The organism is Chryseobacterium rhizoplanae (assembly GCF_900182655.1).
Taxonomy (GTDB): Bacteria; Bacteroidota; Bacteroidia; order Flavobacteriales; family Weeksellaceae; genus Chryseobacterium; species Chryseobacterium rhizoplanae.
Genome location: NZ_FXTC01000001.1, coordinates 922482 through 1037824 on the forward strand (window position 1 = coordinate 922482; position 115343 = coordinate 1037824).

The window sequence follows — 115343 nt, forward strand, 5'->3', positions numbered from 1 at the left end:
ATTATCTTTATCGGGCAGATGGTGTAAAAATACGTAAAATATATTCCAGTGGACCTCCCAGAAGTAAGGCTAGTACTACTATAACAGACTATCTGGATGGTTTCCAGTACAGCTATTTTGAGGGAGGAGGAAGCTGTATAACCTGTCGTACGGAGAATGCTTATGAACAACAGGCATATAAAGGTATTTTTGACCCTGGTACAATTACCCCGGAATGGAAACTTGATTTTGTCCATACTCCAGAAGGAGTTTATAGCTTTGTAGAAAATCGATATATTTACCAGTATAAAGATCATTTGGGAAATACTAGGATCACTTATGGCAAAAATAGTGATGGTGTTCTTGAAATAAAGGATACAAATGATTATTATCCTTTCGGATTAAATCATATCGGTGGTCTAAAGGGCTTTTTAGGAAGTTATTTAAGCTATAAATATAACGGTAAGGAATTACAGGAAACAGGTTTCTATGACTACGGTGCCAGAATGTATATGCCGGATTTAGGAAGATGGGGTGTTGTTGATCCTCTGGCAGAGAAAACAAGACGATGGACACCTTATGTATATGCGGGAGATAATCCAATGAGATTCATTGATCCTGATGGAAGAACCTGGGGAGACCCAAAAGACCAAGAAAAATTAACGAAAAATGTCAATAAAAGAATTAACAAACTAAACAAGAGCAATGCTGGTATTCAGTCAAAAATTGACAAGGGACGATTAAGTGATAAAAAGCTTGCAGAACTTAATACAAAAATGGCTAATAATACTACAATGATTGGCAATATGAACCAATCCCTTAAAGATATTCAGACTATTGCTGATGCCAAAGAAGTATTTTACCTGACTGGTCCTAGTAGCTCTGGAGGAGAAACACATGGTGTAGTTAAAACTGCTGATAAAGAAGGTAAAGAAAGAATAAACGTTGAAGGCTCTAATATTGCATTACATTTGCACGAAATCCGCCATGTTGGACAGAGTTATGAAGCAGGAAAAATGAAATTTAATAAAGTAGGACAAATGACCACTCCAGCAAAGACATTTAGTGAAGGAAGGGCTTTGGAAGTAGAAGCATATAAAACAGGATACTCTTATGATACAAGCAGTTACCCAGTGCCTATAAATTCTGTTAATGATATTAATGAAAAAAATTTAATGGACATCAAAACAAGTGATGGTACTCAAGTATATAAAGCTCTAGATGTTAAAGATAAATAAATGAAAAATCACATAATAATATTGATCCTACAAGCTTGTATTTGGAATTTTGCAAGCTGTCAAGCTGTAAATGATTATTCTGGAACCTATGGAATAAAAGGTTCTGGACAAAAATTGCAATTAGACTCTAAAGGCTTTTATATTTTATATAATTCAAAATCTTTTGGTCATCTTGCTACAGATTTTTGTGAATATGCTTCTAAAGGGCAATGGAAAAAGATAAGTTCTGATGTCATAGACTTAACAAGCGAAAATTATTATTTGAAACAAGAAGGTTTTAAATACGATTTGAAACAAGAATCTAAGCTTTCTAAGGATAGTGTATATATTAATATAATCTTACCAAAAGAGTTTGAAGATATTGCAACTCCAGAATATGATCTCTTATTTAATTACAATACATCTAAAAGAATAGTAACCATAAATAGACAAATAAAATTATCAAAGAAAGATTATTCTTTAATTGGAGTAAAAAATCAATTGACTTTAAATATAAAGTTTAATGCTAAAGGAGAAAGATTTTTTAATAATAGATTAAATTATAATATTTTACAAGACTATCCTTTCGATGTAGAAAAATTCAATTATTTTACAATTAGTCTTCCTAACTTCAATCAATGTTTTTATGATTTTGAACCCTATTATCACAGTTATATTTATATAAAAGATAAAAATACATTAATGTGGAAAGGAGAAGAATGGATAAAACAATAAATAAAAACCCGCTCATAGAGCGGGTTTTTATTTTATAAAATGCTTTGCAGCTTAGTTTGCTTAAGGAAAGCATCAAGGAGACCATCAAGGAGAGCGAAGACATGATGTTTACCGTTTTCAGTGAAAAGGTAAAAGCAGTTCTCATTGAGACTGCTTTTTCTGAGGATACTTAAGTGCCAATTATGACCTTTCTCTGCCTTTATATTAAGAAACCTTTTCCCACTTTACATCTTACGCGGTACAAAATAATTAAAGTCACGGATAGCAATTAAAAAAAACGATAAATGGATTGCCGTTAGGAAAACAGGTAATACCTTATTGATACTCCATCATGAAACAGGTACTGTTGGGATTGGTAAGGGATTGGGGGAGAATGGTGAAGTAAATACGGTTAGTCCTGAGGATATGAACCTCAATGAAATGCTCAGTATCGAGTGTAATGAGAATTCCTTTACTGAGTTTTATTCTACGTTTTATCACCAGCTGAAAGAGCCTTCAGAATTTTCTTTTTTTAAGGTAATGGAGTATGAAGCAAAGCAAACGGCTTTGAACTTACAGAAATATATAGATGAGGCTCCAAATGATGTGAAACAGGAATTAAAGAAATATGAGATTTCTATTGATGTGGTGGAAGCTCATAGAAAAGCGGGAGAGGGGAAGACCGTAGGTAAGGGAGAGGATGTTGGAAATAGTTATTTATATAAGCGAGCAGTTGGATTGGAAGATGATGGAGAAGCTGGGCTGGAATAAGGAAAGACTGGAAGAGGTGGGGGCTTTGGAACCGATGCTAATGATTTTGGAGAAGTGGAACTCAGGTTTCATTCGGTAAGAAATAACCAGGACGTACATCAGATGCTTAAAATCAGTTCGCGGTCATTACAGCTTTACCGGTCGGGCAAGAAACTGCCGTATTACACGATAAGCGGTAAATTATATTATAAGCTTTCCGATGTGCATCAATGAATCTGGGACAGTTTTAATAGCTGATTGCTGAATGGTAGATGATGGTTTTATTAGTAATAAAATGATGCGAAATAGTGGAACAGGTGACTTGGTCATGATCTATCAAACATATAAGCAGCGGCGTAATATTTGCATTTTTTTAAGTACTAAAGATAAATCATTTTAAAAGATCAACCATGGGAGACAATAACACCAAAAAAGGGGAATATTACTGCGAGCACTACAGTGGTTCTGGAAAATAGAATATTTTATATTATTAGTTAAGCTGTAGGTACTTCAGGATAAGCTCATTTTTTTAATCTTTTAACCAATATAATTACTAATGACCGGCAATAAAAAATCAATTTATAGTGCTCTTGCTGCGAATCTGTTAATCGCATTAACAAAGTTTATAGCAGGTTCAGTTACTAACAGTTCCTCCATGATTTCCGAGGGAATCCATTCAACAGTTGATACCGCAAACCAACTGTTACTTTTATATGGATTAAAAAGGAGCAAGAAGGCCGCTGATCAATCTCATCCATTTGGATATGGCAAAGAGCTGTATTTCTGGTCTTTTGTCGTTTCAATCTTGATATTCGGACTGGGAGGTGCTTTATCAATTTATCAGGGAATTGCACATATTATTGAACCTGAACTTATGAAAGATCCATTCTGGAACTATATTGTATTGTTCCTTTCTCTTATTTTCGAGGGAACTTCTCTATTTATTGCCATCAGAGAATTTAATAAGATCCGTAATGGCCTTGGCTGGTGGGAGGCAATTATAAAAAGTAAAGATCCTTCCAGTTTTCTTGTTGTTTTTGAAGACGGCGCAGCAGTTGCAGGTTTGATTATCGTAATGATTTTGATGTGGGTAAGCCATTCACTGCAAATTCCGGAATTGGATGGATTGGCATCGGTGATCGTAGGATTGATACTGGTTTTTGTTTCGTTTATACTGGCGAGAGAAAGCAGAAGCCTTTTGATGGGAGAAGGCATAGCTCCCGATATGAGAGAAAAAATTGCTCAGCTGGCAGAAAAAGACGGGGCCGTGGTGAAAACAAAAAATATTCTATCAACTTATCAGTCACCAGAGGAAGTGGTATTGATGCTTATTATTGATTTTGAGGAACATCTCGATACAGAAGAAATCACTGAGGCAATACGCCGTATCCGTGCGGATATAAAAAATGAATTTAAATTTGTCCACTTTGTGATTATACAGCCAGAATAGATACTTAAACAGGTGAGTAATATATAGTCTAAATTTTTTTAATTCTTGCATAAACTGAGATTCTTCTTTTTACCGTTTAAAGAATCCCAGCTGCATAGAGTAGGAAAAGTGTTAATTTTTTTTAATCGAATGATTATTCGTTTATATTTGCGGAGTGAGATTAAAAGATGATAAAAAGGAATTGATCATTCGGCAGGAAGCCATAAAGATGATCGTCGAAAATGGTTTTGATGGGTTCAGTATGCAGAAACTGGCAAAAAAGGCTGCAATTTCTCCATCTACCATTTATGTTTACTTTAAGAGCCGTGAAGATCTGGTAAATCAGCTCTATATTGATGTGCATAACAGATTTGAAAAAGAAGCATTGATCGGGTTTGATGCTCATCTGAAATTTGAAGAAGGATTGTGGCTTCAATGGAAAAACCGACTTGAAAATATTTTAAGAAATCCTTTGGAATACCGTTTCCATGAACAATTTAGGAATTCTCCATTGATCAAAATGAATGGAATGCAGCAAACTCTTTTCAGGAAAATAATGAATGATTTTGTTAAAAATGCAGTGACACGTAAAGAGATTCCGGATTTACCAGTTGAGGTTTTTTGGACTGTCGCTTATGGACCTTTTTATACACTCATCAAATTCCATCTTGATAAAGCTACAATGTCTGGTAAACCATTTTCACTGACTGCCCAAAATTTACGTCAAACTTTCGAGCTGGTTGCAAAAGCATTGCGTGTATAAAAATTTTAAATTTTAATCGAATGAACGTTCGATAATGTATAAACCTTTTAAATTGAAACTATGACAATTAATCACTTAAACCTCGTCGTTACCGATGTAAACAAATCGGTTCTTTTTTTTGAGAGATATTTTGAGTTCACTTGTGAGCTTATAAAAGGAGAGCACATCATTGCGATATTAAGTAATAAAGAAAATTTTACGCTCGTCCTAATGAACAGTAAAAATGAAGATACCACCTATCCAAAAGACTTCCATATAGGTTTTATGTTAGATGATCTAAAAGCGGTCGATGATCTGTATCAAAAACTGATTAAAGGTGGTATAGCAATAAGCCAGTCTCCAAGAAAAATCAGGAACAGTTATGCTTTCTACTTCTGGTTTGAAAATATATTTATTGAAGTAGGACATTACCTTTCCTAGATTTGCTACCGCGTAGATTGGTATCAAAATAAGGAAAGTAGAAAAAATTTCTTTTTGAAGAAGGTACTATAAAAAAATTAAAAACTGGTCAAGACTATTTAGGTCTTAACCAGTTTTGAAATTCATTGAACCTTTATAGGTTGCAAATATTTTTAAAGAGCGAATTTTATAGTAAAACCAACATTTCCTTGCTTGTGGCCGTTAGAATGATCAATAAACAAATATTAAATTTGCTAAAATAGCGTTGTTGAGTCATTATGATCTAAAATAGACCCTTTAGACGTATATTTTAATGATGATGATGTTCTCGATTGAGAAATTCTCGTCGAAAGACGAGAAAAATAAAAAATAATCCTATATAACCCAAGCTATTGGGTTAAATCTGTTACGGATTCCTGCGATTTTAGGTAAGGAGTTCCTTGACCTCTTTCAATGTATGATTTTAGGCTTGCCGTAAATTGTTTCCAGCCGTCCGAGCAGATCTGATAGCATTCAATCTTCGGATGAAGCCCCTGATGTTCCAGGTGTAATGTGGTGCCATCATCCGATCCGGCGATTTTCCAGCTAATGGTCGTACCGATCCATTCTTTTTTGTTTTCCAGGCCAGGAATATTTAACAATGAGTCTTCTACGTGCCAGACCACTTTTGCATTAGGGTGTAGTTCCTGTACCCTAAATTGTTTGAAAACCTGTTCGCCAAAACGAATGGTAAAAGATTCACCCTGTTTATCTGAAATGCCTTCAAACATTTCAGTCCACCAAAGCGGAATGGCAATTGTAAGTGCAGCAAAGACCTTTTCGGCCGTTGCATCAAAAAATATTGTACTTCTGTAATTTTCCATTTGATCGATTTATATTTTTTTACTGTAATACTCAAAATTACGCTTTAATAGCTAATGATCGCTTGGCATAGGACAAGTAATTATCACTGAATCAGAAGTATTTTGCTTAATGATAAAATGGCTGAACAACAGGTATATATAATCTAATTTATGTATTTTTAAATCACTAAACAATTATTGTTAAAATGCGCTATACTAACGAGAACATCATTATAAGGGAATTTAATCCACAAGAACTTCATTTATTCCTTGATCTGTTTAAAAGTGAGCAGGTTTCCCGCTATCTTCCTTACAAATCTCCCGAAGAACTTAAAAATATGTTTGAAAAGGCACTTCTCGATTATAGGCAGGGCCCGCTTAGCAGATGGGGAATTTTTGACCTGCAAAGTGGCGATTTTGTAGGAGTATGTATGGCTAGGGTATTCTCTGAAAATACCGATTGGATCGAAATAGGATATATGCTGCGTGAAAATTATTGGGGAAAAGGTATAGGAACACAGGTGAGTAGGGCAGTAGTCAGTTATTGCCTTGCAGCTGATCGGGGAAAAGAAATTGTTGCCCTAACCGACACTGATAATATAGGTTCACAAAAAGTACTTCTTAATAGTGGATTCGAAAGGCAAGAAAATTTAGTCAGGGATGATAAAGAACTTGCTTATTTTAAATTACAGGAAAAGACTCATTCTTGAACATCCAGATTGAGACCATCAATGAGAGCTGAGAAGTAAGTTTATTTGAAAAATCTGCATTTTCTCGTTCAAAAAAAAATCCTGCAAAAAATTAAATTTTGCAGGATTAATCAAGCTTTTAACGCATTTTGAAGATTTCTTCATTAATGCCAGTGGAGAATACGGGATTCGAACCCGTGACCTTTTGACTGCCAGTCAAACGCGCTAGCCAACTGCGCCAATCCCCCATGTCTTCTTTTATTGCGAAGCGGGTACAAAAGTAAGTATTTAAATAATATATGCAACTATTTTGTGGTTTTTATTTGATAAAAATTTGAAACAGGATAGATCTGAATATTGAGCATGTGCAAAATTTATATGCAGAACATTATGTATTGTATTCATAACCACTTTAGAACATTCTTTTTACAAATTGCAATACTAACTTTTTTATGCTAAGCTCAAATTCCGCTTTAAAAATCAGTATTATTGTAAGAAAATAATTTTCTGCAATATTGACGGAGCATTGGACATTTTTTTAATCATCAAAAGAATGGCTGTTATCCTAAATGTTTTAATACCATATTGTTAATCAGCTAAAATTAAAAATGATACTCAAAATATTAGCATTCGGAATCACGAAAGATATTTTCGGAACCTCGGAAAAAGAAATAGAAATAGATGAAGGTGCAGATGTTAAAGCACTGAAAACACTGTTGGAAAAAGACTTTCCGGAACTGAAAAAACTTAAATCCTATTTTATTGCCGTTGATGATGAATATGCAGAAGACAGCCACATCATAACGGTTTCTAACGAAATAGCAATAATCCCTCCGGTAAGCGGCGGATAATAGATATGATAGATATAAAAATAACAGATAACCCACTGGATATCAAAGAATGTTTTACCCTTGCTTCCGATCCGGCATGTGGGGGAATTGCATCATTTGTAGGGACAGTACGAAATCATACCAAAGACAAAATTGTCACCAGACTTGAGTATGAGTGCTATGAATCTATGGCTGTTAAGGAGATGCGGAAAATTGCAGATAAAGCTATTGCTTTGTTTTCAGTAAAAAATATTGTAGTTCACCATCGTACCGGAACCTTATTTCCCGGCGATACAGCGGTGATAATTATCGTAAGCGATGGGCATAGAAATGCGGTTTTCGATGCGTGCAGCTATATTATTGAGACGATTAAGCAAACTGTTCCTATCTGGAAAAAAGAAGTGCTGGAAAACGGGGAAGAATGGGTTTCTGCACATCCCTAAATTTTGTACCTTTACTAGACCAGTTATTTAAATTATGAAAGCCGATCTGTTATCCAATAAGTCAGTCAAGCAGTTAGAAATTGTCAAAGTCAATGAAAACAGCAGTTTCCGTTTTACAGATGATATTTCTATAGAAGAACCTTTGGAAATAAGGGTTTCATATCTGGCCACAGATCAAAAAGAATCTAAAAATATATCCGTAACCATGCGGACTCCCGGAAACGACGCAGAGCTGGCAGCAGGTTTTTTATTTACGGAAGGAATTATTTCCAACCGGAGTCAGATTAAAAATATATATTACCCGGAATCAGAATGTTCCAGAAACAGCGAAAATGCTGTCATTGTTGAGCTTATTGATAATTTTGTTCCTGAACTTAAGAAAGCCGACCGAAACTTTTATACAACTTCCAGTTGTGGCGTATGCGGAAAAGGCTCCATAGAATCTATACGGACCGTAAGTCCTTTTCTTCATCAGAAAAAAGAAAATACGGTTGTTTCCCTTGAAACCATCTATCAGTTATCCGAAAAATTATGCTCTTTCCAGAATAATTTCAGTGCTACAGGAGGTATACATGCTTCCGGTATCTTTGATTTGGAGGGCAATCTGCTTGCTTTACGGGAAGATGTAGGAAGGCATAATGCATTGGATAAACTTATAGGTCATGCGTTATCTGCGGATTTGCTTCCTCTTACGGATAAAATTCTGGTTTTAAGCGGTAGGGCCAGTTTTGAACTTATTCAGAAAGCGGCAATGGCAGGAATTACAATTGTCGCAGCAATAGGAGCACCTTCCAGTCTGGCGGTAGATCTTGCAAAAGAATTTGATATTACCTTATTGGGCTTTCTCCGGGATAACCGTTTTAATATCTACCATAGCGGGAACCATTTTAAAATTGAAAATTTATTATGAAAATAAGAATTAAAGACAATTCAGTAAGATTTCGTCTTACGCAGTCGGAGGTTGCAGAACTAGGAAAGAGTGGAGTCATTTCTAGCTTTACAGAATTTACAGACCGTCCGTTTATTTATACTATCGAAAGAACTGATGATACAGAACTTTCTGCAGCTTTCATTGAAAATAAAATTGTTCTGAAAATGCCCGGAACAATGATCACAGAATGGATTTCAACAGACAGAGTCGGTTTTGACGGACAATCCGGGCTGGTGAAAATTTTAATAGAAAAGGATTTTGTATGCATTGATAATACTTTGGAAGATCAAAGCGACAATTATCCTAACCCAAGTTTAAAGTGCTAAATTTTTTAAATTAAAAAATCATGGAAAACAGAGATGAATTCAATACAATAAAACAGGACAAATGCCAGCTACCTTCAGCAGAGCCTCCTTATAAACTGCTGGATTTGAAATTGAAACCACCAAAACTCTGGGCAGCGGGATTTCCGGCTGTTATCCATTCACTGGACCAGCTGGTGCTCAATGCCTCTGTTCTCCGTGGAGGAAGGGCACTTTTCAGTATGAATCAGTTTGACGGTTTCGATTGTCCGAGCTGTGCCTGGCCGGATCCGGATGACGAACGCTCCAAATTAGGTGAATACTGTGAAAACGGGGCAAAAGCCCTGGCAGAAGAGGCAACCTCAAAAACAATTGGAGCAGAATTTTTCAGAGACAATTCAGTGTATGATTTAGCAAAACTTACAGATTTTGAAATCAGCCAGTTAGGAAGAATTGCAGAACCCATGTACCTTCCGAAAGGCGGAACACATTATCAGCCAATAACCTGGGATGATGCTTTTGCAAAAATTTCAGAAAAACTGAATGCTCTGGATTCTCCTAATGAAGCCATATTCTATACCTCGGGAAGAACCAGCAATGAAGCCACGTGGGTGTACCAGCTGTTTGCCCGTGAATTCGGAACCAATAACTTTCCGGACTGTTCCAATATGTGCCACGAAACCTCTGGTTATGCACTTTCCAGAAGCATTGGCATTGGAAAAGGAACGGTAAAGCTGGAAGATTTTTATGATACCGATCTCATTATGATCATAGGGCAAAATCCGGGAACCAATTCACCGAGAATGCTTTCCGCCCTTACAAAAGGGAAAAAGAACGGGGCAAAAATTATGGCCATCAATCCGCTTCCTGAAGCTGGTTTAAAAGGTTTCAAAAATCCTCAGGAAGTTCGTGCTTTGCTGAATAAGCCTTATGAATTGTCAGATTTATATCTTCCCGTGAAGATCAATGGAGATATGGCACTTTTAAAAGCCCTTCAGATTCTGGTATTGGAAGAAGAAGCTAAAAATCCGGGAAAAGTTCTGGATCAGGATTTTATAATTAATAAAACGGCAGGTTTCAACGAATTGGTTGAAGAATTGAAACGCTATGATCTCAATTTCTTATCAGAAGAATGTGGAATTTCGGTTGAAGATCTAAGAGAAGCCGCACAAATGATTGCTTCAAAAAAACGCATTATTATTTGTTGGGGCATGGGAATTACCCAGCAGCATAATGGTGTGGAAATGATTTATAATATTGTGAATCTCCTGTTGATGAAAGGAAGCATAGGAATTCAGGGTGGAGGAGCCTGTCCTGTTCGCGGCCACAGCAATGTGCAGGGGAACAGAACATTATTGATTAACCATCATCCTACGACTGAGCAATTAGACAGATTGGAAGAATATTATGGCTTTAAAGTTCCCAGGGAAGGCGGTTACGATGTTGTGAACGCATTGAAAGCAATGCACCAGGAAAAAGTGAAGTTTATGTTCTGTATGGGCGGAAATTTCCTTTCGGCAGCACCGGATACAACCTTTACCGCAGAAGCCATGCGAAAACTGGAAATGTCTGTGATTGTCTCTGTAAAACTGAACAGAGGCCATCTTATCCATGGAAAAGAAGCTTTGATCTTACCCGTAATTTCCAGAAGTGAAAAAGATATGATCAATGGAGAGCTCCAGCATGTAAGTACAGAAAATTCAATGGGTGTTGTGGAATGGTCAAGAGGTGTTCTAGATCCTATTTCAAAGCACCTCATCAACGAAACGCATGTTGCCTGCAGAATGGCAAAAGCTGTTTTAGGTGAACGTTCTGTGGTAGATTGGGATCAATTTATTAATAGCTATGATGCCGTTCGTAATGATATTGAGCAATGTATTCCGGGATTTGAAAACTATAACGAAAGAGTAGTGCAGAAAGGAGGTTTTTACCTTCCGAATGGGCCGAGGGATGGGATCTTCAACAGTGAGTTTTATCCGGGAAAAGCTGCTTTTAATATAACCGCTGTGCCTGACAATTCGCTTGCTGATGATGAATATCTGATGGGAACCACCAGAACACACGACCAGTTCAATACGGTTGTTTATGGCTTGAATGACCGTTACCGCGGGATTTTCAATGAAAGAAGAATTGTCATGATGAACGAAAAAGATATTGAGAAGGCCGGCCTCAAAGAAGGAGACCACGTAGACCTTTTCAATTATGATGATGGAATCGAAAGAATAGCCCCTCTTTTTATTGTCGTAAAATATCCTATCCCACAGAAAAGTACCATGACCTATTTTCCGGAAACTAATGTTTTGGTATCTATTAATAACGTAGTAAATGGTGCCAATATGCCTGCTTCAAAATATGTCCGTATCAAAATCCGGAAACACAGTCCTGAGATTTTTAAAAAGATTGATGATCATGTAATTGCAGCAGCCGGCACAGGTCTGGAACCTTCTTAAATGAAACAAGTTATAATCATGAAGAAACTGTTTTTTGCAGTCATAATTTCTTTTTATGGCATAATAGTATCAGCTCAATCTGGATTTAAATTAAAAATTTCCGGAGAAATTGTACAACCTTTGGAATTAAGTCTGTCCGATCTTTCAAAAATGCCTCAAAAAGAAGCGATATTGAAGGATAAAGAAGGAAAAACACACGCTTATACAGGAGTTTCTATTCAGGATATTCTTACTTGGGCTAAAGTTCCTTCAGGGAAAGATTTACATGGAGAAAATCTGTCGAAATATCTTCTTGTAAAATGTGCAGATGGATATCAGGTTTTGTTTTCTCTGGCAGAACTTGATTCATCAATTGCTGATAAGAAAGTGATTGTTGCAGATATGATGGATGGCAAACCTTTATTGCGGGAGAAAGGTCCGTTACGTATGATTGCCGAAGGAGAAAAGAAACCTGCGCGCAGCAGTTATCAGGTTACGGAATTGATCATAGGATCAGTAAAAAAATAACTGTCGAAATAATATTTTAGAGTGTAATAATGATCATAAGAAAAAAGGAACACTGGTTCAGAATGCTTTTTGTATGGCACGGTTCTGTTTTGCCTGCATTGCTTCCCCGTTTGGGATTGCTTTTAATGCTTTCTTTATTGGTGACCTATTTCCATGGAACCATTCTTTCGTTTAAGGTTCCTTTAAACCCTGCACCCCTTACGCTTTTCGGTTTTGTATTGGCCTTATTTCTCGGATTCAGAAACAATGCCAGCTATGACCGGTTCTGGGAAGGACGTAAGTTATGGGGAGCTTTGTTGAACACGGCCCGTGCATTGACCCGCCAGGCACTCACCTTGAAAAATTTAAATAATAATCATGTTTCAGTTCATCATTTTGTTCAGCTGCTGAGTGCTTTTGTCTTTGCGCTGAAACATCAGCTGAGAGGAACAGATGCCTATGAAGATTTACAGGTAAGGCTTGATGAAGACCAAATGAAAATTGTAGCAGCATCCAAATATAAACCGGCAGTTATTATGCGATTGCTTGCAGAGTGGGTTCAGAAAGCAAAAGAGGAAGGCATTATGGATTCTATTCAGCAGGCACGCTTTGATGAAAATTTTGATAAGCTTTCTGATATTTTGGGAGGATGCGAAAGAATTATTTCAACGCCAATTCCTTATAGCTACAGGGTTTTGCTGCATCGGACAGTGTATATCTATTGTTTTCTGCTGCCGTTTGGATTGGTAGATTCATTAGGATGGTTTACACCGCTTATTGTGGTATTTGTAGCTTATACCTTTGTTGCGTTTGAAGCGATAGCGGATGAGATTGAGGAGCCTTTTGGAACAGACGCTAACGATTTGGCTCTCAATAGCATGTGTATGATGATTGATGAAACGATTCATGAGATGGCAGGAGAACAGATTGCTGCTTCTCAAAAAATAACTCAGAATATTATTGATTGACAGGGCTAAAAGATAATTGTATGAAGGTTTCAGAAAAAAATGTGATTTATACAATCGGACATTCTGTTCATTCATTGGATGATTTCATTGCAATGCTTTATTCGTTTAACATTAAATTTTTAGCAGATATCCGGAGATTTCCGGGATCAAAAAAATATCCGTGGTTCAATAAAGAAAATCTGGAAAAGATACTTCCTGAAAATACTATTGAATATATCCATCTTGAAGAATTAGGAGGGAGAAGAAAGGTACAGCCCGGTTCGAGAAACAGCCGATGGCGGAATGAATCTTTCCGGGGATATGCTGATTATATGCAAACCTCAGAATTTGTAACCGCGGTCGAAAAGCTGGAACATATTGCCAGGGAAAAGACAACTGCTTTTATGTGCTCTGAGGCGGTATGGTGGCGCTGTCACAGATCTATGGTCTCTGATTATCTTAAAGCAAGAGGTTGGAAAGTAGAACATATTATGAATGTCGGAAAAATAGAAGAACATCCTTATACCTCCCCAGCAAGAGTATATGATGGAAAGGTTTTTTATTCAGATGAAAGTTTATTTGATTAAAAGATAAATAGAAAGAATCTGCGCTCACAAAAATTTAGACTGCAATCTTAAGGCTGTATGGTATTAATACCGCCTTTTAAAGAAAACACTTCTTTGTCAGGGAAAACCTCTTTTATCTTTTTTACAGCTTGTGCACTGCGCTGCCCGGATTGACAATACACCAAAAGAGGTTTTGACAAACCGGAAAAGGAATGTACATGATGTTGTAGTTCCTCCACAGGAATATTGGTTCCGCCGATATTGAAATGTTGGTGCTCTTCCACAGAACGTACATCTATAATTTCAAAATGATCTTTCTCCTGCATCAGCTGTTCAAAAGTAATAACCTGAACAGTCTGGGGCAAAGCTGTAATTTCTGCAGATGTTTTTCTTAATTTAATAACCTGGGTTTTGCCGTTCAGAACATTCATCAGCCATAATTTTCCTGCTAATACATCCTGTGGCTGGGTAAAATATTTTATAACTTCATTGGCCTGCATACATCCAATAATGCCTGCTAACGTAGGAATTACACCGCCTTCTCTGCAGTTAGGAACCTGAGATTCTTCCGCATCAGGAAAAACATCACGGTAATTGGCGGAGTAAGTGCCATCTTCCTGTAAAACATTCCAGATGCTTACCTGGCCTTCATATTGGTAAATAGCACCATAAACTAAAGGTTTTCCAGCCAGAACACAGGCATCATTCAACAGACATTTCGTTTCAAAATTATCTGTTCCTTCCACAATAAGATCGAATTCAGAAATCAAATCCATAACATTGGAGGAAGTTACTTTCAGACGATAAGGAATTATGGAAATAGCTGGGTTTTGCTGTTGTAGTTTTTTTGCAGCAGTATCTACTTTATACGTTCCGATATCCTGGGGAGTATATAGAATCTGGCGGTGCAGGTTACTTTCTGAAACGAGATCATCATCCGCAAGAGCAATTGTTCCTATTCCTGAAGAAACCAGATATTGTGCCGTGGGACAGCCAAGACCTCCCATTCCCACAATCAGAACTTTAGCATGATGAAGCAATTCCTGGGAAGAAATACCAAAACCCGGTAAAGCAATCTGGCAGTTATAACGTTCAAAAGGATCACTCATAGGTATGTTTTTATGATTTCTTTAGAATTTCCTTTGCTTTTGTCATTTCTTCCGGGGTATTCACATTCATTAAAGCATCAGGGTTGTTGGGTTTCAGAATCAAAGTATCACTGTTCATCAGAACTTTTCTGGGACAGGTATTTCCTAAGCCTAAAAAATTCAGGAGTAAGGGATAGCTTTTAGGTTCCCAAATGGTGATCAAAGGTTCCGGTAAACCGTCAAAAGGACTTTCGTAAGTTGTTGCCGCCTTTTCAGCATCTCTGGACCGGATCAGAAATTCTAATGAGTTTTTGTCCAAAAGAGGAAGATCACAAGCTACCACCAGCCATGCTTTATCTCTTTGGGCACGCAATGCCGAAAGTATTCCACCGAAGGGGCCCATATTTAAAAAAGTATCGGTAAGGGCATTATAATCCGTATCGAAATGTTCCAATTGATCCTGTCTGCAGGAAATAAAAACATTTTCACAAAACGGAGCCAAAAGATCAGCTGCATAATACCGCTGTTCTTTCCCGTGCCAATTGATTTTATCTTTAGGATTTCCCATCCGAAGGCTTTTTCCTCCTGCAAGTACCAACCCGTTCAATTGAGGTAAATCAGTCTCTTTTGAAATCATTTTTTCCACCTGATTTTTCTATTAGTTTTATCTCTTTGATCACAATATCATGGCTCATCGCTTTGCACATATCATAAATAGTAAGGGCGGCAACAGATGCTCCCGTAAGAGCTTCCATTTCGATACCTGTTTTAGCTTCAATCTCAGCAGTGCAATAGATTTCAATCTCGTTTTCAGCATTGATATCAATATCTATTTCACAGTTATCCATACCAATTGGGTGGCAGAGTGGGATTAGTTCGCCTGTTTTTTTAGCGGCCATTATTCCGGCAATAATAGCGGTCTGAAATACCGAGCCTTTTTTAGTTTTGAAATCATCCTGTTGAAGTGCGGTAAAAATATTTTCAGGAAGTATTACAACCGCTTTAGCCGTCGCTTTTCGGTGTGTAATTTTTTTCTTCCCGACATTTACCATACCCGGTTGTTCCTTTTTATTAAGATGTGAGAAATTTGTCATGAGTAAGATTAAAAATTATATTTCCAGACTTTGTACACTTCGCCCTTCCTGAATTCAGTTTTTTCCAGAGGAAGTTCTATAAATGCATCGGTTTCCGCAAGGTGGGAAAAATCTCCGGAACCATTGGTATTGACAGATTCTGCAATGATCTGCCCTGACGGATTCATATTGAGTTTTACCTGTGCAAAATACTGCAATGGAAAAGGGAAATCAAGATCATTCTGCAAAACCGCATATTGGACTGTTTCCGGAATCTCTAAAGATCTTTCCAGCCAGGGAATAAAATACCGGTGAAGACACATAAATACGGAAACAGGATTCCCGGGAAAGGCAAAAACAAGTTTTTCATTCCGGCTTTTTCCGAACCAAAAAGGTTTTCCGGGTCTCTGCTTTATTTTGTGAAAAAGTTTTTCTATTCCCGCTTCTTCGCAGGCTTTAGGCAGATAATCAAATTTTCCCATAGACACTCCGCCGCTCATCAGCAAGATGTCATACGTTTCAATACATCGCGAAAGCTCGTTCTTTATTAATTGAAAATCATCATTCCAATGCAGCAGGTCTGCACTGATCTTATATTTTTCCAAAACGGATTTTATAGTGATTCCATTGGAACGTCTTAGCTGGAATGGAGTAGGATAATCTTCAGGGGATACCATTTCGTCTCCGGTGGAAATAACAGCAACCCTGGGAAGTTTTTTTACGGTTAACAATGTTTTTCCGACGGATGCAGCAATCCCGAGAATGGAGGAGGTAATGACCTGATTGGCTTTTACCAATATTTCTCCTGCCTTTTTATCTTTTCCTTTCAGATGGATATTCTGTCCTTTTTTTATCGGAATCGTAAAGCTCGCCAGATTATTATTAATTGAAATATCTTCATAACGAATCACGGTGTCTACAGAAGAATCTAAGGCGGCTCCGGTCATGATTTCAATGCATTCGTCTTCAGTATCAATAGAAGCAGGAACTTCTCCGGCGGCTTGTACAGCTTTTATTTTGTAGGTGTGATATCCATTTTCATATGAATTAAAATGTATTGCAATTCCATCTACCGTAGACCTGTCAAAGGGTGGCAAATCGGAATCTGCTGTAATATTTTCAGCTAAAATTCTTCCTAAAGCATTTTCATAGAAAACTTCTTCCGTTCCAAAGTTTTTGATTTGGGAAAGTATGATTTCTTCTGCCTGTTGTACACTGATCATTTCCATAATTATCCTCCGATTGTTGCCATAGACTGATGAATTTGTGACGCGGTAAGACTCTCTTTTTGAGCTTCCCAGCCGTCCTTTGGTTTGTTCTGAATGCTGTTGATGATTATATCTTTCAGCTCTTCATCTGTTTTACCCATCCGTATCTCATCTTTGAGATTTATGCCTGTACCTTCATAAAGGCAGGTTCTGAGAATACCGGAAGGCGTAATTCTTATCCTGTTGCAATCTCCGCAAAATGAACGTGTATACGCTGCAATGATTCCTATATTTCCTGTAAAACCGGGAACATTATAATTATATGCCGTTGAATTTTTGGGATCTTGAATCTTTTGTATTTCAGGGAAATATTCTTTTATATAGCGGTAAATCTGTGAGAAATTCCATTTCAGCGAAATATCTGTATCACCACCATTGAAAGGCATTTCCTCAATAAAACGTACATCAACGGGAAGGTCTTTCGTAAGTTCCACCAAAGGAATAATATCTTCAATATTTTCATTTTCCATCACCACCGTATTGATTTTTACTTTGATATGATGCTGAAGGAGACCATCCAACGTTTCCATGACCTTATCAAAGCTGTTTCTTCTGGTAATTTTGAAAAACCGGTCTTTATCCAAGGTATCAAGGCTTAGATTAACAGATTTTATCCCGAATTTTTTAAGTTCCGGAATATAAGGTTCGGTAAGAAGACCATTGGTTGTTAAACTAAGATCAGTCAGACCATCTAATTCTGATATTTTCCGGATAAGTTCAATACTGTTTTTTCGTACAAACGGTTCTCCTCCGGTGATTCTGATTTTATCTACGCCCATTTTTGTAAATACGGAACAGATTCTGAGCATTTCCTCATCAGTCATTAACTCATTTTGCTTAATCCAGGTAAGACCATTTTCCGGCATGCAGTATGTACATCGGAGATTACAGCGGTCTACAATTGCAAGCCTGAGATAATTAATATTCCTTCCAAATTTATCTGTCAACATTTTAAATACGATGAGTCCTATTACAAATATACTGAATGTTTTTTGTGGGAGTGATCAATTTTATATTTATTGCTTAAATAATAAAAGATGAGCCTTAAAGGCTCATCTTGGTATAGACGTAATAGAAAATCAGGTTAAGATCTGATAAACTCCAGAATATCTTTGTTAATTGTTTCGTGTTCTGTAGTAGGCATTCCGTGAGGAAAACCTGGGTAAGTAATCAGTTTTCCATTCTTTAATAATTTTGCTGATTTTATAGCAGCGTTTTCAATCGGGACAATCTGATCATCTTCTCCGTGCAGAACTAAAACGGGAAGGTCAACGGCTTTTAGATCTTCGGTTAAATCTGTTTCAGAAAAAGCTTTTATACCGTCGTAATGTGCTACGATACCGCCCATCATTCCTTGTCTCCACCAATTTCTCTGAATACCTTCTTTGATGTTGGCCCCTTCTCTGTTGTAACCGTAGAAAGGGAATGTCAAATCAATATAAAACTGGTTTCTGTTATTGAGGGTCTGGTCTCTGATATTGTCAAAAACTTCAATCGGAACCCCATCAGGATTGCTTTCACTTTTTACCATTACAGGTGGAATGGCGCTGATAAGAACTGCTTTTTTAGCTCTTCCGTTAGAATATTTATTCACATAGCGGATTACTTCGCCACCACCTGTAGAGTGTCCAATGTGAACTACGTCTTTCAAATCAAGAAATTCTACCAGTTCGGCTGCATCAGAAGCATATTGTTCAATGGTATGATTGTAAATATTCTGGCTGGAACGTCCGTGTCCTCTTCTGTCATGGGCAATGACTCTGTACCCTTTCTGTAAGAAAAAAATTACCTGCGCATCCCAGTCATCAGATGATAAAGGCCATCCGTGGTGAAACATCAGTACAGGTCCTTCTCCCTGATCTTTGTAAAAAATTTCTGTTCCGTCTTTTAATGTTAATGTGCTCATTGTTGTTATGTTTTTAATGTTATGAATTGATTTTATTTTAAAAATGATTTTGTTGAGTTAATGGTATTTTCACGTACCAGCTGAAAAAGATCTTCAGCGCCGCCATTGAATTTATTTCCATTAATGAAAAAAGAAGGAGTTCCGTTCACTCCGCTGATAACACCACTTTCAAAGTCAGTATCTATTTTTTCCGTCAATGCCTGCTTCTGAATATCTGCTTTGAATTGGGAGATATTTAAATCCAGTTTTTCTGCCAGCTTTAATAGCAGGTTTTCATTCAGAAATTGCTGATTTTCATAAATAGCATCATGCATTTTCCAGAATTTCCCTTGTAGTCCGGCCGCTTCTGCTGCCAATGCTGCAGGTTTTGCATACTGATGCATTTCTGACAGAGGAAAATTTCTGAAAACAAATCTGATCTGATCTCCGAATTCTTTCATTAATTCTTTAAGAACCGGATAGGCTTCACCGCAATAAGGACACTGATAATCTCCGTATTCTACAATGACTAAACCGGCATCCAAATTGCCCTGGGTATGGTCAGCATTGCTGACTGATGGTTTTAATGACATAATTATTTTGTGTTAAGGGTTTCTAATGCTTCTAAAATTCCGTCCGCACCTGGGTTGATTGCCGTGGGTGACAGATAACTCCATTGGATGATGCCGTCTTTATTAATGACAAAAAGGGCTCTGTTGCATTCACCTTCCTCATCGTTATAAACGCCATATTTTTTTGCAATTTCTCCTTTCGCTTCAAAATCTGCCAGCAAAGGAAAGTGCAGGTTTCTGGATTGTGAAAATGCGAGGTGGCACCATTTACTGTCTACAGAAATTCCGAAGATCTCGGCATCATATTTTTTGAAATATTTCAGCATTTCGTTATACAAAGCCATCTGGTCACTACAAACCGGGCTCCAGTCTGCGGGGTAAAAGGCAAGGATGACGTTTCTGCCTTTGAATTCGGATAAGGTTATTTTCTGATCCGGAGTTGCAAATAATGTAAAATCAGGAGCAACTGTATTTTTTTGTAACATTGGATTAGTTTTTAATAGTTGAAATTGGTATTGTTAATGCGCAAATCAGCAGTAAAATTGCCGGGAAAATCAGTGCCCAGTTTCCTGAAAATGAGAGTAGGAAAGGAGCTGCCGAAGCACCCGAGAGAAAACCCAGCCATAAGAATAAAAGATGAAAGAGATTCGCTTTATGTTCATTGCGCTGGTCTTTATTATCATTCATTACAAACAGAGCTGCCGCTCTTGCGAGGCTGTTTAAAGTTCCTGTAACAAAATCGGTATTGATTTTTTGGCTGCCGACTGATGTTACAATCGTATTCATAAGGCCCATCGAAAAACCGATCACTGCGATGGATACCACATTCGGAATATGTTCATAATAATCAGCTATACTGTAAAAGATCATTATTCCTGAAACAATGTAGAAGGTACTATTTTTAATCCTGCATCTCTTCCATAAAGACAAACAGGTACCCGTATAAATTCCGGTCAGAAAAAATAAGATAACTGTAACAGAAGTAATGATTATACCGGACTTTTCATTGAAAAAAGCGGCTCCCAGCTGCGTGGTATTCCCACTCATAAAAGAAACATAGGTTTTCCATTGAATCAGTCCTGTGGCATCGGTGTATCCTGCGATAAAAGCCAGGAATATTGCAATTTTCTCCTGTAATCTGACAGAGGCATCAGAAATAAAGGATTGTGTTTCCGGAAGCAAAGTATTTATTTTCCAGGTTTGATGAATACTTTCTTTTCAGGAAATTTTTCTATTTCTCCTTCTTTCAGTCCGAAATTAGTTGTGACTACATCTTTTGGGTTTCCTGCAAGCCATTCGCTGATATCAATAGATTCATAGGTGCCGTTATTAAATCCGATCAGTACTTTACAGACCGTGTCACCTGTATTCTTGATATAATGTCCTGCTCCCATAGGCACGTAACCTACATCACCGGCGTTAAACTGCTCTGTGACAGAAACACCTTCTGCTAAAAACACTGACATTTCTGCCTGTCCCGAAATGAAATACTGCCACTCGTCTGCATTGGGATGCCAGTGCATTTCTCTTAATGCTCCGGGCTGAAGCTCCAGCACAGATCCGGCCATTGTTGTGCTGATGGGAAACTCTTTACGGGTAACCAGTCTCTGAAGTCCTCCGCCGGGAATTATTCTTGGTTGCTGAGAATGCAAAGGGTAACGATGAAGACTTATCAGTTCAATATCTGACTCTTCAGGGCGGGCTGCTGCATTAGCTGATAATTCGTCAGGAACAGGTCCTGCAGCGAAGTACACCTCTTTCTGAGGAAGTGCTGCTACTTCTTCAAGGCTCAGGCCTAAATTTTGTGCAACAATTTCAGGGGGCATACTTGAAACAAAATCTGTAATACTGAACGTATGGTCTTCTGAAAAATTACCATTATCAAAAATCAGGATAAAATGACATTCTTCTGTTCCTGTAGCCTGGATAGAATGGCCATAACCTTTTGGGAAATACCAGACATCGCCTGGCTCAAAATTATCTGTATAACTGTGCCCGTCCGGGTGAATGATTGTTGTGCGTACCGTTCCTGAAATCACATAAGCCCATTCTGCAGCATTGGCATGCCAGTGAAGCTCTCTCATACTTCCGGGCTGTAGTCTCATGGAAACTCCGGCAATACCTATAGAAGCCGGAAATTCTTTTACAGAAGCTCCTCTTGTTGTGCCGCCATCATTGGTACGCGGTTCCTTTTTTTCTAATTCGTATCTGAAACTTAATGATGTTGAGTTCATAGTATTTTTTTTAGGGATTAATTGTCTTTGTTTTTACTATTGTAAAGTTATCCCGAAACCCTATTTTTTTTAGGTGTCTTTCGGTGAAAAGGCAAAATGAGTCGTTGAGAATAAAAAACAGGACGATAATCGCGATTAACAGGGCATTCGGAGGAAGAACAGATATTGGTTCAAAAAAAAATCACCGGGATTTTCCAGTGATTTTTGATATAATTGAATTGTATGATATAGATTTATTTATACAGCCATTTTTTGATCAGTCTGGTATAATTAGGCATGACTAAGAATACCATCAGAAAAACGATGATCCCTGAAATGATAAAACCGTCAGAATAATGATTGGCAGGAATTGAAAATACTCTTAAAAAGGGTAGGATGACAAAAGGAATAAGAATTGATAATGGATAGATGGCAGACCAGGTAACCAGAAACTGTTTCCAGCGGACAGGAACTTTATTGCCTTCATTTTCTGAATTAAAAAGGAAATCCAGTCCGGATTTTATCTGGTAATTGTCATTTTTTGTGAATAACGGATGGGCTCGATCAATGAGTTTTTTCCTGTCATCTGATTCCATCCAGCTTCTGAGGTTTTTAATGGTATCAAAACGGATAATAACAGTATACACAAAAGTCAGATCAGGAATAGGACGTACAATCTGCAAATCAATAAATCCTTCTGAATGCTTGGTAACCGGAACAATTTCGTCCAGCCATTTTTCATATTCCTGCTGTTTTCCATCCTGAATATGATGAGTAATAACAACGGAGGCGCCCTGATTTTCCATAACTGATATTTTTTTCTGTTTGATTTAATACGCTCTTTTATACTGCCATGGGATCTCTGTTTCAATATCCAATGCTTTAGCAGAATGAATTGCAAAATAAGGATCCCGTAAATGCGCTCTGGCAATAATAACCAGGTCCGCATTTCCGCCGGCAATAATATCATTGGCCTGTTCTGCTTCTGTAATCATTCCAACAGCTCCGGTCATCACGCCTGTCTGTTCTTTAATGGATTTTGCAAAAGGTACCTGATATCCGGGAAACACCTTGTCCTTGCTTACATTGGTAAATCCGCCGCCGGATGCAGTAATGAAGTCTACACCGTTTTCTTTGAGTATTTTTGAAAGTCTGATACTGTCTTCCAGGGTCCACGCTTCATCTGATTCTATATAATCAACTGAAGAGATTCTTACGAACAAAGGCATTTCAGCAGGAATCACTTTCCTGATTTCCTGAATGGTCTCTATCAGGAACCGGATTCTGTTCTCAAAACTTCCGCCATATTGATCCTGCCTTTTATTGATCACGGCGGAATAAAACTGGTGAAATAAGTAACCATGGGCTGCATGAAGTTCAATAGTGTCAAAACCTGCTTCAACAGAGCGGAGTGCTGCTTTTACGAATTTAGCGGTAAGCTCTCTGATTTCATCTATAGTGAGTTCTTCGGCAAAAACGCCGTTAAATTCTCTTGCAGAAGATGATTTTACAGTCCAGCCACCTTCTTCCGGTGTGAGAGGCCTCATTCTTTCATTAGGATGCTTCAGGCTTCCTTTTCCTCCTGCATGCCAAAGCTGAATGCCTATTTTTGCATCCTGCTCGTGAACGAAATTCACAATGTTTTTCCATGCATTTTTCTGCTCTTCATTCCAGATTCCTACATCGGACAATGTGGCCAGACCTTCTTCTGAAACAGCAGTACATTCTGTGATAATAAGTCCGGCACCGCCTACAGCCCGGCTTCCCAGATGAACGAGATGCCAGTTGCCCGGAATTCCGTTTTCAGCACTGTATTGCTGCATAGGAGATACTGCAATCCTGTTTTTTAGCATAAGACTGCGGATGTGTATAGGTGAAAATAAGTTCATTTTTTTAGTTTTTTAAAGTGATTTTGAAAATGATTCGGCTTCGGAAACAGCCTGTAGCAGAACTTCCTGTATTTCCGTCAATATTTTTTGCAACTCAGGGTTTTCTTCTGAAGCAGTTTCCAGAATATCCAGTTTTTCTTTTAATAAGGGGTGTAATCCCATTATGGAAATACTTGATTTCAGGTCATGAGACCACAGTTTCATGGCTGCAAAATCGTGGTTTTTATATGCTGTTGCCAGCTGTTGTAAATGATTGGGAATATTCTCAATAAACTGTTGGGTGACCAATTTTTCAAAGCTTTTGTCGCCACCGCTTACAGTGTTCATATAAGTTAAATTGATGTACTGATAATCAGATGGTGTATCTTCGGCTTTCTTTTCGGATCTGTTGTTCTCTTTCAACCCTAATTTTGAAATCAGCGTAAAAAGTTCTTCTTCCTTTACAGGCTTCGGAATATATTCATTCATACCACGGCTCAGGCATTTTTCTCTTTCACCTGGCAGAGCGTGGGCAGTCATTGCGATGATTGGAATATTCAGTTTCAGTTCTTCTCTTATTTTTTGTGTGGCAGCATATCCGTCCATTTGTGGCATCTGTATATCCATTAATATCAGGTCACATTCATTACTGCTGAGATAACTGACTGCTTCAAGACCGTTTGACGTCACATGAAAATCAATATTCCATTGGGAAAGCAGATGTTTCATCAGACTCTGGTTGATCGTATTATCATCAACCACCAGAACTTTCAAAGGAGTATTGGATGTATCTTTAAAATAATCTGGATCCGTTGCAGGAACTATTGTGAGCTGTTCTTCAGCTATTCCGTAAGGGATGTAAAAATGAAATGTAGTGCCTTTGTTTTGTTCACTGTTCACTTCAATGTCGCCATTCTGCAATACAATTAAATTTTTTACGATAGATAATCCTAATCCGGTTCCTCCGTAATTTCGGGTCGTGGAGTCTTCTCCCTGATTGAATCTTTCAAAAATTTCACTGAGCTTTTCTTTGTCAATTCCGATGCCGGTATCTGAAATTCTGAATCCGACTACAGCTTCTTTTTCAGTTTGCTGTTTATTATAAATTTCAATGGTGATATTTCCCTGTTGGGTAAATTTTATAGCATTTCCGATTAAGTTGACCAAAATCTGGGTTAATCTTGTTGCATCTCCTACCAAAGTATCAGGAATCGAGGAATCAATTGTACTGGATAGGGTAAGGCCTTTTTCTTTTGCCCGTTCTGTAAAGAATGTCTCAACGGAATTGACCAGTCCATTGATACTGAAAATTCCCAGTGTGATGCGCATCATTCCTGCTTCTATTTTAGATAAATCAAGGATGTCATTGATGATGGTCATCAGGTTTTCCCCGGAACGCTGTATGGAAGAGACAAACTCTGCGGATGTTTCATCCAGCGGACGTTTCTGAAGCAGATTGGTGAATCCCAGAATTCCACTTAAAGGAGTTCTGATTTCATGGCTCATATTGGCCAGGAAATTTTCTTTGGTTTGGGCGGCTATCAGTGCCTTTTTCTCAGCAATATCAAGTTCGCTGATCAATAATCTCTGGCGGTTGAACTGACGAAGAATGTGATATCCTACAATAGATCCGCTTAATATGAGCAAAATCAGCAAAGAAATATCATAGAACCTTGCTTTCTGTCCCATTTTTCCACTTTTCTGGCTGAGTTCAACCATATTCAGTCTGCGGCTCTCATAGATCTTGGCGGTAATCCTGGTGATTTCGTTAGAAATATTTCTCGCACGTGGATTGGCAATTGAGGTATTGTCATCCATATTTCCCAAAGACCTGTAACGTTGCATTAATTTGTCTTTGGTGGTCTTCTTTTCCATGGCAAGAACACTTAACCTGTGGATCAGTTTTTCTTCTTCGGCATTTACATTGTCTCTGGAGAGAGAGTCCAGGAAATTTTCAATCTGATTGATTTTTTGATCGATCCCTTCCAGATGCGATATGTCATTCGTGGCAATTGAAGCTCTGATTCTGCTTTCCACTCCCAGAATATCGCGGTCAATCTCCCGCAAATGATTGCTTGAACGCAGTTCATTCAGAAGGGTATTGTTATTTTGAATAAGAGCTTTGGTATTTCTTGCCGAATTGATCTGAACAATGATCAATAGGAGCGAACCCGCGATAAATGCCAGGATAATGAAATAACTGAACCGTTTACTATTCATTACTGAAGATGTTTTTTTCATAAATAACGATCTGATTTAAGGTGGAAGTATCGGTAAAAGAAGAAGATAACCCTAAATTTATTGAGAGATTAAGATCAAAAATGGATTAGTAGGAAGGTCAACGATCTCCGGCTGCTAAAAAACGTTCATTCTTGTATTGAGTGCTTTACGATAGGCATCCGCTACGGGAATGAATTTACCGTTGATCATAATCCCGCCATCCTGAAGGGTATCAATCTTACTTACTGAAACAATATAAGAGCGGTGAACTCTTATAAAATGATCTTTAGGGAGACGTTCTTCAGCGGTTTTCATTTTACCGTGAATGGCAAACATTTTTTCTTTTGTATAAAACTTCACATAATCACCCATGGCTTCTGCGTAAAAAATATCATCCAGCTTTAAGCGTCTGGTAATATTGGAATCTCTTACAAAAAGGAACTCATCCCTGGTTACTTCCACGTTTTCCTTTCTGCTTTCGAGAATAGTTTGTGCCTTGCTTACCGCCTGCAGGAATCTTGCCGGCATAATAGGTTTTAAAAGATAATCTGCAATATTGAGCTCAAAAGCTTCAAGTGCATACTCTTTTTTGGAAGTCGTGAAAATGATAATAGTATCTTTACCTGAAAGAGTTTTCGTGAGTTCAATTCCTGTCATTTCAGGCATTTCTATATCCAGAAAAATTAAATCGACCGGATTGGACTGCAGGTAATTGTAAGCGTTAATCGCATTGGAAAATTCATCAATAACCGTGAGATTAGGTATCTGTTTTGCCAGATGTGCTAAAGTTGTCCTTGCGATGTCGTTATCATCCACGATTAAAGCTTTCATAGGTATAATTCTTTCTGTTTACACAAATATACTACTTAATTATTTTCTGACATTCTTTCATTATTCTTGAATTTGTAAACTAATATGATATTATGTGTATCAAATTTTATTTACTTTCGTGAGCGGCTTCAAGAATCAGTTCAGCAGCTTCTTTAGGATGGGTCATGAAGACACAATGGCTTGCACCTGCAATTTCTATTGTTTTTTTACTATTGGCCCGTTTTGCATAGAAACGTTCCAAATCTGGGTTTATAATTTTATCTGCTTTAGCAACCATATACCATACTGGTTTTGATTTCCAGGCTGGGTTATGAATAATGGCGTGAAAAACTGAGTCTTGTGTAGGCGTTTGTGAGACGGCCATAAAATCAGCTTTTTCTTTAGCTACATTCCCTGCAAAATCTGTCGGAAAGTTAGAAGGGTTTATATAATCAAATCCGTCATTTCCTTTAATTAGAGATTGATATTCTGACGGATATTTTTTTCCGTTGTCAGCCTCAGATTCTCCTTCGTCAGGAGCATGGGCAGCGAGATATACCAGTCCGGCAACTTTGGGATTGTTTCCTACGGTGGTTATAATGGCTCCGCCGTAGCTGTGACCCACCAATATGCAGGGACCATCCTGCTGGTCAATAATTCTGTTCACCTGCTTCACATCCTCCTCATAAGAAAGTAAAGTCTGTTGAGTTACAGAAACATGATATCCCTTTTTTACAAGTTCTTTATAGATCGCTTCCCAGCCGGAGCCGTCTACAAAAGCTCCATGAACCAAAACAATGTTTTTGATGGGTACTTTTTGTCCATACATAAAATTTCCAAAGACCCCTGTAATGGTAAACAGGATGACTATAAGTTGTTTCAATCCGGTTTTCATAACTAATTTTTTTAAAATTAAATATCTTGTTTTATCTGAAATATGAACGGATCATCCAGGCCATCTCTTCATGGGTTTCCATCAGACCTGTTATAAAGTCACTGGTTCCGTAATCTTTATATTTTTCTGCAAAAGGAGTGATGTTTCCACGGAGAAACTCGATGATGCTTTCGTGGTCGCTCAAAAGGTCTTTCATAAAGCCAGGTCCATCATTGGTTCTTTCACTATATTCAGTTAAATGAGTCAGTTCCAGATAGATTTTCATGGTTGCCGGAGCATAATGTCCTATTTTTCGCATGCGTTCTGCAACGCTGTCCATCAGTTCATCCAATTGTTTGTACTGCTCTTCAAAGAAAATGTGGTTGGCGTGGAAGTTGTCTCCCGTCACATTCCAGTGTGCATTTCTTGTTTTGATGTAAAGCAGTGTTTCATCAGCTAATAATTTTGCCAGTTGTTCTGCAACGGCTTCTGTGTTTTTTTCTGTAATTCCGATTTTTGCTTTCATAATAATGGTATTTATAGTTGAGTATTATTGCTCTTTTGCTGATGTAAAGTTCATTCATAATACCATAAAACAGTCTGGATTTTCGATAAACAGGCATAAACAATCGTTGAAAAGCTCCGTTTCTCAAATGATGATCAATAGCTGTAAATTCAATTGTTTATAATGATTATATTACCAGGAAGACATTAAAATAATTTGAGTCAATTTCTGACCAGTTTTTGGTATTTTGTATAAATTTGCTCACTGGCATACAGTACATTCGGAAATAGTTAAAAAAATAAAACATGGAATTTTCACCTTTTAATAACGTTATCAAGCTTTGCCTTCAGGGGATGAATATGGAAGATAAGAACATACCCGAGGAGGCGGAAAGACTGTTTTTGCAAGCCTGGGAAGAAGCGGCAGACGATCATGAAAAATTTCTGGCAGCTCATTATGTATCACGTCATCAAAAAACACCTGCCGATTGTTTGAAATGGCTTGAAACTTCATTACGTTTTGCTTTAAAAATAAATGATGATACGGTTAAAAGTGCATTGCCTTCTCTTTATTTGAATATTTCCAAATGCTATGAGGAGTTAGGGGATATTGAAATGTCAAAAAAGAACTCCGGGCTGGCATTGTTATTACAAAATCATCCTTCTGATAAAGGACCTTTTTACCATGGAACAAAAGCCGATTTACAGATAGGAGATCTACTGACTGCTGGTGGAACGTCAAATTACAAGTCAGAATTAAAAATGAACCATATTTATTTCACAGCTTTGATTAATGGAGCAGGGCTGGCTGCTGCTTTAGCAAAAGGCGATGGAGCAGAGCGTGTATATATTGTGGAACCCACAGGCATTTATGAAAATGATCCTAATGTAACAGATAAGAAATTTCCGGGAAATCCGACCCGTTCTTATCGTTCAGAAATGCCTTTGAAAATTATCGGCGAGGCTAAAGAATGGGCAAAACCTAGCCCTGAAGATCTTCAGAAGTTTCGTGAGAAATTAGATGACAGCAAGGGAGAGATTATCAATTAGTCTCCTTTTTTGTTTTTAATCTTTTACATTCTAGTCACTTGCGAATTTTATTAAAAGGAAAAAATACACATACCCATGCTTTTGCTATGAGTTGAATATTAAAAAACAATAGAAAATATTTGACTTTAAAACCTCCAATAACCCATGTTTTAGCAAATAATTTATTTAAATAAATTATCTTTACACTATTGGTAAAAAATGATTGGTTTGTGTAGAAATATTCTTACAGTTGGTTTTCTGTTTGCTTTTCTTTTGATTTACTCTCAGCAATATACTGTGCAGCTGTTCAATACAGATAACGGACTTCCTCAGAATAGTGTAAAAGATATTATAAAAGATAAATACGGTTTTATCTGGCTGACTACTGAAAATGGAATCGTAAGGTATGACGGACTTAATTTTCTTGTGCATAAAAATTTTCCCCTGAATAGCCAGCGGTTTACTTATTTCTATGGAGACCCCGGAAAAGACAGCATTCTTACTGCAGTAGATTATGGTAAAACAGTATTAATACATAAGAAAGTTCCCAGGGTAATAAGGAATATAAAAAGCTCACCAACAATTATTATTAAGAATAATATCAATTATTATCTGTGCATTTCAAACTATAGCTACAGCCCGTCTCCGGGTGTATGTTTTTTTATGGACTTCAAAAAAGGGAGATATTTAATAACACCAAACTCTTTTGTTTATGAAGATTTTAGTTCAAAATCACAGGTTGTACTTGATGTAAAACCAATTTATAAAAATGACGCCAATGCTTTTGTTGTAGGAGGATGCCTGTTTCATGTTGACCGTGATGCTAAAAAAGTAAGAAAAATAGAAGAGGGAAGGATCACTGCTTCTTATGATCTGCCGATTGTAGCTGATATTAGAAGCAAAATATTCTGGAACAGAACAAATGGACAGGGGTTTGTGCTGAATAACAACATTCTCTACAGATGTATCTATATCAACGGAGTACTTAAAATATCAAAATTTATTCAGCTGGATAATATAATTGAAAGCAATCTGATGAGTATTTATTATGATGAGAAATACAAAAAACTCTATCTTGGAAGCAGCACAGAAGGATTGAAGATTGTAAGCCTGAATGATTTTGTTGTATCGAGAAATAAGGCTCCGAAATCATCTTCGATTTTTTATGCCGTTCAACCTTATAATGATTCAAGTGTCATCACCCCTGTCGGTGAAATCTATGACCGGAACGGACTGGTAAAAAGCAAGAATTTTGAAAAAAACAGTTCCTATTTTTTAAATCGGGATCAGTATGGAAATATTGTCACCAGAAAGGAACAAACCATTTTCTTCTATAATAGGAAGTCAGACTTTACAAATTTTCAAGGCATTTCTACAGGAGAAGAGACCGTGAAAGATTTTTTCTTTGCCAATGGAAAGTATTATGTGCTGGCAGTGAAACAAAAAAAAGAAAATACAGAATTTACAGGCACACTCAGCATTTATGAGGACTGGCCCTATAAATCTTTAAAGAAAAAATATTTTTTTGCAAACGAGCCTACTAAAATTACTTTAATAGACAATGGAGATGTCTTAGTGGGCACCATAAAAGAATTATTCAAAATATCTACCAGCCTGAATAAAATATATAATATTACCGGAAAAAATGAATTATCAGTCCGGGATATTGTTTGTACTGCAGATAGGAATGTATGGATAACCACACTTGGAAAAGGTTTTTATCTCTTAAAAAACAACGGTCTTATAAAACTGCCCGGAGATTCTGAAGGTAACCTTTTGTCGCCACATACATTGCTGGAAGATCATAAGGGGTACTTCTGGATTCCTACCAATAATGGTTTGTACAAAATAAGAGAAAACATGCTTTTGAAATATATACAAAAGCGAAATTTTAAACTGACCTATTACAGGTATTCAAAAGAAGCGGGCTTTATTACTAATGAATTTAATGGTGGAAGTAATATAAATGGGAACAAGCTGCAAAACGGCGACTTTGTTCTGCCTTCCTTAAACGGGCTTGTGTTTTTTAATCCATTAAAAGTTGTAAGCTATTATCCCACAGATATGTATATTGAAAGAGCGATAGTAGATGATAAGGAAAAAGCATTTGAGAGTACCTTAATGCTCAGTCAGGAAAACAGGAGGGTAGAAATCTTTATTGACGTTCCCTATTATGCTAATCCTGACAATATTGTCATTGAAATAAGGCTGAATGATGAAAATACTGGTAAATGGATACCCATTGGAAAAGACCGAAAATTTTTACTCAGCAATCTTAGCTGTGGTACTCATTTTCTTACCGTAAGGATGCTTGCTTCTGATCAGCAGGAATATATGTTTAAAAAAATTAAGATCATCATTCCACCCTTTTTTTATCAGACTCTTTGGTTTAAATTAATTTCAGGTGTTGTTTTGCTTTTTTTACTTTATCTATCCGTAAAATGGCGGATAAACTTTCATAAAAAGAAAAACAGTGAACTGGAGGCTGTTATCCGGTTAAGAACCAAAGCGCTGTCACAAACAGTAGAAGACCTGGAGATGACACAAATAAAGTTGGGAAGGGAAATTGAACAGCAGAAAAAGCTGATCGGGACCATTACTCATGATATTACCACACCATTGAAGTTTATCGCTTTAACAAGCAAAGAAGCTTTAGATTATAAAGAAATAAGTTTGCACCGTACTGAAAAGATTCTGAATTCTATCTATAAGTCATCCAATCAGTTATACAATTTCACGAAAACACTGAAAGAATATGCTGATATATACAATGAATACAGAACTGATGAAACAGAGTTATATTCCTTCTATGATCTGGTGCAGGAAAAGAAAGTCCTTTTTGATGAGATTGCAGCCAATCATAACACGACAATCGTTAATAGTGTAGACAAAGAACTGATGGTCCAGATCAGTAAAAATATCCTGGCTGTTATTATTCATAATCTGATGGATAACGCCGTAAAATATACAAGAAACGGGATTATTACCATCACCGGATCAGATGACAAAGAAGCTGTTATTCTGGAAATTGCAGATACAGGAATCGGCATGGATGAGCATAAGATTGAATATTATACCAGGCTTCAGGAGAATATAGAAAATGAAAAGCTGTTATTACAAAAATATGGTATGGGGCTTCATCTGATCCTTCAGCTGCTCCAAATGTTAGAAAGTAAAATTATAATCAAAAGAAACAAAACAAAAGGAACTTCTTTCCAATTAATTCTTAAAAAATCTAAAAAATGATTAAAAAGATCCTTATAGCAGATGATCATGATATTGTATTAACAGGAACTGCCATCATTTTAGAATCACGCATTCCTGATGTACTGATAGATACAGCTTCAGATTATCCTGAAGCTTTCGATAAAATTTCAAGACAAAAATTTGATCTGCTTATTCTGGATATCAATATGCCTGAAAGCAGAAATAAAAAAATGATCTCAGAAATCAAACTACTTGATCCTACGTTAAAAATACTTGTTTTTTCGGCTTATGAAGAAGAGATTGCCATACAGTATATCAAGGAAGGGGCAGATGGATATATTAATAAACTAAGTAAGGTAGATATTATTTCTGAAGCTGTGATGAAAATGTTTTCAGAAGGAAATTATTATCCAAACGGTATAGTCAGTAAACTTTTACAGCCTTCCACTCTTGATGCTATAAAAAGTTTATCAGAAAGAGAGTATGAAATTTTTATGCTCATGGTAAAAGGAAACGGTAATCTGGAAATTTCAAATGAGATGGATATTCAGATGTCCACAATCAGTACTTATAAAAAAAGAATCCATAAAAAACTGAAAACAAGCAACCTGGCAGATCTTATTAAATTATATGAAGCTTATATGTCATAATACTTATTTCAGGCGATAAAAGCACTCTTTTGAATGTAGAAAATTTTCTACAAATTGCTTAGTTTTTTTCTACGCATGGTGATGTTTTCTGTAGGATTTATTCTGATATTTTTACATTATGTTAAACAATTGGGTTTATTAATGTAAATAAAATAATGATAAATGGTTAAAATTTCTACAAAACTAATCTTTGCAATAATAGCCTTAAGTCCGGCTATTGCTTTTGCTCAGGCAGGAAATATTGGGGTAAATACTGCGAATCCGGGTTCTACAATGGATATTAACGGATCATTGGCAGCAAATTATAAAGCAGTTAATACAGCCTCTTATAATCTGGCACCGTCAGACTTCCATGTTTCATACAGTGGTGGGTCTGATGCTGTATTCAGTCTGCCGTCTTCTATCAGCGGTGTTGGAAATTTCAAAGGAAGGATTTACAGAATCAAGAATAACACAAACTTTACGATAACTGTCAATTCTGCAGCCCCGGAAACAATTAATGGCAATGCCAGTATTTCGATACCAGCCAACCAAAGTGCTGAGCTTGTAAGTACAGGACTTACAGGAACGAATTCAACCTGGGAAATGCTGTCAACAGGGGCTTCTGCAAGTAGTATCACAGCAAGTAACGGTCTTACTTTATCCGGTACAGATGTAAAACTGGGCGGAACCCTTTCACAAGCAACCAATATTGCAACGGCGGGAAACAATTTAAGTATCAACGGGACAGGAAAAGTCCTGGTAGGAACCAATACGGTACCGGCAGGAGCAGCCAATGCAAAGATTGTTATTGATAACGGAACTGCCAATGGTGCTCTTCAGATCAAAGACGGTACCCAGCAGCTGGGATATGTACTGACCAGTGATGCAAACGGTTTGGCAACATGGTCTTCCACTGTTACTACAGCTTTTGCCAATAATTGGACATCTTACACCGGAACGTTGGTTAATCCTTTTACCGGAAACTCAGGCGGAGATAATTTAACGACAGGAATTTCCGTGAATATTCCTGCCAAAGGATGGTATTTTTTCCGATCTGGAATTACGATAACTTCTACTTGTAATGATTACTGGTTTTACATTTCTGGCATAGGAGAGGTATGGAAAGCATATTGTGGGAGTGCCAGTCCTGATCCTATTAATTTTGTGCCAAGAGATCAGACCAGGGTATTGTACTTCGCAGCACCAGGAATTTATACTATAGTTGCTCATAAGACCAATTTAGTAGTTCCGAGTGGATTTAATGGTGGGAACCCTTCTTTTTATCTGGATTTTGTAAAGTTCCAAAACTAAATTCCGGATAATTATCAGACTAGAAAAAAGATTCTAAAAACATACTATGAAAATAAAAGCTGTAAAGTTAATTCTTTGCAGCTTTTTTGTTGAGATAATATATTAATGGTGTCATTCATTTCAAAGGTTTTATAATTTGCTTCATACCCTAATCGCTGATTATGATTGTACGCATAAATGACAGCATAAATATTTCATACATTTGGGATAAGTTTTTCATTTATCCAATAGTTTTAGGCTCCCGATGGGGGCTTTTCTGTTGGGTGATTTTAGCAAATTAAATCAGGTGACGACGGATCGTTTGATATTGTCTAGAAAAAAGTTCCGGTGCAGCCTTCATTTCCAACAATGATAAGATTCTATTGAACTGCCTTTTAAAATAAAAACCTCTATGGAGTTCCAGTGATTTTTTGCCGTAATATAAAATACAAATGGGAGTCTGATATTTTCCAACCAATTTCATATCTATTCCTGTGATGTCAGTCCAGAGAAATTGATGCCGTCTCAGACCTCCTGTAAAGCGGATATCCATATCTGAAATGATTAGCTTTAGCCGGGTATGCATGAACATACTGACAGCAATCAGCAAAAGTAATGGTATCAAAAAAATAATGTCTTGTGGAAGGTTTTTTTGCATGAGAAGACCAAATCCGGTTACGACTAAAAGAAGTCCGAAAAAATAACAGATTATTTTTAGCCATTTTGGTGAGGAAAAAGTCTCTTCAGTCAGTATCTGTTTCATCATATAATAGTACGATTTTAAAACGATGTATTTCTATTTTCTAAAAAAATGGAATCAATCATAATGAAGTTTCAACAAAAACAGCCACAATTCAATTGTGGCTGCCTCTTTTGAAATCAAATATCGACTATTATAAAGATCTGGAACGGGCGATGTTGATAAGGTACACAAGATGTGCAAACATGCTTCGTTTTACAGACTCTACTTTTATATCTCCGGTGGTCTGGTTGATCGTTGTTACAAGATCAGTATTGCATTGACCATTGAAGTTACCGCTTCCCAAATAGTTGACAGTATTGGCAGTGGGATAAGATATCCTTGGATAATCCGGCGCGATCTGGTTGGCAACAGCAGTTGTTCCGCTATATCCTTTATTGTCAACATATCGTGCTGTCCAGGTTCCCAGAAACTGTCCGTTACCCGTATTAATACCTTGTCCCACAATAATTTGGGTGTCTACAGGATTGGTAAATCCCGAACAGGAGGTGTAATGATTTAAAGAAACGGTACAGGAAGAAGCGTTATCAGCAGGCTGAAAGCATTTTCCTTCATAGACGGTCAATCTTTGCTCAGTGGAAGACGTTGAAGTATTCAGTAATGCTTTCGGAGCGAAGATTTCTTCAGGAGATATAAGCGTTAAAACTCCTTGTGCATCTGCTGCAACAATTTTTTTTTCAGCATTTGAAAGTCCTCTTACTCTTACCAGGCCATTGACATCTAATGTATGGGAAGGAGTAGATGTATTAATCCCAACCTGTGCTGATAGACTGCCACCAATAGCAAGTGCTGCCAAAAAGAATGTTTTTGTTTTCATGTTATTTTTTGAAAAAGGTTAAATTTTTCACTAATATAGGAAATAACTTTAAAATGGATGTGAAATTCACCTGAAATCTCATAAAAACTAATTGTAAATGGATATTGAAAAGAGTAATATCAGATTTCAGGAATCATTTTTTTAAATAACTCAAAAATTATACACCTTATATTTGTTTGAAAAATATTTGTATTTTAGCCGAAATATGTTGTTTTTTAATAAACATATCGGGTACTAATTAAAATTCAGATAATTTGAATGAAAAAATTAGTAGATTTGCACGGAACAAAAAAATAATAAATATTAAACACTATTCTCTGTGACTGAATTTTTAGAAAAGAAGTACATTGAGAATAACAGGATTTTAGGTTATAAAACTACTGAAACTATGAAGAAACTTTTTTTACTTTTATTTACGGCGTTTTTATTTATCGGCTGCAGCTCTGATGATGATACTATCTATGATTATGTAGGAACATGGTCAGGTTCTTACGAAGGAAATGATAAAGGAGTTTGGAACTTCGTGGTAGATGAGAGTGGTAAAGTGGTAGGAACAATGCATTCCGATGTTAATAATGAAAACTATAGCATTACCGGGAATTTAAGTGAATCAGGAGATCTTAACGCGAGAGTAGGACTTCCTTCACAAGGAGATTTCAAGGGAACGTTAACAACAGAAAAAAAAGGAAACGGAAACTGGTCCAACTCACTTCCAACACCTGCAACATCAGGAAGCTGGAAAGGAGAAAAGAAATAAAAACAAGAAAGTCTGCAGATTCTGCAGACTTTTTTATTTAAACAAATCCCATGTGGGTAATTTCATCATGATCATTCTTCAGGACTATAAAATAAAGAAGAAGATCATTTTCTGAAAAAAGCTTTTTAAAAGGCTTTTGCTGCTGATCCCAACTGATTATTTCTTCAGTATATTCTGTGCTGTAATTTTCAGAATCTAATTTTATAGTTAAAATTATGGTTTTATCAGCGACACAATCATCTTTTTTATAGAGGATCTGATCTTCAATTCTGATACAATCCGAAATAGTAGGAAGCGTACCCAGCTGAAATTCTCTCAGAAGCTTTGTTCCTTCTTCAGTCTTTAAACCATTCTCAACCGTTCGTTTTCCTCTTTCGGAAATTATATCAAGGTCTTTGATCATTGTCATAACCTTTGCGAACTTCTGGTAGAGGAGGGGATCGCCTGCTTCTTTGATATAGAGATCCAGAGTATTCCTGATAACCTTCCCGATTTTGGAGCAATGCCCGAATTCCGAACTGTTCTGCCGGACTTTCTCATACGAGGGATTTTTTTTAAAAGCAGCTTTATTGAACCCGCTTTTCTTCCGAACCACATTCTTACCGTTCAGATTATAAAATACCAGGTCGCCTACAGCTCCCGTGATCTTGATGAGACTTTCATATGTTGCCATATCTTCAAAATAGAAATCAAATATACCAATAAATAAATGAAAACAAAATTTTAACATATATTTATCATATAGTTGTAGTATAGTTATATTGTAATTAAAATATAAAATGTATATTTGTTGAACAATTACTTAACCGAGTAAAAATCAGACGAATATGGGATTGGGATTATTTGAACAGAAAATGAGAATAAAGCAGTGGTCTGTTTTACTGATTGCATCTGCTTTTGTAGTGTCCTGTGGATCATCAAAAAGTGTTTCCGGCAGCAAAAAATCAAATACGAAAACCGTTGCCAAATCTGAGAACCTCAGAAAACTGGATTCAAAATTTAACGGAAGTGTATCCAGATCAATTAATGATATTCTGAAGGATGCTGAAAAATACATCGGAACACCCTATAAATTCGGAGGAAATACATCATCAGGTTTTGACTGTTCCGGATTTACTGTAAAAGTGTTTGAAGAAAATGACTTCAACCTTCCAAGAAGATCTTCTGATCAGGCTGAAGCCGGAAAAAATATTGATATCAGAGAGGTAAAACCCGGTGATCTTTTGTTTTTTGCAACCGCAGGAGGAAGCAGAGTGTCTCACGTAGGAATTGTTCATGATATTGGCCCTGACGGAGAAGTGAAATTCATCCATGCCTCTACCTCAAAAGGAGTAATGATTTCATCCCTGAACGAAAAATACTGGAATAAGGCATATCTTCATGCCCAAAGAGTTCTGTAAATCTTTAAAATGCATTAAATTAATATTTTGTCTGCAGGGAAAGAATGAAATTCAATAGGAACGGGCTAAAGCCCGTTCAATAAAAAATGAAACAATCAACTGGTTTTACCCAAAACTTATATAACGATATTCTTTACCACCCCGTCAAAAATTCTTTGAATTTTCGCCACCCCTCCGGTGGAGGGGAATTCTAGGTTTCCAATTGAAAATTTCTGAAATCCCAATACAGGCCGTGTCATTGCAATAGGATTGCATCACAAAACTCCGGTAATTTGCTCGAAACTATTATCAATGACAGACTTTATCAGGTTTTTTATTCCTTTATATTTCATACTTTTCTTTGCCGCGTCCTTTGTGGGCATCAGCTACAAAGTGGCAAAACAAATTGGTAAAAACCCTAATGTCCTTCCTAAGGATGATTCTGCTTATGGACTTGTAGGATTCTATTTTAAGATTGTACTGTCTGCACTTTTTATCTATACAATGCTTCTTTTGTTTTTTCCGGAAAACATCTTCAATGCGTTTAAAATCACCATTCTGGAATATAATTTTGTTCAGTACTCAGGATTTGCTTTAATGATTTTTGCTCTGATTTGGGTCATCACAGCCCAGCTGCAAATGAAGAATTCATGGCGGATCGGGATCGATAATTCAACAAAAACAGAATTGGTGACCCATGGATTGTTCCAATTTTCCAGAAATCCTATATTCCTGGGAATAACGATAAGTCTTGTTGGTTTTTTTCTTGTTGTCCCAACGGCAATTGCTCTTATTTTCCTTTTGATGGGAAGTGTTTTGATGCAGATTCAGATTCGGCTTGAGGAGGAATATTTGATGAAAGAACACGGACAAATTTACCTTGCCTATAAAAATAGGGTTAAGCGTATGCTGAGCCTTTATTAAAAGCATAACGTTAAAAACCGTTTTGCTGAACTTTTTTGTATCTTTGGCCGGTATAATTTTAAATAAGAAACATGTCGTTACAACAAACTATTGAAAATATCTGGGACAACAGAGATTTATTGCAGAATGAAGACAGCCAGAAGGCGATTAGAGAGGTTATTTCTTTGGTTGATAAAGGTGAACTTCGTACAGCAGAGCCTACTGAAAACGGATGGCAGGTAAATGAATGGGTGAAAAAAGCAGTAGTAATGTATTTTCCGATCCAGAAAATGGAAACTATTGAAGTAGGTCCGTTTGAATTTCATGACAAAATGCCTTTAAAGAGAAATTATGCTGAAAAAGGAGTGAGAGTTGTACCACATGCAGTGGCAAGAGAAGGAGCTTATATTGCTCCGGGAGTGATTTTGATGCCATCTTATGTAAACATTGGGGCTTATGTAGATTCAGGAACAATGGTAGATACATGGGCAACAGTAGGAAGCTGTGCACAGATCGGTAAAAATGTTCACCTGAGTGGTGGTGTAGGTATCGGTGGAGTATTGGAGCCGTTACAGGCAGCGCCGGTAATCATTGAAGATGACTGCTTCATCGGTTCAAGATGTATCGTTGTAGAAGGAGTTCACGTAGAAAAAGAAGCCGTATTGGGTGCAAACGTAGTATTGACAGCTTCAACAAAAATTATCGATGTTACAGGAGATACCCCTATCGAAATCAAAGGAAGAGTTCCTGCACGTTCAGTAGTAATCCCTGGAAGCTATACAAAACAGTATCCGGCTGGAGAATACCAGGTTCCTTGTGCATTGATCATTGGTCAGAGAAAAGAATCTACAGACAAGAAAACATCTCTGAATGATGCATTGAGAGATAATAATGTAGCGGTTTAAAATTAATATTGTAAGCTAATACCACAATCTTGAAAGAAAAATTTCTTAAAATATTATTAAACCCTAAATATATATTTGGGGTTTATCTTATTATATCCGTTGTTACAGCAATTTCCAAATACCTGAGAGGAGATTATGCGATCAATAATTATCTGATTTTTAAAAATGTATTCTTTAATACCATTCATCAGAAAAACTTATTTATCCATTATCCTGATCTTTATTTTGACTTAAACCATTATGGCGTGTTTTTCAGTGCATTGATTGCTCCGTTTGCCATGATGCCGGATTGGCTGGGAATTTCACTCTGGAATATTGCCAATACTTTTATCTTCATTTATGGTATTTACAAACTGCCGTTTTCAGACAGTAAAAAAGCAATTTTCGGGCTGCTTTGCCTTCAGGAATACATTACAGCAGCTTTAAGTTTGCAGTTTAATGTAGCACTGACAGGTCTTTTACTGTTATCTGCAGTATATATTTACGAAAGAAAAGAAGTAAAATCTGTAACTGCAATTTTAATAGGAATATTTGTGAAGATCTACGGAATTGTAGGATTGACACAGTTTTTCTTCATAAAAAATAAAACGAAATTTATTCTTTCAGGAATTGCTATTGCCGTATTGTTTTTTGTACTTCCGATGGCGTATTCAAGCCCGCAGTTTGTGATTCAGTGTTACTCAGACTGGTTTCAGTCTATTGTAGAGAAAAACAGTGAAAACCAGGTGTTGGGAAATATGCAGGACATCTCACTGATGGGCTTTGTAAGAAGAGTTTTAGGTGATGCTTCTATCTCCAATCTCGTATTTTTAGCCGGCGGATTGCCGCTTTTTGCTTTACCTTATATCAGAATCAAGCAGTATAAGCACTATGCATTCCAATTAATGATTCTGGCTTCAACATTACTGTTTTTGGTATTGTTCAGCTCAAGTTCAGAATCTCCAACCTATATTATTGCGGTTGTAGGAGTGCTGATATGGTTTTTCCTTCAGAAAGAAAGAACACCGCTTATCATAGGATTGCTTGTTTTCGTTATTATTTTCACCTGTTTTTCCACTTCGGATCTGTTTCCGAAATTTGTAAAAGAAAACTATATCATTAAATATTCATTAAAAGCTGTACCTTGTATTGTAATCTGGTTGAGAGTAACATATGAACTTCTGACTAAAGATTTTGAGAAAAATTACAGCCTGAATTAATAAATATGAAGAAAATTTCAATTGTAATTCCTGCCTATAACGAAGAAGGAAATGTCGCAATGATCCATCAGAAAATTAAAGAAGTTTTTGATGGCTTACCTAATTACGACTTTGAAATCATATTTGTAAACGATGGCAGCAGAGACAATACGCAACAAAAATTAGAAGAACTTTCCAAGCAATATGATGAAGTGAAATTCATTGAGTTTTCGAGGAATTTTGGACATCAGCCCGCTGTGAAAGCAGGAATGGACAGTGCCTTGGGAAATGCAGTTATTTCGATGGACGGAGACCTTCAGCATCCGCCGGAGATTATTCCGGAAATGATTCAGAAGTGGGAGGAAGGCTATGATGTGGTTTTTACTTTCAGGACTTATCCTAAGGAAATTTCCTTCTTTAAAAGAAAAACATCAGACTTATTTTATAAGCTTTTATCAAGTCTGTCAGACGTTAATCTAACAAAAGGAGGCGGCTCAGATTTCAGATTGCTGGATGCCAGAGCAGTGGATGTAATGAGAAATTTTAACGAAGATGACTTATTCCTCAGAGGACTGACGAGCTGGATGGGATTTAAACAGATTGGAATTGACTTTACCGCTGCAGAAAGACTTTCAGGAAAAAGCAGCTACAATCTTAAAAAAATGTTCACCTTTGCCTTTACGGGAATCACTGCTTTCAGTGTGAAACCATTGTATTTGGCAGCTTATCTGGGTTTTTTATTCTCAGCTCTTTCGGTAATCGGATATGGTGCATATGTGGTTCATTCCTTCATTGCAAAAACAGAGATCTCGGGTTGGGCATCATTGATTATGACCATTGTTTTCTTCGGAGGGCTTCAGCTGATCATCCTCGGAATCATGGGGATTTATTTAGGTAAAATATTTAAACAGGTGAAAGACAGGCCTAATTATATTATTAAAAACAAAAATTTTTAGAATGGTTTTATTGAGTTTTGATATTGAAGAATTTGATATGCCATTAGAATATAAGGGTCAAATTCCCTTTGAAAAGCAGATTTCAATTTCACAGACAGGATTAGAGAGAATACTCGATATCCTTAAAAAACATAATGCCAAAGCTACTTTCTTTTCTACCGTAGTTTTTGCAGAAAACAGCAGACATCTTATTGAAAGACTATTGAGCGAAGGTCATGAACTGGCTTCTCACACGTGGTTTCATTCAGAATTTGAGGACAAACATCTCAAAGAATCAAGAGAAAAACTGGAAGAATTATTTTCCGCAAAGGTAACCGGATTAAGAATGCCGAGAATGATGCCCGTAGACGAAAAAGAAGTTGAAAGGGCAGGATATTCATACAATTCATCCATTAATCCTACGTTTTTACCGGGAAGATATAACAATTTAAAAGTATCCAGGACCTATTTCAAAGAAGGAAATGTAACACAGGTTCCGGCTTCTGTGTCACCGAACTTCAGAATTCCACTGTTTTGGTTAAGTTTCCATAATTTCCCGTTGTTTCTGTACAAGAAACTGGCTTCAGACACCTTGAAAAAGGATAATTATCTTAATATTTATTTCCATCCGTGGGAATTTGCAGAGATCAAAGATGAGGCCTTTAAACTTCCTGGATTTACAGTAAAAAACTCAGGAAAAGAAATGGTGGAAAGATTTGATTCGTTCGTAGGCTGGTTGAAAGCGAAAGGATATACATTCGGTACATTTCAGGAATTTCAAAAACAGATACAACGATGAAGATTGCCTTTGATGCAAAACGGTTTTTCCACAACACATCCGGATTGGGAAACTACTCAAGAGATCTGGTAAGAATACTTTCTGAGTATGAACCGGATAACGAGTATCTGTTGCTTAATAAAAACAAATCGGAACGCGGAAAAGAGATCCTTGATCGCCCGAATGTTCATTTTATTGAAACTTCAAAAGGAAATTTTTCACGCCAGCTGAAAATGGGTAAAGATGCCCAAAAGCTAGGAGCTGATATTTTCCATGGCTTATCCGGTGAACTTCCATTAAAATGGGATTCAAAACCTGTTAAAAAGATAGTTACCATTCATGATCTGATCTTTGTGAGATATCCACAATATTATTCTTTTTTTGACAGGAAAATCCATTTCTGGAAATTTAAAAAAGCTGCTGATATAGCCGATAAAATCATCGCTATTTCAGAACAGACCAAAAGAGATATTATCAGGTATTTAAAAGTTCCTGAGACCAAGATTGAAGTTATTTATCAGGGATGTCATCATGCTTTTAAAGAACAGCAGTCTCCTGAACTGATGCAGGCTGTGAAGGACAAATATAACCTTCCTGAAAGATTTATCCTCAACGTAGGAACCATAGAAGAACGTAAAAACCTTTTAAATGTCGTAAAAGCAATCAAGGGTACAGAAATTCCTCTTGTAGTAGTGGGAAGGAAGACCAAGTATTACCAGAAAATAGAAAACTTCCTGAAAAAAAATAAAATGGAAAAGCAGGTATTTTTCCTGGAAGGAGTTTCTATGGATGAACTTGCCTGTCTTTATAAACTGGCAGATATTTTTGTCTATCCGAGTTTTTTTGAAGGCTTCGGAATCCCTGTGATTGAGGCGCTTTTCTCCAAAACGGTTGTCGTTACCAGCAATACCAGCTGTCTGCCGGAAGCAGGAGGAAAAGACTCTGTCTATATCAATCCGGATAATGATCTTGATATTAGGGCCAAACTCAAATTTCTCTGGGAAAATGAATCTGAGAGAAAACGACGTGAGGAAAAGGGTTTCGAGTTTGTCCAGAAGTTTAATGACGAACCCATTGCAAAACAGTTGATGAATTTTTATCAAAAAATTATCTGAAAAAAGTTTGCATTTTAAAAATAAATCCTACATTTGCATCATAATTCAATACAATGAAACCAAATTTTTTAGCATTACATCATTATCATCATCATCTCTGTTAGGCGGAATTGATTGATATAAGTATGTGCTAAAATCAAAAATAATTAAAACCGTCTGAGTAAATAGACGGTTTTTTTGTTTCCTGAATTCTCCTCAGAAATCTCAACAGATCAGTTTTTATTTGCTCGGACCCAAAAAAGGCAAAATGAGTAAATTAAAAATTGCAATCCAAAAAAGCGGCCGGCTTTACGAAGAATCTCTTCAGCTTCTCAAAGACTGCGGAATCTTTGTCAACAACGGGAAAGACCAGCTCAAAGTTTCAGTAGATAACTTTCCGATGGAAATCATGTACCTTCGGAATTCAGACATCCCGCAATATCTTGAAGATGGAGTGGTAGATGTTGCTATTCTAGGCGAAAATCTCCTGATCGAAAAAGGTAAAAATATAAAAACAATCCAGAAGCTTGGATTTTCAAAATGCCGCGTTTCATTGGCTGTTCCCAAAGAAGTAGAAACCGATGAACTCTCTTATTTTCAGGGTAAAAAAATTGCCACTTCTTATCCAAATACTCTTAAAAACTTTTTAGAAAAAGAGGGGATCACTTCAGACATTCACGTCATTTCAGGTTCCGTAGAAATAGCACCGAATATTGGTCTTGCAGACGGGATATGTGATATTGTCAGCTCCGGAAGCACACTATTCAAAAACGGATTGCGTGAAACGGTTACTTTACTGAAATCAGAAGCTGTTTTGGCTAAAACACCTCAATTGTCAGTAGAAAAGGAAGCCATACTTGAAAAATTTGTATTCAGGATCAAAGCTGTTTTAAAAGCAAAAAACTCAAAATATATTCTGATGAATGTTCCCAATGAAAAGATTCAGAAAGTATCGGAAGTTCTTCCTGTATTAAAAAGCCCTACAGTTATTCCTCTTGCAGAAGAAGGTTGGAGCAGTATTCATTCTGTGATTGATGAAGAACGATTCTGGGAAGTGATTGATGAACTGAAAGATAACGGAGCACAGGATATCTTAATCATTCCAATTGATAAAATGGTTATTTAGAAAAATGTAATTAACCATTAAGATCATGAAGATATGAAGAATAGTTAAGGTTCATCAGAGATGAAAGAATAAGCCCCGCTTAATAAATAGCTTCAGCTATGATCTTAATGAAACTTAACAACTTAAAAGAATCTTAATGGTTCAAAAAAAGATTAAAAATAATACAATGAATATATACAGATTTCCCACAAAAGACAACTGGAAAGACCTGGTAAAGCGTCCTGTTCTGGAGCAACAGGAAATTTCAGGACTCATCACAGAAATTTTTACAGAAGTTGAAAAAAACGGAGATAAAGCTTTAATAGAGTTCAATAAAAAATTCGATAAAGCAAATACTCAACGTATTTCGGTTTCCAAAGAAGAAATTGAAGATGCACAAAAGCAGATAAAAGATGAACTGAAACAGGCGATTTTACAGGCAAAAGAGAATATTTCAATATTTCACGCTTCACAAAAACAGGAAATGCAAAAAATAGAAACTACTCAGGGAGTTGTTTGCTGGCGTGAAAACCGTGCCGTAGAGAAAGTTGGAATCTATATTCCGGGAGGAACAGCACCTTTGTTTTCTACTGTATTAATGCTTGCGGTTCCTGCCAATCTTGCCGGTTGTAAAGAAATTGTATTGTGTACACCTCCGGATAAAAGCGGAAATATCAATCCTGCGATTCTTTATGCAGCAAAGCTCTGCGGAGTTTCAGAAATCTTTAAAACAGGTGGTGCCCAGGCTATAGCGGCTATGACTTTAGGAACAGAAAGTATTCCTCAGGTTAATAAAATTTTCGGACCGGGAAATCAGTTTGTCGTAGCAGCCAAAGAATATGCACAGCGTTTTGGGGTTGCGATTGATATGCCTGCCGGCCCAAGTGAAGTTCTCGTCATAGCAGATGAAAAGGCTGTTCCTGAATTCTGTGCTGCAGATCTTCTTTCACAGGCAGAACATGGGAGTGACAGTCAGGTTGTTTTTATTACTACTGATCTTAAAGTTTTCAATGAAACAATCAATGCTGTTGATCAACAAATCAAAGAATTACCAAGAAATGAATTTGCCGCCCAAGCTCTGGAAAACAGTTCATTTATTTTGGTGAATTCTCTGGAAGAAGCTCTTGAATTCAGTAATCTTTACGCTCCTGAACACCTTATCCTGGCTATCAATGATTTTGAAAAATATATTCCGGAAATTCAGAATGCAGGTTCGGTTTTCCTCGGAAATTATTCCTGTGAAAGTGCCGGAGACTATGCAAGCGGGACGAACCACACGCTTCCTACCAATGCATATGCAAAAAACTACAGTGGAGTCTCATTGGATAGTTTTGTGAAGAAAATAACCTTCCAGCATCTTTCAAAACAAGGTCTCCGGAATTTAGGAAAAACAATAGAACTCATGGCAGAAGCAGAAGGCCTGTTTGCCCACAAAAATGCAGTATCCATAAGATTAAAATAATAATTGTTGGAAAACGCAAAGTTTATCCAAAAAATTGAACCATTAAGAAAATAAAGACTTTAAGTAAAGTTAAGATTCAAATACATTTGAATTCAACTCACTGCTTAATAAAGATCTGAAGATATCTTCTTCACTATTCTTAAATAACCCAATTCATCTTAATGGTTTAAAAATAGTTTTAAATAAACAATACAATGAAAAATAACAGTATCAAGACTCTGGTAAGAGAAAATATATTACAATTACAGCCCTACATCAGTTTCAGAGATCACAATGAATTTAATGCTCCTGTTATGCTGGATGCGAATGAAAGTCCTTTTGGAGAATGCAACCGTTATCCGGATTCCACTCAGAAAAAGCTTAAAAACAGGCTTGCCGGTCTTAAAAACCTTTCACTTTCACAGATCGCCATAGGAAACGGAAGTGATGAGCTGATAGACCTTATCATTAAAATTTTCTGTGAGCCTAAAAAAGATGCCATTCTGATGATGAATCCGTCTTTTGCGATGTATGGTTTTTATGCGGCAATCAATGAAAATAAAGTATTGAAACTGGATCTTGATGAAAACTTTGAAATTGTAAAAGAGAACTTTTTAAAAGTTGCGGATGATTCATCTCTTAAAATTTTCTTTTTATGCTCTCCTAATAATCCTACCGGAAACAGCGTTGATGATATTGAATTTTACCTTCAGAATTTCAACGGTATTGTAGTAGTAGATGAAGCTTACATAGAATTCTCAGGAAAAAAATCAAGTATTGAACTTTTGGATCAATATTCCAACTTAATTGTACTGCAAACATTTTCCAAAGCATGGGGAATTGCAGGGGCAAGGGTAGGAATGGCTTACGCCTCCGAGGAAATGATCAGCCTGATCAATACGGTAAAAGCACCTTATAACGTGAATGTATTGAGCCAGGAACTGATTTTAAAAACATTGGATGATGAAAACAGACTTCAGGAAAACGTAAACCGTATTTTGGAAGAGAGAACATGGCTGAAGCAGCAGTTTGAAGGAATTACATGCATTTCAAAAGTATTTTCCACAGATGCGAACTTCTTTCTGATCAGAATGGAAAACATAGACGATGTATATGAAAAAATGCTTGAAGAAGAGATTTTAACCAGCAGAAGAGATCCTGCAATCCCAGGATGTATCAGGATTAATGTGGGAAACCGCGAAGAAAATGAAAAATTAATTAACCTTTTAAAAGGAATATAGAATAGCTTGTTAAAATATAAACCATTAAGAGAAACGAAGATAATAAGAAAAGTTAAGATTCATCAGGATGAATAAAATGCAAAGCTAAATCAATAGCTTCAGCTATGTTCTTAATACTACTTAATCACTTAAAAAGCTTAATGGTTAAAAATAATTTATAAAAACATATGAAAAAAGTACTCTTTATAGACCGTGACGGAACATTGATTATTGAACCGCCTACAGATTTTCAGGTTGATTCTCTGGAAAAGCTTGAGTTTTATCCGGGAGTTTTCCAGAACCTGTCAAAAATTGCCAATGAACTGGATTATGAACTGGTAATGGTAACCAATCAGGATGGATTGGGAACGGAGAGCTTTCTCGAAGAAGATTTTATAAAACCACATGAAAAAATGCTGCAGGCATTTGAAAATGAAGGAATCGTTTTTAGTGATATCTTAATTGATAAAAGCTTTGAGTCCGAAAATCTTCCTACCAGAAAACCAGGAATCGGAATGCTGGGAAAATACATCTATGGCAACTATGACCTTGAAAATTCCTATGTAATCGGTGATCGAAGTACTGATGTTCAATTGGCTGTAAACTTGGGTTCTAAAGCTATTTATCTTAATAAAAACTTTAATGAAGAAGCAGAGCTGTCTACGACGAGATGGGCAGAGATTTATCAGTTCTTAAAATCAGGAATGAGGAAGGCTAAGGTATCCCGGAAAACCAATGAAACCGATATAGAAATTGAAGTTAATCTCGATGGAAACGGAAAATCTGATATTTCAACCGGGCTTCACTTTTTTGATCACATGCTTGACCAGATCGCAAGACACGGTAATATGGATCTTAAGATCAAAGTTAATGGAGATCTTGCGGTAGATGAGCACCACACCATAGAAGATACCGGAATTGTGCTGGGAGAGGCTATTATAAAAGCTTTAGGAAAGAAAAAAGGGATTGAGAGATACGGATTCCTGCTTCCGATGGATGACTGCCTTTCTCAGGTGGCTATTGATTTCGGGGGAAGACCATGGTTGGTTTGGGATGCTGAATTTAAAAGAGAGAAAATAGGGGATGTCCCAACAGAAATGTTCTTTCACTTCTTTAAATCTTTTACAGATTCCTCGAAATCCAATCTGAATATCAAAGCAGAAGGAGATAATGAACACCACAAAATTGAATCTATCTTTAAAGCCTTTGCGAAAGCTGTTAAAATGGCAGTAAACCAATCAGATACTAATTACAGTTTGCCTTCTACAAAAGGAAGTTTATAAATATGATTGCTATAATAAAATACAACGGAGGAAACGTCAATTCTGTTCAGAATGCACTTAACAGGCTGAATGTTGATTCTGTGATCACAGATGATCCTGAACAGATTTTAAAAGCAGATAAAGTGATCTTTCCCGGTGTTGGAGAAGCTTCATCAACGATGAAACTGTTAAAGGAAAAAGAACTTGATCTCTTGATTCCTGGCCTTACACAGCCCGTTTTAGGAATATGCTTAGGAATGCAGCTGATGTGCAAAGCTAATGAAGAAGGAAATACCGAGGGAATGGGGATTTTTGATATCAATGTCAGAAAATTTCCATCAAGGGATATTGTTCCGCATATGGGTTGGAATACGCTTTCAGGGAAGACTTCACCATTGTTTTCAGAGATGAATGAGGACAGTGATGTTTATTTCGTTCACAGCTATTATTGTGAATTGTCAGACTTTACAACGTCTGTTTGTGATTACATCCTGCCATTCAGTGCTTCTTTACAGAAAGATAATTTCTATGCAGTGCAGTTTCACCCTGAAAAATCAGGAATAGTGGGAAATCAGATTGTCAGAAACTTTATAAATTTATAATGATGAAAATAATTCCGGCTATTGATATTATCGACGGGAAATGTGTCCGTCTGTCAAAAGGAGATTACAGCACAAAAAAAATATACAACGAAGATCCTATAGAAGTAGCGAAAGAATTTGAAAGCGTTGGAATTCAATATCTTCATTTAGTGGATCTTGACGGGGCGAAATCAAAACATATTGTCAATCAAAAGGTTTTAGAAAATATCGCTGCTTCAACTTCACTGCATATTGATTTTGGAGGAGGGTTAAAAACTCAGGAAGATATTGAAACAGCTTTCAATTCAGGGGCAAAACAGATCACTTTAGGCAGTATTGCTGTTCAGGATCCTGAGTTCTGTTTCAAAATGCTGGAAAAATACGGTTCTGAGAAAATTATTCTGGGGGCAGACTGCGAAAACAGGAAAATTAAAACTTCCGGCTGGCTGGAAGAAAGTAATCATGACATTGTTGATTTTATTCTTCAGTATCAGGAAAAAGGAATGCAAACCGCAATATGTACCGATATTTCAAAGGATGGGATGCTGGAAGGCCCGTCCACAGGACTGTATATTGAGATTTTATACAAAACATCCGTTCAGCTCGTAGCAAGCGGAGGCATTTCAGGCATCGCTGATGTCTATAAAATGAAAGATATCGGCTGTGCCGGGACCATTATCGGAAAAGCAATTTATGAGGGCAAAATAAGCCTGCAACAACTTCAAAACTTTATTGAAAATGCTTAAGAAAAGAATTATTCCATGTCTGGATATAAAAGATGGATCTACAGTAAAGGGAGTCAATTTTGGAGACCTTAAAAATGCAGGCGATCCGGTTGAATTGGCCAAAAAGTATGAACAGGAAGGTGCTGACGAGCTTGTTTTTCTGGATATTACGGCAACTATTGAAGATAGGAAAACATTTGTAGAGCTGGTAAAAGATATTGCGAAAGAGCTTAGTATTCCTTTTACAGTAGGAGGTGGTATTTCATCTGTAGAAGATGTCAGAAAGCTTTTGGAAGCAGGTGCAGACAAGATCAGCATCAACTCTTCGGCAGTAAAAAATCCAGGCCTTATTTCTGCTTTGGCCAAAGAATTCGGAAGCCAATGTGTTGTGGTAGCTATTGATACAAAACAGGTTGGTGATCTTGATCTTGTTCATATCAAAGGAGGAAGAGAAGCCACTGAACTTACTACTATAGAATGGGCACAGGAAGCGGAACGTTTAGGAGCAGGAGAAATTCTGCTGACTTCTATGGATGGTGATGGCACTAAAAATGGGTTTGATCTCAGGATCACAAAACTGGTTTCTGAGGCGATCAGTATTCCGGTGATTGCTTCAGGAGGTGCTGGTGCTGTAAATGATTTTGTTAAAGTGTTTAATGAAACAAAAGCTACAGGAGCATTAGCAGCCAGTATTTTCCATTTTAATGAAATAGGAATTCAGGATTTAAAACAACAGTTAAAAACTCAAAAAATAGAAGTACGATGAAAATAGATTTTAATAAAGATAACGGCCTTGTTCCGGTGGTCATTCAGGACAGCAGAACATTGCAGGTGCTGATGCTGGGCTATATGAATGAAGAAGCTTTTGAAAAAACAAAAAAGGAAGGTATTGTTACTTTTTTCAGTCGTTCTAAAAACAGATTGTGGACAAAAGGGGAAGAGTCAGGTAATTTTTTGACGGTAAAAAGTATTGATATAGATTGCGATCAGGATGCCATATTAATTAAAGCTGTTCCTAAAAATGTAGTTTGCCACACAGGAAGTTTCAGCTGTTTCGGAGAAAAAAATGCAAAAGGGTTTCTGTATGAGCTGGAAGAGAAAATATCTCAGAGAATAGATACCAAAGCAGAAAACTCTTACACTTATTCACTCTATCAGAGAGGAATCAATAAAATGGCTCAAAAAGTAGGTGAGGAAGCCGTAGAGCTTGTTATTGAAGCAAAAGATAATAGCGAAGAGCTTTTTAAAAACGAAGCCGCAGATTTACTGTATCATTTCTTGATTTTATTAAAAGCGAAAGGGTTTTCAATGGAGGAGATAGAGGAGATTCTTCAAAACAGAAATAAATGAAACCTTGAAATATAAAAACAGCAGGTGATTCCTCCTGCTGTTTTTTATTTTGGATCTGAGATATGTTATCGTTCAATCATGATATTTTTAACAAGAGTCTGATCTCCTATTTTTAAAACTCCAATATACACTCCGTTTTGAAGGCTGGAAACATCAATCTTTCTTTCATTAGTTGTTTTTAGTATTGATCTTCCCATAGAATTACTGAGTTCAAAGCTGAATTTGCCTTCTTTAGCGTCCGGTAATTCAATATTGAGAATATTACTGGCCGGGTTAGGATAGATTTTTACAGCTTCCAATGAGTTTTTAGATGCTGGTTTGCTCAGTGTAGCGGAAGCTGCTGCAAAGTGCTGTAAAGCTCCCACAGTGGCCTTTCCAATATTATATACATAGACAGGGTCCATATTGGTAAAAGTATCTTTGGAGCTGTGAGGATAAGTGCTTCTGATTCTTTCAAAAAAACCCGTAATCACTTCACCTTTCTGTTCAAAAGGAATATAATCTGTGTCTTCAGCCGGATCTACGGCAGTCTGAAGAGGAGAGTAGAGTGCTGTACAGTTTCTCAGCTGTTGAGTTACTGCTGTAGAAGCTGCATTATTACTGGAAAGACCTCCCTGATCTTCATCACAATACACCGTATTATTGTTGTTTCCTTTTACTCCGCCTACCTGGTCAAGATTAAAGACCAGCTTTATATCTAATTTTCGGACACCTCCCTGATACACCACATTATTTACATAATGGCTGCTTCCTTTTAATCCCTGTTCTTCACCGGAAAAATGGATAAATTTGATGGAATATTCAGTCGGTACATTTTTCAGAATCCTTGCCGCTTCAAGAATAATAGAAGTTCCGCTTCCGTTATCATTCACTCCAGGGCCATAAATGGTGTCAAAATGCCCACAGATAATAACATATTTGTTGGGATAGAGTGTTCCTGTTTTAGTTATAATCAGGTTTTTAGAACTGGTGCTTCCGAAAGTAAACGGACTTTCTACGATCTGGCTGGCAGTATAGCCGTAGGAAAGGTACTTGTTTTTGATCCAGTTTAATGTATTGGTGTTGGCTGCCGAACCCGTAGTTTTCACTCCTAAATTACTGAATTCCTGAAGATTTGTAGTAATGTTGGCCTGGGTAACCATATCCGCTCTGTCTTTATAAGCCTGGATAAAACTTTGCGCCCCTATACTCTGCATCATCAGCGCAGTGCATAAAACTGTTGTAAATTTTTTCATATATGATATTATTTTGGTAACACGAATGTAGTAAATAAATCACAATGAAGTGTTTAATGTTTTAAAATAAAATGAAATTTTTGCTATGTTATCAATAGATTTCGCATTGAAAGACTTTGATGTGTTGCAGATGCTTAATATGTGCAGTTGCCTGAAAAGTAAAAACCTTTGAACGGCGCCAAAGGTTATATAATTTAATGATAGGTAATACGAACTATCTTTCAATCATCACTTTTCTTACGACAGTCTGATCTCCGGCTTTTAAGATCCCAAGATAAGCGCCATTTCCCAATCCTGAAGCATTGATTTTGGTTTCATTGGTTCTCTTGAAAATGGATCTTCCCTGGAAATCAGTCACTTCAAAAGTGAAATTCTTAATTCCTGAATCAGGAAGTTCAATATTGATGACATCCTTTACTGGATTTGGATAAATTTTTACAGTTTCCAATGTATTTTTTAATACAGCTTCATGCGTTCCCAATGTACCTGTAGCAACAGCGAAATGCTGAAGTGCCCCTACAGATGCCTTTCCTATATTATAAATGTAAACGGGATCAGTATTGGCAAAAGTATCATTTACCGTATGTGGATATGTACTTCTGATCCTTTCAAAAAATCCTGTGATCACTTCGCCTTTCTGCTCAAAAGGAATATAATCTGTATCTTCAGCCGGGTCTACAGCGGTCAGAAGAGGAGAATACAGTGCGGTACAGTTTCTTAATTCCTGAGTTACAACAGCAGAAGCAGCATTATTGGAGGTAAGCCCTCCGAGATCCTGGTCACAGTAAACAGTATTGTTGTTATTTCCCATTACGCCGCCCACCTGATCCAGGTTAAAGACTAATTTTATATCCAAAACACGGTTACTTCCCTGATAGGCTATCGTATTGGTATAATGAGTACTCCCCAGAAGTCCTTGTTCTTCCCCGGAAAAATGAATAAACTTTATAGAATATTCTGTCGGTACATCTTTCAGGATTCTGGCTGCCTCAAGAATAATAGAAGTTCCACTTCCGTTATCATTAACTCCCAGACCGGTAATACTGTCGAAATGCCCGCAGATAATAACATATTTATTAGGATACACTGTTCCTGTTTTCGTAATCACCAGGTTTTTAGAATTATAGCTTCCTGCAGTGAAAGGATCTTCTGCCATCTGGCTGGCTGTATATCCATAGGAAAGATATTTGGTTTTAAGCCACTCAAGAGCATTATTGTTTGCTGTTGTACCTGTTTTCTTGACTCCTAAATTAGCAAACTCCTGAAGGTAAGTTGTAATATTGGTCTGAGTTACCATATTTGCCCTGTCCTGATAAGCCTGAATGAAACTTTGAGCTCCAAGACTTTGCAAGGCAATGGAAGCCAGTAAAAAAGTAACGGTTTTCTTCATTTTTATGATTGTAATACATGAAATACAAATAAAAATCTTAATCTGTATTTCAAGCCTGATATTATTTATTAATGATTATTTTCTTTGTTGTATTTCCCTTATCGGTCTTGATGGTAAATGTATAAATTCCGTTTTTAAGACCTGACGTATTTATTTTTTCCTGATTTTCAAGATTTAAAATGATGTTTCCGGCCATATCATTTACCTCAATTTTGAATTGTTTTACCTTCTGCTGAAATTCTACGGTTACAAGATCTTTAGCGGGATTGGGATAAATGCTGATGGTTTCTCCTGATTTCTGTAGTTCATTTGTGCTTAATAGGTTGTTGGTGGTAGAGGCAACAGCAAAATGCTGCAACGCTCCTACAGCTGCTTTCCCGACATTGAAGACATATACTGGGTCAATATTGGCATACGTGTCACTTACCGTATGCTCATTATTACTTAGGATCGTTTCATAAAATCCGGTAATCGTATATCCTTTAGCTTCAAAAGGCATATAATCTGAGCTGTAAGCATAAGAAAGATTCGTCTGAAGAGGAGAGTAAAGGGTAGTACATGTCATCAGTTCCTGTGTCATGGTATTAGATGCTGCGTTATTGGAAGACATCCCTCCTGTATCTCTTTCGCAGGTGATGGTATTGTTATTATTTCCTATAAGTCCTCCAACCTGGTCAATATTTAAAACCAGCTTTATATCCAGAACTTTTGTGCCTCCCTGGTATGCTACATTGTTTACATAATGATTACTTCCCACCAAACCTTGTTCTTCTCCGGAAAAATGGATAAATTTGATAGAATACTCTGTTGGAATATCTTTCAGAATTCTTGCCGCTTCAAGGATAATAGAAGTTCCGCTGCCATTGTCACTTACCCCAGGTCCTACGATGGTGTCGTAATGTCCGCAGATAATGACATATTGGTTAGGATATAAAGTACCGGTTTTGGTAATGATCAGGTTTTTTGACGGGTTACCTCCGTAAGTGAAAGCATCTTCAGAAAAATCACTGGCTGTATATCCATAAGACAGGTATTTGTTTTTGAGCCAGTCCAGTGCATTATTGTTAGCTGTTGTACCTGTTTTTTTTATTCCAAAGCCTGCAAATTCCTGAAGGTTGGTGTTGATATTGGCTTGTGTAACCATATCAGCCCGGTTTTTATAAGCCTGAATAAAACTTTGTGCACCTATATTTTGCAGTGCAATGGAAGTCAGCAAAAAAACTGCAGCTTTTTTCATTTTTGATATTTTATTTAGAGATTGTAAATATAACAATAAATCATTATTTATTATTAATAATTAGTTCTGTTTTGAAGAGATTGCTTGTTTTTTTAATAATAATATAACTTTTTATGCAGTTTATTGTTACGCTAGGCTGGTATTCATTTAACGAACTGGTTTTGATGTATATTTTTCTGTTATTTAAACTATTTTACGTCGAAAATTCAACATTGTGATTTGTGATTTGATGAATTTTATTAATGATATTTCAAATGTCTCTGAAATCTGAAGATGCTGAATCTGAAATTCACCTTGAAAACACACGAAACTGAAAGTATAAAACAAAAAAATCCCGGGAAAACCGGGACTTATATTGATAACAAAATCTATTCTACATTATTTTACTTGATCTACAACAGCTTTGAAAGCTTCAGGGTGATTCATTGCTAAATCTGCTAAAACTTTTCTGTTAAGTTCGATGTTGTTCTTTTTAAGAGCTCCCATAAATTGAGAGTAAGACATTCCGTGCTCTCTGGTTCCCGCGTTGATACGAGTGATCCAAAGTGCTCTGAAGTTTCTCTTTTTCTCTTTTCTACCACGGTAAGCATATTGCATTGCTTTTTCTACCGCGTTTTTAGCTACAGTCCAAACGTTCTTTCTTCTACCGAAAAAACCTTTAGCTTGCTTAAAAATTTTCTTTCTGCGAGCTCTTGAAGCTACGGCATTTACTGATCTTGGCATAATTTAAATTGTTTTTTTGAAAAGGGCGGCAACGGATGTTACTCTTATTTGCACCGTTTCAGGGTTAAAATGTTGAATTTGTTTTGAATTCTTATAAACCGAATATAGATTTATAAAAACTACTTAATTGCTAATTGACGTTGTACACTTTTCTCGTCCACTTTAGCTACGTAAGAAGTAGTAGTAAGATTTCTCTTCTGCTTAGTTTCTTTCTTAGTTAAGATGTGGCTTTTGTAAGCGTTTTTTCTTTTGATCTTACCAGAACCGGTAAGAGCAAAACGTTTCTTAGCACCTGATTTCGTTTTTAATTTTGGCATTGTTCTGCTTTTTTATTGTTTTTGTTATCAATATCTGTTTTGGTTACTCCTAAAGACATTAGGAATAATAGTGTGCAAAATTACGAAAAAAAAGTGAGATGTGAAAGTAATTTTTAATCTAAACGAATAGGGCTATATTTTTCTATAACCTCTTTCTATCAGTTATTCTTACTATGCTATGACTTGAAAAAGGACAAAAGATTTCTGTTGATGGCTTCAACTTTGTTAAAATATAGCTGATAATCGGGATTGCCGTGTTCTTCAATTCTCTCTAATATTGCTGAATACGATGAATAAGATTTCATTATAAACTATTTATATTATGCTGTCATCTGCAGATTTACACCTGGAAAGAGCGTTGTTTCTTGCTGTTTTGATTCTGTTTTTCGGAACAGGGTTTTTATGTACGCTCATCATTTTTATTATCAATTCTATACTTAAGAAAAATAAAACAGGACTATATTATATCTTCGGATTTCTCATTTCCGGGCTTATCGGAGTCGTCTTAACCGCGTTTTATTGTTATATGATATTATTTGAACAGGCTGAAGTCTATAGGCCTTAAAAAATATGATGGATAGATCTAAAAGTAGTAAACAAAAAACCACTGTTATCAGGGATATTTTCATGCAACCCCTTTTATTACCTTTAATCCGGAAAAATATTAAACTAATCCGCTGAAGAACCTTGTGATTTAAAGCCATTTCACATTTACTTATATAAATATTTTTATAACTTTTATAGCTTTCTTTTTCACGCCCAATTAAAAAATAAATTCTTATTTCGAGCAACCACTAAAACGAATGGGTAAAAACACTAGCCAAATAAAATTGAGTGAAGAAGGAGCTGTAAAAGTAATAGGGCCGAGTATCATGCTGGTCATATTCACCAGCTGCAAGAATACTTAATAATAAATTACAGATGAAAGCTTCACAAAATACTAATATTTAATTTCAATACAATCACTGTAACCGGAAAACGTTTTACTGCTTTCCGACGGATAAAATTTAACGAATGGCACACCGGATCTATTTATACAATTACGATCAAAAATCGAATCAGACATTCGATACCTATCTGGGCGAGTGGAACTATGAAATTCCATTATTGCTGTATCCTCTGTTGGCAGAAGGCATCAAAGTGGAAGGTGTTGAGTTTTTTTCAGATAAAAACCAGGGAATTGTTCAGTTGCGTTACTTTTTCAATCTGCTGGCAGATACCTATCAGCTGCATTACAAGAAAGCGTACTACGAACCTGTTAATAAAATGTTTGAGTTCCTGGAAGCTTTACCTTATGACACTTTTGTATTGAATGCAACGGATGTTTTCAACATGAACGAAGAAAAACATAAGGTACAGGCAAGGGAATGGCTGTTGGAAATTCAGCAGAAAAGCAAATTGTATAAAAAGGCTGTGGCAACCCGGAATCTTTCATTGCTGGATTCCTTGTTCTCGCACACCGGATACTCTTCATTTCTCGAAATTTTAGAAACCGACTGGATTGATTACGGATTAGGATATTTTGAGGAACGTGCGTATAAAAAAGCTGCTTCTACAATATTTGAAGAAGATGGAAAATTCGGTTTGAAGGATGCAAAAGGGACTATTTTAGCTCCGGCCATTTATGATGATATTTTTGAAGAAGATGATCTTTACAGTATATCGGTAATTCAGAAGGAAGCTTTGTTTGGCTATCTTCAAAGCGACGGAAAAGAATGGATTCCCCCGGTGTATGAAGATGCTTTTGATGTGTTCGATTTTGCGCAGGAGCCTTTAGGAGAAGTAAAAGTGAATGGAAAATCAGGGATTTTAAAAATCTATTCAAACACCTGGATGGTCCCTGCTGAATATGATGCCATTGAAAGAGTAGCCTATGGATTCTTAGGGGTAGAAAAAGACGGAAAGTTTGGAGTTTATAGTGATGAGAACGGACTTATTATCCCTGTAGAAAGCGAAAGCTCTTATGAGTACGATTATTTCCCTGAATTATTTTTCACCAAACAAAAAGGCACCAGCAAGCGTAAATATTATACGAAAGAAGGAAACTATCTGGGTGATTTTTTAGAAGGAAGTATCGTAAAAACAAGTACCTGCTTCTGGGTTAAACCAAATAAATTTGATAAAAAAGGGAGATTGATTGATGAAAAAGGAAATCTTATCATAGACGAAGCAGACCAACTGATTCTAATTGACCATTTTGAAACCCTGGCTGTTCGTAAAGATAAAAACTGGCAGATGTATCACACTTTAAAACATCAGTTTCTTTTAGAAAATGAATCTATTATTAAGGTAAAGGCACAATCAAATGCCGGATACAAAAGCAATGTCTTTATCCTGAAAACCCAAACAGGATCAGGACTTTTTGATGCAGACAGTGAAAGTTGGTTAATTGCTCCTCAATCAGAAATTCAACAGATTCACTATCTGGAAAATGGATTTTTATCTATCCAAAAAAATGAAGGCTATCAGTTGTTCGATTTTGAGAATGGTCTGTCAATCCAATTGTATGATTATATTTCCAATCCTTTGAATTATAGAACGGAAGAAGGTTTGTTATTTCTGTATCAGGATGAAAATATGCTTAGAATGAATGAAGATAAAAGCATTCATCGGGTAGAGACTTCTGAATATGGAACTATTTATCTGGATCGGTATTCATTCCGGGGAAAAGATTTGGAATATTTTACTTCCTTTTACAACCGTTGGAAGAGCCAGGCAGGTAAAAACGCCGAACAATTCATGGAGGTTGGAACCGTTAAAAAAATGGCTTTTGACGCAAAAGAAAATCAAAATTACCACGAGGCGCTTCGTTTATTTGAACTATCTGCTCAAAAAGATGACATGGATAGCCTGGTAGAAATAGGGCTCTTACTTACCGATCCTGAAATAGAATCACTGTTTGATCCACAAAAAGGAATTAGATATTATGAAAAAGCAGCACAACAAAACCATCCTGTAGCCTGGAACAATATCGGTGCTTTGTATCACAACGGAATAGGGTATTCTTTTAACATCAAAAAAGCCATTCAGGCATACGGAAAAAGTGCTGAACTTGGTGATGAAATGGCACTTGTCAACCTGGGGGATTTGTATTATTTTGGAGAACATGTGCTGCAGGATTATAATAAAGCTTTGGTTTTTTATCAGCAAGCCGAGAAAAAATATTCCTACAATTACGATAAAATCTCAGAAATCTATTACCAGTTAAGAGATTATAAAAACCTTTTGGTGTACTTAAAGAAAGACTACGATCAGTCATATTCAGGTATTTATTACGGTATTATCTACGAACTCGGCATGGGAGTAAAAACAGATGTGAAGAAAGCCATTAAGTATTTTGAACAGGCCAATGCTTACAGTGCTTACGAATATGCTACTCAACGTTTACTACATTACTATGGTGAAGATCCGGCCTTTAAAAACGAAAAGAAATTTCAGAAATGGAGATCTTTCGCTGAAAAGCATGGTTTCGAAATAGATTAGCAGGGATTTACTTATATTTACGTTCCTTAATGGAATGCAATTTAATAAAGATAAGGGTTTGATGCACAGGTTATTATTTATATTTACTTTACTTATTTGTCCGTTTTTTGTTCAGGCGCAGGATGTCTTAAGCAAATTAGAAAGAGAATACAGCCATGCATCAAACAATACTACAGAACAGCTCAATCTGGCTCCTAAATATGCGACTGCCTTATTTTTTCATGACCTTAAACCTAAATCTTATCAGATTTTAGAAACCAATATTTCCATTGCTGCAAAACAGACAGATGGAAAGTATGCCACAATTTTATATGCGGTGCAAGCCATGAACTATCGGCTGGATAACAAAACAGCAGAGTCTTCAAAAAGTCTTGACATGGCAAAGGCATATAGCTTAAAAACGAATAGTAATGAAGCAAAAGGTTATGTACAATATGCCAAAGGGTGGATTCTGACCCGTAATAATAAAACAACTGATGCTGTTGCCGCTTATCTGAAAGCTATCGAATATTATGAAAACTCACCAACCACTTCCACACTCTATGGAAGATTGGGGAATGCAGCCAAGGAATTATCTGCCATTTATTCTGACCTGAATGAATATCAGCTGGAAGAAAAATACTCCAAACAATTTCTATTGTTAGCTTCCAAACAAAATGATCCCAATCTTATCTTTGATGCTTACATGCGGATGGGGTACGTATATGAACAGAAATATACACAGGATCCATCCAATACAATGTTTCGAAATAAAACAGAACAGTATTATTTACAGGCTATTGCTACTTTCAATAAAAATAAAGAGGCTATGCTTAGCAGAAATAGCCTTTCATATGCTGCCATCAATTTAGCGAATTTATATACTGGTTTTGACAGTAATAAGGCAATGCAATATGCCCAGCTCGCTAATAAAGTGAGCCTTGAAATTGGTGATGCCATTCATATTGCTTCCTCATTTGGGATTTTGGCAGAATTGGCATTACAGGATAAAAATTATGATTTAGCTAAGTCTTATTTTCTGAAAGCTTCTATGGAAATTGGGAAAAGCCCGGTAAGAAATCATATGATAGAATTGTCTATCCTTGAATCTCTATCCAGAATTAGTGAAGAGCAGGGCAATTATAAAGAAGCACTTACTTATTATAAAAGCTATGTAGATCAATACAAAAGTATTTACGATCAGGAAAAACTGGATATTACCAAAAGATTAGAATCACAGTTTGATAAAGAACGGCAGGAACAGAAATACATCAAATTACAGCTGGAAAGCGACAAAAAAGCACAGGAAATCAAGTTGATTAATATTTTGCGTGCACAGCGTGAGCAGGTTTACAACAACTTAAAACTGGTAGAAGAAAACCAGCGTGAGCGACTGAAGTTTTCAGAACTTGAATCAGAGAAAAAAGAACAGCAGCTCCGTTTGGCAAAACTGGAAACCCGGCAGAAAAATAATGATATCAACAACTTTAAAAAGCTGTTGGCATTTAAGGAAAAGATCAATACCTACTACATCTTTTTTATTATCTTTTTCATTGTTCTCATCCTCTTATTGCTTTATGCCTATAAACAACGTGCGAAGTCTATTAAACGAAGAGACGAGCTGCATGCTTTAGCGATGGAACAAGAAAAACAAAACTCGAAAATATCTACACTTACCGCATTGCTTGAAGGGCAGGAGCAGGAACGTGGCCGTCTTGCCCGCGATCTTCATGACGGATTGGGAGGATTGCTTTCAGGAACGAAACATCAATTATCTTACCTAAACCCTCATCAGTCCGGGAACATAGAAGAAGGAATTTCAAAATCAATTGAACAGATTGATGGAGCGGTAGAAGAGTTAAGAAGGGTAGCACATAATTTAATGCCTGATTTATTAATGAAATATGGATTGGAAATAGCCATTCAGGAATTTGCTTCCCGAATATCCAATAACGCATTAGAGATCCATACAGAATTTATCAATTACAGCAATTCCATATCACAGGAAAAGCAGCTGATGATCTACAGAATCATTCAGGAATTGGTTAATAATGCGATAAAACATGCCGAGACTTCAGAGATTATTGTTCAGGTAAGCGAAGAAGAAAATCTGTTAAACCTTACGGTAGAAGATAATGGTAAAGGTTTCGATCATACAAACCTGAACATTAGAAAAACCGCAGGTTTTCACAATATAGAATTAAGAGTCCAATTTTTAAAAGGAACAATGAATATCACCTCCGAATTGAATATTGGTACCAGTATAGAACTTCAAATTCCTATTCATTAAACATGATAAAAGTAGCCATAACAGATGATCATCCACTTCTCTTGGAAGGACTGAAAAATATTTTAGGAAACAACGATACGATAGATGTTGTAGACTGTTTCAAAAATGTTTCAGAAATGAATGCAGGCCTGGCAAAACAAGCGGTTGATATATTACTGCTGGACATCAATCTGGCAGATATCAACAGCATCGAGCTGATAAAACCTTTAAAGAAAAAGTACAGTAATCTTCAGATTATCATTCTCAGTGTTCACAATGAGCTGCCTGTCATTAACAGTACTCTGGCAGAAGGTGCTTTGGGATATATTCAAAAAAATGCTTCAGTTTCCGAAATTCTTGAAGGCATCACAGCCGTAAATGCGGGCAACCGGTTTTTATGCTCACAAACCCGGTCTGTTCTGGAAAAAAAATCCACGGATGGATTAAACCATGTTCCGAAACTGACCCGAAGAGAAAAAGAAATTTTAGCTGAAGCCGCCAAAGGACTTACCACCAATCAAATGGCAGAAAAGCTCTTTATCAGCCCACACACAGTAGAAAGTCACAGGAAAAATCTTATTGAAAAATTTCAAACCTCTAATCTTAGTTCTGCCATTAAGCTGGCTATAGAGTACGGTTTGGTAATCGAATAACATATACATCCAACAAAAAGGCCTGCTTACATCGTAAAAGCAGACCTTTTTTTATATAATCAAATAATCGGGTGTGTTCTCTTAATCTTTGAATTTCAACGCTGCCTGAAACAGGTTTTTCTTTCCTATTAAATCATATTCATCATTATATTCAGGCTGATACATCAGCATAAAAACGCTGCCGTCAAAATCTTTCAGGTTGATGGGCTGATCTACCATGATATCATAAAACCTTGTAATAGTACGGGTAGCTGTCCATTGTTTGGCGTTGCCTTTAGGGTTTTTGTCAAATCTATGATCCTTTGCATCTGTATAGTACCAATATGAAGGCGCAGAATCCATCAGAAACATCTCTTTATCCTTATTATATAGCTCTTCAGCCATACCTGTATTCTGAAACCATGGCACTTCCGTATTCAAAATGCCCAAAGCTCCTGCATAGATGTCTTTATTCGTAGTGGCTCCTAGTAAAAATCCTTCCAGGTTGGTAGACGTAATCTCAAATTGGAAAGTAGATTTCTTCAGTTCATACACATCATTCACAGGCTTAATCACTTTTCCGTCCTGCTTAATAACTACTTTCAGCGATTGTGCGAAAGTCATAAAACCTAGTAAACAAAAAAGGACGGTCAAACTTAATTTTTTCATTGTATCTCTTTAAATATTGCAGCAAAGATATTGGACTTTATCCCCATAAACTCTGGCTGATTTCAGGGGTTTTTTAATTTCTCCTAAAACAAATCAGCCTTCAACTGGATTTTTATATAAGCCGTTTTCTGCTTTTTACCATTAGCAGAAGCAGAATTCAGCGGATAGACTTCTGCATAGAAAGTATCATGATCTGTCCAGAATGCCTTTTTATCATCTGCTATTTTGAAGTTGGTGAAATTTACATACAAAAGATTGTCCTGTTTTTTGGTTTGTGAAAAATAGTTGGAAATCACAAAATTACTCCCCACATCATTGTTGGATGAGACAAAGGTAACCCAGCCTTTAGAAGGAAGGATTTGCGGATAACCTTCAGTACTCAGCTCAAACATAACTGCATTTTTTAAACTGAAAAAGGAATAATAGGAATCTACAACTTCATCAGAGTTTTCTTTGAATACTTCCAGGTTTAAGTAAGGTGACCTTCCTATATATTCATTGGCAAGCGGCCCGGTCTCTGTAGAAACACTTTCATGTTGTGTAATCACGTCTTCTCTGCCATTTTCTTTGTATACCCAGTTATCTGCCTGCAGTTGTATATTCGGGTTTTTTACCAGTGTTTCACCGATTTGTTTTTTAGAATTTGCTCTAAATTCCTGTTCTGAAATCTCAGTAATAGTTCCGAATTTTTTAAAAGATTTATTTTTAAAATCACTCGCTTCCTTCAATGTGCTGCTTCTGATCTCATAAAGATCCACACCTTTTAACGTAAGCTCATATGCCGGAGTGAATTCTGACTTCAGGACAAACGCTTCAATACTGTTTGAAATATTGTTATTAATGCTGTAATGGATAGAATAGAAGTCCTCAAACTCTTCAAAGCCGTAATAGTTATCGAGCTTATTATACGCTATTTTCAAATGAGCGGCATCTTTATTCGGTGTTACAAAAAAATGTATGGAATCCAGCTTGGTAAATAATTGGAATGGTACTTCCTGAACGTTATCCACACCTTTTATTTTTTTGAAATCAGATAATGTTATTGTTTTTTGCTTAACTTCAGTTTCTGGTTTGTTTCTCTCTGATGTTTTATTCTTTTCATTACATCCTGCAAGAACTACCATTGACGATATAAAGATTTGATTAATTAATTTCATTTATTATATTTTTGGGTAAATGTATCGGTATTCGGACCAGCAGCCAACAAAACCCCTGAATATGGGCAATAAATGGCTGAAAACAGGGATAGATGAAGTGGCAGAATTTGGACAATTTTACAAAATGATAACCTCAATATTGTAATTTACTTTATAAACATGAAAAACTTAATAATCAGCCTTTCAGTGGTGGCTGCTTTACTGGCATCCTGTTCACCCGCTACAGACAAAAAAGTGGAAAAAAATACTTCTCCGGAAGCCCAAAAAGAAGTTGTTACATCTAAATCAGAACCAGTGAAGATTGATCCGGCAACATTAGAAATACCCGGTGATTTTTCAATATTGGTTCCTATTGATTTGTTGAATAATAAAAGTACCAGTATATATGATAAATATGGTATAGAGTTCTCTGGGAACTGTTATTCATGCGATTTGACAAGCCTGTCTATAACAAAGAAGCAAATCAGATGGACGAATGTCTGTGATGAAAAAGATACTTTTGAAATTGATGAGTTCTCATATTCTAACGAAGGAAACAAAACTATCTTTAAAACAGCGGAAAGAACTTATATTTTAACCCAAATAGATAAAGCACCTGTTTATGAACTCGTGATAGAAGGCAAAAAACTGGAGCTAAAAAACAAAAGAATATCCAGATATTTTACCACCAAAAAAGCTTTACCTCTTTTCACAGAGCATGATTGCGGAGATTTTGAGGGATAGAAGATAGAGTAGTACGGAACAATCTCTTCTTAAAATTAAGCATAAAAAAACCTCAAATTACTTTGAGGTTTTTTTATATTAAAATAATGACTTAATTATTTTGCTGGTTTTTTAGGACTCATCATCATAATCATCCTTTTTCCTTCAAGTTTAGGAAGCTGGTCTACTTTCCCTACGTGCTCTAGTTCCTGAGCAAGTTTTAAAAGCAAAATTTCTCCCTGGTCCTTAAAGATAATCGAACGTCCTTTAAAAAATACGTAGGTCTTTAATTTAGAACCTTCTTCAAGGAATTTTTCAGCATGCTTCTTTTTGAATTCGTAATCATGGTCGTCAGTCTGAGGTCCGAAACGGATCTCTTTTACTACCACTTTTACTTGCTTAGCCTTAAGTTCCTTTTGTTTTTTCTTTTGCTCGTATAAGAATTTCTTGTATTCTAATACTCTTGCAATAAAAGGTTCTGCTTTATCAGAAATTACTACTAAATCCAATTCCTGATCTGCAGCAATCTGTCTTGCTTTGTCAATTGGATAAATTCCTGGCTCTACGTTATCGCCCACCAAACGAAGCTCTCTCACACGAATTTTATCGTTGATCAAGTGTAAGTCCTCCTGTACAGGACGTCTTTGTGGGCCCCTGTTGTTAAATCTTTGTGCTATTGTATTATAATTTTATTGGTTAATTACTTAATTTAATTCATTCAAATATTTAAAAATTGAAAAATTCTGTCGTTGCATTAACTTTTGAATCCTTCAATCTTTAATTTTAAATTTATATGGCTGCTTCTTTTTTAAAGTAAGCAACGAAATCTTCCATTTTCATGACTCCAAGATCTCCTTCTCCACGTCTTCTTACAGAAATCGTGCCTTCATTTTCTTCATTCTCTCCTACAACAAGCATGAAAGGAATCTTATTCAATTCAGCATCACGGATTTTTTTACCCGTCTTCTCGTTTCTGTCGTCAATCTGACCGCTAATATCGTGATTTTCCAAAAATTGTGAAACTTTTTTTGAATAATCTACATATTTTTCACTGATCGGTAGAATAATAAACTGATCCGGGCTTAGCCATAATGGGAAATCACCTGCTGTGTTTTCCAGCAAAATAGCAATAAAACGTTCCATAGAACCAAATGGTGCTCTGTGGATCATTACCGGTCTGTGTTTTTCATTATCATTTCCGATATAGTGAAGATCAAATCTTTCAGGAAGGTTATAATCTACCTGGATTGTTCCCAGCTGCCATTTTCTTCCTAAAGCGTCTTTCACCATGAAGTCAAGCTTAGGACCGTAGAATGCCGCTTCGCCGTATTCCACCACTGTTTTTAATCCTTTCTTCTGAGCTGCATTGATGATGGCGCTTTCTGCTTTCTCCCAGTTTTCATCAGAACCGATATACTTTTGTTTGTTTTCAGGATCTCTCAAAGAAACCTGAGTTACAAAATCTTCAAACCCTAAAGATTTGAATACATAAAGTGTAAGGTCAATTACCTTTTCAAATTCTTCAGAAAGCTGATCCGGAGTACAAAAAAGGTGAGCATCATCCTGAGTAAATCCACGAACTCTTGTCAATCCGTGAAGCTCTCCACTTTGCTCATATCTGTATACCGTACCGAATTCTGCATATCTTTTTGGTAAATCCCTGTAGCTCCATTGTGAAGTCTTATAAATTTCACAGTGGTGAGGACAGTTCATTGGCTTCAGCAAAAATTCTTCCCCTTCATTCGGAGTTTTAATCGGCTGGAAGCTGTCTTCCCCATATTTATCCCAGTGTCCTGAAGTTACATATAATTCCTTTGCTCCGATATGTGGAGACATTACAAATTCGTAACCTCCTTTTTTCTGAGCATCAGAAAGGAAATTTTCAAGCTTTCTTCTTAAAGCAGTTCCTTTTGGTAACCAAAGCGGCAACCCGGCACCTACTTTTTCAGAGAATGCAAAAATTCCAAGTTCTTTACCTAATTTTCTGTGGTCTCTTCTTTTAGCTTCTTCCAATCTTTCAAGATATTCAGTAAGATCTTTCTGTTTAGGGAAAGAAATACCATATACTCTTGTCAATTGAGGGTTCTTTTCATTACCTCTCCAATAAGCTCCGGCTGCATTTAAAATCTTAACCGCTTTTACGATTCCTGTATTCGGAATGTGACCACCACGACATAAATCTGTGAAGTTATCGTGTGTTACAAAAGTGATTTCTCCATCATTAAGATTAGAGATCAATTCCACTTTATACGGGTTGTCTGCGTAGGTTTTTAAAGCATCTTCTTTAGAAACCGGATAAAGAGAGAAGGTAGAACCTTTCTTCGCATTTTCCAGAATCTTTTTCTCAATCTTTTCAAAATCTTTTTCAGATAAGCTTTCATCCCCGAAATCTACATCATAGTAGAATCCGCTTTCAATGGCAGGACCAATGGTCAACTTAGCATTAGGATAAAACTCAAGGATAGCCTGCGCCAAAAGGTGGGCAGAAGAGTGCCAGAAAGCCTTCTTTCCAAGATCATCATTCCAGGTCAAAAGCTGTACCGTAGAATCCGTGGTTATAGGTGTGGTCGTTTCTACTTGTTTGTCATTAACAATTGCGGAAATGGTGTTTCTAGCCAATCCCTCGCTTATAGATTTTGCCACATCTAGAGGAGTCACTGCTCCCTCGAATTCTTTGACACTATTGTCTGGAAGTGTAATTTTTATCATTGTTTACTAAGAAATTTTAAGATGCAAAAATACGCATTTTTTAGATAAAATACTATATCCATATGTATTTAGAATGAGAATTAATATCGAAAATAGAAAGATTTTTAACGTTTGGGAGTTGTATACTTTATATTGCAGTGTTCTCAGAAAATTATTCTGTTACTTTTATCACCTTAATGGAGCTGGAATTCATCACTTTTCCGGCCTCTTTTTTAAGTAGATTACAGAAAAAGCAATAGATATTTTAAATCTCATAAAAAGATTAAAAAATACAAGTTTTAAAAATTAAAATTAATATCTTAATCCCATGAATACAGGATATTGATACCATAAAGTTTGAATGTTGAAAATATGAAATCCCTGAAATACAATATCCATATTCAATCAGAATCCAATAAAATATTAAATTTCAAAAATTACAATCCCTATGAGCAGGATAAACATTGATTTACATTGTGATCTTCTATATTATCTTCTAAGATCAGATTCAACGCTTGATGATAAAGAACTAGGTTGTTCGCTGCCTTATTTACAGGATGGAAATGTAAAACTTCAGGTGATGGCGATGTATGCGGGAACAGGAGCTAACAGCACAGCTCGCGGACTGGAACAAAGCAAATTGTTTTCAAAAATGATCAAAAACGAGAATTTTTTCCTTTTTAATCATGATAATTTCAACGCTCCGGAAAATAAAAACCGGGTAGGAGTTATTGCTTCTATTGAAAATGCATCTGCTTTCTGCGATGAAAACCAAAGTCTGGAATCCGGATTCAAAAATCTGGAAACCATTATTGAAAACACTGAAAAAGTCTTTTATATTGGGATTACCCATCACCTGGAAAACCGTTTTGGAGGCGGAAATAATGCTACAGCGGGATTAAAAGATGATGGAAAAGTGCTGATCGACTATATTTCTGACCGGAAAATTGCCATTGATTTAGCCCACACAAGTGATCAGCTTGCTTATGATATTTTCACTTATATCGATCAAAGAAATTATTCAATTCCTATTCTGGCAAGCCATTCCAATTACAGAACTGTTTACAAAAATAATAGAAACCTTCCTGATGAACTGGCGAAAGAAGTGATTCGCAGAAAAGGATTGATTGGCCTGAATTTTATCAAAGATTATGTTGATATTGAACATCCCGAAAGACTCTATGAGCATATTCAATACGGACTTGATCTTGGTGGAGAAGACAGCATAGCCTATGGTGCAGATTATTTCTACTGGAAAGATCATCCGGACAAATCCCGTCATCCTTTTTTCTTTCCTGAACATTCCAATGCAGCAGTATATCCGGCAGTCAATAAAGAAATTGAGGAACGGTTTTCATTTGAGTTAGTAGAAAAAATTAGTCACAAAAATGCATTGAATTTTATAGAAAATATGTATAAATAGAATCATTCTTGTCTGATTAAATCAAAGCATAATTAACAGGTCGCTCCTCTGGAGCTTTACTTTTACAGGGACTTAATTTCTTTCTATTAACAGTAGATCCTGATGGGATCAAATCCAGCTCCAATAGGAGCTAATTGTTAATAGAACATATTTGTTCTAAAATTATAGCTCCAGAGGAGCGACCTGTTAATAATAAATCTGTGAGAGATTATATTAAAAACAAAACACCCAATAAATTGTTTTATTTAATGTTTTCTTTTATATCTGACCTTTTGCTTGATAATCTCGATCACATCGACATTCTGGACCTTAGATTTGATCCATCCATGGATATCAATATAAAATAATGAACGTCTGTAATATTCATTTTTAGAATAGGCTTCCAGCTTTTTATCAAAAGTTTCAAATGCCTTCTGCCTTTGATCCAATACCTGATTATTAAGAGTTTTAAAAAACTGGATACTTTCAAAATGGAACTCTTCCGGCTTTTTCATTTTTTTTGCAAACTTTAAAGTAGAAGCGATAAATTCATCATAATCTTCATCATTTCCAGACTCATATTTTGCCATTAAGATCAGAATTCTGGTATGAAACAGCAGATCTTCCTGTACATTTCCTTTAGATTCTATGACTCTCATAGAATACTCAATAGATTTATCAAACATTTTACTGCCAAAGAACATAGCGGCCATTTTCAGATAGAGAATCATAAAATGGTGCTCATCAATTCTTTCTCTGAGTTTTTCCATCTTTAATTCCACTTCAGGAATAAGCTTGGTTCCTGTGAAAAATTCACCTTTCACAAAGTGAATATTCATCAGCGTATTGTAATGGGTAAGGAAAATAAGGGACTGAAGATTTTCATTCTGCACAAAATTCTCAGCATGTACCATTGTATTAAAATTTGCGAAATGCTCCTCCAGAATATCAATATTTCCGTACAAAAACAGGATCTTCAAGAGATAAGTGTTCCCTTTGATATACCAAACCGGGTGGCTGTAGATCATTTCAGGCTTTTTATGAAAAAGATCTACCCACTGATAAGCGTATTTCAAGGTATATTTATAATCCTGCAAAAGTTGGTTTTTCCAGACATGGGCTTTATAATACCATAGTTTTTCAGTGAAGTTTAGCTTCTCAGGGTTTATATTTTTTATCTGGGCATTAAAAACATCCATTACTTCCTGCCGGTCTGCATCATTTTTTACGTAGCCGTGAGTAAGCATTTCACTGTATAATTTAAGAGAAAGATTAGACAGTTTTGTGGTATAACGGTTCTGTTTGCTTATTTCCTGCGATTGCTTGATCAGCTCTTCGGCACGGCCTTCAATACTTCGGGTAATGAATTGTGATTCAATTACTTTTTCAAGGTCAATAATTTCTGAAGCGATACTTTTTTCATCCAGTTCCAGTGCAGATTGCTTGGTTTTGTCCAATATCTTCAGAGCTTGTTTGTAAAGACCTTTCTGATACAGAATATTAGCAAAATCCAGCTGTTCACGAAGCTGAATTCTATAGTTCTGATGGCTCGGGTTCATACGAAGGCTTACCAGGATCTGTTTGTAAAGATGGGCTTTAAGATTGGAAAGCTGCTGTTTGGTGGAAATTTTTTTCTCAATAATCACAGTTTCATCATATTCCTTCATCTTATCCATTTCGGAAAAGAGCAGCAGAAATTTGGCATCTACATTAATTCCCAGACGGTTCACATACAACTTAAACTGTCGTTTTTCAGAGGTGGTCAATGACTTTACCAATACAAACAAAAAATCTTTCTGCAATTCTGCCATTGTAAATTTTTATAAATTAAAATACTGATTAATAAATGAATACGATTGTTTTTTCAACTGTTGAATATTGTAATTTTCAGAAAAAGTGAAAATGGAAAAATATTGCAACCCGTAGTTTTGAACCAAAATTAAGTAAAAATCTTCACTTATGAATTCCGAAAAAATTGAAATTTTTGATACAACACTAAGAGATGGGGAGCAGGTTCCGGGATGTAAACTGAATACGGAACAAAAACTGATTATTGCAGAAAAGCTTGATGAGCTGGGGATTGATATCATTGAAGCGGGATTCCCGATTTCCAGTCCGGGAGATTTTGAATCGGTTTCAGAAATTTCAAAACTGGTAAGAAAAGCGAAAGTATGCGGGCTGACAAGAGCGAATAAAAAAGATATTGATGTAGCCGCAGAAGCACTGAAGTTTGCAAAGAGACCAAGAATACATACCGGAATCGGAACTTCTGATTCTCACATTAAATATAAATTCAACTCAACAAGAGAAGATATTATTGAAAGAGCAGCCGAAGCGGTAAAATATGCCAAAACTTATGTAGAAGATGTGGAATTTTATGCTGAAGATGCCGGGCGAACGGATAATGAATATCTGGCAAGAGTTTGTGAGGCTGTTATCAAAGCCGGAGCAACGGTTTTAAATATTCCCGATACCACAGGCTATTGTCTGCCAGAAGAGTATGGTCAGAAAATAAAGTATCTGAGAGAAAATGTAAAAGGAATTGAAAAAGCGGTGCTTTCATGTCATTGCCATAATGATCTGGGACTGGCTACAGCCAATTCTATCGCGGGAGCTATCAATGGAGCACGCCAGATTGAATGTACTATCAACGGATTGGGAGAAAGAGCTGGTAATACGGCTTTGGAGGAAGTTGTCATGATTTTAAAACAGCATAAAGACTTGAATCTTCATACCGATGTCAATTCAAGAATGCTTAATGAAATGAGTGCGATGGTATCTGATCTGATGGGAATGTCTGTACAGCCCAATAAAGCGATTGTAGGAGCCAACGCTTTTGCTCACAGCTCAGGAATTCATCAGGATGGAGTGATCAAAAACAGAGAAACTTATGAAATCATAGATCCTGCAGAAGTAGGCGTGAATGCTTCTTCCATTATTCTTACCGCCAGAAGCGGACGTTCAGCACTGGCTTACCGCTTCAAACATATTGGCTATGAGGTTACCAAAAATGAACTTGATTATCTGTATCAGGAATTTTTGAAAATCGCTGATCTTAAAAAGGAAATAGGAAACGATGATCTGAGCTTGATGATGGATTCTTTCAACAGAAAAATAGGATAGGTTTGATTTTAAATCAACATAAAAGTAAAATGAACAACAGTAAAAAGACACTTTTTGATAAAGTATGGGACGCTCACGTGGTAGAAACTATTCCTGACGGACCTCAGATTATTTATATAGACAAACATCTTATCCATGAGGTAACCAGTCCTCAGGCTTTTGCAGAACTTGAATCCAGAAATCTGGAAATATTCAGACCGGAACAGATTGTAGCAACAGCTGATCATAACGTGCCCACTCTGAACCAGGAACAGCCTATCAGGGATGACCTTTCAAGAAACCAGGTAGAACAGCTTACGGAAAACTGTAAGAAAAACAATATCGAACTCTTCGGATTGGGACACCAATATCAGGGAATCGTTCATATTATCGCTCCGGAATTAGGAATTACCCAACCAGGAATGAGTATTGTTTGTGGAGACAGCCACACGTCTACCCATGGTGCATTTGGATCTATTGCTTTTGGAATCGGAACCAGTCAGGTGGCACAGGTATTTGCCAGCCAATGTCTGTTGCTTAATAAACCAAAATCAATGAAAATTACAGTCAATGGTACACTGAATGAAAATGTTCAGCCCAAAGATGTGATTCTTTATATCATTTCAAAAATAGGAACTGACGGTGGAACAGGATACTTCTGTGAGTATGCAGGCAATGTATTTGAGGAAATGTCTATGGAAGGAAGAATGACAGTCTGTAATATGAGCATTGAAATGGGTGCCAGAGGCGGAATGATTGCTCCCGATGAAACAACTTTTGAATATGTTCACGGAAGAAAATTTGCTCCGCAAGGAGAAGAATGGGAAGAGAAAGTAGAGTATTGGAAGACTTTGAAAACAGATGAAGGAGCTTCATTTGATAAAGAACTCAGTTTTGATGCTTCTGATATCTACCCAATGATTACTTACGGTACCAACCCTGGAATGGGTATTTCAATCCGTGAGGTGATTCCGGCTCCGCAGAATGAATCGGAGGAGAAAGCATTACAATATATGGGATTGGAAGCCGGACAGACCGTTAACAGCATCAAAGTTAATTATGTTTTCATAGGAAGCTGTACCAATGCAAGAATAGAGGATTTCCGCTCTGCAGCTCAATATATTAAAGGGAAAAGCAAATCGGAAGCTGTAAAAGCTCTGATTGTTCCCGGATCTCAACAGGTAGTTAAACAGATTTATGAGGAAGGCCTGGATAAAATATTCAATGATGCAGGATTTCAGATCCGTCAGCCGGGATGCTCAGCATGTCTGGCGATGAATGATGATAAAATTCCTGAAGGTGAATATTGTGTTTCCACTTCCAACAGAAACTTTGAAGGCAGACAGGGACAAGGTTCAAGAACAATTCTTGCCAGCCCGCTTACTGCAGCAAAAGCAGCGATAGAAGGTAAGATTTCAGCTTTTGAAAGTTTAAACTAAAAGTAATTTTAAATTTATTTTAACCACAAAAGGCACAAAAGATTGTGTCGTTTGTAAGAAGAAGTTATCATTTGCTTACATAAATAGAGTACTTAAGCTTATGAAAATTTTTGATTTTCATTCTTTTGCGAACTTCTTATATGGATTCTTTTATCCATCCTTAAGTAAACTGAGGTGAAAAAAACTTTTGTGACTTTTGTGGTTCAAGTCTAACAATGTAGAATACATGCAAAAATTAGTTGTTTTAAAATCCCGCGCAGTTCCATTGCCGGCAGAAAATATAGATACAGACCAGATTATTCCGGCCAGATTTCTGAAAAGTATAGACAGAAAAGGGTTCGGGGAAAACCTGTTCAGAGACTGGAGATTCAATATCCATACAGGAGAACCCAATCCTGATTTTGTTTTAAATAATCCTAAATTCAGTGGTGAAATCTTGGTTGCAGGAAACAATTTCGGTTGTGGAAGCAGCCGTGAACACGCAGCCTGGTCTTTGACAGATTATGGATTCAAAGTAATTATTTCCAGTTATTTCGCTGATATTTTCAAAGGAAATGCTTTAAATAACGGACTTCTTCCGGTGAAAGTATCTGAAGAATTTTTAAAAGAAATTTTAGAAGGAATCAATGAAAATCCTGACAATGAGATCGCGATTGATGTTGAATTACAATCCGTAAGCTTTAAAGATACAACGGAGACTTTTGAGATTGATTCCTATAAAAAGATATGCCTGTTGAATGGTTATGATGACATTGATTTTTTAATCAGCAGGAAACAGACGATCACAAATTTTGAACTAAAGACACAAAAAACAAATGAGCAACAATTATTTTAAAATCGCGGTTCTTCCCGGAGATGGGATTGGCCCGGAAATCATCAGTGAAAGCATTAAAATATTAGATGTTATTGCTGAGGCTTTTCAATGTAAATTCCATTTTGACTATGGATTAATTGGGGCAGAAGCTATTTTCAAAACAGGAAATCCTTTGCCTGAAGAAACATTAAAGATCTGTAAAGATTCTGATGCTGTACTTTTCGGAGCCATTGGTGATCCGGTTTTTGATAATAATCCTGAAGCGAAAGTAAGACCGGAACAAGGCTTATTGAAACTCCGCAAAGAACTGGGTTTATTCGCCAATATCCGTCCTTTGAAAACATATCCGTCCCTGATTGATAAAAGTCCGCTTAAAAGAGAGATTATTGATGGGGCTGATATTCAGATTTTCAGAGAGTTGGTAAGCGGGATTTATTTTGGTGAAAAATTTACAGATCCCGAAGGAGAGTATGCTTATGATGTCTGCAAATACAGCCGTGAAGATATTATTCCGATTGCGCATATGGCATTTCAGGAAGCTCAGAAAAGAAAGAAAAAGCTTACCCTTATTGATAAAGCCAATGTTCTTGACACTTCAAGATTATGGAGAAAAACGTGTCAGGAAATTGCACCGGAATATCCTGATGTACAGCTTGATTATATGTTTGTAGATAATGCCGCCATGCAGCTGATTCTTAATCCTAAACATTTTGATGTTATTTTGACTGAAAATATGTTTGGAGATATTATTTCAGATGAAGCCAGCGTGATTGGTGGTTCCATCGGACTGCTTCCGTCTGCTTCGGTAGGAGAGAAGAATGCTTTATTTGAGCCTATCCATGGATCTTACCCGCAGGCCAAAGGGAAAGGAATTGCCAATCCTATTGCTTCTATTTTAAGTGTGGCCATGATGCTGGACCATCTGAATTTACAGGCAGCAGCAGATAAATTAAGACAATCTGTAGAACATGCTATTGAGAACAAATATGTCACGATTGATCTTAATACCAAACAATATTACTCAACAAGTGAAGTGGGAAGCTTTATTGCAGACCATATCAGATATTCCGAAAAATTGTATTATAATTTAGAAAATATAAAGATCGGAAAATCAACCATTGTATAGAAAAACAAAAAGTTCAATTAGATAGTTAGAAAGAAAAGTTCCGCCTCGTATGAGACGGAACTTTTCAATTATAAAGGCCTGATGGCTTTTTTATTTTTTTGTATTATCCGTTTTTCCTGATTTGTTCTTTGAAGATTTCTGAATATCTTCTTTGTCAATATCAGGCGGATTAGACTTTTTCGATGCAGCAGGAATGTTCTGAAAATCCTGATTTTGCTTTTTAGTTTCTGCAGTATTGGCAGATTCTTTCTTTTTGGTGTTTCCTTTTGTATCCATGACTTAAATTTTTTAATTTCAAGAATATGGATAGTATCATTCAAAGGGTTTGCCAAACCGAAATATTTTATCCTAAAGTCCTAAAATACCAATTTTCCCGGTTTTATCCTCAATGGTATAATTCAGCGCTTTTGCCAAAACAAAAACATTATTCAGGTTTTCCATCAGCTGTTTACGACCCTCATTTCTCAGTTGATTCTGATCAATTGATTTTTCTGCCGTTTCTTTAGCTTTTGCGGTAACATTCTTAATATCTTTTTCCGAAATTCTGTTAATGAAAGAATCATCTAAAGATTGAATCTCAACACTCGGTGTAATTCTGATCTCAGCGTCAGGAAGTTCTGTAATAACCAGCTTTTTGTTGATGGAATCTACTTCGATCTTCATTTTATTAAGATCATAAGAAACCTGTGCATTGGTCTTTGTATATGTAATAATGCTGTTGCTGGAAACTTCTTTCCCGAATACTTCATAGCCCATTTTGGTTTTCTGCATACTGGAAGTGTTCTGTTCCAGCACCACCATCTTATTCATCTTGGAAATCTGATTGGTCAGAATATAATAATCCGACTGTTCAGTTTTAGTTCCAAGGTTCAGACAGGACTTCAGACCAAAAAACAGAAGCACCATAGCGCCGGCGCCGGCTGCAAAGGACAGGATTGTTCTATAATTTCTCAAAATCTATTTAAAAATTTCTTTAATAACTGAGGAATCGTTCTTTTTAAGGATTTCAACCAAATCTCTTTCAATATAACCCGTAGTAGGCATTTCTACGATTCTTCCAATCTCTTTTCCATATCTTTTAAGGATAATGGTAGGGACCTTCTGAAGATTATAAAGACTTTCATCCCCGGTAGGAGATTCTTTCTTACGGTTTACGGCAATAATGTTTAATTTATTTTCCGGATAGTTTACGGCTTCCAATATTTTCATCAGCCTTGGAAAATCTCTGTGGCTGTCTTCACACCATGTTCCCATGAAAACAATCATGTCATAGGTCCCGATTTTCTCTTTTTTTAGTTCACTGACTGCTTTTTGGTCAAGGGCATATTCATCATGCTCCTTTACATACCAATCTGCATAAGGAGCCTTCAAAAACTGCTCTTTCAGTTGGTTTCCCAAAAGCATTTTGCCGTCTTTCTGAGTTTCAACCTCGCGGTTTACCACTAATTTTTGAGCGCTAAGCTGTTGTGCAGCTAAAAATAAGCTTGAAAAGGCAACAATATTGGTAATAAATTTTTTCATAATTATTTCTCGATAATTGATTTTAAATCAGCAGGAGAGTAGTATTTGTTTTTTAATACTTTATGATCGGCCTGTCTGTAAACATTAAATTTTTCTCCGGACTTTTCATAAAAAGATTCTACTTCCTTCTCTTTGTAGAATTCAACGGTTTCCTTTGCCTGCTCTACATTATCACACGCCTTCGACATATTGGAACGCTGAACTTCGTTGAATAGCTCTACAAATTTGCTGCCAAGTCCGAATTCCAGCACAGCACCACTCAAAACATACTGAAGATCACATAATGCATCTGCAATTTCTACAATATTATTGTCCGCAATTGCCTGCTTCAGTTCGTTTAGTTCTTCCTGTAAAAGTTCTACTCTCAGATTGCATCTTTCCGGAGAAGGAATTTGTGGGGTATCTAAAATAGGGGCTTTGAAAGTAGTATGGAATTCTGCTACTTGGTTCAGACTATCAATTTTATCCATGAATTTTTTTATTTCCCACAAAGATAGAAAAGGATTTGTAAAATGTGAAATGTACAGAAGGAAATGTATAAATAAAGAGGTTGGGGAGAATTATGATATCAGATTTTGTTCTTATTTTTTTGTGTTTACATAACCACAGATGATACAGATTTTCACTGATGTTTGTGTTTAAGTAGAATGGTATATTTAATTATGTTTTGAAAATTAAAATCCTTTTATAAATCTAAAGGTTATCTGTGGACAAAATTGAATCTATAAAAATTAAAAACCACAACATGAAAATTGTGGTTTTGTTTTTAAATTGGTTGATTATAATCGATTATTTTAATTCTTCATATTTCCAGATGCCTGAGATACTTAATGTCGTCAAGCCCGGCTGTTTTTCACCATAACTAAATACACCAATGTATTTTGAATGACATGATGTGCAGTCAGTACCAAAGTATAAAGTTGGCTGATCATTGACTGTCAGTTCTCCGAAATGAAGCATTCTTTGGGAAGTTTCATTAACAATTCCATGTTTTAACAATTCACTTTTAGATATTACTTTATCTTCATTATATAATTTGAAGATTGGAAATCCTGATTCGTAAGGCTTTATCTCAATGGTATTTTCATGACCGCAACTACAGCAGGTAAAAGTGGTAATGGCTGAGGGAAGAGCCTCATCATTGATGAAAGTGCTTTTTGTAACAGAAGCTTTTTTAGTAATGCTTATTTTATTTGAAATTGAATACATCAGAATAATTTTATGGCTGAATAACTGTGCCTACTAAGTTAGGATATTTTCCGCTTGGACTTTTCTTAATAGTGACTTTTATATAACCTTCTTCTGCCAGCTTATTCCATGTTTTCTGATAACCTGTATTGATGTCAACCGGGATTTTCCACATGGTTTGTTTTCCTTTCCCTGCCTGGCTAAACCAAGGAATGATGTCTGCTGTCTGGGTTTTGAACTGCATTGAATTATTCAGAACATCAATCTCATAATAGAAATCATACTTGTCTTCAGCCTGGTTTAATGCTCTTTGGGTAAACGTATAGGTATATCCGTTGATGATAGGACTTGTAAAGCTTCCTCCCAAAGTAGGAACACCTGTTCCGTTGTAACTGCCTACAGCTCCGCTGTATCTGTCAAATTTCTGCCCAACCTGTAAAGCAACATCATCAACGATATTGTAGCCTCCGTTGGCAGGTGGCCATCCGCCATTTAAATTATTAGCCTTAAAAAGCGATTCCAGCTCGCTCCATTTTCCTCGTCTGTAAAGATCGTATGCCTGGTTTCTAACGGTTATGCTTACTGTATTGTTGGGGTCATAAGTTACCGCCAGTTCATCAGCGTTTTTGTAGAATACGGTGGTGACATCGGGATTAATGTCTATTACATCATCATTGTCTGAGCTACAGGCAACCGAGAATGAAGTAATGGCTAAAAAAAAGAGGTACTTAAATAAATGTTTCATATAAAAAGTTTTAAATTATTTTAAAACAGGAGGTATTAGAAGGGGCTACCTTTTTTGAAACATCATTCTTTACAAAAACCTTAAGTGGAAATATTGATATCAATAGTATTAATGTTTTTCCAATCGAAAAATAATCGGAATCTGCTTTGATAGTAGATTTTCCGGCAGTAGATATTATTTAAAATCAAGTGTGATAAAACAGGGTCGAGAGAAGCAACTGTCAGACGTTTAAAAACAACTTTGGAGCTCCCTTAAATACAAACTGGGGTAAACGGTACAATAAAAGAATATTATTGTGCGATAAATTTAAATCAAAAAACTCAAATACTAGTGATTTTATTTTAAATAAAATATTTTTATGAAATTAATTACAATTATAAATGTATTTAATATAATATTTTACATTTTGTAAAAAATAAAACTGCCCTGTAAAGGGCAGTTTTTCACATCGTTTAATTTTAAAAGTTATTAATTTTTAATAAATCTTTTAGATGATTCTCCAATTTGAAGCATATAAGCACCTTTGATAAGATTACTTACGTTCACAGAGCCTCTCTGAAGTTTTCCTGAATCAATTAGTTTTCCACCCATATCGAAGATTTTATAGTCTTCTGAAGTTGTGTTGGAAATATAAAGGATATCTCTTACAGGGTTTGGATAAAGCTTAATATCTGTGATCAGATCTTTTGTATTCTGAAGATCTCCTTTTCCTGAAGAAACGATATTAAGGGTGTAATCCTCAACCTGGCCATAAGTGAAAGCTTCACATGATGAAGTAGGGATTGAACTATATTTCATCATTACTCTCATTCTTGTAGATCCAACGGTTGCTGTAGCCGGAATGGTGATAGATCCTGTAACCGGGCTTGTTGTAGATCCAGCTTTTGTCCATGCTAATTCTCCACTGTCTGTAAAGTCTCCATCACCGTTGTAGTCAATATAAACAGCGTATGCTTCGCTATATTTTGTTGATGTCCAAACCGGAGTAACAGAGATTGTATAAGCGCTTCCTCTGGTTACATTAGTAGAAACTGAAGTGAAGTTTTCATAACCTGCAGTTCCAGTAGAAGTATTATTTATAGATCCGAACGTCACATTTCCAATTCTTTCATCAGCGGTGTTGGATGCTGAAGAAGAGCAATATGAAACGCTTCCTCCTGCAAGAGTGGTAACACTTACCGTATTGCTGGAAACAGAAGCATTTCCTGCCGCATCTTTTGCTTTAACAGAGAAAGAATACGTTGTTGATGGAGTAAGTCCAGTTACAGTATAGGTAGTAGAAGCCGTAGAACCAATTAATGAAGCCCCCTGATATACATCATATCCGGTAACACCTACATTATCGGTAGCACCTGACCATGAAAGGTTAGTTGTTGTAGCAGTAGTTCCTGAAGCAGCAAGGGTAGGAGCTGTAGGAGCAACGGTATCAGGAGTTCCGGAACCTGCATTTACAGAAATGTTAGCATTGTTAACATCAAAGAAAATGTGGTTTGATCCTTTTACCATAATTCTTCCTGTCGATGTATTGGCATTAGGAATCGTCACTGCCTGTGAACCGTCATTTGGAGTTCCGGCTAATAGAGTAGTCCATGTATTTCCGCTGTCTGTAGACCAAAGAATGTCAACATTGGCTGTATTTACTCCGTTTGCTGTAGTTCCTGCTACATCCCATGTAATGGTTTGAGAGCTTCCTCCTGCATAGGTAGTTGCTGAGTTTTGTGAAGTTACAAGGAATGGGCCTGCGGTTGAGTTAACTGTAATTACAGCATCATCGGAATTGTTTCCTGAGCCTCCGGCTTTGTTATCACGAACCGTGAATCTGAAATTCAATGTTCTTGCAACTGAAGAAAGAGCTTCTACAGTGATTTCGGAACCTGCTGTAGTAGTTGCACCTGCTAATACAGAAGCCATTCTTGGGAAGTATCTTGCAGGAGAGGTTGTAGGAACCCATGATCTGAAGTTCGGTCCTGAAGCTTTTGTTGCGCTGGCTGCTGAGCTTGCTCCTGTTTGAGAAGAAGAAGCATTGTCCATTTGCTCCCAGATATACGTTAAAGAATCTCCGTCAGCATCCGTTCCTGTACCTGTCAGTACAAATGGAGTTCCTTTTGGAATTGTATAGTCTAAGCCTGCATTTGCTGTCGGAATTGAATTTCCTGTGTTTGTATTGACAGAGCAGGTTTTAGCTTTGATATTATTAGTGATCTGCTGAATGCTTATTGCATGGAAAAATGCATCAGAATGCGGCTGGATATCCTGGCTGGTAATTCCTGCATACCCCATAATGGTTGATCCTGATCCCGGTTCCATATTGGCCCCAGTTCCTTCATTGTTCATAGAGAATGTGTGATTTCCTCCGAACTGGTGACCCATTTCATGAGCCACGTAGTCGATATCAAAGTTATCTCCTGAAGGGATGGCATCTGCCGGAGAAGTATATCCGCTTCCTTTTGATCCGTTGGTACAGATACAGCCGATACAACCTGCATTTCCTCCGCCTCCTGAAGCTCCGAACAAGTGTCCGATATCATAGTTGGCTTCACCAATTACAGAAGTTAAAGTACTTTGTAACTGTGAATTCCAGTTGCTCATTCCTGAAGCTGCAGAATAAGGGTCTGTGGAAGCATTGGTGTAGATTACAGCGTCATTGTTGGCGATCAGAACCATTCTTGCTGCGAAGTCTTTTTCAAAAACACCATTTACACGGGTCATTGTGGTGTTCATTGCAGCTAAAGCCTGAGCTTTTGTACCCCCGAAATAAGTAGTGTATTCTCCGGTACAGGATAAGGCTAATCTGAACGTCCTTAGTTTGGCATCATCAGCATTAGGTCTTGCCGCAAGAGCAGAGTTGGAAACTCCTTTCTGTGCAGCATCTACTACTGTACATTCAAACTTGTTAAGATCGTCTTTTTTATCAGATTTTCTGTACACTACATAAGAAGAAAGATCTTTGGTGTAAGGCTCAATGAAAACAGCCGATTTATCACCATAAATTTCCATGGAAGACAGTCCTAGTGGAGAAACACTGAAGTAGACTGTAGAATTTGGATCATCCAGACCTTGTCCAACGTAGGACTTGATATCCGGATATTTTGCTGCCAACTCAGGGGCAAAATTGGAATTCTCTCTCACTTTAAAATTTTCCATTCTGCCTTCAGAATTTGGAAAAGAGATGATGAGTTCAGATTTTTCGCCTACAGCCAGTCTTTTGGGAGCTTTTGCCAGAGCATTTTTCAATCCGTTGATGTCCAGGTTGTAAACCTTAGGGTTGCTGATGCCGGTTTTGTTTTCAAAAACCTCTGATGAAGCTTTTCTGGAACCTTCAGACCAAAGACGGTCAGTCTGTGCGAAAGAAACACCCGAGATAAGGAGCATTCCAATCAGCGTTAATTGTTTTTTCATATTAAATATTAAATTTGATTGTGGAATATCAAAGCTAATGAAAAATATATTATGAAAAACAAAATTTTTTAAGAGAAATTTGGAATATTGGCTTAAAATACTATGCGATACATTGAATATAATTGAAAGAGCCTATTAATAAAAGAAAAGTGAAATTGATGAAATGAATTTTAATTGTAAAAAAAATGAAATAGGTGTATTTTTTTTATTAATTTATTAAAATGAGACAATAAAATTTATTAAATATTTAATTGTGTTGGGTGATAATAGTGAATTGAATTTTAGTAAATATTACCAAATGCTACACATTTTGTCCACAAAAAAAGCTGTTTCATTTTTGAAACAGCTTAATATATTTATATGATCCTCAATAGAAGGGCTGTAAAGTCCATGAACTTTGTCCCCCGTTGACCATTTGTATTAGGATTAAAAGATTTATTTTGTAATATCTCTTCCGATAACCAGTCTCTGAATCTCAGAAGTACCTTCACCAATTGTACAAAGCTTAGAGTCTCTATAGAACTTTTCAGCCGGGAAATCTTTTGTATAACCGTATCCTCCGAAGATCTGAACAGCATTGTTAGAAATTCTCACACAAGCTTCAGAAGCATATAGTTTAGCCATAGCTCCTTCTTTTGTCATTTTCTGTTTTGCATTTTTCAAGGTAGAAGCTCTTTGGATAAGAAGTTCTGCAGCATCAATTTCTGTTGCCATATCTGCTAACATAAAGTTGATCGCCTGGAAATCTGCGATAGGTTTTCCGAACTGATGTCTTTCTTTTGCATATTTCAAAGCAGCTTTGTAAGCTCCTCTTGCAGTACCCAAGCTTAGAGCAGCGATAGAAATTCTACCACCATCCAATACTTTCATAGCCTGCTTGAAACCTTCACCTACTTCACCTAAACGGTGGGAATCCGGTACGCGTACATTATCAAAGATTAGTTCTGCGGTTTCAGAAGCACGCATTCCTAATTTATTTTCTTTTTTCCCGGAAGTAAATCCAGGCATTCCTTTTTCTAAAACAAAAGCGGTAGAGTTGTTCTTAGCACCTATTTCTCCTGTTCTTGTCATTACTACAGCAATATCTCCTGAAATAGCATGAGTGATAAAGTTTTTTGCTCCGTTGATAACCCATTCGTCACCATCTTTTACAGCGGTAGTAGACATACCTCCTGAATCTGAACCTGTATTGTGTTCTGTAAGCCCCCAAGCGCCGATTACTTTTCCGGAAGCCAGCTGCGGAAGCCATTTATGTCTTTGTTCTTCATTTCCAAATTCATAGATATGGTTGGTGCAAAGAGAGTTGTGTGCTGCTACAGAAAGACCGATAGATGGGTCAACCTGAGAAATTTCATCCAGAATAGTCACATACTCATGATAACCTAAACCAGAACCTCCATATTGTTCAGGAACAACAATTCCCATAAAACCCATCTCCCCTAACTGGTGGAATAAGTCTTTTGGAAAAGTCTGGCTTTCATCCCACTCCATAATGTTCGGTCTGATGTTCTTTTCTGCAAATTCTCTAGCCGTCTCCGCTATCATTTTGATGTTGTCAATAGTCTCTGTATTCATATCATAATAGTTAGTGCCCAAAGATAACCAAATTGATGGAATGCTAAAATAAATTATTTCATTCATAATATTTAAGCGGTAATGCGTTTAATTTTCAATTTTTTATATTTCATGAATTAATGTTTTCTTAATAAAATATTCAATCTTTTCCGTTTTTTATTTCACTATTTTAGTTCCCCAATTTTAAAGGCATGAAAAAAATTTTACTTCCTATCATTTTAATTTCATCATATATTTCTGCTCAGGCACCTGCCGGATATTATGACGGAACAGCCGGATTGACGGGGTACGCGCTGAAGTCGAAGCTACACGATATTATTTCGTATAAAATGATCAACTGGCATTATGATGATCTGAAGACACTTTATAACCAGACTGATCTTGACAAATATTATGATCATGATGCTTCCAATACCCAGTACATGCTGGATATTTATTCGGAAATACCTCTGGGACCTGATGCTTATGAATACAAATCGGATCAGTTAATAGCTGGTGCGTCCGGAGAAGGATTGGGTTACAACAGAGAGCATATGATGCCTCAAAGTACATTCAGTACAAGTTCTTCTATAAGTGATTACCCTATGTATTCGGATCTGAACTTCATTATTCCTGTTGATGCCTATATCAATCAGCGAAGGAATAATTATCCTTATGGAATAGGAAATAATACCAATCATTATATTTTCAGCAATACTTCGAGGATGTCCAATGCTGCAATTCCGAATTATCCTTATACCGGAAGAGTTTACGAACCTATTAACGAATTTAAAGGAGATATTGCAAGAACCTTATTATATTTTGCCGTAAGATATGAAGGGAAACTGGGGTCGTTTAATACAGCTTATACTACATCAGCCAACTTAACCCCGGCTACAGATCAGTGCCCGCTTGACGGAACCGAAGAAAGAGCTGTTGATCTTCCATACGTTGCTATGCTGAAGCAATGGAGTGCCGCAGATCCTGTTTCACAGAGAGAAATCGACAGGAATAATGCCATATACACCCTACAGAAAAACAGGAACCCATTTATTGATCATCCTGAATGGATTGATATGATCTGGTCTGAAACTCCTGATAATGTTGCTCCAACAGCTCCCGGCTCCCTGGTTTCAACGCAGCAGAACGCTTATTTTGTAAATCTGAACTGGACAGCTTCTCCTGATACCGATGTTTTAGGATACAGAATTTATATGAATGGTTCAGCAACACCTGTAGCTGTTACAAAAGGAACTTCTATAAGCATAGACCACCTGACCCCGGCTACGACATATACTTTTACAGTGAAAGCTTTTGATAAAGCCTATCTGGAATCTCCGTTCAGTAATACGGTTACAACTTCAACAATTGCTTCGGATTCATATGCTCAGGATCTTATGATTACAAAGTATATATCAGGAACCAACACAGATTTCGTTAAAAATAATGCTCTGGAAATCGTTAATAAAACGGGACACGAAGTCAATTTGAACAATTACAGGATCAATATCCAGTTTAAAAACAATTCTTCAGGGGCTATTTACAGTGGGGATACCTATGAGCTGGAGGGTAAAGTAGCAAACAATGAGACTTTTGTTATTTTGAATCCAAAAGCTTCTTTATCATGTTATACCAATGATCAGGCAAGATTTGTAACGGCTTCTGATCCTATGTTATTTGCAGGACAGAACTACGTGGAGCTTGCTTATAATAAAACGGTTACGATAGATGCTATCGGCGTAAAATATACTACCAATAATAACGGAAACGTATCTTTATACAGAAAAAGTACGGTTAATCAGCCGGCAAGTACTTTTAATATCAGTCAATGGGATTCTTATCCGTCCAATTACTGTCAGGACCTTGGTGGTACATTGTCATCTTCGGAACTGATTACTTCTGCCAATGAATTTAAAATATACCCGAATCCGGTTTACGATGATCTCTATGTAAGCGGAACTGCTGAACAGGTAAAAACAGCCCGGATTATAGATCTTTCCGGAAAAGTGATTTACACAGAGAAAGATCCGTTCAGAAATAAGAAAAGTATTTCAGTGAAGGGGATTCCAGCGGGAATTTATTTCTTGCAGCTTGATGATAAGGCCCATCAGTTTATTAAAAGATAGAGTATGAGCGGATAGCAGGAAATAGTTTCTTGCTTAAAAATAAAGTAAAAATGTAGAGTTAAAGTAAATGTAATAAGAAAAATTTCATCAGTTTTTGCATTTTCATAAATTTAAGTCTTTCATTAAAAGTCTAAAAACCTTATGGTTACTGCATAATCGATATAAGCAGATTCACTAATAATCAATATCTATAAGTGTTTCTGCTTATATTTTTTATTTATAAGTAATTATGCTTATATTTGCAGTATGATAGCGGTCATTACCGGTGATATTATAAATTCACAGCATGCGGACACTGAAGTTTGGATTACCAGACTTAAAAATCTTCTCGAAAGATGGGGAAGCGCTCCCGGCACATGGGAAATCTACAGAGGAGACGAGTTCCAGTTCAAATGCAATATTGATGATGTTTTCTGGCGGTTTCTAGCCATAAAATCTCTTATTAAAAGTCTGGAAAATTTAGATGTAAGGATGGCCATAGGTATTGGTGAAGAAAGTTTCTCTTCTGAGAAAATCACAGAATCTAATGGTACGGCCTATGTACATTCCGGAAGACTGCTTAATGACCTTAAAAATGACGGTCACACCGTTGCCATCAAAACATCCAGCGACCCAGTGGACAGGGATCTTAATATCCTGTTGAAATGGTCTTCCAAAGATTTTGACAACTGGACTATGGCTACGGCGGAGATCATTCATGAAATGATCATGAATCAGGATATTACCCAGGAAGATCTTGCTAAAAGATTTGCTATTTCACAGTCTTCTGTAAGCCAGAGACTGAAGCGAGCCAACTATGAGCTTATCGTGGAAACCAACCAGTATTTCAGAAAGAAAATCTCAGAACTATAGGCATGATCTTTATCAAACTCATATTGGCACATCTACTCGGAGATTTTATACTTCAGCCAAATTCATGGGTTGCAGATAAGGAGAACTATAAACTAAAAAGTAAGTTTTTATACCTTCATGTTCTGATTCACACGGCATTAAGCTTTATTTTTCTTTGGGATCTGAAACTTTGGTGGGTATCTGTTTTGGTAGGAATCACTCACTTCATTATTGATGCCGCCAAACTGACATTTCAAAATGTAAAGACTAAAAAAAGATGGTTTTTCATTGATCAGCTGCTGCATGTTCTTGTGATTATCGGAGTTTCATTTTATTTCCAGGAATTCAGCTTTGGATTTTTACAGGATCAGGAATTTTTAAAGATACTTATGGCAGCGTTGTTTTTAACAACACCAGCGTCTATTTTTATCAAAATTTTATTGTCATCATGGACACCTGCTCCGGATGGCCCCAACACTATTCAAACCGAATCTTTATCAAGTGCCGGAAAATATATCGGAATTTTAGAACGTCTGCTGGTCTTCACTTTTATCATGGTGAATCACTGGGAAGGCGTAGGTTTCATGGTGGCTGCCAAATCTGTTTTCAGGTTCAGCGACCTTGCACAGGCAAAACAGAGAAAACTTACAGAATATGTATTAATTGGTACGCTGCTGAGTTTTGGACTGGCTGTCTTAACAGGAATAATTATAAAATAAATCAATAAATCTAACTACAATTTAGAAAGTAAAATTATGAGTCAAAAGAAAGAAATGTTGTACGAGGGGAAAGCAAAACAAGTATTTGCAACCGATAATCCTAATGAAGTAGTAGTACGTTTCAAAGACGATGCTACAGCATTTAACGCTCAAAAGAAAGGTCAGGTTGATCTTAAAGGGGAAATGAACAACGCCATCACAACCCTTATTTTTGAATACTTAAATGAAAAAGGAATCAAAACTCATTTCATCAAACAATTGGACGAAAGAGAGCAGTTGGTAAGAAAAGTATCTATCATTCCTTTAGAAATGGTGGTAAGAAATTACTCTGCTGGTAGCATGGCACAAAGATTAGGAGTTGAAGAAGGAATCAAATCTCCGGTAACCATCTTCGATATCTGCTACAAAAAAGACGAATTGGGAGATCCGCTTATCAATGATCACCACGCTGTTTTCTTGGGAGCTGCTACTTACGAAGAGCTTGACGAAATGTATGAATTGACTTCGGATATCAATGAAATCCTTATCGATCTGTTTGATAAAATCAATATCATCCTTGTAGATTTCAAAATCGAATTAGGTAAAACTTCAGACGGTGAAATTATCCTGGCTGATGAGATTTCTCCGGATACCTGCAGACTTTGGGACAAAGATACTATGAAGAAGCTTGACAAAGACAGATTCAGAAGAGACTTAGGAGAAGTTACTGAGGCTTATGTAGAAATCTACAACCGTCTTAAAAATCTTTTACAGAAATAAGCTTTCAGAGAAGGGTTATTATTCTGAAAATAATTTGTTATTTAAAACAAAAATTAAAAACTGAAGTTAACTTAGACTAATTTCTAACATCTAATATCTAACTTCTAATCATTAGAAAAAATAGAAATGAAAAGTTTAGACATTCATAAAAGTGAATATTTAAAACAGTTTGAAACCCAGACTTACGGAAGAAATCTTTTCAGAACTCAGGAAGAGGAAAGACTGGATGCTCCCAATGAAGAGTGTGGGATCTTCGGATTGTATTCGGATAATGATCTGGATACTTTCTCTCTTTCACAGTTCGGGCTTTTTGCATTACAGCACAGAGGCCAGGAAGCTTGTGGTATCTCCGTTTTAAAAGATGGAAGAATCACCAATATGAAAGATGAAGGTCTGGTTTTAGATGTTTATAAAGAAATTCAGGAACCTGAAACTTTTATGGGAAATTCTGCAATCGGGCATACCCGTTATACCACTGCAGGAGACAAAAAGAAATATAATTTCCAGCCATTTTTCGCGAAAAACGAATATGACCAGATTATACTTTCTATAGCACACAACGGTAACCTTACCAATGCGAAAGAATTAAAAGAGGAATTAGAGGCGGAAGGCGTAGTTTTCAGAGCTACATCAGATTCTGAGGTAATCCTTAGACTGATCCAGAAAAACCTTGATTTAGGCCTTCGCGGAGCTATTAAAGCAACGATGGAAAAGATAGAGGGAGCCTATTCCGTAGTGGGAATGACAAGAAATAAGTTCTTTGCATTCAGAGACTTCAACGGAATCCGTCCATTGGTTTTAGGAGCTATCGACGAAAGATCTTATGTAGTAGCTTCAGAATCTGTGGCATTGGATGCTGTAGGAGCTCAATATGTACGTGATATCCTTCCTGGTGAGATCATTTATACTAATGAAAACGAACCTGGAAAACTTCATTCTTATATGATGGATGAGGCGAAAGGAAAGCAGAGAATATGTTCTTTTGAATATATTTACTTTGCAAGACCTGACTCTACTTTAGAAAACATCAATGTATACGAAATCAGAGAAAAATCTGGAGAGAAAATCTGGGAACAGGCTCCTGTAGAGGCTGATCTGGTTATTGGAGTTCCGGATTCCGGAGTTCCTGCTGCTATTGGTTTCTCTAAAGCTTCAGGAATCCCTTTCCGTCCTGTTTTGATTAAAAACAGATATATCGGAAGAAGCTTTATTGTTCCTACACAGGAAATGAGAGAAAGGGTAGTAAACCTTAAACTGAACCCGATCATCTCTGAGATGAAGGATAAAAGAGTAGTGATCATTGATGATTCTATCGTTAGAGGAACAACATCTAAGAGACTTGTTAAAATTCTAAAAGATGCAGGAGTAAAGGAAATCCACTTCAGAAGTGTTTCTCCACCAATTATTGCACCATGTTATCTGGGAATTGATACTCCATCAAAAGATGATCTGATCTCTGCCAACATGACGACAGAAGAACTTAAAAATTATTTAGGAGTAGATTCCTTAGAGTTTTTAAGCATAGATAACCTGAAAACTATTTTAGGGTCTGCCAATCACTGTTTCGGATGCTTTACAGAAGAATATCCTGTAGGAAAAGGAGAAGAGGTAGATTTATTCAACTAATCTCTCTTTATTAAAATCATAAAACAAAAGAGCCGGGCTATCACCTGGCTCTTTTTCTTATAAATGTAGCAGAAGCTTAATATTCCTGTATTATACAATATACAATAGAGTTTTAATTTTGTCTGATTAAAACTTCAGGATATGAAAAACGCATTTTTCACGGGTATTTTTCTGGTATTTGCCCAGCTTTACACTTCACAATCTTTCGATAAACAGGCACACCGCGGAGGGAAATCTCTTTACCCGGAAAATACCATCCCGGCAATGAAAAATGCCTTAAAAATGAATATAACGACCCTGGAAATGGATCTGGCTATCACAAAGGACAAAAAAGTAATTCTTTCCCATGATGCCTTCCTTTCGCCTGAGTTGGTTACCAAGCCGGATGGAACCTACATTCCAAAAGACTCAGGTTTTTATTATAAAATCTATGAAATGCCTTACGCAAAGATTAAGACATTTGATGTGGGCTTAAAGAAACTGAGCAACTATCCTGACCAAAAGAAAATGAAGGTTCAGAAACCTCTCTTTTCAGAAGTTATAGACGCATGTGAAGCTTATGCCCGTGAACTAAAGAGACCATTGCCTTTTTATAATATAGAAACCAAAACTCGCCCTTTCTCTGATAACATATTTCATCCGGAACCGAAAGAATTTGTAGATCTGATGATGAAGATTATTGTTGAGAAAAAGATTCAGGACAGAGTGATTATCCAGTCTTTTGATCCCAGAACACTGGAAATCCTTCATAAAGAATATCCTAAAATAATGACCGCTCTTCTGGTTGAAAAAGTAGATGATAAAAAGCTGGCTCAGCAACAGGCTTATTTTAAAAACATTCCTGTAGAAAAATTCAAAATGTATCCCGATCATTTGACCGGAGTGGCAGGAGATATGAAATTTTTGAGCTTTACACCTGCCATTTATAGTCCCGAACATAATCTTGTAACACCACAATTAGTACAAGAATGCCACGCATTAGGAATGAAAGTGATCCCATGGACTGTGAATACAAAAGAAAGATTGAAGGAATTAAAGAATATGGGAATAGACGGAGTGATCAGTGATGATCCCAGAATATTTGAATAAATCTTTTTTAAATATAAATAGCCGGAAGAAAAATCTTTCGGCTATTTTATGCGTGCAGGTTAATGCACTTAGGTTAAAAAATTGGTTTTTAATTAGAACTTATAGTTCAAACCTAACTGAAATACTCTGTTGTTGTTTTCAGCAGCAGGTCTGCTTTTATCAATTTTAGTTAAGCTGTTTACGTATCTTGCACTTACACCAATGTTGGAAGTGATATCATACCCTAAACCAAGACCCAATCCGAAATTGAATTTGTTGATCATATCTTTGTCGATATCCTGAGAGTTTGAACTTGCAGTAGTTGTAGTAATACCTCCTGTAGTACTTGCTACAGTAGATTCTGATTTGTTTTTACCATTAAGGAAATAACTGAATTCTGGTCCTGCTTCAATATAAAACTTATCGATAGGTCTCATTTGAACCATTAATGGAACTGAAATGTAGTTCATTTGCACTCTGCTCTGTACTTTAGTCTTTACGTTGGTAACGCCATTGTCTGTTTCTGTAGAATACATTACATCTTTAGCCCCCATTTGGTTGAACAATACCTCTGGCTGAATGCTGAATTGTTTTGAAATCGGAATATTAACGAATGCACCTGCGTGGAAACCTAGTTGCTGAGTATTGATCCCAAACTTCTGCTGGCTGAAATAAGAAGAGTTTCCCCCTGCCTTAATACCAAATCTAACGGGTTGAACATCGTTTTTTAGTGGTGATGCATTTACTGTTTTTGTTTCTGTCTCTTGAGCGAAAGCTAATGTACCAGCAGTTAATGCTAATCCCAAAAATAACTTCTTCATAATTTTATTTTTTTAATTTTACTATTTGTGCGTCAGATGATTTCTCAATCAGACTCCAATTATTTTGCAAATTGCTTGCCAAAGTTGAAAAATGCTTGTTTACAGAGGTTTTGAAGGGGTTTTTCAGAAAGTTTTTTTTAATCATTTATCCCTTTTTAATGAATAAATGTATTCCAAACGGGCTATTTTATGAAAAGAGTTAAAGAGTTAAAAAAAATTACTGTAGATAATTGAAATGATAAAAAATTTAAAAGCAGAAGCTGTTTATATAAAATAGAGTAGCCAAACCATTTCAGAACCTGAAATTAAAAATCAGACCTTATAGACCCGGCATCGTTTTGAAAATAATAAATATCCCTATTTAAAGTTTTAATTTTTATTCCTTGTTACAAACATCTGTCATAAAGGGGAGAAGTGTTAAAATCATATAATAAGCGAAAAAGTCAGGCTTAAACTAATAAACCTGACTTTTTCTATTGAAATCAAAATGTATCTAATTATTGAACAAAATACATTCCTGTATTCTGCCTTGCATTCTATGCATTAACAAACCCAATGATGTTCCCGTTAAAAGTTTATAATGGTAATAGTTACGTTTGAGTATTAAAATTCAATTGATTGATCAACTGAACCGATACCTGTTTCATTGTAAAACGGAATCATACGTTGGATTTCCGGAATAGAGTACAATCATTACTCAGTACGCAAATTTCTTGCCAAAAAGCATCTACCAAATAAAAAAGCCGGATTATATTTAATCCGGCTTTGTATTGGTTAGAAATTTTGCTTTAAAAGCTCATCTTATTTCTTAGAATTTATAAGCTAAACCTATTTGGAATACTCCGTTTCTAGAAGCATCACCAGGGTTATTTTTAGGCACATCAGATAATCCTGCGGTATATCTTAGATTCACTCCAATATTTTGTGTGAAATAATATCCAGCTCCAAGACCAATTCCGAAATCAAAAGTTTTCAAATTATCTTTAACATCTACAGATGAACCATTGGCTTTTCCTTTAGCACTGATAAGGAACCCGAATTGAGGACCTGCTTCTACATATAGATTAGGAATCAGATTGTACTGCAACATTACCGGTACTGCGATATAATCCGTATTGAGTTTTACATTGCTGTTAGATTTAGCTTTACCACCCATCCCGCTATATAATACTTCCGGTTGTACAGAGAAATCCTGTGCTACTGGAATGTTTGCAAAAACACCACCGTAGAATCCAGCTTTTGAATTCAAATCGCTGTTCGAAATAGTTGAAATATTAAGACCTGCTTTAACACCAAATCTAACTGGAGAAGATGAAGCAGTAGAAGTTGAAGTCTTTTGAGCGAAAGTAAAAGTACCTGCTACCAGGGCAAGACCTAAAAGAATTTTTTTCATAAGTTTTATATTTTAATAGTTATTAAGTTTTATTTAACATTTCATTAAGAATCAAACGGCGTGCCAAAGTTAAAACATATTGTAAATCCAGTGTTTATTCTATAAATTGGGGGAAGTAGATCTTTATTTTACATGAAAAAGCCGGATTAATTTTAATCCGGCTTCACTTTAATTATAAAAACTTAACGAGAAAAGCTAAATAAGCTTTAGAATTTGTAGTTTACTCCAACCTGGAATACACCATTCTTCACTGATCCTGTTCTGTCATATCCATACAGATATCTGTGACTTTTATTGACAATATCAGAGAATCCTGCAGTATATCTTATGTTCACACCAATGTTTTTGGTGATATCATAACCTGCTCCCAATCCGATTCCGAAATCAAAGCCTCTGGTTGCATCTTTAAGGTGTAAACTCCCTACGTTGTCCTTTAATCTGGCATCCATTAAGAAGCTAAACTGAGGTCCGGCTTCTACATAAAGATTAGGAAGTACTTTATATTGAAACATTACGGGAATGGAAATATATTCTACTTCAAGTTTTGCATTGCCGTCTCCTTTCTGTTTGGCACCCACATTACTGTATAATACTTCAGGTTGAACAGAGAAATTCTTAGCGACAGGAACATTCATAAAAACACCACCATAAAATCCAGCTTTTGATTTCATATCCATATTGGAAAGATTGGAAACATTAAGTCCTGCTTTCAAACCGAATTTGATTTTAGAAGAAGTTGTGGATGGTGGAGTAGCATCAGTTGAAGTGTTCTGAGCAAAAACAAAAGTACCTGCGATAAGGGCCAGGCCTGGAAAAATCTTTTTCATAGATTAGTTTTATTTTAAGTTGTTTAACGCTCGGAAAGCAACAAACAATATGCCGTGAACTCCCTTCAATAAAGACTTTATATATCTTTAACAGATTGAAAAATCAACTATTTGGGATATATGTTTGATGGTTGATCAAAGGATCAATGCGTTACCATAAAAAAAAGACCAGATTAAAAAATTAATCTGATCTTTTCTATTGAATATAAAATTTGTTAGTGAATGTGTAAGCTTATTTGAATTTATAAGCTAAACCTACCTGGAATACATTGTTTCTTACTGCATCAGAACCGCTAGGTCTGTTTTTTGCGATATCTGTTAAACCTGCAACATATCTAGCTGTAAGTCCAAGGTTCGGAGTGAAATAATATCCTGCACCAAGACCAATACCAAAGTTGAATGTATTGAAGTTGTCTTTGTAGTTGTCTGATGTAGTAGAGTTCCCGTTAGACTCATTTTTTAGTTTGTTTTTAGCACTTACCATGAAACCGAATTCTGGTCCTGCTTCAACATATAAATCAGGGATTAAGTTATACTGGAACATTACCGGTACAGTAATATAATCTAACTTGGTAGAAGCTGAATATTTTGTTCCTAGTGTGGTAAAGTCTGATTTATTACCATATTGTGAATATAATACCTCAGGCTGAACGCTGAATGAAGATGCTAAGGGAATGTTGGCAAATACACCTGCATTGAATCCTATTTTAGATTTCTGATCATCAAGACCACTGTCTTTTGAAAGTGAAGATACGTTCATTCCACCCTTTACCCCAAATGCTACTGGATTAGAAGATGTGTTTCCTGTCTGTTGAGCGAATGCGAATGTTCCTGCAGTTAACGCTAATCCTAAAATTAACTTTTTCATAACTTTAATTTTTTAATTTTACTCTTTCTTAATTTTAAATTTTACTACTGTTCAGCATTTTCAGTTGAACGCAGAGTATCTTCCAAATTGCTTGCCAAAAATATTTTTTATGATTAAAATCAATAAAAATACCACTTAGACAGTAAGTGGTATTAATATTATACAACTGATTTACAGCTTATTACATATTTAAATAAACATTTGTTTAGAAGAGGTCTAAATTGACAATTTTGTTAAAAATAACCTTTCAAAGCGGGTTTATCTTTCCAAAAAAGCGTTAAGCATTATTCAATTTTCTATAAAAAGACAGCGATTCAAGGATATTTTCCTGGCTGCACTGATGGTCATAAGTACAAGAACCTATTCCGGAAAGTAATGAAAAGTTGATTTTACTGTCTGTATTCTTTTTATCATTCAGTAATAATGCCGTGATATCTTCATCTTTAAAATCACTGATATCAAGGTAAGGATAGTATCTCTGAACATTTTCGATGACCATATCTGCTTCGGTTTCAGAAATAAGATTCTCAAGATAAGCCAGATGAGCTTCTGCAATCATTCCCATGGCAACCGCCTCCCCGTGAAGGATAGGATTTCCTTGTTGTAAGCATAAACTTTCTACAGCGTGACCTATTGTATGCCCGAAGTTCAATGTTTTTCTGATATTCTGTTCATGAAAATCTTTATCTACAACGTCCTGCTTGATATTCATAGAAGTCTGAATATGCGGAATTACTGTCTCAACCTCCAGTTTACGAACCTGAATCAGCTGATCCCAATGATTTTTATCAGCTATTAATCCGTGTTTCAGCATTTCTGCGAATCCGCTTCTTAATTCTTTAAATGGCAGTGTTTCCAGGAATTTAGGAAAAATAAAGATCTGTTCCGGGAAAGCGAAAGTTCCCACCATATTTTTATAATGCATCAGATCAATACCTGTTTTTCCTCCTATGGAAGCATCACACATGGATAAAAGGGTAGTAGGAATATTGATGAACTGTATTCCTCTTTTGTAAGTAGATGCTACAAATCCGCCCATATCAGTAATCACGCCGCCACCAAGATTGATAACCAATGCTTTTCTGTCCGCCTGCATTTCCGTAAGAATTTCCCAAAGCTGATTGGCAGTCTGGATATTTTTCATTTCTTCTCCGGCTTCAATCTCTAAAATTTCAAAGCCAAGGTCTGTTTCCATATTGCCTAAAAGAATAGGAAGGCAGTATTCATGAGTATTTTCATCAACAAGAATGAAAATTTTACTGAAGGATTTTTCATGAAGAAACTCGTTAAGCTGAGAAAAATTATCGTTTAATATTGTTATCATCTTCTAATATTTGTAAAGTTAAAATGTAAACTATAGTGCAAAGTTATGATTCTTAATTTTTAACTCGTAACTAAATTACTATCTTTGCAGAAATTTTTAGAATGAGCAGAGATAATAATAATTCAGACAGATCAAAGAGACCAAGAATTTCAACCAAGAAAAGTTCTGATGATTCTCGTGCTTCCAGATCTGGAAATTCTTCAGGATCAAAACCTTTTAAAAAACCTTTTTCTAAAGACGGAGGCAGAACAGCTCCGGAACATAGAGGGTCTAACTCAAAATTCGATAAAAAACCTTTCAAGAGAAATACAGACAGTTCTGAAGGGTCCAACGAAGATATGGGTTCAAAATCTGAAAGAAAAGCATACATCACGAATAAAAGTGAGAGTTTTGAGAGAAAATCTTTCGGAAAACCAAAAAGAGGAGGAAAAAGCTTTGATACAAGAGATAAATATGAAAGAGGTAGTCTGAAATATGGCAGAAGACCCTCAAATGGAGATGAAAGAGATGACAGAGCAAAATCTTTTGTACAAAAAAGAAGGTTAAACAAAATTGACAAAGATGTTCATAAAGACACTATCCGTCTAAATAAGTATATTGCCAATTCAGGGATCTGCAGCAGAAGAGAAGCGGATGATCTTATTACCCAGGGATTGGTAGAGGTAAACGGAAAAGTAGTTAACGAAATGGGCTATCAGGTACAGAAAACTGACAGAGTAGTTTTTGACGGACAGAATATTACTCCTGAAAAACCGGTGTATGTACTTTTGAATAAGCCAAAAGGTTACATTTCTACGACGAAAGATGACAAAGCGAGAAAAACGGTAATGGATCTTGTAGCTAATGCTTCTCCTTACAGAGTTTTCCCGGTTGGAAGATTAGACCGTTCTACCACGGGGGTTATTTTATTGACCAATGACGGACACATGACCAAGAAATTGACGCATCCATCTTTTGATGCTAAAAAGATTTATCATGTAACGTTAGATAAAAAGCTTTCGGGTGAAGATCTACGTCTTATCGCAGAAGGAATCCGTTTAGATGAAGGAGTAGCCGTTGTTGACCAGATTTCGTACATTGAAGGAAAGCCTAAAAATGAGATCGGAATTGAGATTCATATCGGATGGAACCGTGTTATCAGAAGAATATTCCAAAGATTAGGATACGAAGTGGAAGCTTTAGACAGAGTAATGTTTGCAGGATTAACGAAGAAGAATATCAAGAGAGGACACTGGAGAATCCTTACAGAACTGGAAGTAAACAACCTTAAAATGCTTTAATAATGGATGAATTATAAAAGTTATAAATGAATTATAGATTCAGGATTATAACTTATTTTATTCTTTTAAAAAGTACATTTAAGTGTAAAAATAAAAAGCGCAGAATTATTTTCTGCGCTTTTTTATATCAGGTTATGAGCTCTAAAATTCATAACTCATAATGTATAATTCATCATTTGCCACATTATCCCAAAACCGTCACTCCTTTTTCAATCATTTCGTAGATGGCATCTCTGGCGTTGTCCGGTTTTACGTTTACAGCACGTGTTCCGTTGAAATGAAGGCATGTTACATATCCGTTGGCTACGGCATCCTGAGCCGTGAATTTAACACAATAATCTAATGCCAAACCAACGATTTCTACCAATTGGATATCGTGATATTTTAAGAAATCATCCAGTCCGGTTTTCATAAAATGGTTATTATCCTGGAAACCACTGTAGCTGTCTATCTCAATGTTTTTACCTTTTTGTACAATATGGGTTACTTTGTCTCTGTTCAGATCTTTGTGGAATTCTGCCCCGAAAGTTCCCTGAACACAATGATCCGGCCACATAAACTGTGGAACACCATTTAAAATAATACTTTCTCCTACCTGTCTGCCATTACTGCTTGCAAAACTTTTGTGGCCTGCAGGATGCCAGTCCTGTGTAAGAACCACCTGATCGTATGCATTTTCCTCCATCAGAAGATTGATATACGGGATAATTTCGCTGGCTCCAGGCACTGCTAATGCTCCGCCTTCACAAAAATCATTCTGTACATCGACTATTATTAACGCTTTTTTCATATTTTGATTTCTCGAATTTTTGATAAATTTACAAAACTAATCTTCAAAAATTTGTCCAAATCCTAATTATCGGACAAATCGGCAAAAAAAATAACGGTCATCACATAACAGTTCTTTTAAAAGAATGAAATAGAGTATCATTGTTTTTATGCCTATCATTACTTCCTTTTTCCATCTTCAGGCTTCTGACCTTTTATCTGAAACTAAATCTCAATAGCTTATCTTTGCAGTAAATAAGTATTTTTATGTCATTTGAATCGTTAGGATTATCACACAATATTATTCGTTCTGTAAACAAACTGGGGTATTTGAAACCATTTCCAATACAGGAACAGGCAGTTCCTGTTATTTTGCAGGGAAAAGATCTGATGGGAATTGCACAGACAGGTTCCGGAAAAACGGCTTGCTTTGTCATGCCAATTTTAGAAAAATTACAGAATTCGGAAGTTAAAAAAGACCGTAATGTTCAGGTTTTAATATTGGTTCCTACCCGTGAATTGGCAATTCAGATTGATGAAGTTTTCAGAGCTTTTACAGAAAATCTTAAGCGGGAAGTTCGTACAATGGCTGTTTATGGAGGTGTATCTATCAATCCGCAGATGAAAGGGATGTTTGGAGTAGAAGTTCTTATTGCCACTCCCGGACGTTTATTAGACTTAATTGATCATAATGCGTTGAGTATTTCAGGAATCCGGCATTTGGTGATTGATGAAGCGGATAAAATGTTTCAGCTGGGCTTTGGTGAAGAAATGAATAAACTTTTCGCAATGATGCCTGTGGTGAAACAAACGACTTTGTTTTCAGCGACTTTAAATGATAAGGTTTCTGAAATGAAAGAACGCCTGTCTATCAATCCCACTATTATCGAAATTAAAAAAGAAGAAGTTGAAATTGATAATATCGAACAGCTGGCATATCATGTTTCTCCGGAAAATAAAGGCCCTTTCCTGCGTTATTTAATTAAAGAAAAAAAGGTGGAAAAGGCTTTGATCTTTGTTTCATCTACAAGGTCTGCAGACAATCTGGTGGAAAAGCTTAAAAAGAATAAAATTAAAGCGGTGGCTATCCACAGTCAGAAATCGCAGGGCGCCCGCAGAAATAACCTGGAAGAGTTCAAAGTAAATGGAGCCCAGATTCTGGTGGCAACAGACCTTATTGGCCGTGGAATTCACATTGAGTCATTACCATGTGTGATCAATTACGAATTACCACGTTCTCCTTTAGATTATATTCACCGTATCGGAAGAACGGGTCGTGCCAATGAAAAAGGAACAGCAATCAGTATTCTTACAGATGATGAATTGCAGCATTTCAGAGTAATTCAGAAGAAAATGGGGAAAAAAGTAACCCTGCAAAGAACAGAAGGTATAGATCTGCATGGGTATTAATACTTCAATATAATGTATAAAAAGGCTTCAGTTGATCCGTGAAGCCTTTTTTGTGAACAATTGGTACCACAAAAATGGTTATCTGTACAATTAATGCTTTATTCACCTTAGTTTCTTGAATTTTTGATAAATTTACACAAGCTGATATTGATACATTGTCCTTTATATGATAACCAGACAAATCGTCAATATTTAAAAATTAAAAAACCTTGAGCAATGAGTGATTTAGAAAATAAAAAGTTTCCAATAGGCCCGTTTGAAGTTCCGGAAAACATCTGCGATACCACATTGGATACTTATATCAAAGTGATCAAAGACTTTCCCGGCAGACTAAAAAATCTCATTGAACATTTTACGGACGATCAATTGGATACTCCTTACAGGGAAGGAGGCTGGACTGTGAGACAGCTTGTCAACCACCTTTCTGACAGTCATATGAATAGTTTTATACGTTTTAAGCTGGCTCTTACTGAAGATAACCCTACTATAAAACCTTATGATGAAGCCAAGTGGGCAGAGCTTCAGGACAGTTTTCATATGCCTGTAAAGCCGGCTATGAGGATGCTGAAAGGAACACACCAAAGATGGGTGGTACTTCTTAAAAGCCTTACCAATAAACAGTTTGAAAGAACTTTTCATCATCCTGAGCATAATAGAGATTATAATCTGAGAGACAGCCTTGCCTTATATGTCTGGCACTGTAATCATCATTTTGCCCATATTGAAAATCTGAAGAAAGAAAAAGGTTGGTAAGGAAAAATCTTAATAATCCCATATATTATAAGGAAATTGTAAACCGGATTTCCATGTTATCTGAAAATTCCCCTCGGAAATGGGGGAAAATGAACGTATGTCAAATGCTAAAGCATTGTGATCTGGTTCTTCAGGTAGCCTTGAAAAAAGTAGAACTTCCCCGTATCAATGTCGTGTATAAGAGCATCGGGATCCTCACGAAAGCAGAAATGTATGTCTTCAATAATGGAATTCCCAGAAATATGCCTACTTTTCAAAAACTAATCGTTAATTTTGAGTGTGATTTTGATGAATCAAAAGCCAATCTTCTGAGAACGCTGGAGGAATTTCGGGAAGCCTGTAAAAAAAACAGCCTGCCGGATCATCACAGATTATTTGGAAACATGACTGAAAAAGACTGGACATTTTTAGAATACAAACATCTTGATCACCATCTAAAACAATTTAATGTATGAGTTTTTTTGATAAAATATTCGGTGGAAAAAACGAAACCCCTGACCAAAAAACATTCTGGAAAAAAATAGAGTCTGAAGAAGACCTTACAAAAGCTATAGAAGACTCTTTTCAGAATAGGATTGCTATATTTAAACATTCTACAAGCTGTTTTATCAGCAGAACTGTACTGAAAAACTTTGAAAAAGAAGTTGAAAATTCAGATCAGCCGGTCAATGTATACTACCTTGATCTTTTGGCCCACAGACCTGTATCCAATAAAATAGCCGCAGATTTTGAAATAAGACATGAAAGTCCGCAGCTGATTGTAATAGAGAACGGAAAGCCTGTAAACAATGCTTCACACCAGGATATCTCTTTAAGCCAGATTGTATCATGAAGAATATAAATGATTATTTAGCCAAAGTTTTAAATGTTCCTCTTCAAAATGTGAACACCTGCAGCCTGCACTATGAAGTAAAGAAAATCCCTAAAAACCAGTTTCTTCTTCAGTACGGCGAAATATGCAGACATATATTCTTCGTAGAAAAAGGGCTGTTGAAAATGTATTCCATTGATAAAAACGGGAAAGAACATATCATACAGTTTGCTCCTGAAAGCTGGCTGATTTCCGACCGAAGCAGTCTTTATTTCAATGAAAAATCCATTTATTATATAGAAGCGGTTGAAGATTCGGAAATTCTGTTTTTGCATCCGGATTTCTTTAATAAACTGGTGGAACAGTTTCCAAACAGCATTGAAAGAAGTGATTTCCTGCTTCAGAAACATATCAGAAGTCTTCAAAACAGAATCAACTCTTTGCTTGGTGAGACTGCAGAAGAAAGATATATGAAATTCATTAAAATGTATCCGGATTTACTGCTGAGAGTTCCGCAATGGATGATTGCTTCTTACCTTGGAATTACCCCTGAGAGTCTTAGCCGTGTAAGAAAAGAACTGGCGAGAAAAAATTTCGTCCCGGATAATAAATAAAAAGGCTGGAAGATGGGAGAGGGAGGCTTAAAGTTCTGGTAAACACAAAAGAACTTGATCGTTATTATTTAAACATCGTTTTTAATAAGAATTGACATAATCTATTCTTAAAACTTCCATCTTCCAGCCTCTATCTTCCTTACTTCAAATAAATCTTTTTGGCAAGCTGCCCAACCTGTCTGAGCTTTGCCTGTGTATCTTCTGACCAGGGAAGTCCTATACAGAGTCTCATACAGTTTTCAAACTGGTCCTGAAAGGTAAACATTCTTCCGGGAGCAATACTTATATTTTGCTTGATGGCCAGATCGTATAGTTCTGTTGTCCGTATCTTCCTGTCAAATTCTATCCATAAGGACAATCCTCCTTGTGGACGGCTGGTTTTGGTGCCTTCCGGAAAAGATTCTGCAATGGTCTGAACATAGTTCTGATAATTATTCTGCAAAGTTCTGCGCAGCTGCTGAAGATGTTTTTCATACTTGCCGGATTTCAGAAAGTTAGCTACAGCTTCATTGACAATCGAAATAGAGGAAGTGGAATGCAGGAGCTTAAGCTTCATGATTTTGTCTTTATACTTTCCGGGAGCAATCCACCCTACACGATATCCCGGAGCCAAAGTTTTTGAAATAGAGCTGCAATACAATACATTTCCGTCTTTATCAAAAGACTTGCAGCATTTCGGACGGGTAGAACCGAAATATAAATCTCCATACACATCATCTTCAATCAGTGGAATGTTGTTTTCCGAAAGTATTTTTACAATTTCTTTTTTATTTTCATCAGGCATACAGCTTCCCAATGGTGAATTGAAGTTGGGAATGAGCAGGCAGATGTCTATTTGGGGTATTACTTTTTTTAAAGCCTCAATTTCTATTCCCGTAGTTGGGTGCGTAGGAAGTTCCAGTACTTTTAAACCCAAGCCGTTGGCCAGCTGTAAAATTCCGGGATAGCAGGGACTTTCGATGGCAATAGTATCACCTGGCTTTCCTAATGCCATTAAACAGAATGATAAAGCATTCATTCCGCCATTCGTTGTAATCAGGTCGTTTTCGCTCAGGTTTCCTCCCCATTGCAGAGAACGAATGGCAATCATTCTTCTTAGCTTCAGATTTCCCTGAAGCTCCTCATATTCAGTACCACCATCCTTTAATTCTCTGATGGCATTTACGATTTCTTTTTTCAATTTGGCCTGGGGTAGAAGATCTCCGGACGGAATACCAATAGAGAAAAAAGTAATATCCTTTTTACCCATATTTTCATATACCTTGCTAATCAGTTCATCCGGTTCATCATTATTGGCGATCAACGACGGACGGCTCACTTCCGGCAAAGGAAGTTTTGCGAATAATAACTGACTTACAAAATAACCGGTTTGCGGCTTGGATTCTACCAAAGACTGGGATTCCAGTTCCAGGAAGACACGCTTGGCTGTATTCATACTTACCTGATGTTCCTGGCATAGCATTCTTACCGAAGGAAGCTTGTCTCCGGCCTTTAAAATACCGTTCCTGATCTGTCCTGCAATTCCGTCTGCAATTTCTGTGTATAAAAATTCTTTGTTCATATTTCAAACTGTGCTCATGCAAATATACAAAACTGATACTGTGTTTATCAAATTATCCTTTTTAATTTTGAACCATCAATTAAAAGTTTCGATACAATGATAACAAAACAAATATCAAAAGATGAAAATATAAACGGATGGATCAACGGCTTTATAGGAGTTGTATTATTTAGCGGTGGTTTGCCTGCTACAAAATTAGCTGTCATGGAAATGAGTCCGATCTTTGTGACGATAGTTCGTGCTGCTGTGGCAGGAATATTAGCTCTTATCGTATTATGGCTGGGTAAAGAAAAACGTCCCGTTAAAGAACAGTTAACGCCTTTGCTCTTGGTTTCTCTTGGCTGTGTGGTGGGCTTTCCGCTTTTGTCGGCATTGGCTCTTCAATACCTTACTTCGGCCCATTCTATTGTATTTCTGGGAATGCTTCCTTTGGCAACTGCTGTATTTGGAGTCATGCGTGGCGGTGAAAGGCCTCATCCTGTATTTTGGCTTTTCTCGATTGTTGGAAGTCTTTTAGTGATCGGTTATGCTGTTTCACAAGGGATATCAGCATCTCCCATTGGCGATATTCTGATGCTGCTTGCCGTTATTTTATGCGGTATGGGCTATGCTGAAGGAGCCAAACTATCCAGAACACTAGGGGGTTGGCAGGTGATTTCCTGGGCATTGGTACTGGCACTTCCTGTTATGATTCCTTTATTTTTTATTTATTTCCCTGATGATATTCAAAATGTGAGTTTTCAGGGATGGTTTGGAATGGCTTACATTTCCCTTTTCAGTATGTTCATTGGTTTTATATTCTGGTATAAGGGATTGGCGCAGGGTGGTATCGCTACAGTTGGGCAACTGCAGCTCCTTCAGCCTTTCTTTGGATTGGCATTGGCTGCCTGGCTTCTTCATGAGCAGGTAAGCATGGGAATGCTGGGGGTAACAATAGGAGTTATCTTATGTGTTGCAGGAACTAAAAAATTTGCGAAATAATTAAAAATAAAGCTTTATGACTTAAGTCATAAGAATACGGTTTCATAATAGCCTACTTTTGAACCATCACCACAAAATATATTATTATGAAATTCATTATGTCAAGTCTGCTTATAGGACTTATTGTCCTAAGCTGTAAAAAAGAATCCAAAACAGAAATATCTACCACCGACAGTATTGTAACCAATACCGTCAGAACTGATACAATTTCTACTGTTACACCTCTTCCTTCAGATACTATACGTATTGATACGGTTTCTTCAAAAAATAAGATGGATACCGTCAGAAGTCATAAAAATACAACAACAAAAAAATAATAGTTCACCAATGTTATAGTAAAAACCCGTTATCAAAGTGAAACGGGTTTTATTATTTATACTTCTACTTATTGTTGAAATTATATTTTTTTATATTATATCAAAAAATCAACTTAATTGCATTTTTAGTAATTATATCTGATCAATAATTATAATTACAGTTAAAGTTATTAAAATTTTTAACTTTTTTTAACTTTTAAAATAATAATTAAGGTGTGATTTTTGCATGTATCTAGAATCGATTGCCAATGATATTTTTACTAAGACTAAGAAGAGGAGAAGAAGAAAACAACACCAAAAACAACTATTATGGTTATCGACGAAAACATTTTGATTTCAGCGGGAGCGGAAACGAGACATTATAACCCTTCAGAAACAATATTCTTTGAGGGAGATATCCCTAACTATTATTACCAGATTATTAAAGGAGAGGTAAAACTTAATAATTATAATGAGGAAGGGAAAGAATTTATCCAAAACATTTTATCCGACGGTGAAAGCTGTGGTGAATCTATACTTTTCATAGATAAGCCTTATCCTATGAATGCCGAAGCCATTACAGAATGTACTGTTTTAAGGCTTCATAAATCTATCTTTTTTGATCTGCTGAACCGGAATCCGGAATTATACATGGAAGTAAGCAGTTTTCTTTCTGAGCGTCTTTACTACAAATTTATCATGATGCAGAATCTCTCATCTCAAAATCCGTCCATACGGCTTCGGGGATTGATGGATTATCTTAAGAGTTTTCAAAAGGATATAACTCCTTATTCTTTTTTGATCCCTTTAACGAGGCAGCAGATGGCAAGCCTTACCGGTCTTTGTGTGGAAACCGCTATAAGGACGATCAAACATATGGAAAGGGATAAGATCCTAAGAATTGAAAATCGCAAAATCTTATATTAGAATCATTTCAGGTATACGATCTTGTGATTTTTTCAATTAAAATCTTATAAGTTTATGAAAACAATAAGCTGTATGAATATTGATGAAAGTCTTCTGTACTCCTTTGGTGCAGAAGACAGGCATCACAAAATCCTATGCAAAACTAAAGTTACTATGATGAAGACTGTCATCACTGCTTTCATATAGCATTTACAAGACAGCAGATCATCAATCTTACGGGGATGCGTGTGGAAACAGTCATCAAAAGCTTAAAAAAATGGAAAAAGAAGGCAGCATTACTTTACAAGACCGAAAAATTTTGTATTAATCTGCATTAACATGACTCAGGTCATAAAAAAGTGAATTATTCTGACGTATATTTGATATATAAGTTTTTCAATCCAATTCCAAACACCTTAGTAAAAAGGAACGTAAAAAGCATTTTGCTTTTATTATCATTTTAAAATTACCGACACCCAACTGTTGCCGTCTAATACTAGTCACGGACGGCAATACACATCACTAAATATTAATATAAAAATTCAGTTATGAACACTAGAAATTCAAGAAATAGCAGTTCAAGAAGAAATTCACATTCACCGGAAAATCTTGAAGAAGTATATCAGTTAGGATATGATCATGGTTATAATGATGCAACCAGAGATGAAGATTATGACGATGATTTTTCAGAATATGAAAATTATTTTGATAATGAAAATGACGATTATGACGATGATTATGATGAAGATGACTATGATGATTACGACGACGATTATGATGAGGATGACGACAATGAAGGCGATGACGATTATGATCAGAGAGGCCGCAGCGGAGGGAGAGGCAGTTCCAGAAGTGGAAACGGAAATCAGCAAAGAGACAGTCAGGGAAGATTCACTTCCGGTAGAGGCAGTTCTCGTGGAGGAAATTCCGGAAGCGGATCCCGTGGACGTTCAAATTCTGGCTCAGGTTCAGGAGGAAGAGGCAGATCATCATCAGGAAGTGGTACTTCAAATGGTAATTCCCGTAACCGTTCCAATTCTGGTTCAGGTTCCAGATCGGGAGTAAGATCTTCCAATTCTGAATCCAACTCAGGACGAGGAGGTTCTAATTCTAGATCAGGAAATAATAACAATAGTAGTTCAGGCCGTAGTTCTAGTAATTCCAATTCAGGCAGTTCAAGAAGAGGTTTTGCAGCGATGAGTAAAGCGGACCGTACAAGAATTGCAAGAATGGGAGGTCAGGCATCTCACGGAGGCGGAAGGTCATCAGGACGTTCCGGATTCGGAGGCAGACGTAATTCATAATTCTTTTTCCAGGATTGCCTCTTTAGCCCTATATAAAGAGGTAATCCTTTTAATTACAAACACCATTTTACACCATGCCCAATAAAATATTAGAAACCAATAGTTCAGTTTCTGCCACCCAAAAAGGGAATGCAGACAAGACGACTGTGAACAAGGAGGAAATGAAAAATGCACCCCTTCATAAATTCTTTGTAAGTGCCCTGAAAGATATTTATTATGCTGAAAATGCCATTCTTGAAGCGTTGGAAAAAATGCAGGAAGCTGCTACCACCGAAGAACTGAAAGATGCCTTTGAAGATCATCATCTTCAAACCCAAAAGCATGTAAAACGTCTGGAAAAAGTTTTCAAACTTATTGACGAAAAGCCCGAAAAAAAAGAATGTAAGGCTATAAAAGGAATCATCGAAGAAGGTGAGGAAGTCATTAAATCTACAGAAGATGGCTCTGCAACAAGAGATGCCGCATTAATTATTGCTGCACAAAAAGTGGAACATTACGAAATTGCAACCTATGGCGGGCTTGCACAACTTGCGATTACCATGGGACATGATAAAGCTGCCGACCTTCTTGAAAGAACGCTTCAGGAAGAAGAAGACACCGATTCGCATCTTACAGAGATTGCAGAAACATCCATCAATTTTGATGCAGAACAGGAAGATTAAAAGAACATAATAAGCCATGTAGCTTGTTCTATATGGCTTATTTTAACCATGAAATCAAAATATATATGGACGGTCAGAAAATAATAAAAACGCTGAGACACAAAGATTTTATAAAAATACCTCATGCAGGGGAGTGTTTTGAAGACGGGGCAGCGATCTATGCCAAAGAAATCAAGGAAAATATCTTTCTCTTATTCATTATCCTTAAAGATATTGATATTGAAAATATACAGGCATTAATTGCTCATTTTGACTGTTTCAACAGTATCGGATTAAAAGAGCCGGAACAGATCATGTTTTATCTGTCCATCAAGGATAAAAACGACCTCCACTATTTTGAGCAATATTTAAAAGCTTCCCATAACTAATACCCTTTTTGAACATGATATTTGAAAACGACACTTTACAACATTCCGGGCTGAATGATAAAAATAACGCGATAGAGAATGAATCTTTATTTCCGCTTATTATCAATTCTTACGGAGTGACTGCTTTTCTGATCAAATCATTAGAAAAGATTAAAAATAATGCTCAATGTGAGGTTTTGAAAAGAGTAATAGATGCTTACATAGAAGAATATATCCTTCATATCCGTGAGTTTCATACTAAAAACAGCACGGAAACTATGGATATGGATGCTGAAATAAGATTTGAATCCCCGGATTTCACTTTGTATGCCAAAACGGCTTATTATAAGGTGCTGAAGGAAGAAGAATATATTAACAAACTTCTTGAAATTCTGGAGAAAAAAGCAGATTAATTCTTCAGAGTATCTTATCTCACTACTTTCAACCTTACGCCAACCACAAAAAGATTATGAATATGAAAACCAACGAACACAACAAAAAAGCACAACAGCTGGATGTACACAGTACTTCCAATGAAAATGAAAAACTAACCACCAATCAGGGCTTAAAGATCAATAACAATCAGGATTCTTTAAAAGCCGGGGAGAGAGGCCCTTCATTATTGGAAGATTTTATCCTGAGAGAAAAGATTACCCACTTTGATCACGAAAGGATTCCCGAAAGAGTAGTTCATGCAAGAGGTTCCGGTGCACACGGAGTTTTTAAACTTACCAAAAGCCTTGCAGCTTATACCAAAGCAAAATTTTTAACAGAACTTGGAAAAGAAACTCCTGTTTTTGTAAGATTTTCAACTGTTGCGGGAAGTAAAGGAAGTACAGATCTGGCCAGAGATGTTCGTGGATTTGCCATTAAATTTTACACTGACGAGGGAAATTATGATCTCGTAGCCAACAATATGCCCGTGTTTTTTATCCAGGATGCGATCAAATTTCCAGATCTGGTACATGCGGTGAAACCTGAACCGGATAATGAAATTCCCCAGGCCGCTTCCGCCCATGATACATTTTGGGATTTTATCTCACTCATGCCGGAAAGTATGCATATGATTATGTGGCTGATGAGTGACAGAGCCATTCCGAGGAGTCTGAGAATGATGGAAGGCTTTGGAGTACATTCTTTTAAATTCATTAATGAGGAAGGAAAAGTACATTTTGTGAAATTCCATTTTAAACCAAAATTAGGAGTACATTCCGTAGCCTGGAATGAGGCTCAGATTATTTCAGGAGTAGATTCTGATTTCCATAAAAGAGACCTTTGGGAAGCCATTGAAAGCGGTGATTATCCTGAATGGGACTTTGGGGTACAGCTGATTCCTGAAGAAGACGAGCACAAATTTGATTTTGACCTTCTTGATCCTACCAAACTGGTTCCTGAAGAAGAAGTTCCCGTAGAAATCGTAGGAACGTTAACTCTAAATAAAAATCCTGATAATTTCTTTGCAGAAACAGAGCAGGTTGCTTTTCATCCTGGACATATCATTCCCGGAATAGATTTCACGAACGATCCGTTGCTGCAGGGAAGATTATTTTCATATACCGATACTCAGCTGTCAAGGCTGGGATCACCCAATTTTCATGAAATTCCAATCAACAGATCTCTCAATACCGTTCATAATAACCAACGGGACGGACATATGAGACAACAGATTGTCAAAGGAAAAACAAGCTATGAACCCAATTCTATAGGTGGCGGATGTCCTTTTCAGGCGATGATGTCTGAAGGCGGATTTGCTTCCCAACAGGAAAGAGTTTCCGGAGTAAAGATCAGGGAAAGAAGCAAAAGCTTTGTAGATCATTATTCACAGGCTAAACTATTCTACAACAGCCAGTCGACGCCGGAAAAAATGCACCTTCAGAATGCATTGATCTTTGAACTGTCTAAAGTAACCCGTCCCGAGATCAGAGAAAGACTGGTAGGACAGCTGGCTTATATTGATACGTCTCTGGCCTGGAAAGTTGCAGAAAAATTAGGGGCAGAAGTCAAAAAATTAGAATGGCCCAACCAGAGTTTACCGGCAGACAGTAATATTGTAGAGCTTCAGAGCGAAGAAAGAGAGCCTGATACAAAGGTTTCTGACGCTTTAAGCATGAAACATACCGTTAAAGACACAATTAAAACAAGAAAAATAGGATTTATTCTGGCCAACGGAGTTGATGGCGGAGCTGTCAGCGATCTTAAAACAAAACTTGAAGCGGAAGGCGCTAAAGTTGAATTGATTGCACCAAGTCTTGCTCCTGTAAAAACTAATGATGGTACAGACCTGATCCCGAAATATTCTCTGACGAATACTGCCAGTGTCTGCTTCGATGCATTATTTATTTGTTCCGGTGCAGACTCTGTAAAAGAACTGATGATTTCTGAAAATAAGCATCATGTACTGCACTTTATCAATGAAGCCTATAAGCATTGTAAGGCCATTTATTTCGGGACAGACACACAGGCTGTTTATCATCATTCCAATGTATCAGCCAAAAAGCATGATGATCCTGGAATCGTCACATGGGAAGATGGAAATCCTGCAGATAAATTCATTAATGCTATTGCCAAACACAGAGTCTGGGATCTTGAAATGGAGAGAAACGCTTAATCATAACACCTTTCACACCAATTTAAATATTAATGTTAAGCTGCTGTATTCATTCAGCAGCTTTTTAAACCTCTCTTTTTCATTTTTTTCAATTCATTTTTAAACCTCATTCAAAATATTAACATTATGAATTTTCAACAAAATCTCTTAGAATATATAAGCCAGTCCCTGATGACTACAGATGAGACCATTTCAGTTGCTGAAAGTGTCACTTCAGGATGCCTGCAACTGGCCTTTTCACAGATGCCCAATGCCTCAATGTTTTATAAGGGAGGCATGACAACCTATTCTTTACCGGAAAAAGTAAGGCTATTAAAGGTCAACAGACAGGAAGCTGAAGAATGCGACTGTGTTTCAGAAAATATTGCAGAAACCATGGCATTAAATGTTGCCAGACTCTACGAATCGGACTGGTCTATTGCTACAACCGGCTACTGCACACCCATCCGGAATTCCGGGTATAAAATTTTTGCGTATTTCTCATTTTCCTATAAAGGGGAGATCATTCTGACTAAAAAACTGGAACTGCACCCCAAAACTCAGGCCCTGAATGCCCAGCTGTATTATACAGAATTTATTTTAGGGTGTTTTAAAAGTGAGCTTAACAGGGTTTTAATCTTAAAATAAAAACTATGGAACGCAAAAATCAATATGTGCTGATTACAGGAGCCACAAGCGGTATAGGATATGAACTGGCCAAACAGTTTGCCCGAAATGGCTATGATCTTGTGATTGTAGCCAGAGATCAGGAAGAACTGAAAAGAAAGGCCGATGAATTTAAAAAATATGGAGTAAACGTTATCAGCATTTCCAAAAACTTATTCTTAGAGGAGGAAGCTTATTCTCTTTATTCCGAATTGAAAATGAATGCGATAAGCCCCGAAATACTGGTAAATGATGCAGGACAGGGAGTGTATGGTAAATTTCAGGATACAGATATTCACAGGGAAATAGACATTGTTCATTTGAATATTATTTCGATGCTCATACTTACAAAACTGTTTATTAAGGACCGATTGCCGAAAGGATCGGGAAAAGTCCTGAATCTGGCTTCTGTAGCCAGTAAAGTTCCAGGTCCCTGGCATTCTGTGTATCATGCTACCAAAGCATTTGTTTTGTCGTGGTCTGAAGCCATTCGTGAAGAATTAAAAGATTCAGGAATCACGGTAACAGCACTTTTGCCGGGACCTACGGATACCGATTTCTTTAATAAAGCAGAGATGAGTAGAAGTAAAATACTGGAGGACAAAGATAGTCTGGCTTCTCCGGAAGAAGTGGCTATTGATGGTTATAATGCTCTGATGAATGATGAGGATAAAATAATTTCGGGCCTGAAAAATAAACTATCTGTTGCCATGGCTAATCTTTCAAGCGACAGTATGGCAGCTCACAGAATGGCAGAAATGCAGAAACCTACCGAGAAAAAATAAAAGCTGATGAAATGGGAAAATTAGAAAATAAATCTGTTTTGATTACCGGAGCAGACAGCGGAATCGGCAAAGCAGTGGCTCTTCTTTTTGCATTGGAAGGAGCAGATATTGCGATTATTTACCATTCCAGTGATAATGATGCCGGAAAAACAAAATCAGAAATTGAAAGTCTGAATAAAAAATGCATTATTTTCAAAGGTGATATCAATGATTATGAATTCTGTGAAAAAACAGTGAAAGAAGTTATTTCGGCATTCGGGAAAATTGATATCCTCGTCAATAATGCAGGAATTCAGTTTCCTGCCGATAGAATTGAAGATCTTGAAGAGAAAAACATCAGGCAGACCTTTGATTCTAATATTGTAGGAATGATTTTGTTAACAAAGGTTGTGTTTCCTTATTTGAAAGAAGGAAGCTCCATCATCAATACCACCTCGGTTTCTGCGTATCAGGGACATCCTGAACTGCTTGATTACTCTGCAACAAAAGGAGCAATTGTTTCCTTTACCCGCTCACTGGCTTTACAGGCAAAACCCAAAGGAATCCGTGTCAATGCCGTTGCTCCAGGCCCGGTTGCAACCCCGCTTACGGAAGAAACATTTGACGAAAAAGAAGAAAACCCTAATAAACCTCCTCTGGAAAGAAATGCCACTCCGGAAGAAATCGCTTTCAGCTTTTTATTTCTGGCAGGTACCGATGCCTCACAGGTTACGGGACAGGTGCTTCATCCCAATGGAGGACTGATCGTAAACGGCTAAAAAGTAACAAAAAAAATATAGAATATGAAAGCTACAGCACTTATTTTGGGAGTGATCAGCTTATTTGCTTTTACCTCCTGCAGATGCAATATTGACGAAGATGAAAACAAAAAAAGAGACCAAAAGAATAACCCGGCCAATGCCGGCAAAACAGGTCTGCCCGAAAACGATACTTTGAGTATCAGATAAGTTTAACAACAAAATATTCTGGTTATGTACAGAGACGGTGCAAGAAAAAGTATATGGCAGGAAGAGGTCAGAAAATTTTCTGCAGAAGCTGATCTCAGCCTGCTATTTGATGTTGCCATAGTAGGTGGCGGAATTACGGGAGTTTCAACAGCGCTGAAGCTTCAGGAATCCGGACAGCAATGTATTATCCTGGAAGCTGCCAATATAGGATTTGGTACTACAGGAGGTACAACAGCCCATTTAAATGATTTTTTTGATACCACCTTTACTCAGGTTATCAGTGATTTTGGTTTGGATAATGCCAAGCTCTATGCAGAATCCGGAGCTGATGCTATTAAAATCATTGAAGATAATATCCATCGGTACAAGATCAGCTGTGATTTTACACGGAAATCAGCTTACCTTTTTGCGTTGGATGAACAACAAGAGGACCGTCTGAAAGACATCGTTGAAGGAGCGGCTAATGTAGGTCATGAGATGAGCTATGTGAACGAAATCCCATTTCCAATCCCATTCAAAGAAGCAGTGCTTATTCCGGGACAGGGGCATTTTCATCCCATAAAATACCTCAAAGGACTTTGTGACGCTTTTATAAAACTCGGTGGATCTATTCAGGAAAACTGTCTCTGTGAAGATCATGATGAGAAGGAAGATTATGTGATTTTAAAAACTTCAAAAGGCGAGATAAAGGCAAAAAATGTAGTATATGCCACCCATATTCCGCCCGGTGTCAACCTTCTTCACTTCACAAATGCTCCTTACAGAAGCTATGCCATGGCATTTACAATGAAAAATGATAAATATCCCTGGGAACTTGGCTATGATCTCTGTGAACCTTATCATTATTACAGAATTCAGAGCCTCAATGGGGAAAATTTATTGATTGCCGGTGGTGAAGATCACAAAACAGGGCATGCAGACGATACCGGAGAATGTTTTTCAAGGCTTGAAAACTATGTAAGAAAATACTTTGAGGTGGAAACCGTATATTACACCTGGTCCAGTCAATACTATGAACCTGTAGACGGTCTTCCGTATATAGGAAAGCTTCCGGGAACTAAAGAAAGAATCTTTGCAGCAACGGGCTTCCGGGGTAACGGAATGATATTCGGGACCCTTTCCTCACAGATTCTGCATGATCTGATTGTTACCGGAAAAAGTAAATACGGTGACTTATTCAATCCTTCAAGAATCAAACCCGTTGCCGGATTTTCAGATTTTGTGAAAGAAGCAGCAACAGTAGCTTTTGATTTTATAAAAGATAAGATTGTTACCGAAAAGATTGAATCATTTTCAGAAGTCGGGGAAGGTGAAGCTAAAGTAATCAATTATGAATCAGAATCCTATGCCCTGTACAAAGAAAATGACGGGACTTTGCATCTGTTAAAAAGTACTTGTCCACATGCCGGATGTGAAGTTCGGTGGAACAGTGCTGAGCTGAGTTGGGACTGTCCATGCCATGGATCCCGTTTTAATGTCAACGGAAAAATTCTTACCGGACCAACCACAAAGAGTTTGCAGAAAATTTTTCCTTACCAAAAACGTGATTCATAAATCTCAAACTTTAAATCTTGAACCTTGAACCTTGAACCTTGAACCTTGAATTTTAAATATTTAAATCCAAAGCTATGTCACGCTCCGGTTTCTTTTATCGCAACAGCTTAAGTATTGTTCTCATTACCCTGATGATTATTTTTCTTGCAGGGCAATTTTTTATGGGTTGGAGAACAGAAAATAAAGAATTGATTGAAAACGGCCAGTCTGCTTTAAAGCTCGGCGAATATATACACAGCGGCCATTTTATACAGGCTACTTTTGAAAACTGGGAAAGCGAATTTCTTCAGATGATGCTGTATGTTTTATTAACGGTCTCTCTCAGACAAAAAGGTTCCAGTGAGTCAAAATCTATGACAGAGAAAGAAGATGTTGACAGAGAACCCATAGCACATCCTAAGGCGCCCTGGCCCGTTAAAAAAGGAGGAATTTGGCTGAAAATTTATAAACACTCTTTATCACTTGCTTTTGCAATCCTTTTCCTGACAAGTTTTATTTTGCATTTCTATGGCAGCCTC

General features: G+C 36.7%; 116 protein-coding genes, 1 tRNA gene and 1 pseudogene (2 of these 118 cut by a window edge). 72 read left to right on the forward strand and 46 right to left on the reverse strand.

Annotation, left to right across the window (positions count from 1 at the left end):
- From FN817_RS03960 to FN817_RS03995, 8 genes and pseudogenes are all read left to right on the forward strand, one after another.
- Nucleotides 1-1217 carry the 3' portion of a DUF6443 domain-containing protein gene (locus tag FN817_RS03960; protein ID WP_142716802.1) on the forward strand. The gene continues 2242 nt to the left of window position 1, outside the view, so only the last 1217 of its 3459 coding nucleotides appear in the window; its start codon lies off the left edge, out of view; the stop codon is at nucleotides 1215-1217.
- Nucleotides 1218-1931, forward strand: coding sequence for a hypothetical protein (locus FN817_RS03965; RefSeq protein WP_142716803.1), 714 nt, complete (start codon nucleotides 1218-1220; stop codon nucleotides 1929-1931).
- Between the two features lie 318 nt (nucleotides 1932-2249).
- Nucleotides 2250-2681 carry a hypothetical protein gene (locus FN817_RS03970; RefSeq protein ID WP_142716804.1) on the forward strand — a complete coding sequence of 144 codons (432 nt, stop codon included), beginning with the start codon at nucleotides 2250-2252 and terminating at the stop codon, nucleotides 2679-2681.
- Nucleotides 2659-2760, forward strand: a complete 102-nt coding sequence (locus FN817_RS23565; protein ID WP_394345030.1) for a hypothetical protein — start codon at nucleotides 2659-2661, stop codon at nucleotides 2758-2760. The genes FN817_RS03970 and FN817_RS23565 overlap by 23 nt, the downstream gene beginning before the upstream one ends.
- 2 nt (nucleotides 2761-2762) lie before the next feature.
- A pseudogene (locus tag FN817_RS23365) lies at nucleotides 2763-2894 on the forward strand (helix-turn-helix domain-containing protein); the annotation flags it as partial.
- A gap of 322 nt (nucleotides 2895-3216) precedes the next feature.
- A complete protein-coding gene (locus FN817_RS03985; protein ID WP_142716806.1) occupies nucleotides 3217-4110 on the forward strand; it encodes a cation diffusion facilitator family transporter in 894 nt (297 codons plus the stop codon).
- A gap of 154 nt (nucleotides 4111-4264) precedes the next feature.
- Entirely contained in the window at nucleotides 4265-4852 is a 588-nt protein-coding gene (locus FN817_RS03990) for a TetR/AcrR family transcriptional regulator (protein ID WP_142716807.1), read from the forward strand.
- A 60-nt stretch (nucleotides 4853-4912) separates the two neighbouring features.
- Nucleotides 4913-5272, forward strand: a complete 360-nt coding sequence (locus FN817_RS03995; RefSeq protein ID WP_142716808.1) for a VOC family protein — start codon at nucleotides 4913-4915, stop codon at nucleotides 5270-5272.
- 368 nt (nucleotides 5273-5640) lie between these two features.
- Here the strand turns inward: FN817_RS03995 and FN817_RS04000 are convergent, their stop codons facing one another.
- Nucleotides 5641-6114: an SRPBCC family protein gene (locus tag FN817_RS04000; RefSeq protein ID WP_142716809.1), complete on the reverse strand. Its 474-nt coding sequence runs from the start codon at nucleotides 6112-6114 to the stop codon at nucleotides 5641-5643.
- A 185-nt stretch (nucleotides 6115-6299) separates the two neighbouring features.
- Here FN817_RS04000 and FN817_RS04005 point away from each other — a divergent pair, with 185 nt between their 5' ends.
- Nucleotides 6300-6803 carry a GNAT family N-acetyltransferase gene (locus FN817_RS04005; protein ID WP_142716810.1) on the forward strand — a complete coding sequence of 168 codons (504 nt, stop codon included), beginning with the start codon at nucleotides 6300-6302 and terminating at the stop codon, nucleotides 6801-6803.
- Between the two features lie 153 nt (nucleotides 6804-6956).
- Here the strand turns inward: FN817_RS04005 and FN817_RS04010 are convergent.
- A tRNA-Ala gene (locus tag FN817_RS04010) sits at nucleotides 6957-7030 on the reverse strand.
- 360 nt (nucleotides 7031-7390) lie between these two features.
- On the opposite strand from FN817_RS04010, the gene FN817_RS04015 reads away from it, so the two are divergent.
- From FN817_RS04015 to FN817_RS04050, 8 genes are read left to right on the forward strand one after another with little or no spacing between them, the layout of a single operon-like run.
- Complete coding sequence (locus FN817_RS04015) at nucleotides 7391-7633, forward strand: MoaD/ThiS family protein (RefSeq protein WP_142716811.1); 243 nt, start codon at nucleotides 7391-7393, stop codon at nucleotides 7631-7633.
- Between the two features lie 5 nt (nucleotides 7634-7638).
- Nucleotides 7639-8055, forward strand: a complete 417-nt coding sequence (locus tag FN817_RS04020) for a molybdenum cofactor biosynthesis protein MoaE (protein WP_142716812.1) — start codon at nucleotides 7639-7641, stop codon at nucleotides 8053-8055.
- Nucleotides 8056-8089: 34 nt separating this feature from the next.
- The gene (gene fdhD, locus FN817_RS04025) at nucleotides 8090-8965 is read left to right on the forward strand and encodes a formate dehydrogenase accessory sulfurtransferase FdhD (RefSeq protein ID WP_142716813.1); all 876 of its coding nucleotides are present in this window, start codon (nucleotides 8090-8092) and stop codon (nucleotides 8963-8965) included.
- Complete coding sequence (locus FN817_RS04030) at nucleotides 8962-9312, forward strand: DUF7009 family protein (RefSeq protein WP_142716814.1); 351 nt, start codon at nucleotides 8962-8964, stop codon at nucleotides 9310-9312. The genes fdhD and FN817_RS04030 overlap by 4 nt, the downstream gene beginning before the upstream one ends.
- A 20-nt stretch (nucleotides 9313-9332) precedes the next feature.
- Nucleotides 9333-11738: an FdhF/YdeP family oxidoreductase gene (locus tag FN817_RS04035; RefSeq protein ID WP_142716815.1), complete on the forward strand. Its 2406-nt coding sequence runs from the start codon at nucleotides 9333-9335 to the stop codon at nucleotides 11736-11738.
- A gap of 18 nt (nucleotides 11739-11756) precedes the next feature.
- A complete protein-coding gene (locus FN817_RS04040; RefSeq protein WP_142716816.1) occupies nucleotides 11757-12245 on the forward strand; it encodes a molybdopterin-dependent oxidoreductase in 489 nt (162 codons plus the stop codon).
- A 29-nt stretch (nucleotides 12246-12274) separates the two neighbouring features.
- Nucleotides 12275-13192: a bestrophin family protein gene (locus FN817_RS04045; protein ID WP_142716817.1), complete on the forward strand. Its 918-nt coding sequence runs from the start codon at nucleotides 12275-12277 to the stop codon at nucleotides 13190-13192.
- A gap of 20 nt (nucleotides 13193-13212) precedes the next feature.
- A complete protein-coding gene (locus tag FN817_RS04050) occupies nucleotides 13213-13758 on the forward strand; it encodes a DUF488 domain-containing protein (protein ID WP_142716818.1) in 546 nt (181 codons plus the stop codon).
- Nucleotides 13759-13805: 47 nt separating this feature from the next.
- On the opposite strand, the gene FN817_RS04055 is transcribed toward FN817_RS04050, so the two are convergent.
- From FN817_RS04055 to FN817_RS04130, 16 genes are all read right to left on the reverse strand, one after another.
- Complete coding sequence (locus FN817_RS04055) at nucleotides 13806-14846, reverse strand: HesA/MoeB/ThiF family protein (RefSeq protein WP_142716819.1); 1041 nt, start codon at nucleotides 14844-14846, stop codon at nucleotides 13806-13808.
- Nucleotides 14847-14856: 10 nt separating this feature from the next.
- Entirely contained in the window at nucleotides 14857-15462 is a 606-nt protein-coding gene (locus FN817_RS04060) for an NTP transferase domain-containing protein (protein ID WP_142716820.1), read from the reverse strand.
- Nucleotides 15443-15919, reverse strand: coding sequence for a cyclic pyranopterin monophosphate synthase MoaC (gene moaC, locus FN817_RS04065; protein ID WP_142716821.1), 477 nt, complete (start codon nucleotides 15917-15919; stop codon nucleotides 15443-15445). Before moaC ends, FN817_RS04060 begins: the two co-directional genes overlap by 20 nt.
- 8 nt (nucleotides 15920-15927) lie before the next feature.
- Nucleotides 15928-17127, reverse strand: coding sequence for a molybdopterin molybdotransferase MoeA (locus tag FN817_RS04070; protein ID WP_142716822.1), 1200 nt, complete (start codon nucleotides 17125-17127; stop codon nucleotides 15928-15930).
- 2 nt (nucleotides 17128-17129) lie between these two features.
- The gene (moaA, locus tag FN817_RS04075) at nucleotides 17130-18116 is read right to left on the reverse strand and encodes a GTP 3',8-cyclase MoaA (RefSeq protein WP_142716823.1); all 987 of its coding nucleotides are present in this window, start codon (nucleotides 18114-18116) and stop codon (nucleotides 17130-17132) included.
- A gap of 134 nt (nucleotides 18117-18250) precedes the next feature.
- Nucleotides 18251-19072, reverse strand: a complete 822-nt coding sequence (locus FN817_RS04080; RefSeq protein WP_142716824.1) for an alpha/beta fold hydrolase — start codon at nucleotides 19070-19072, stop codon at nucleotides 18251-18253.
- Between the two features lie 32 nt (nucleotides 19073-19104).
- Nucleotides 19105-19644: a DsbA family protein gene (locus FN817_RS04085; protein ID WP_142716825.1), complete on the reverse strand. Its 540-nt coding sequence runs from the start codon at nucleotides 19642-19644 to the stop codon at nucleotides 19105-19107.
- A 2-nt stretch (nucleotides 19645-19646) separates the two neighbouring features.
- Nucleotides 19647-20108, reverse strand: coding sequence for a redoxin domain-containing protein (locus FN817_RS04090; RefSeq protein WP_142716826.1), 462 nt, complete (start codon nucleotides 20106-20108; stop codon nucleotides 19647-19649).
- 4 nt (nucleotides 20109-20112) lie between these two features.
- Nucleotides 20113-20805 carry a YoaK family protein gene (locus FN817_RS04095; protein WP_167498806.1) on the reverse strand — a complete coding sequence of 231 codons (693 nt, stop codon included), beginning with the start codon at nucleotides 20803-20805 and terminating at the stop codon, nucleotides 20113-20115.
- Nucleotides 20806-20810: 5 nt separating this feature from the next.
- Nucleotides 20811-21857 carry a cupin domain-containing protein gene (locus tag FN817_RS04100; protein ID WP_142716828.1) on the reverse strand — a complete coding sequence of 349 codons (1047 nt, stop codon included), beginning with the start codon at nucleotides 21855-21857 and terminating at the stop codon, nucleotides 20811-20813.
- A 233-nt stretch (nucleotides 21858-22090) separates the two neighbouring features.
- A complete protein-coding gene (locus tag FN817_RS04105) occupies nucleotides 22091-22642 on the reverse strand; it encodes an antibiotic biosynthesis monooxygenase (protein WP_142716829.1) in 552 nt (183 codons plus the stop codon).
- Nucleotides 22643-22666: 24 nt separating this feature from the next.
- Complete coding sequence (locus tag FN817_RS04110; RefSeq protein WP_142716830.1) at nucleotides 22667-23725, reverse strand: NADH:flavin oxidoreductase/NADH oxidase; 1059 nt, start codon at nucleotides 23723-23725, stop codon at nucleotides 22667-22669.
- Between the two features lie 12 nt (nucleotides 23726-23737).
- On the reverse strand, nucleotides 23738-25945 hold the full coding sequence (locus FN817_RS04115) for a hybrid sensor histidine kinase/response regulator (RefSeq protein ID WP_142716831.1): 2208 nt from the start codon (nucleotides 25943-25945) through the stop codon (nucleotides 23738-23740).
- Between the two features lie 114 nt (nucleotides 25946-26059).
- Nucleotides 26060-26755 (reverse strand): LytR/AlgR family response regulator transcription factor, encoded by a 696-nt coding sequence (locus tag FN817_RS04120; RefSeq protein ID WP_047422869.1) that lies wholly within the window; start codon nucleotides 26753-26755, stop codon nucleotides 26060-26062.
- A 106-nt stretch (nucleotides 26756-26861) separates the two neighbouring features.
- Nucleotides 26862-27629 (reverse strand): alpha/beta fold hydrolase, encoded by a 768-nt coding sequence (locus FN817_RS04125; RefSeq protein WP_142716832.1) that lies wholly within the window; start codon nucleotides 27627-27629, stop codon nucleotides 26862-26864.
- A gap of 31 nt (nucleotides 27630-27660) precedes the next feature.
- Entirely contained in the window at nucleotides 27661-28134 is a 474-nt protein-coding gene (locus FN817_RS04130; protein WP_142716833.1) for a Dps family protein, read from the reverse strand.
- A 593-nt stretch (nucleotides 28135-28727) separates the two neighbouring features.
- Here FN817_RS04130 and arr point away from each other — a divergent pair.
- From arr to FN817_RS04150, 4 genes are all read left to right on the forward strand, one after another.
- Nucleotides 28728-29162 carry an NAD(+)--rifampin ADP-ribosyltransferase gene (arr, locus tag FN817_RS23570; protein WP_394345031.1) on the forward strand — a complete coding sequence of 145 codons (435 nt, stop codon included), beginning with the start codon at nucleotides 28728-28730 and terminating at the stop codon, nucleotides 29160-29162.
- A 198-nt stretch (nucleotides 29163-29360) separates the two neighbouring features.
- A complete protein-coding gene (locus tag FN817_RS04140; RefSeq protein WP_142716835.1) occupies nucleotides 29361-32387 on the forward strand; it encodes a sensor histidine kinase in 3027 nt (1008 codons plus the stop codon).
- Nucleotides 32384-32998: a response regulator transcription factor gene (locus FN817_RS04145; RefSeq protein ID WP_142716836.1), complete on the forward strand. Its 615-nt coding sequence runs from the start codon at nucleotides 32384-32386 to the stop codon at nucleotides 32996-32998. The genes FN817_RS04140 and FN817_RS04145 overlap by 4 nt, the downstream gene beginning before the upstream one ends.
- Before the next feature lie 162 nt (nucleotides 32999-33160).
- Complete coding sequence (locus FN817_RS04150) at nucleotides 33161-34291, forward strand: hypothetical protein (RefSeq protein WP_142716837.1); 1131 nt, start codon at nucleotides 33161-33163, stop codon at nucleotides 34289-34291.
- Nucleotides 34292-34568: 277 nt separating this feature from the next.
- Here the strand turns inward: FN817_RS04150 and FN817_RS04155 are convergent, their stop codons facing one another.
- Together FN817_RS04155 and FN817_RS04160 are read right to left on the reverse strand one after the other, a co-directional pair.
- Nucleotides 34569-35036, reverse strand: a complete 468-nt coding sequence (locus FN817_RS04155) for a hypothetical protein (protein ID WP_142716838.1) — start codon at nucleotides 35034-35036, stop codon at nucleotides 34569-34571.
- Between the two features lie 127 nt (nucleotides 35037-35163).
- Nucleotides 35164-35847 (reverse strand): hypothetical protein, encoded by a 684-nt coding sequence (locus FN817_RS04160; protein ID WP_142716839.1) that lies wholly within the window; start codon nucleotides 35845-35847, stop codon nucleotides 35164-35166.
- Between the two features lie 388 nt (nucleotides 35848-36235).
- On the opposite strand from FN817_RS04160, the gene FN817_RS04165 reads away from it, so the two are divergent.
- Nucleotides 36236-36604: a hypothetical protein gene (locus FN817_RS04165; RefSeq protein WP_142716840.1), complete on the forward strand. Its 369-nt coding sequence runs from the start codon at nucleotides 36236-36238 to the stop codon at nucleotides 36602-36604.
- 37 nt (nucleotides 36605-36641) lie between these two features.
- Here FN817_RS04165 and FN817_RS04170 read toward each other — a convergent pair whose 3' ends face one another.
- A complete protein-coding gene (locus FN817_RS04170; RefSeq protein ID WP_142716841.1) occupies nucleotides 36642-37277 on the reverse strand; it encodes a hypothetical protein in 636 nt (211 codons plus the stop codon).
- A gap of 154 nt (nucleotides 37278-37431) precedes the next feature.
- Between FN817_RS04170 and FN817_RS04175 the strand changes: the two genes are divergently transcribed.
- From FN817_RS04175 to hisIE, 15 genes are all read left to right on the forward strand, one after another.
- Nucleotides 37432-38004: a C40 family peptidase gene (locus FN817_RS04175; RefSeq protein WP_142716842.1), complete on the forward strand. Its 573-nt coding sequence runs from the start codon at nucleotides 37432-37434 to the stop codon at nucleotides 38002-38004.
- Between the two features lie 291 nt (nucleotides 38005-38295).
- Nucleotides 38296-38907, forward strand: a complete 612-nt coding sequence (locus FN817_RS04180; protein ID WP_142716843.1) for a methyltransferase family protein — start codon at nucleotides 38296-38298, stop codon at nucleotides 38905-38907.
- A 71-nt stretch (nucleotides 38908-38978) separates the two neighbouring features.
- A complete protein-coding gene (locus FN817_RS04185; RefSeq protein WP_142716844.1) occupies nucleotides 38979-39791 on the forward strand; it encodes a 2,3,4,5-tetrahydropyridine-2,6-dicarboxylate N-succinyltransferase in 813 nt (270 codons plus the stop codon).
- Nucleotides 39792-39820: 29 nt separating this feature from the next.
- Entirely contained in the window at nucleotides 39821-40990 is a 1170-nt protein-coding gene (locus tag FN817_RS04190) for a glycosyltransferase family 87 protein (RefSeq protein ID WP_142716845.1), read from the forward strand.
- Between the two features lie 5 nt (nucleotides 40991-40995).
- Entirely contained in the window at nucleotides 40996-41925 is a 930-nt protein-coding gene (locus FN817_RS04195) for a glycosyltransferase family 2 protein (RefSeq protein WP_142716846.1), read from the forward strand.
- A gap of 1 nt (nucleotide 41926) precedes the next feature.
- Nucleotides 41927-42703 (forward strand): polysaccharide deacetylase family protein, encoded by a 777-nt coding sequence (locus FN817_RS04200; protein WP_142716847.1) that lies wholly within the window; start codon nucleotides 41927-41929, stop codon nucleotides 42701-42703.
- The gene (locus FN817_RS04205; protein ID WP_142716848.1) at nucleotides 42700-43797 is read left to right on the forward strand and encodes a glycosyltransferase family 4 protein; all 1098 of its coding nucleotides are present in this window, start codon (nucleotides 42700-42702) and stop codon (nucleotides 43795-43797) included. The genes FN817_RS04200 and FN817_RS04205 overlap by 4 nt, the downstream gene beginning before the upstream one ends.
- 247 nt (nucleotides 43798-44044) lie before the next feature.
- Complete coding sequence (gene hisG / locus FN817_RS04210; RefSeq protein ID WP_142716849.1) at nucleotides 44045-44902, forward strand: ATP phosphoribosyltransferase; 858 nt, start codon at nucleotides 44045-44047, stop codon at nucleotides 44900-44902.
- A gap of 166 nt (nucleotides 44903-45068) precedes the next feature.
- Nucleotides 45069-46343, forward strand: a complete 1275-nt coding sequence (gene hisD, locus FN817_RS04215; RefSeq protein WP_142716850.1) for a histidinol dehydrogenase — start codon at nucleotides 45069-45071, stop codon at nucleotides 46341-46343.
- 194 nt (nucleotides 46344-46537) lie between these two features.
- Nucleotides 46538-47563: a histidinol-phosphate transaminase gene (gene hisC, locus FN817_RS04220; protein WP_142716851.1), complete on the forward strand. Its 1026-nt coding sequence runs from the start codon at nucleotides 46538-46540 to the stop codon at nucleotides 47561-47563.
- A gap of 167 nt (nucleotides 47564-47730) precedes the next feature.
- On the forward strand, nucleotides 47731-48825 hold the full coding sequence (hisB, locus tag FN817_RS04225) for a bifunctional histidinol-phosphatase/imidazoleglycerol-phosphate dehydratase HisB (protein WP_142716852.1): 1095 nt from the start codon (nucleotides 47731-47733) through the stop codon (nucleotides 48823-48825).
- Nucleotides 48826-48827: 2 nt separating this feature from the next.
- Nucleotides 48828-49406, forward strand: a complete 579-nt coding sequence (gene hisH / locus FN817_RS04230) for an imidazole glycerol phosphate synthase subunit HisH (RefSeq protein ID WP_142716853.1) — start codon at nucleotides 48828-48830, stop codon at nucleotides 49404-49406.
- Nucleotides 49407-49408: 2 nt separating this feature from the next.
- The gene (gene hisA / locus FN817_RS04235; protein WP_142717056.1) at nucleotides 49409-50131 is read left to right on the forward strand and encodes a 1-(5-phosphoribosyl)-5-[(5-phosphoribosylamino)methylideneamino]imidazole-4-carboxamide isomerase; all 723 of its coding nucleotides are present in this window, start codon (nucleotides 49409-49411) and stop codon (nucleotides 50129-50131) included.
- Nucleotides 50124-50876, forward strand: coding sequence for an imidazole glycerol phosphate synthase subunit HisF (gene hisF / locus FN817_RS04240; protein ID WP_142716854.1), 753 nt, complete (start codon nucleotides 50124-50126; stop codon nucleotides 50874-50876). Before hisA ends, hisF begins: the two co-directional genes overlap by 8 nt.
- Nucleotides 50873-51460 carry a bifunctional phosphoribosyl-AMP cyclohydrolase/phosphoribosyl-ATP diphosphatase HisIE gene (gene hisIE, locus FN817_RS04245; RefSeq protein ID WP_142716855.1) on the forward strand — a complete coding sequence of 196 codons (588 nt, stop codon included), beginning with the start codon at nucleotides 50873-50875 and terminating at the stop codon, nucleotides 51458-51460. The genes hisF and hisIE overlap by 4 nt, the downstream gene beginning before the upstream one ends.
- Nucleotides 51461-51525: 65 nt before the next feature.
- Here the strand turns inward: hisIE and FN817_RS04250 are convergent, their stop codons facing one another.
- From FN817_RS04250 to rpmI, 5 genes are all read right to left on the reverse strand, one after another.
- Nucleotides 51526-52695, reverse strand: coding sequence for a M28 family peptidase (locus tag FN817_RS04250; protein ID WP_142716856.1), 1170 nt, complete (start codon nucleotides 52693-52695; stop codon nucleotides 51526-51528).
- A gap of 214 nt (nucleotides 52696-52909) precedes the next feature.
- Nucleotides 52910-54085, reverse strand: a complete 1176-nt coding sequence (locus tag FN817_RS04255) for a M28 family peptidase (RefSeq protein ID WP_142716857.1) — start codon at nucleotides 54083-54085, stop codon at nucleotides 52910-52912.
- Nucleotides 54086-54146: 61 nt separating this feature from the next.
- Nucleotides 54147-55322 (reverse strand): M28 family peptidase, encoded by a 1176-nt coding sequence (locus FN817_RS04260; RefSeq protein ID WP_142716858.1) that lies wholly within the window; start codon nucleotides 55320-55322, stop codon nucleotides 54147-54149.
- Nucleotides 55323-55700: 378 nt separating this feature from the next.
- Nucleotides 55701-56045, reverse strand: a complete 345-nt coding sequence (rplT, locus tag FN817_RS04265; RefSeq protein ID WP_034694451.1) for a 50S ribosomal protein L20 — start codon at nucleotides 56043-56045, stop codon at nucleotides 55701-55703.
- A 119-nt stretch (nucleotides 56046-56164) separates the two neighbouring features.
- On the reverse strand, nucleotides 56165-56362 hold the full coding sequence (rpmI, locus tag FN817_RS04270) for a 50S ribosomal protein L35 (protein ID WP_002979658.1): 198 nt from the start codon (nucleotides 56360-56362) through the stop codon (nucleotides 56165-56167).
- Between the two features lie 1014 nt (nucleotides 56363-57376).
- On the opposite strand from rpmI, the gene FN817_RS04280 reads away from it, so the two are divergent.
- From FN817_RS04280 to FN817_RS04290, 3 genes are all read left to right on the forward strand, one after another.
- Entirely contained in the window at nucleotides 57377-59845 is a 2469-nt protein-coding gene (locus tag FN817_RS04280; RefSeq protein ID WP_142716860.1) for a tetratricopeptide repeat protein, read from the forward strand.
- 61 nt (nucleotides 59846-59906) lie between these two features.
- Nucleotides 59907-62114, forward strand: coding sequence for a tetratricopeptide repeat-containing sensor histidine kinase (locus tag FN817_RS04285; RefSeq protein ID WP_142716861.1), 2208 nt, complete (start codon nucleotides 59907-59909; stop codon nucleotides 62112-62114).
- Nucleotides 62115-62116: 2 nt separating this feature from the next.
- Nucleotides 62117-62746 carry a response regulator transcription factor gene (locus FN817_RS04290; RefSeq protein ID WP_142716862.1) on the forward strand — a complete coding sequence of 210 codons (630 nt, stop codon included), beginning with the start codon at nucleotides 62117-62119 and terminating at the stop codon, nucleotides 62744-62746.
- Between the two features lie 81 nt (nucleotides 62747-62827).
- On the opposite strand, the gene FN817_RS04295 is transcribed toward FN817_RS04290, so the two are convergent.
- Both FN817_RS04295 and FN817_RS04300 read right to left on the reverse strand, forming a co-directional pair.
- A complete protein-coding gene (locus tag FN817_RS04295) occupies nucleotides 62828-63394 on the reverse strand; it encodes a hypothetical protein (protein ID WP_142716863.1) in 567 nt (188 codons plus the stop codon).
- 83 nt (nucleotides 63395-63477) lie between these two features.
- Nucleotides 63478-64551 carry a resolvase gene (locus FN817_RS04300; protein ID WP_142716864.1) on the reverse strand — a complete coding sequence of 358 codons (1074 nt, stop codon included), beginning with the start codon at nucleotides 64549-64551 and terminating at the stop codon, nucleotides 63478-63480.
- Nucleotides 64552-64710: 159 nt separating this feature from the next.
- On the opposite strand from FN817_RS04300, the gene FN817_RS04305 reads away from it, so the two are divergent.
- Nucleotides 64711-65274, forward strand: coding sequence for a hypothetical protein (locus FN817_RS04305; RefSeq protein ID WP_142716865.1), 564 nt, complete (start codon nucleotides 64711-64713; stop codon nucleotides 65272-65274).
- A 95-nt stretch (nucleotides 65275-65369) separates the two neighbouring features.
- Here FN817_RS04305 and infC read toward each other — a convergent pair whose 3' ends face one another.
- A complete protein-coding gene (gene infC, locus FN817_RS04310) occupies nucleotides 65370-65870 on the reverse strand; it encodes a translation initiation factor IF-3 (protein WP_185114236.1) in 501 nt (166 codons plus the stop codon).
- A 172-nt stretch (nucleotides 65871-66042) separates the two neighbouring features.
- On the reverse strand, nucleotides 66043-67962 hold the full coding sequence (gene thrS, locus FN817_RS04315; protein WP_079241603.1) for a threonine--tRNA ligase: 1920 nt from the start codon (nucleotides 67960-67962) through the stop codon (nucleotides 66043-66045).
- A 427-nt stretch (nucleotides 67963-68389) separates the two neighbouring features.
- Between thrS and FN817_RS04320 the strand changes: the two genes are divergently transcribed.
- Nucleotides 68390-69364, forward strand: coding sequence for a dipeptidase (locus FN817_RS04320; RefSeq protein WP_142716866.1), 975 nt, complete (start codon nucleotides 68390-68392; stop codon nucleotides 69362-69364).
- Nucleotides 69365-69609: 245 nt separating this feature from the next.
- On the opposite strand, the gene FN817_RS04325 is transcribed toward FN817_RS04320, so the two are convergent.
- On the reverse strand, nucleotides 69610-71154 hold the full coding sequence (locus tag FN817_RS04325) for a hypothetical protein (RefSeq protein ID WP_142716867.1): 1545 nt from the start codon (nucleotides 71152-71154) through the stop codon (nucleotides 69610-69612).
- A gap of 148 nt (nucleotides 71155-71302) precedes the next feature.
- Between FN817_RS04325 and FN817_RS04330 the strand changes: the two genes are divergently transcribed.
- From FN817_RS04330 to leuB, 4 genes are all read left to right on the forward strand, one after another.
- Nucleotides 71303-72466, forward strand: coding sequence for a 2-isopropylmalate synthase (locus FN817_RS04330; RefSeq protein WP_142716868.1), 1164 nt, complete (start codon nucleotides 71303-71305; stop codon nucleotides 72464-72466).
- Nucleotides 72467-72495: 29 nt separating this feature from the next.
- On the forward strand, nucleotides 72496-73884 hold the full coding sequence (leuC, locus tag FN817_RS04335; RefSeq protein WP_142716869.1) for a 3-isopropylmalate dehydratase large subunit: 1389 nt from the start codon (nucleotides 72496-72498) through the stop codon (nucleotides 73882-73884).
- A 226-nt stretch (nucleotides 73885-74110) separates the two neighbouring features.
- Complete coding sequence (leuD, locus tag FN817_RS04340) at nucleotides 74111-74719, forward strand: 3-isopropylmalate dehydratase small subunit (protein ID WP_142716870.1); 609 nt, start codon at nucleotides 74111-74113, stop codon at nucleotides 74717-74719.
- Nucleotides 74700-75824, forward strand: a complete 1125-nt coding sequence (gene leuB, locus FN817_RS04345) for a 3-isopropylmalate dehydrogenase (RefSeq protein ID WP_142716871.1) — start codon at nucleotides 74700-74702, stop codon at nucleotides 75822-75824. Before leuD ends, leuB begins: the two co-directional genes overlap by 20 nt.
- Nucleotides 75825-75914: 90 nt before the next feature.
- Here leuB and FN817_RS04350 read toward each other — a convergent pair whose 3' ends face one another.
- From FN817_RS04350 to FN817_RS04385, 8 genes are all read right to left on the reverse strand, one after another.
- A complete protein-coding gene (locus tag FN817_RS04350; protein ID WP_142716872.1) occupies nucleotides 75915-76100 on the reverse strand; it encodes a hypothetical protein in 186 nt (61 codons plus the stop codon).
- Nucleotides 76101-76172: 72 nt separating this feature from the next.
- Entirely contained in the window at nucleotides 76173-76778 is a 606-nt protein-coding gene (locus tag FN817_RS04355; protein WP_142716873.1) for a DUF4230 domain-containing protein, read from the reverse strand.
- 3 nt (nucleotides 76779-76781) lie between these two features.
- Complete coding sequence (locus FN817_RS04360) at nucleotides 76782-77345, reverse strand: TlpA family protein disulfide reductase (protein WP_142716874.1); 564 nt, start codon at nucleotides 77343-77345, stop codon at nucleotides 76782-76784.
- 2 nt (nucleotides 77346-77347) lie between these two features.
- Nucleotides 77348-77815, reverse strand: coding sequence for a pyrophosphohydrolase domain-containing protein (locus tag FN817_RS04365; protein ID WP_142716875.1), 468 nt, complete (start codon nucleotides 77813-77815; stop codon nucleotides 77348-77350).
- A 319-nt stretch (nucleotides 77816-78134) separates the two neighbouring features.
- Nucleotides 78135-78554, reverse strand: a complete 420-nt coding sequence (locus tag FN817_RS04370) for a hypothetical protein (protein ID WP_142716876.1) — start codon at nucleotides 78552-78554, stop codon at nucleotides 78135-78137.
- Between the two features lie 10 nt (nucleotides 78555-78564).
- Nucleotides 78565-79278 carry a glycohydrolase toxin TNT-related protein gene (locus FN817_RS04375; RefSeq protein WP_142716877.1) on the reverse strand — a complete coding sequence of 238 codons (714 nt, stop codon included), beginning with the start codon at nucleotides 79276-79278 and terminating at the stop codon, nucleotides 78565-78567.
- Between the two features lie 468 nt (nucleotides 79279-79746).
- Complete coding sequence (locus FN817_RS04380; RefSeq protein WP_142716878.1) at nucleotides 79747-82677, reverse strand: reprolysin-like metallopeptidase; 2931 nt, start codon at nucleotides 82675-82677, stop codon at nucleotides 79747-79749.
- Between the two features lie 435 nt (nucleotides 82678-83112).
- Nucleotides 83113-84252 carry an acyl-CoA dehydrogenase family protein gene (locus tag FN817_RS04385; protein WP_047422917.1) on the reverse strand — a complete coding sequence of 380 codons (1140 nt, stop codon included), beginning with the start codon at nucleotides 84250-84252 and terminating at the stop codon, nucleotides 83113-83115.
- Between the two features lie 191 nt (nucleotides 84253-84443).
- On the opposite strand from FN817_RS04385, the gene FN817_RS04390 reads away from it, so the two are divergent.
- The 6 genes from FN817_RS04390 to FN817_RS04415 all read left to right on the forward strand — a co-directional run bounded on the left by FN817_RS04390 (nucleotide 84444) and on the right by FN817_RS04415 (nucleotide 91381).
- Nucleotides 84444-86357 carry an endonuclease gene (locus FN817_RS04390; RefSeq protein ID WP_142716879.1) on the forward strand — a complete coding sequence of 638 codons (1914 nt, stop codon included), beginning with the start codon at nucleotides 84444-84446 and terminating at the stop codon, nucleotides 86355-86357.
- Nucleotides 86358-86603: 246 nt separating this feature from the next.
- Complete coding sequence (locus FN817_RS04395; RefSeq protein WP_047422919.1) at nucleotides 86604-87209, forward strand: SatD family protein; 606 nt, start codon at nucleotides 86604-86606, stop codon at nucleotides 87207-87209.
- A 2-nt stretch (nucleotides 87210-87211) separates the two neighbouring features.
- Nucleotides 87212-87907 carry a DUF3307 domain-containing protein gene (locus tag FN817_RS04400; RefSeq protein WP_142716880.1) on the forward strand — a complete coding sequence of 232 codons (696 nt, stop codon included), beginning with the start codon at nucleotides 87212-87214 and terminating at the stop codon, nucleotides 87905-87907.
- Between the two features lie 36 nt (nucleotides 87908-87943).
- The gene (gene purC / locus FN817_RS04405; protein ID WP_106915727.1) at nucleotides 87944-88666 is read left to right on the forward strand and encodes a phosphoribosylaminoimidazolesuccinocarboxamide synthase; all 723 of its coding nucleotides are present in this window, start codon (nucleotides 87944-87946) and stop codon (nucleotides 88664-88666) included.
- Between the two features lie 126 nt (nucleotides 88667-88792).
- Nucleotides 88793-90292: an amidophosphoribosyltransferase gene (gene purF, locus FN817_RS04410; RefSeq protein ID WP_047422921.1), complete on the forward strand. Its 1500-nt coding sequence runs from the start codon at nucleotides 88793-88795 to the stop codon at nucleotides 90290-90292.
- A gap of 141 nt (nucleotides 90293-90433) precedes the next feature.
- Complete coding sequence (locus FN817_RS04415) at nucleotides 90434-91381, forward strand: glycerophosphodiester phosphodiesterase family protein (protein ID WP_142716881.1); 948 nt, start codon at nucleotides 90434-90436, stop codon at nucleotides 91379-91381.
- Nucleotides 91382-91473: 92 nt separating this feature from the next.
- On the opposite strand, the gene FN817_RS04420 is transcribed toward FN817_RS04415, so the two are convergent.
- The 5 genes from FN817_RS04420 to aroB all read right to left on the reverse strand — a co-directional run bounded on the left by FN817_RS04420 (nucleotide 91474) and on the right by aroB (nucleotide 96593).
- On the reverse strand, nucleotides 91474-92181 hold the full coding sequence (locus tag FN817_RS04420) for a porin family protein (RefSeq protein ID WP_142716882.1): 708 nt from the start codon (nucleotides 92179-92181) through the stop codon (nucleotides 91474-91476).
- Nucleotides 92182-92989: 808 nt separating this feature from the next.
- Nucleotides 92990-93574 (reverse strand): porin family protein, encoded by a 585-nt coding sequence (locus tag FN817_RS04425; protein WP_142716883.1) that lies wholly within the window; start codon nucleotides 93572-93574, stop codon nucleotides 92990-92992.
- A 206-nt stretch (nucleotides 93575-93780) separates the two neighbouring features.
- Nucleotides 93781-94401 carry a porin family protein gene (locus FN817_RS04430; RefSeq protein WP_142716884.1) on the reverse strand — a complete coding sequence of 207 codons (621 nt, stop codon included), beginning with the start codon at nucleotides 94399-94401 and terminating at the stop codon, nucleotides 93781-93783.
- A 232-nt stretch (nucleotides 94402-94633) separates the two neighbouring features.
- On the reverse strand, nucleotides 94634-95269 hold the full coding sequence (locus FN817_RS04435; RefSeq protein WP_142716885.1) for a porin family protein: 636 nt from the start codon (nucleotides 95267-95269) through the stop codon (nucleotides 94634-94636).
- A gap of 277 nt (nucleotides 95270-95546) precedes the next feature.
- Nucleotides 95547-96593 carry a 3-dehydroquinate synthase gene (gene aroB / locus FN817_RS04440; RefSeq protein ID WP_142716886.1) on the reverse strand — a complete coding sequence of 349 codons (1047 nt, stop codon included), beginning with the start codon at nucleotides 96591-96593 and terminating at the stop codon, nucleotides 95547-95549.
- 101 nt (nucleotides 96594-96694) lie between these two features.
- On the opposite strand from aroB, the gene FN817_RS04445 reads away from it, so the two are divergent.
- A complete protein-coding gene (locus FN817_RS04445; RefSeq protein WP_228451469.1) occupies nucleotides 96695-97873 on the forward strand; it encodes a pseudouridine synthase in 1179 nt (392 codons plus the stop codon).
- Nucleotides 97874-98057: 184 nt separating this feature from the next.
- Here the strand turns inward: FN817_RS04445 and pncA are convergent, their stop codons facing one another.
- Entirely contained in the window at nucleotides 98058-98663 is a 606-nt protein-coding gene (pncA, locus tag FN817_RS04450; protein ID WP_142716887.1) for a bifunctional nicotinamidase/pyrazinamidase, read from the reverse strand.
- Nucleotides 98664-98908: 245 nt separating this feature from the next.
- Between pncA and FN817_RS04455 the strand changes: the two genes are divergently transcribed.
- From FN817_RS04455 to FN817_RS04475, 5 genes are all read left to right on the forward strand, one after another.
- Entirely contained in the window at nucleotides 98909-100051 is a 1143-nt protein-coding gene (locus tag FN817_RS04455; RefSeq protein WP_142716888.1) for a DEAD/DEAH box helicase, read from the forward strand.
- A gap of 216 nt (nucleotides 100052-100267) precedes the next feature.
- Entirely contained in the window at nucleotides 100268-100804 is a 537-nt protein-coding gene (locus FN817_RS04460) for a YfiT family bacillithiol transferase (protein ID WP_142716889.1), read from the forward strand.
- Nucleotides 100798-101259 (forward strand): DUF1569 domain-containing protein, encoded by a 462-nt coding sequence (locus tag FN817_RS04465; RefSeq protein WP_228451470.1) that lies wholly within the window; start codon nucleotides 100798-100800, stop codon nucleotides 101257-101259. Before FN817_RS04460 ends, FN817_RS04465 begins: the two co-directional genes overlap by 7 nt.
- Nucleotides 101256-101636, forward strand: coding sequence for a bacillithiol system redox-active protein YtxJ (ytxJ, locus tag FN817_RS04470; RefSeq protein ID WP_047374907.1), 381 nt, complete (start codon nucleotides 101256-101258; stop codon nucleotides 101634-101636). The genes FN817_RS04465 and ytxJ overlap by 4 nt, the downstream gene beginning before the upstream one ends.
- Nucleotides 101633-102229, forward strand: coding sequence for a Crp/Fnr family transcriptional regulator (locus tag FN817_RS04475; RefSeq protein ID WP_047374905.1), 597 nt, complete (start codon nucleotides 101633-101635; stop codon nucleotides 102227-102229). The genes ytxJ and FN817_RS04475 overlap by 4 nt, the downstream gene beginning before the upstream one ends.
- 139 nt (nucleotides 102230-102368) lie before the next feature.
- On the opposite strand, the gene FN817_RS04480 is transcribed toward FN817_RS04475, so the two are convergent.
- Nucleotides 102369-103790, reverse strand: coding sequence for an aminotransferase-like domain-containing protein (locus FN817_RS04480; RefSeq protein ID WP_142716890.1), 1422 nt, complete (start codon nucleotides 103788-103790; stop codon nucleotides 102369-102371).
- A gap of 96 nt (nucleotides 103791-103886) precedes the next feature.
- Here FN817_RS04480 and FN817_RS04485 point away from each other — a divergent pair, with 96 nt between their 5' ends.
- The 14 genes from FN817_RS04485 to FN817_RS04545 form a co-directional block, all read left to right on the forward strand.
- A complete protein-coding gene (locus FN817_RS04485; RefSeq protein ID WP_142716891.1) occupies nucleotides 103887-104771 on the forward strand; it encodes a DMT family transporter in 885 nt (294 codons plus the stop codon).
- Nucleotides 104772-104857: 86 nt separating this feature from the next.
- Complete coding sequence (locus tag FN817_RS04490) at nucleotides 104858-105088, forward strand: hypothetical protein (RefSeq protein WP_142716892.1); 231 nt, start codon at nucleotides 104858-104860, stop codon at nucleotides 105086-105088.
- Nucleotides 105089-105397: 309 nt separating this feature from the next.
- Nucleotides 105398-105994 (forward strand): Crp/Fnr family transcriptional regulator, encoded by a 597-nt coding sequence (locus tag FN817_RS04495; protein ID WP_142716893.1) that lies wholly within the window; start codon nucleotides 105398-105400, stop codon nucleotides 105992-105994.
- 527 nt (nucleotides 105995-106521) lie between these two features.
- Nucleotides 106522-107277, forward strand: coding sequence for a stress-induced protein (locus FN817_RS04500; protein WP_142716894.1), 756 nt, complete (start codon nucleotides 106522-106524; stop codon nucleotides 107275-107277).
- A gap of 74 nt (nucleotides 107278-107351) precedes the next feature.
- Complete coding sequence (locus FN817_RS04505) at nucleotides 107352-107939, forward strand: YciE/YciF ferroxidase family protein (RefSeq protein ID WP_142716895.1); 588 nt, start codon at nucleotides 107352-107354, stop codon at nucleotides 107937-107939.
- Between the two features lie 65 nt (nucleotides 107940-108004).
- Nucleotides 108005-108307 carry a hypothetical protein gene (locus tag FN817_RS04510; protein ID WP_047422939.1) on the forward strand — a complete coding sequence of 101 codons (303 nt, stop codon included), beginning with the start codon at nucleotides 108005-108007 and terminating at the stop codon, nucleotides 108305-108307.
- A gap of 14 nt (nucleotides 108308-108321) precedes the next feature.
- Entirely contained in the window at nucleotides 108322-108699 is a 378-nt protein-coding gene (locus tag FN817_RS04515; RefSeq protein WP_142716896.1) for a hypothetical protein, read from the forward strand.
- Nucleotides 108700-108755: 56 nt separating this feature from the next.
- Nucleotides 108756-110894, forward strand: coding sequence for a catalase (locus FN817_RS04520; RefSeq protein ID WP_142716897.1), 2139 nt, complete (start codon nucleotides 108756-108758; stop codon nucleotides 110892-110894).
- 126 nt (nucleotides 110895-111020) lie between these two features.
- A complete protein-coding gene (locus FN817_RS04525) occupies nucleotides 111021-111521 on the forward strand; it encodes a CinA family protein (RefSeq protein WP_047422944.1) in 501 nt (166 codons plus the stop codon).
- 5 nt (nucleotides 111522-111526) lie between these two features.
- Nucleotides 111527-112324 carry an SDR family NAD(P)-dependent oxidoreductase gene (locus tag FN817_RS04530; protein ID WP_142716898.1) on the forward strand — a complete coding sequence of 266 codons (798 nt, stop codon included), beginning with the start codon at nucleotides 111527-111529 and terminating at the stop codon, nucleotides 112322-112324.
- Nucleotides 112325-112335: 11 nt separating this feature from the next.
- A complete protein-coding gene (locus FN817_RS04535; RefSeq protein WP_142716899.1) occupies nucleotides 112336-113082 on the forward strand; it encodes an SDR family oxidoreductase in 747 nt (248 codons plus the stop codon).
- A gap of 24 nt (nucleotides 113083-113106) precedes the next feature.
- On the forward strand, nucleotides 113107-113271 hold the full coding sequence (locus FN817_RS23060) for a hypothetical protein (RefSeq protein WP_167498807.1): 165 nt from the start codon (nucleotides 113107-113109) through the stop codon (nucleotides 113269-113271).
- A gap of 24 nt (nucleotides 113272-113295) precedes the next feature.
- On the forward strand, nucleotides 113296-114825 hold the full coding sequence (locus FN817_RS04540) for an FAD-dependent oxidoreductase (protein ID WP_142716900.1): 1530 nt from the start codon (nucleotides 113296-113298) through the stop codon (nucleotides 114823-114825).
- Between the two features lie 74 nt (nucleotides 114826-114899).
- A protein-coding gene (locus FN817_RS04545; RefSeq protein WP_142716901.1) for a DUF6766 family protein crosses the window boundary here: on the forward strand, nucleotides 114900-115343 show its 5' portion. 213 nt of this gene lie beyond the right edge of the window; only the first 444 of its 657 coding nucleotides appear in the window; its start codon is at nucleotides 114900-114902; the stop codon falls past the right edge of the window.

Excerpts from the sequence above, each read along its gene's own strand:
- FN817_RS04020 (WP_142716812.1), top strand. The coding sequence starts at position 7,639 with ATGATAGATATAAAAATAACAGATAACCCACTGGATATCAAAGAATGT.
- FN817_RS04175 (WP_142716842.1), top strand. The coding sequence starts at position 37,432 with ATGGGATTGGGATTATTTGAACAGAAAATGAGAATAAAGCAGTGGTCT.
- FN817_RS03985 (WP_142716806.1), top strand. The coding sequence starts at position 3,217 with ATGACCGGCAATAAAAAATCAATTTATAGTGCTCTTGCTGCGAATCTG.
- FN817_RS04360 (WP_142716874.1), bottom strand. The coding sequence starts at position 77,345 with ATGAAAAAATTTATTACCAATATTGTTGCCTTTTCAAGCTTATTTTTA.
- FN817_RS04030 (WP_142716814.1), top strand. The coding sequence starts at position 8,962 with ATGAAAATAAGAATTAAAGACAATTCAGTAAGATTTCGTCTTACGCAG.
- FN817_RS04050 (WP_142716818.1), top strand. The coding sequence starts at position 13,213 with ATGAAGGTTTCAGAAAAAAATGTGATTTATACAATCGGACATTCTGTT.
- FN817_RS04495 (WP_142716893.1), top strand. The coding sequence starts at position 105,398 with ATGGTTATCGACGAAAACATTTTGATTTCAGCGGGAGCGGAAACGAGA.
- rplT (WP_034694451.1), bottom strand. The coding sequence starts at position 56,045 with ATGCCAAGATCAGTAAATGCCGTAGCTTCAAGAGCTCGCAGAAAGAAA.
- FN817_RS04165 (WP_142716840.1), top strand. The coding sequence starts at position 36,236 with ATGAAGAAACTTTTTTTACTTTTATTTACGGCGTTTTTATTTATCGGC.
- FN817_RS04400 (WP_142716880.1), top strand. The coding sequence starts at position 87,212 with ATGATCTTTATCAAACTCATATTGGCACATCTACTCGGAGATTTTATA.
- FN817_RS04035 (WP_142716815.1), top strand. The coding sequence starts at position 9,333 with ATGGAAAACAGAGATGAATTCAATACAATAAAACAGGACAAATGCCAG.
- FN817_RS23565 (WP_394345030.1), top strand. The coding sequence starts at position 2,659 with ATGGAGAAGCTGGGCTGGAATAAGGAAAGACTGGAAGAGGTGGGGGCT.
- FN817_RS04115 (WP_142716831.1), bottom strand. The coding sequence starts at position 25,945 with ATGAAAAAAACATCTTCAGTAATGAATAGTAAACGGTTCAGTTATTTC.
- FN817_RS04000 (WP_142716809.1), bottom strand. The coding sequence starts at position 6,114 with ATGGAAAATTACAGAAGTACAATATTTTTTGATGCAACGGCCGAAAAG.
- FN817_RS04100 (WP_142716828.1), bottom strand. The coding sequence starts at position 21,857 with ATGAACTCAACATCATTAAGTTTCAGATACGAATTAGAAAAAAAGGAA.
- FN817_RS04125 (WP_142716832.1), bottom strand. The coding sequence starts at position 27,629 with ATGAAAACCGGATTGAAACAACTTATAGTCATCCTGTTTACCATTACA.
- FN817_RS04205 (WP_142716848.1), top strand. The coding sequence starts at position 42,700 with ATGAAGATTGCCTTTGATGCAAAACGGTTTTTCCACAACACATCCGGA.
- FN817_RS04200 (WP_142716847.1), top strand. The coding sequence starts at position 41,927 with ATGGTTTTATTGAGTTTTGATATTGAAGAATTTGATATGCCATTAGAA.
- FN817_RS04455 (WP_142716888.1), top strand. The coding sequence starts at position 98,909 with ATGTCATTTGAATCGTTAGGATTATCACACAATATTATTCGTTCTGTA.
- FN817_RS04040 (WP_142716816.1), top strand. The coding sequence starts at position 11,757 with ATGAAGAAACTGTTTTTTGCAGTCATAATTTCTTTTTATGGCATAATA.
- FN817_RS04435 (WP_142716885.1), bottom strand. The coding sequence starts at position 95,269 with ATGAAAAAGTTAATTTTAGGATTAGCGTTAACTGCAGGAACATTCGCA.
- FN817_RS04515 (WP_142716896.1), top strand. The coding sequence starts at position 108,322 with ATGATATTTGAAAACGACACTTTACAACATTCCGGGCTGAATGATAAA.
- FN817_RS04520 (WP_142716897.1), top strand. The coding sequence starts at position 108,756 with ATGAATATGAAAACCAACGAACACAACAAAAAAGCACAACAGCTGGAT.
- FN817_RS04110 (WP_142716830.1), bottom strand. The coding sequence starts at position 23,725 with ATGAACTTATTTTCACCTATACACATCCGCAGTCTTATGCTAAAAAAC.
- FN817_RS04080 (WP_142716824.1), bottom strand. The coding sequence starts at position 19,072 with ATGAGCACATTAACATTAAAAGACGGAACAGAAATTTTTTACAAAGAT.
- FN817_RS04480 (WP_142716890.1), bottom strand. The coding sequence starts at position 103,790 with ATGAACAAAGAATTTTTATACACAGAAATTGCAGACGGAATTGCAGGA.
- purC (WP_106915727.1), top strand. The coding sequence starts at position 87,944 with ATGAGTCAAAAGAAAGAAATGTTGTACGAGGGGAAAGCAAAACAAGTA.
- FN817_RS04295 (WP_142716863.1), bottom strand. The coding sequence starts at position 63,394 with ATGAAAAAATTAAGTTTGACCGTCCTTTTTTGTTTACTAGGTTTTATG.
- FN817_RS04070 (WP_142716822.1), bottom strand. The coding sequence starts at position 17,127 with ATGGAAATGATCAGTGTACAACAGGCAGAAGAAATCATACTTTCCCAA.
- FN817_RS04140 (WP_142716835.1), top strand. The coding sequence starts at position 29,361 with ATGATTGGTTTGTGTAGAAATATTCTTACAGTTGGTTTTCTGTTTGCT.
- FN817_RS04420 (WP_142716882.1), bottom strand. The coding sequence starts at position 92,181 with ATGAAGAAGTTATTTTTGGGATTAGCATTAACTGCTGGTACATTAGCT.
- FN817_RS04540 (WP_142716900.1), top strand. The coding sequence starts at position 113,296 with ATGTACAGAGACGGTGCAAGAAAAAGTATATGGCAGGAAGAGGTCAGA.
- FN817_RS04185 (WP_142716844.1), top strand. The coding sequence starts at position 38,979 with ATGTCGTTACAACAAACTATTGAAAATATCTGGGACAACAGAGATTTA.
- FN817_RS04530 (WP_142716898.1), top strand. The coding sequence starts at position 111,527 with ATGGAACGCAAAAATCAATATGTGCTGATTACAGGAGCCACAAGCGGT.
- FN817_RS04145 (WP_142716836.1), top strand. The coding sequence starts at position 32,384 with ATGATTAAAAAGATCCTTATAGCAGATGATCATGATATTGTATTAACA.
- FN817_RS04365 (WP_142716875.1), bottom strand. The coding sequence starts at position 77,815 with ATGGATAAAATTGATAGTCTGAACCAAGTAGCAGAATTCCATACTACT.
- FN817_RS04445 (WP_228451469.1), top strand. The coding sequence starts at position 96,695 with ATGAGCAGAGATAATAATAATTCAGACAGATCAAAGAGACCAAGAATT.
- FN817_RS04015 (WP_142716811.1), top strand. The coding sequence starts at position 7,391 with ATGATACTCAAAATATTAGCATTCGGAATCACGAAAGATATTTTCGGA.
- aroB (WP_142716886.1), bottom strand. The coding sequence starts at position 96,593 with ATGATAACAATATTAAACGATAATTTTTCTCAGCTTAACGAGTTTCTT.
- FN817_RS04290 (WP_142716862.1), top strand. The coding sequence starts at position 62,117 with ATGATAAAAGTAGCCATAACAGATGATCATCCACTTCTCTTGGAAGGA.
- rpmI (WP_002979658.1), bottom strand. The coding sequence starts at position 56,362 with ATGCCAAAATTAAAAACGAAATCAGGTGCTAAGAAACGTTTTGCTCTT.
- FN817_RS04130 (WP_142716833.1), bottom strand. The coding sequence starts at position 28,134 with ATGAAAGCAAAAATCGGAATTACAGAAAAAAACACAGAAGCCGTTGCA.
- FN817_RS04305 (WP_142716865.1), top strand. The coding sequence starts at position 64,711 with ATGAAAAACTTAATAATCAGCCTTTCAGTGGTGGCTGCTTTACTGGCA.
- leuC (WP_142716869.1), top strand. The coding sequence starts at position 72,496 with ATGAACAACAGTAAAAAGACACTTTTTGATAAAGTATGGGACGCTCAC.
- FN817_RS04120 (WP_047422869.1), bottom strand. The coding sequence starts at position 26,755 with ATGAAAGCTTTAATCGTGGATGATAACGACATCGCAAGGACAACTTTA.
- FN817_RS04485 (WP_142716891.1), top strand. The coding sequence starts at position 103,887 with ATGATAACAAAACAAATATCAAAAGATGAAAATATAAACGGATGGATC.
- FN817_RS04535 (WP_142716899.1), top strand. The coding sequence starts at position 112,336 with ATGGGAAAATTAGAAAATAAATCTGTTTTGATTACCGGAGCAGACAGC.
- FN817_RS04380 (WP_142716878.1), bottom strand. The coding sequence starts at position 82,677 with ATGAAAAAACAATTAACGCTGATTGGAATGCTCCTTATCTCGGGTGTT.
- FN817_RS04090 (WP_142716826.1), bottom strand. The coding sequence starts at position 20,108 with ATGTTACAAAAAAATACAGTTGCTCCTGATTTTACATTATTTGCAACT.
- hisD (WP_142716850.1), top strand. The coding sequence starts at position 45,069 with ATGAATATATACAGATTTCCCACAAAAGACAACTGGAAAGACCTGGTA.
- FN817_RS04475 (WP_047374905.1), top strand. The coding sequence starts at position 101,633 with ATGAAGAATATAAATGATTATTTAGCCAAAGTTTTAAATGTTCCTCTT.
- FN817_RS04460 (WP_142716889.1), top strand. The coding sequence starts at position 100,268 with ATGAGTGATTTAGAAAATAAAAAGTTTCCAATAGGCCCGTTTGAAGTT.
- FN817_RS04260 (WP_142716858.1), bottom strand. The coding sequence starts at position 55,322 with ATGAAAAAAGCTGCAGTTTTTTTGCTGACTTCCATTGCACTGCAAAAT.
- FN817_RS04320 (WP_142716866.1), top strand. The coding sequence starts at position 68,390 with ATGAGCAGGATAAACATTGATTTACATTGTGATCTTCTATATTATCTT.
- FN817_RS04155 (WP_142716838.1), bottom strand. The coding sequence starts at position 35,036 with ATGATGAAACAGATACTGACTGAAGAGACTTTTTCCTCACCAAAATGG.
- FN817_RS04370 (WP_142716876.1), bottom strand. The coding sequence starts at position 78,554 with ATGTATTCAATTTCAAATAAAATAAGCATTACTAAAAAAGCTTCTGTT.
- arr (WP_394345031.1), top strand. The coding sequence starts at position 28,728 with ATGTCAAAAAAGAACTCCGGGCTGGCATTGTTATTACAAAATCATCCT.
- FN817_RS04385 (WP_047422917.1), bottom strand. The coding sequence starts at position 84,252 with ATGAATACAGAGACTATTGACAACATCAAAATGATAGCGGAGACGGCT.
- FN817_RS04250 (WP_142716856.1), bottom strand. The coding sequence starts at position 52,695 with ATGAAAAAATTTACAACAGTTTTATGCACTGCGCTGATGATGCAGAGT.
- hisIE (WP_142716855.1), top strand. The coding sequence starts at position 50,873 with ATGAAAATAGATTTTAATAAAGATAACGGCCTTGTTCCGGTGGTCATT.
- hisB (WP_142716852.1), top strand. The coding sequence starts at position 47,731 with ATGAAAAAAGTACTCTTTATAGACCGTGACGGAACATTGATTATTGAA.
- FN817_RS03995 (WP_142716808.1), top strand. The coding sequence starts at position 4,913 with ATGACAATTAATCACTTAAACCTCGTCGTTACCGATGTAAACAAATCG.
- FN817_RS04060 (WP_142716820.1), bottom strand. The coding sequence starts at position 15,462 with ATGATTTCAAAAGAGACTGATTTACCTCAATTGAACGGGTTGGTACTT.
- FN817_RS04055 (WP_142716819.1), bottom strand. The coding sequence starts at position 14,846 with ATGAGTGATCCTTTTGAACGTTATAACTGCCAGATTGCTTTACCGGGT.
- FN817_RS04525 (WP_047422944.1), top strand. The coding sequence starts at position 111,021 with ATGAATTTTCAACAAAATCTCTTAGAATATATAAGCCAGTCCCTGATG.
- hisG (WP_142716849.1), top strand. The coding sequence starts at position 44,045 with ATGAGTAAATTAAAAATTGCAATCCAAAAAAGCGGCCGGCTTTACGAA.
- FN817_RS04490 (WP_142716892.1), top strand. The coding sequence starts at position 104,858 with ATGAAATTCATTATGTCAAGTCTGCTTATAGGACTTATTGTCCTAAGC.
- FN817_RS04170 (WP_142716841.1), bottom strand. The coding sequence starts at position 37,277 with ATGGCAACATATGAAAGTCTCATCAAGATCACGGGAGCTGTAGGCGAC.
- pncA (WP_142716887.1), bottom strand. The coding sequence starts at position 98,663 with ATGAAAAAAGCGTTAATAATAGTCGATGTACAGAATGATTTTTGTGAA.
- FN817_RS04500 (WP_142716894.1), top strand. The coding sequence starts at position 106,522 with ATGAACACTAGAAATTCAAGAAATAGCAGTTCAAGAAGAAATTCACAT.
- FN817_RS04375 (WP_142716877.1), bottom strand. The coding sequence starts at position 79,278 with ATGAAACATTTATTTAAGTACCTCTTTTTTTTAGCCATTACTTCATTC.
- FN817_RS23060 (WP_167498807.1), top strand. The coding sequence starts at position 113,107 with ATGAAAGCTACAGCACTTATTTTGGGAGTGATCAGCTTATTTGCTTTT.
- FN817_RS04350 (WP_142716872.1), bottom strand. The coding sequence starts at position 76,100 with ATGGATACAAAAGGAAACACCAAAAAGAAAGAATCTGCCAATACTGCA.
- FN817_RS04195 (WP_142716846.1), top strand. The coding sequence starts at position 40,996 with ATGAAGAAAATTTCAATTGTAATTCCTGCCTATAACGAAGAAGGAAAT.
- FN817_RS04160 (WP_142716839.1), bottom strand. The coding sequence starts at position 35,847 with ATGAAAACAAAAACATTCTTTTTGGCAGCACTTGCTATTGGTGGCAGT.
- FN817_RS04255 (WP_142716857.1), bottom strand. The coding sequence starts at position 54,085 with ATGAAGAAAACCGTTACTTTTTTACTGGCTTCCATTGCCTTGCAAAGT.
- FN817_RS04300 (WP_142716864.1), bottom strand. The coding sequence starts at position 64,551 with ATGAAATTAATTAATCAAATCTTTATATCGTCAATGGTAGTTCTTGCA.
- FN817_RS03965 (WP_142716803.1), top strand. The coding sequence starts at position 1,218 with ATGAAAAATCACATAATAATATTGATCCTACAAGCTTGTATTTGGAAT.
- hisH (WP_142716853.1), top strand. The coding sequence starts at position 48,828 with ATGATTGCTATAATAAAATACAACGGAGGAAACGTCAATTCTGTTCAG.
- moaA (WP_142716823.1), bottom strand. The coding sequence starts at position 18,116 with ATGTTGACAGATAAATTTGGAAGGAATATTAATTATCTCAGGCTTGCA.
- FN817_RS04180 (WP_142716843.1), top strand. The coding sequence starts at position 38,296 with ATGACAGACTTTATCAGGTTTTTTATTCCTTTATATTTCATACTTTTC.
- FN817_RS04425 (WP_142716883.1), bottom strand. The coding sequence starts at position 93,574 with ATGAAAAAAATTCTTTTAGGTCTTGCCCTGGTAGCAGGTACTTTTACT.
- FN817_RS04285 (WP_142716861.1), top strand. The coding sequence starts at position 59,907 with ATGCACAGGTTATTATTTATATTTACTTTACTTATTTGTCCGTTTTTT.
- FN817_RS04505 (WP_142716895.1), top strand. The coding sequence starts at position 107,352 with ATGCCCAATAAAATATTAGAAACCAATAGTTCAGTTTCTGCCACCCAA.
- FN817_RS04325 (WP_142716867.1), bottom strand. The coding sequence starts at position 71,154 with ATGGCAGAATTGCAGAAAGATTTTTTGTTTGTATTGGTAAAGTCATTG.
- FN817_RS04415 (WP_142716881.1), top strand. The coding sequence starts at position 90,434 with ATGAAAAACGCATTTTTCACGGGTATTTTTCTGGTATTTGCCCAGCTT.
- hisA (WP_142717056.1), top strand. The coding sequence starts at position 49,409 with ATGAAAATAATTCCGGCTATTGATATTATCGACGGGAAATGTGTCCGT.
- thrS (WP_079241603.1), bottom strand. The coding sequence starts at position 67,962 with ATGATAAAAATTACACTTCCAGACAATAGTGTCAAAGAATTCGAGGGA.
- FN817_RS04395 (WP_047422919.1), top strand. The coding sequence starts at position 86,604 with ATGATAGCGGTCATTACCGGTGATATTATAAATTCACAGCATGCGGAC.
- FN817_RS04085 (WP_142716825.1), bottom strand. The coding sequence starts at position 19,644 with ATGTCATTAAAACCATCAGTCAGCAATGCTGACCATACCCAGGGCAAT.
- leuB (WP_142716871.1), top strand. The coding sequence starts at position 74,700 with ATGAGCAACAATTATTTTAAAATCGCGGTTCTTCCCGGAGATGGGATT.
- FN817_RS04330 (WP_142716868.1), top strand. The coding sequence starts at position 71,303 with ATGAATTCCGAAAAAATTGAAATTTTTGATACAACACTAAGAGATGGG.
- leuD (WP_142716870.1), top strand. The coding sequence starts at position 74,111 with ATGCAAAAATTAGTTGTTTTAAAATCCCGCGCAGTTCCATTGCCGGCA.
- FN817_RS04510 (WP_047422939.1), top strand. The coding sequence starts at position 108,005 with ATGGACGGTCAGAAAATAATAAAAACGCTGAGACACAAAGATTTTATA.
- FN817_RS04150 (WP_142716837.1), top strand. The coding sequence starts at position 33,161 with ATGGTTAAAATTTCTACAAAACTAATCTTTGCAATAATAGCCTTAAGT.
- ytxJ (WP_047374907.1), top strand. The coding sequence starts at position 101,256 with ATGAGTTTTTTTGATAAAATATTCGGTGGAAAAAACGAAACCCCTGAC.
- purF (WP_047422921.1), top strand. The coding sequence starts at position 88,793 with ATGAAAAGTTTAGACATTCATAAAAGTGAATATTTAAAACAGTTTGAA.
- moaC (WP_142716821.1), bottom strand. The coding sequence starts at position 15,919 with ATGACAAATTTCTCACATCTTAATAAAAAGGAACAACCGGGTATGGTA.
- FN817_RS04430 (WP_142716884.1), bottom strand. The coding sequence starts at position 94,401 with ATGAAAAAGATTTTTCCAGGCCTGGCCCTTATCGCAGGTACTTTTGTT.
- FN817_RS04280 (WP_142716860.1), top strand. The coding sequence starts at position 57,377 with ATGGCACACCGGATCTATTTATACAATTACGATCAAAAATCGAATCAG.
- hisC (WP_142716851.1), top strand. The coding sequence starts at position 46,538 with ATGAAAAATAACAGTATCAAGACTCTGGTAAGAGAAAATATATTACAA.
- fdhD (WP_142716813.1), top strand. The coding sequence starts at position 8,090 with ATGAAAGCCGATCTGTTATCCAATAAGTCAGTCAAGCAGTTAGAAATT.
- hisF (WP_142716854.1), top strand. The coding sequence starts at position 50,124 with ATGCTTAAGAAAAGAATTATTCCATGTCTGGATATAAAAGATGGATCT.
- FN817_RS04045 (WP_142716817.1), top strand. The coding sequence starts at position 12,275 with ATGATCATAAGAAAAAAGGAACACTGGTTCAGAATGCTTTTTGTATGG.
- FN817_RS04105 (WP_142716829.1), bottom strand. The coding sequence starts at position 22,642 with ATGGAAAATCAGGGCGCCTCCGTTGTTATTACTCATCATATTCAGGAT.
- FN817_RS04005 (WP_142716810.1), top strand. The coding sequence starts at position 6,300 with ATGCGCTATACTAACGAGAACATCATTATAAGGGAATTTAATCCACAA.
- FN817_RS04390 (WP_142716879.1), top strand. The coding sequence starts at position 84,444 with ATGAAAAAAATTTTACTTCCTATCATTTTAATTTCATCATATATTTCT.